The 115,343-nt window shown below is 58.9% G+C and carries 99 protein-coding genes, 13 pseudogenes and 1 riboswitch (1 of these 113 running past the window's edge); of the genes and pseudogenes, 54 read left to right on the plus strand and 58 right to left on the minus strand.

The features are described 5' to 3' along the window. Positions 1–421, minus strand: partial view of an SDR family NAD(P)-dependent oxidoreductase gene (locus ACE10Z_RS33570; RefSeq protein WP_375784621.1) — the 5' portion only. It extends 449 nt beyond the left edge of the window; only the first 421 of its 870 coding nucleotides appear in the window; it begins with the start codon at positions 419–421; its stop codon lies beyond the left edge, outside the window. 105 nt (positions 422–526) lie between these two features. On the opposite strand from ACE10Z_RS33570, the gene ACE10Z_RS33575 reads away from it, so the two are divergent. Beyond that, positions 527–1,390 carry a LysR family transcriptional regulator gene (locus tag ACE10Z_RS33575; protein ID WP_375784622.1) on the plus strand — a complete coding sequence of 288 codons (864 nt, stop codon included), beginning with the start codon at positions 527–529 and terminating at the stop codon, positions 1,388–1,390. 576 nt (positions 1,391–1,966) lie between these two features. Next, a complete protein-coding gene (locus ACE10Z_RS33580; protein ID WP_375784623.1) occupies positions 1,967–2,407 on the plus strand; it encodes a tyrosine-type recombinase/integrase in 441 nt (146 codons plus the stop codon). 587 nt (positions 2,408–2,994) lie between these two features. On the opposite strand, the gene ACE10Z_RS33585 is transcribed toward ACE10Z_RS33580, so the two are convergent. After that, on the minus strand, positions 2,995–3,492 hold the full coding sequence (locus tag ACE10Z_RS33585) for a hypothetical protein (RefSeq protein WP_375784624.1): 498 nt from the start codon (positions 3,490–3,492) through the stop codon (positions 2,995–2,997). Between the two features lie 440 nt (positions 3,493–3,932). On the opposite strand from ACE10Z_RS33585, the gene ACE10Z_RS33590 reads away from it, so the two are divergent. Both ACE10Z_RS33590 and ACE10Z_RS33595 read left to right on the plus strand, forming a co-directional pair. Continuing rightward, positions 3,933–4,664, plus strand: a complete 732-nt coding sequence (locus ACE10Z_RS33590; RefSeq protein ID WP_375784625.1) for a reverse transcriptase domain-containing protein — start codon at positions 3,933–3,935, stop codon at positions 4,662–4,664. Beyond that, positions 4,664–4,936 carry a hypothetical protein gene (locus ACE10Z_RS33595; protein WP_375784626.1) on the plus strand — a complete coding sequence of 91 codons (273 nt, stop codon included), beginning with the start codon at positions 4,664–4,666 and terminating at the stop codon, positions 4,934–4,936. The genes ACE10Z_RS33590 and ACE10Z_RS33595 overlap by 1 nt, the downstream gene beginning before the upstream one ends. Here ACE10Z_RS33595 and ACE10Z_RS33600 read toward each other — a convergent pair. The 4 genes from ACE10Z_RS33600 to ACE10Z_RS33615 are packed head-to-tail and all read right to left on the minus strand — an operon-like array spanning position 4,920 to position 6,512. Continuing rightward, positions 4,920–5,261 carry a hypothetical protein gene (locus tag ACE10Z_RS33600; protein WP_375784627.1) on the minus strand — a complete coding sequence of 114 codons (342 nt, stop codon included), beginning with the start codon at positions 5,259–5,261 and terminating at the stop codon, positions 4,920–4,922. The two genes, ACE10Z_RS33595 and ACE10Z_RS33600, sit on opposite strands and share 17 nt — an antisense overlap. Before the next feature lie 10 nt (positions 5,262–5,271). Then, complete coding sequence (locus tag ACE10Z_RS33605) at positions 5,272–5,640, minus strand: hypothetical protein (RefSeq protein ID WP_375784628.1); 369 nt, start codon at positions 5,638–5,640, stop codon at positions 5,272–5,274. Further along, on the minus strand, positions 5,637–5,987 hold the full coding sequence (locus tag ACE10Z_RS33610; protein ID WP_375784629.1) for a hypothetical protein: 351 nt from the start codon (positions 5,985–5,987) through the stop codon (positions 5,637–5,639). The genes ACE10Z_RS33605 and ACE10Z_RS33610 overlap by 4 nt, the downstream gene beginning before the upstream one ends. 12 nt (positions 5,988–5,999) lie before the next feature. Further along, complete coding sequence (locus tag ACE10Z_RS33615; RefSeq protein ID WP_375784630.1) at positions 6,000–6,512, minus strand: hypothetical protein; 513 nt, start codon at positions 6,510–6,512, stop codon at positions 6,000–6,002. 945 nt (positions 6,513–7,457) lie between these two features. On the opposite strand from ACE10Z_RS33615, the gene ACE10Z_RS33620 reads away from it, so the two are divergent. The 8 genes and pseudogenes from ACE10Z_RS33620 to ACE10Z_RS33655 all read left to right on the plus strand — a co-directional run bounded on the left by ACE10Z_RS33620 (position 7,458) and on the right by ACE10Z_RS33655 (position 13,720). After that, positions 7,458–9,221: a DNA methyltransferase gene (locus ACE10Z_RS33620; protein WP_375784631.1), complete on the plus strand. Its 1,764-nt coding sequence runs from the start codon at positions 7,458–7,460 to the stop codon at positions 9,219–9,221. A 400-nt stretch (positions 9,222–9,621) separates the two neighbouring features. Then, positions 9,622–9,930 (plus strand): 4'-phosphopantetheinyl transferase, encoded by a 309-nt coding sequence (locus ACE10Z_RS33625; protein ID WP_375784632.1) that lies wholly within the window; start codon positions 9,622–9,624, stop codon positions 9,928–9,930. 154 nt (positions 9,931–10,084) lie between these two features. Beyond that, positions 10,085–10,825, plus strand: coding sequence for a DUF885 family protein (locus ACE10Z_RS33630; protein WP_375784633.1), 741 nt, complete (start codon positions 10,085–10,087; stop codon positions 10,823–10,825). Then, positions 10,723–11,416, plus strand: a pseudogene (locus tag ACE10Z_RS33635) (DUF885 family protein). The gene ACE10Z_RS33630 and the pseudogene ACE10Z_RS33635 overlap by 103 nt, the downstream one beginning before the upstream one ends. Before the next feature lie 213 nt (positions 11,417–11,629). After that, the gene (locus ACE10Z_RS33640) at positions 11,630–11,827 is read left to right on the plus strand and encodes a hypothetical protein (protein ID WP_375784634.1); all 198 of its coding nucleotides are present in this window, start codon (positions 11,630–11,632) and stop codon (positions 11,825–11,827) included. Between the two features lie 33 nt (positions 11,828–11,860). Then, positions 11,861–12,148, plus strand: coding sequence for a hypothetical protein (locus tag ACE10Z_RS33645; RefSeq protein ID WP_375784635.1), 288 nt, complete (start codon positions 11,861–11,863; stop codon positions 12,146–12,148). 707 nt (positions 12,149–12,855) lie between these two features. Next, entirely contained in the window at positions 12,856–13,119 is a 264-nt protein-coding gene (locus ACE10Z_RS33650) for a hypothetical protein (RefSeq protein WP_375784636.1), read from the plus strand. 436 nt (positions 13,120–13,555) lie between these two features. After that, positions 13,556–13,720: a hypothetical protein gene (locus tag ACE10Z_RS33655; protein ID WP_375784637.1), complete on the plus strand. Its 165-nt coding sequence runs from the start codon at positions 13,556–13,558 to the stop codon at positions 13,718–13,720. Positions 13,721–13,812: 92 nt separating this feature from the next. Here the strand turns inward: ACE10Z_RS33655 and ACE10Z_RS33660 are convergent, their stop codons facing one another. Next, positions 13,813–14,037 carry a hypothetical protein gene (locus tag ACE10Z_RS33660; RefSeq protein ID WP_375784638.1) on the minus strand — a complete coding sequence of 75 codons (225 nt, stop codon included), beginning with the start codon at positions 14,035–14,037 and terminating at the stop codon, positions 13,813–13,815. Positions 14,038–14,814: 777 nt separating this feature from the next. On the opposite strand from ACE10Z_RS33660, the gene ACE10Z_RS33665 reads away from it, so the two are divergent. Continuing rightward, complete coding sequence (locus tag ACE10Z_RS33665; RefSeq protein ID WP_375784639.1) at positions 14,815–15,021, plus strand: hypothetical protein; 207 nt, start codon at positions 14,815–14,817, stop codon at positions 15,019–15,021. A gap of 460 nt (positions 15,022–15,481) precedes the next feature. Beyond that, positions 15,482–15,808 (plus strand): nuclear transport factor 2 family protein, encoded by a 327-nt coding sequence (locus tag ACE10Z_RS33670; protein ID WP_375784640.1) that lies wholly within the window; start codon positions 15,482–15,484, stop codon positions 15,806–15,808. 146 nt (positions 15,809–15,954) lie between these two features. Here the strand turns inward: ACE10Z_RS33670 and ACE10Z_RS33675 are convergent, their stop codons facing one another. Beyond that, entirely contained in the window at positions 15,955–16,203 is a 249-nt protein-coding gene (locus ACE10Z_RS33675; protein WP_375784641.1) for a response regulator transcription factor, read from the minus strand. Between the two features lie 468 nt (positions 16,204–16,671). On the opposite strand from ACE10Z_RS33675, the gene ACE10Z_RS33680 reads away from it, so the two are divergent. Then, on the plus strand, positions 16,672–17,106 hold the full coding sequence (locus tag ACE10Z_RS33680) for a universal stress protein (protein ID WP_375784642.1): 435 nt from the start codon (positions 16,672–16,674) through the stop codon (positions 17,104–17,106). A 62-nt stretch (positions 17,107–17,168) separates the two neighbouring features. On the opposite strand, the gene ACE10Z_RS33685 is transcribed toward ACE10Z_RS33680, so the two are convergent. The 4 genes from ACE10Z_RS33685 to ACE10Z_RS33700 all read right to left on the minus strand — a co-directional run bounded on the left by ACE10Z_RS33685 (position 17,169) and on the right by ACE10Z_RS33700 (position 20,469). Beyond that, positions 17,169–17,378: a hypothetical protein gene (locus ACE10Z_RS33685; protein WP_375784643.1), complete on the minus strand. Its 210-nt coding sequence runs from the start codon at positions 17,376–17,378 to the stop codon at positions 17,169–17,171. A gap of 224 nt (positions 17,379–17,602) precedes the next feature. Further along, complete coding sequence (locus ACE10Z_RS33690) at positions 17,603–17,989, minus strand: hypothetical protein (protein ID WP_375784644.1); 387 nt, start codon at positions 17,987–17,989, stop codon at positions 17,603–17,605. Positions 17,990–18,059: 70 nt separating this feature from the next. Then, a complete protein-coding gene (locus tag ACE10Z_RS33695) occupies positions 18,060–18,383 on the minus strand; it encodes a hypothetical protein (protein WP_375784645.1) in 324 nt (107 codons plus the stop codon). A gap of 124 nt (positions 18,384–18,507) precedes the next feature. Further along, positions 18,508–20,469: a putative bifunctional diguanylate cyclase/phosphodiesterase gene (locus ACE10Z_RS33700; RefSeq protein WP_375784646.1), complete on the minus strand. Its 1,962-nt coding sequence runs from the start codon at positions 20,467–20,469 to the stop codon at positions 18,508–18,510. 556 nt (positions 20,470–21,025) lie between these two features. Between ACE10Z_RS33700 and ACE10Z_RS33705 the strand changes: the two genes are divergently transcribed. The 10 genes and pseudogenes from ACE10Z_RS33705 to ACE10Z_RS33750 all read left to right on the plus strand — a co-directional run bounded on the left by ACE10Z_RS33705 (position 21,026) and on the right by ACE10Z_RS33750 (position 31,448). Continuing rightward, positions 21,026–21,175: a hypothetical protein gene (locus ACE10Z_RS33705; protein WP_375784647.1), complete on the plus strand. Its 150-nt coding sequence runs from the start codon at positions 21,026–21,028 to the stop codon at positions 21,173–21,175. Between the two features lie 165 nt (positions 21,176–21,340). After that, entirely contained in the window at positions 21,341–22,135 is a 795-nt protein-coding gene (locus ACE10Z_RS33710; protein WP_375784648.1) for a DUF6602 domain-containing protein, read from the plus strand. After that, a complete protein-coding gene (locus ACE10Z_RS33715; RefSeq protein ID WP_375784649.1) occupies positions 22,135–22,416 on the plus strand; it encodes a hypothetical protein in 282 nt (93 codons plus the stop codon). The genes ACE10Z_RS33710 and ACE10Z_RS33715 overlap by 1 nt, the downstream gene beginning before the upstream one ends. A gap of 263 nt (positions 22,417–22,679) precedes the next feature. Continuing rightward, positions 22,680–23,069, plus strand: a complete 390-nt coding sequence (locus ACE10Z_RS33720) for a hypothetical protein (protein WP_375784650.1) — start codon at positions 22,680–22,682, stop codon at positions 23,067–23,069. Positions 23,070–23,460: 391 nt separating this feature from the next. Next, the gene (locus ACE10Z_RS33725) at positions 23,461–24,210 is read left to right on the plus strand and encodes a spore coat U domain-containing protein (protein ID WP_375789980.1); all 750 of its coding nucleotides are present in this window, start codon (positions 23,461–23,463) and stop codon (positions 24,208–24,210) included. A gap of 93 nt (positions 24,211–24,303) precedes the next feature. Beyond that, positions 24,304–25,035 (plus strand): molecular chaperone, encoded by a 732-nt coding sequence (locus ACE10Z_RS33730; RefSeq protein WP_375784651.1) that lies wholly within the window; start codon positions 24,304–24,306, stop codon positions 25,033–25,035. Between the two features lie 40 nt (positions 25,036–25,075). Continuing rightward, the gene (locus tag ACE10Z_RS33735; protein ID WP_375784652.1) at positions 25,076–27,475 is read left to right on the plus strand and encodes a fimbria/pilus outer membrane usher protein; all 2,400 of its coding nucleotides are present in this window, start codon (positions 25,076–25,078) and stop codon (positions 27,473–27,475) included. 90 nt (positions 27,476–27,565) lie between these two features. Continuing rightward, entirely contained in the window at positions 27,566–28,558 is a 993-nt protein-coding gene (locus ACE10Z_RS33740) for a spore coat protein U domain-containing protein (RefSeq protein ID WP_375784653.1), read from the plus strand. Between the two features lie 607 nt (positions 28,559–29,165). Continuing rightward, positions 29,166–29,318: pseudogene (locus ACE10Z_RS33745) on the plus strand (transposase domain-containing protein); the annotation flags it as partial. Positions 29,319–29,744: 426 nt separating this feature from the next. After that, positions 29,745–31,448, plus strand: a complete 1,704-nt coding sequence (locus tag ACE10Z_RS33750; protein WP_375784654.1) for an outer membrane beta-barrel protein — start codon at positions 29,745–29,747, stop codon at positions 31,446–31,448. A 21-nt stretch (positions 31,449–31,469) separates the two neighbouring features. Here ACE10Z_RS33750 and ACE10Z_RS33755 read toward each other — a convergent pair whose 3' ends face one another. Beyond that, on the minus strand, positions 31,470–31,853 hold the full coding sequence (locus ACE10Z_RS33755; RefSeq protein WP_375784655.1) for a hypothetical protein: 384 nt from the start codon (positions 31,851–31,853) through the stop codon (positions 31,470–31,472). A gap of 511 nt (positions 31,854–32,364) precedes the next feature. Here ACE10Z_RS33755 and ACE10Z_RS33760 point away from each other — a divergent pair. From ACE10Z_RS33760 to ACE10Z_RS33770, 3 genes and pseudogenes are all read left to right on the plus strand, one after another. Then, positions 32,365–33,301, plus strand: a pseudogene (locus tag ACE10Z_RS33760) (IS481 family transposase); the annotation flags it as partial. 92 nt (positions 33,302–33,393) lie between these two features. Next, the gene (locus ACE10Z_RS33765; protein WP_375784656.1) at positions 33,394–34,041 is read left to right on the plus strand and encodes an FMN-binding negative transcriptional regulator; all 648 of its coding nucleotides are present in this window, start codon (positions 33,394–33,396) and stop codon (positions 34,039–34,041) included. A gap of 18 nt (positions 34,042–34,059) precedes the next feature. Further along, positions 34,060–34,686: a LysE family translocator gene (locus ACE10Z_RS33770; protein WP_375784657.1), complete on the plus strand. Its 627-nt coding sequence runs from the start codon at positions 34,060–34,062 to the stop codon at positions 34,684–34,686. Between the two features lie 459 nt (positions 34,687–35,145). Here ACE10Z_RS33770 and ACE10Z_RS33775 read toward each other — a convergent pair. Beyond that, a pseudogene (locus tag ACE10Z_RS33775) lies at positions 35,146–35,643 on the minus strand (MFS transporter); the annotation flags it as partial. A 97-nt stretch (positions 35,644–35,740) separates the two neighbouring features. Beyond that, on the minus strand, positions 35,741–36,730 hold the full coding sequence (locus ACE10Z_RS33780; protein ID WP_375784658.1) for an NAD(P)H-dependent flavin oxidoreductase: 990 nt from the start codon (positions 36,728–36,730) through the stop codon (positions 35,741–35,743). A gap of 112 nt (positions 36,731–36,842) precedes the next feature. Between ACE10Z_RS33780 and ACE10Z_RS33785 the strand changes: the two genes are divergently transcribed. Together ACE10Z_RS33785 and ACE10Z_RS33790 are read left to right on the plus strand one after the other, a co-directional pair. Then, complete coding sequence (locus ACE10Z_RS33785) at positions 36,843–37,556, plus strand: LysR family transcriptional regulator (protein WP_375784659.1); 714 nt, start codon at positions 36,843–36,845, stop codon at positions 37,554–37,556. Then, positions 37,499–37,804: a LysR substrate-binding domain-containing protein gene (locus ACE10Z_RS33790; RefSeq protein WP_375784660.1), complete on the plus strand. Its 306-nt coding sequence runs from the start codon at positions 37,499–37,501 to the stop codon at positions 37,802–37,804. The genes ACE10Z_RS33785 and ACE10Z_RS33790 overlap by 58 nt, the downstream gene beginning before the upstream one ends. Here the strand turns inward: ACE10Z_RS33790 and ACE10Z_RS33795 are convergent. Next, positions 37,758–38,634, minus strand: a pseudogene (locus ACE10Z_RS33795) (LysR family transcriptional regulator). The gene ACE10Z_RS33790 and the pseudogene ACE10Z_RS33795 sit on opposite strands and share 47 nt — an antisense overlap. A 105-nt stretch (positions 38,635–38,739) precedes the next feature. On the opposite strand from ACE10Z_RS33795, the pseudogene ACE10Z_RS33800 reads away from it, so the two are divergent. After that, positions 38,740–40,234 (plus strand): annotated as a pseudogene (locus ACE10Z_RS33800) (CoA-acylating methylmalonate-semialdehyde dehydrogenase); the annotation flags it as partial. A 212-nt stretch (positions 40,235–40,446) separates the two neighbouring features. Here ACE10Z_RS33800 and ACE10Z_RS33805 read toward each other — a convergent pair. The 5 genes from ACE10Z_RS33805 to ACE10Z_RS33825 all read right to left on the minus strand — a co-directional run bounded on the left by ACE10Z_RS33805 (position 40,447) and on the right by ACE10Z_RS33825 (position 47,243). Beyond that, positions 40,447–41,925: a M20 family metallopeptidase gene (locus tag ACE10Z_RS33805; RefSeq protein ID WP_375784661.1), complete on the minus strand. Its 1,479-nt coding sequence runs from the start codon at positions 41,923–41,925 to the stop codon at positions 40,447–40,449. Positions 41,926–41,956: 31 nt separating this feature from the next. After that, entirely contained in the window at positions 41,957–43,084 is a 1,128-nt protein-coding gene (locus ACE10Z_RS33810) for an ABC transporter ATP-binding protein (protein WP_375784662.1), read from the minus strand. Beyond that, positions 43,081–44,223 (minus strand): M24 family metallopeptidase, encoded by a 1,143-nt coding sequence (locus ACE10Z_RS33815; protein ID WP_375784663.1) that lies wholly within the window; start codon positions 44,221–44,223, stop codon positions 43,081–43,083. Before ACE10Z_RS33815 ends, ACE10Z_RS33810 begins: the two co-directional genes overlap by 4 nt. 105 nt (positions 44,224–44,328) lie before the next feature. After that, positions 44,329–46,125, minus strand: coding sequence for an ABC transporter permease subunit (locus ACE10Z_RS33820; RefSeq protein WP_375784664.1), 1,797 nt, complete (start codon positions 46,123–46,125; stop codon positions 44,329–44,331). Beyond that, positions 46,125–47,243: an ABC transporter substrate-binding protein gene (locus ACE10Z_RS33825; RefSeq protein ID WP_375784665.1), complete on the minus strand. Its 1,119-nt coding sequence runs from the start codon at positions 47,241–47,243 to the stop codon at positions 46,125–46,127. The genes ACE10Z_RS33820 and ACE10Z_RS33825 overlap by 1 nt, the downstream gene beginning before the upstream one ends. A gap of 133 nt (positions 47,244–47,376) precedes the next feature. Here ACE10Z_RS33825 and ACE10Z_RS33830 point away from each other — a divergent pair, with 133 nt between their 5' ends. Then, positions 47,377–47,859, plus strand: coding sequence for an Lrp/AsnC family transcriptional regulator (locus tag ACE10Z_RS33830; protein ID WP_375784666.1), 483 nt, complete (start codon positions 47,377–47,379; stop codon positions 47,857–47,859). A gap of 26 nt (positions 47,860–47,885) precedes the next feature. Here ACE10Z_RS33830 and ACE10Z_RS33835 read toward each other — a convergent pair whose 3' ends face one another. Next, positions 47,886–49,106 carry a diaminopropionate ammonia-lyase gene (locus ACE10Z_RS33835; RefSeq protein WP_375784667.1) on the minus strand — a complete coding sequence of 407 codons (1,221 nt, stop codon included), beginning with the start codon at positions 49,104–49,106 and terminating at the stop codon, positions 47,886–47,888. Between the two features lie 238 nt (positions 49,107–49,344). On the opposite strand from ACE10Z_RS33835, the gene ACE10Z_RS33840 reads away from it, so the two are divergent. From ACE10Z_RS33840 to ACE10Z_RS33855, 4 genes and pseudogenes are all read left to right on the plus strand, one after another. Then, on the plus strand, positions 49,345–50,562 hold the full coding sequence (locus ACE10Z_RS33840; RefSeq protein WP_375789981.1) for an aminotransferase class V-fold PLP-dependent enzyme: 1,218 nt from the start codon (positions 49,345–49,347) through the stop codon (positions 50,560–50,562). 184 nt (positions 50,563–50,746) lie between these two features. Then, a pseudogene (locus ACE10Z_RS33845) lies at positions 50,747–50,974 on the plus strand (IS481 family transposase); the annotation flags it as partial. Positions 50,975–51,516: 542 nt separating this feature from the next. Continuing rightward, entirely contained in the window at positions 51,517–53,136 is a 1,620-nt protein-coding gene (locus ACE10Z_RS33850; RefSeq protein WP_375784668.1) for an outer membrane beta-barrel protein, read from the plus strand. 161 nt (positions 53,137–53,297) lie between these two features. Then, positions 53,298–53,438, plus strand: a complete 141-nt coding sequence (locus ACE10Z_RS33855; RefSeq protein ID WP_375784669.1) for a hypothetical protein — start codon at positions 53,298–53,300, stop codon at positions 53,436–53,438. A gap of 238 nt (positions 53,439–53,676) precedes the next feature. Here ACE10Z_RS33855 and ACE10Z_RS33860 read toward each other — a convergent pair whose 3' ends face one another. The 5 genes from ACE10Z_RS33860 to ACE10Z_RS33880 form a co-directional block, all read right to left on the minus strand. After that, positions 53,677–54,054 (minus strand): TIGR02301 family protein, encoded by a 378-nt coding sequence (locus ACE10Z_RS33860; protein WP_375784670.1) that lies wholly within the window; start codon positions 54,052–54,054, stop codon positions 53,677–53,679. A 599-nt stretch (positions 54,055–54,653) separates the two neighbouring features. Further along, the gene (locus ACE10Z_RS33865; protein ID WP_375789982.1) at positions 54,654–54,968 is read right to left on the minus strand and encodes a molybdopterin cofactor-binding domain-containing protein; all 315 of its coding nucleotides are present in this window, start codon (positions 54,966–54,968) and stop codon (positions 54,654–54,656) included. A 586-nt stretch (positions 54,969–55,554) separates the two neighbouring features. Then, positions 55,555–56,949, minus strand: a complete 1,395-nt coding sequence (locus ACE10Z_RS33870) for an MFS transporter (protein WP_375784671.1) — start codon at positions 56,947–56,949, stop codon at positions 55,555–55,557. A 112-nt stretch (positions 56,950–57,061) separates the two neighbouring features. Then, complete coding sequence (locus ACE10Z_RS33875; RefSeq protein ID WP_375784672.1) at positions 57,062–58,264, minus strand: CaiB/BaiF CoA transferase family protein; 1,203 nt, start codon at positions 58,262–58,264, stop codon at positions 57,062–57,064. Then, entirely contained in the window at positions 58,254–59,222 is a 969-nt protein-coding gene (locus tag ACE10Z_RS33880; protein WP_375784673.1) for a hydroxymethylglutaryl-CoA lyase, read from the minus strand. Before ACE10Z_RS33880 ends, ACE10Z_RS33875 begins: the two co-directional genes overlap by 11 nt. 132 nt (positions 59,223–59,354) lie before the next feature. Between ACE10Z_RS33880 and ACE10Z_RS33885 the strand changes: the two genes are divergently transcribed. From ACE10Z_RS33885 to ACE10Z_RS33895, 3 genes are read left to right on the plus strand one after another with little or no spacing between them, the layout of a single operon-like run. Then, complete coding sequence (locus ACE10Z_RS33885) at positions 59,355–59,552, plus strand: LysR family transcriptional regulator (RefSeq protein ID WP_375784674.1); 198 nt, start codon at positions 59,355–59,357, stop codon at positions 59,550–59,552. Further along, complete coding sequence (locus ACE10Z_RS33890) at positions 59,524–59,892, plus strand: hypothetical protein (protein WP_375784675.1); 369 nt, start codon at positions 59,524–59,526, stop codon at positions 59,890–59,892. The genes ACE10Z_RS33885 and ACE10Z_RS33890 overlap by 29 nt, the downstream gene beginning before the upstream one ends. Next, positions 59,822–60,247: a LysR family substrate-binding domain-containing protein gene (locus ACE10Z_RS33895; protein ID WP_375784676.1), complete on the plus strand. Its 426-nt coding sequence runs from the start codon at positions 59,822–59,824 to the stop codon at positions 60,245–60,247. Before ACE10Z_RS33890 ends, ACE10Z_RS33895 begins: the two co-directional genes overlap by 71 nt. A gap of 684 nt (positions 60,248–60,931) precedes the next feature. On the opposite strand, the pseudogene ACE10Z_RS33900 reads toward ACE10Z_RS33895, so the two are convergent. Continuing rightward, positions 60,932–61,142 (minus strand): annotated as a pseudogene (locus ACE10Z_RS33900) (GMC oxidoreductase); the annotation flags it as partial. Positions 61,143–61,472: 330 nt separating this feature from the next. Between ACE10Z_RS33900 and ACE10Z_RS33905 the strand changes: the two are divergent. Further along, entirely contained in the window at positions 61,473–62,177 is a 705-nt protein-coding gene (locus ACE10Z_RS33905) for an HAD family hydrolase (protein ID WP_375784677.1), read from the plus strand. A gap of 257 nt (positions 62,178–62,434) precedes the next feature. Beyond that, positions 62,435–63,364 carry a TauD/TfdA dioxygenase family protein gene (locus tag ACE10Z_RS33910; RefSeq protein WP_375784678.1) on the plus strand — a complete coding sequence of 310 codons (930 nt, stop codon included), beginning with the start codon at positions 62,435–62,437 and terminating at the stop codon, positions 63,362–63,364. A gap of 265 nt (positions 63,365–63,629) precedes the next feature. Here the strand turns inward: ACE10Z_RS33910 and ACE10Z_RS33915 are convergent, their stop codons facing one another. From ACE10Z_RS33915 to cysD, 8 genes are all read right to left on the minus strand, one after another. Next, positions 63,630–64,967: a glutamine synthetase family protein gene (locus tag ACE10Z_RS33915; RefSeq protein WP_375784679.1), complete on the minus strand. Its 1,338-nt coding sequence runs from the start codon at positions 64,965–64,967 to the stop codon at positions 63,630–63,632. Then, positions 64,967–66,253, minus strand: coding sequence for an ATP-grasp domain-containing protein (locus ACE10Z_RS33920; protein WP_375784680.1), 1,287 nt, complete (start codon positions 66,251–66,253; stop codon positions 64,967–64,969). Before ACE10Z_RS33920 ends, ACE10Z_RS33915 begins: the two co-directional genes overlap by 1 nt. Next, entirely contained in the window at positions 66,250–67,119 is an 870-nt protein-coding gene (locus ACE10Z_RS33925; protein WP_375784681.1) for an EamA family transporter, read from the minus strand. Before ACE10Z_RS33925 ends, ACE10Z_RS33920 begins: the two co-directional genes overlap by 4 nt. Before the next feature lie 162 nt (positions 67,120–67,281). Further along, a complete protein-coding gene (locus ACE10Z_RS33930; RefSeq protein ID WP_375784682.1) occupies positions 67,282–68,067 on the minus strand; it encodes a gamma-glutamyl-gamma-aminobutyrate hydrolase family protein in 786 nt (261 codons plus the stop codon). A 29-nt stretch (positions 68,068–68,096) separates the two neighbouring features. After that, positions 68,097–69,155 (minus strand): dhydrorhizobitoxine desaturase, encoded by a 1,059-nt coding sequence (gene rtxC, locus ACE10Z_RS33935; protein WP_375784683.1) that lies wholly within the window; start codon positions 69,153–69,155, stop codon positions 68,097–68,099. 31 nt (positions 69,156–69,186) lie between these two features. Beyond that, the gene (locus tag ACE10Z_RS33940; protein WP_375784684.1) at positions 69,187–71,598 is read right to left on the minus strand and encodes a 2-aminoethylphosphonate--pyruvate transaminase; all 2,412 of its coding nucleotides are present in this window, start codon (positions 71,596–71,598) and stop codon (positions 69,187–69,189) included. Positions 71,599–73,472: 1,874 nt separating this feature from the next. Continuing rightward, positions 73,473–75,356: a sulfate adenylyltransferase subunit CysN gene (cysN, locus tag ACE10Z_RS33945; RefSeq protein ID WP_375784685.1), complete on the minus strand. Its 1,884-nt coding sequence runs from the start codon at positions 75,354–75,356 to the stop codon at positions 73,473–73,475. Continuing rightward, positions 75,356–76,255, minus strand: a complete 900-nt coding sequence (gene cysD / locus ACE10Z_RS33950) for a sulfate adenylyltransferase subunit CysD (protein ID WP_375789983.1) — start codon at positions 76,253–76,255, stop codon at positions 75,356–75,358. Before cysD ends, cysN begins: the two co-directional genes overlap by 1 nt. 1,086 nt (positions 76,256–77,341) lie before the next feature. On the opposite strand from cysD, the gene ACE10Z_RS33955 reads away from it, so the two are divergent. Beyond that, positions 77,342–77,896, plus strand: coding sequence for a MarR family winged helix-turn-helix transcriptional regulator (locus ACE10Z_RS33955; protein ID WP_375784686.1), 555 nt, complete (start codon positions 77,342–77,344; stop codon positions 77,894–77,896). 570 nt (positions 77,897–78,466) lie between these two features. On the opposite strand, the gene ACE10Z_RS33960 is transcribed toward ACE10Z_RS33955, so the two are convergent. From ACE10Z_RS33960 to ACE10Z_RS34015, 12 genes are all read right to left on the minus strand, one after another. Further along, entirely contained in the window at positions 78,467–78,652 is a 186-nt protein-coding gene (locus ACE10Z_RS33960) for a hypothetical protein (RefSeq protein ID WP_375784687.1), read from the minus strand. Positions 78,653–79,629: 977 nt separating this feature from the next. After that, the gene (gene ccoS, locus ACE10Z_RS33965) at positions 79,630–79,824 is read right to left on the minus strand and encodes a cbb3-type cytochrome oxidase assembly protein CcoS (protein WP_375784688.1); all 195 of its coding nucleotides are present in this window, start codon (positions 79,822–79,824) and stop codon (positions 79,630–79,632) included. Further along, positions 79,824–82,010 carry a heavy metal translocating P-type ATPase gene (locus tag ACE10Z_RS33970; RefSeq protein WP_375789984.1) on the minus strand — a complete coding sequence of 729 codons (2,187 nt, stop codon included), beginning with the start codon at positions 82,008–82,010 and terminating at the stop codon, positions 79,824–79,826. The genes ccoS and ACE10Z_RS33970 overlap by 1 nt, the downstream gene beginning before the upstream one ends. 12 nt (positions 82,011–82,022) lie before the next feature. Continuing rightward, positions 82,023–82,523, minus strand: a complete 501-nt coding sequence (locus ACE10Z_RS33975) for a FixH family protein (RefSeq protein WP_375784689.1) — start codon at positions 82,521–82,523, stop codon at positions 82,023–82,025. Positions 82,524–82,545: 22 nt separating this feature from the next. Further along, positions 82,546–84,003 (minus strand): cytochrome c oxidase accessory protein CcoG, encoded by a 1,458-nt coding sequence (ccoG, locus tag ACE10Z_RS33980; protein WP_375784690.1) that lies wholly within the window; start codon positions 84,001–84,003, stop codon positions 82,546–82,548. Between the two features lie 89 nt (positions 84,004–84,092). Continuing rightward, positions 84,093–84,965, minus strand: a complete 873-nt coding sequence (ccoP, locus tag ACE10Z_RS33985; protein ID WP_375784691.1) for a cytochrome-c oxidase, cbb3-type subunit III — start codon at positions 84,963–84,965, stop codon at positions 84,093–84,095. A gap of 6 nt (positions 84,966–84,971) precedes the next feature. Next, positions 84,972–85,136, minus strand: coding sequence for a cbb3-type cytochrome c oxidase subunit 3 (locus ACE10Z_RS33990; protein WP_375784692.1), 165 nt, complete (start codon positions 85,134–85,136; stop codon positions 84,972–84,974). Positions 85,137–85,147: 11 nt separating this feature from the next. Further along, positions 85,148–85,882: a cytochrome-c oxidase, cbb3-type subunit II gene (gene ccoO / locus ACE10Z_RS33995; protein ID WP_375784693.1), complete on the minus strand. Its 735-nt coding sequence runs from the start codon at positions 85,880–85,882 to the stop codon at positions 85,148–85,150. A gap of 8 nt (positions 85,883–85,890) precedes the next feature. Then, the gene (gene ccoN / locus ACE10Z_RS34000; RefSeq protein ID WP_375784694.1) at positions 85,891–87,543 is read right to left on the minus strand and encodes a cytochrome-c oxidase, cbb3-type subunit I; all 1,653 of its coding nucleotides are present in this window, start codon (positions 87,541–87,543) and stop codon (positions 85,891–85,893) included. 69 nt (positions 87,544–87,612) lie between these two features. Further along, positions 87,613–87,942 carry a hypothetical protein gene (locus tag ACE10Z_RS34005; protein WP_375784695.1) on the minus strand — a complete coding sequence of 110 codons (330 nt, stop codon included), beginning with the start codon at positions 87,940–87,942 and terminating at the stop codon, positions 87,613–87,615. A 446-nt stretch (positions 87,943–88,388) separates the two neighbouring features. Continuing rightward, positions 88,389–88,649, minus strand: coding sequence for a hypothetical protein (locus ACE10Z_RS34010; RefSeq protein ID WP_375784696.1), 261 nt, complete (start codon positions 88,647–88,649; stop codon positions 88,389–88,391). Between the two features lie 846 nt (positions 88,650–89,495). Then, positions 89,496–89,888, minus strand: coding sequence for a hypothetical protein (locus tag ACE10Z_RS34015; RefSeq protein WP_375784697.1), 393 nt, complete (start codon positions 89,886–89,888; stop codon positions 89,496–89,498). Positions 89,889–90,559: 671 nt separating this feature from the next. Between ACE10Z_RS34015 and ACE10Z_RS34020 the strand changes: the two genes are divergently transcribed. The 4 genes from ACE10Z_RS34020 (at position 90,560) to ACE10Z_RS34035 (ending at position 94,193) form a co-directional block, all read left to right on the plus strand. Beyond that, positions 90,560–91,990: a PAS domain S-box protein gene (locus ACE10Z_RS34020; protein ID WP_375784698.1), complete on the plus strand. Its 1,431-nt coding sequence runs from the start codon at positions 90,560–90,562 to the stop codon at positions 91,988–91,990. Next, positions 91,987–92,592 carry a response regulator FixJ gene (fixJ, locus tag ACE10Z_RS34025; protein WP_375784699.1) on the plus strand — a complete coding sequence of 202 codons (606 nt, stop codon included), beginning with the start codon at positions 91,987–91,989 and terminating at the stop codon, positions 92,590–92,592. Before ACE10Z_RS34020 ends, fixJ begins: the two co-directional genes overlap by 4 nt. Positions 92,593–92,644: 52 nt before the next feature. Beyond that, complete coding sequence (locus tag ACE10Z_RS34030) at positions 92,645–93,052, plus strand: hypothetical protein (RefSeq protein ID WP_375784700.1); 408 nt, start codon at positions 92,645–92,647, stop codon at positions 93,050–93,052. Positions 93,053–93,359: 307 nt separating this feature from the next. Further along, positions 93,360–94,193 carry a universal stress protein gene (locus tag ACE10Z_RS34035; protein ID WP_375784701.1) on the plus strand — a complete coding sequence of 278 codons (834 nt, stop codon included), beginning with the start codon at positions 93,360–93,362 and terminating at the stop codon, positions 94,191–94,193. On the opposite strand, the gene ACE10Z_RS34040 is transcribed toward ACE10Z_RS34035, so the two are convergent. Then, positions 94,165–94,563: a hypothetical protein gene (locus ACE10Z_RS34040; protein WP_375784702.1), complete on the minus strand. Its 399-nt coding sequence runs from the start codon at positions 94,561–94,563 to the stop codon at positions 94,165–94,167. The genes ACE10Z_RS34035 and ACE10Z_RS34040 overlap by 29 nt on opposite strands. Before the next feature lie 204 nt (positions 94,564–94,767). Between ACE10Z_RS34040 and ACE10Z_RS34045 the strand changes: the two genes are divergently transcribed. The 3 genes from ACE10Z_RS34045 to hemN all read left to right on the plus strand — a co-directional run bounded on the left by ACE10Z_RS34045 (position 94,768) and on the right by hemN (position 98,080). Next, positions 94,768–95,451: a helix-turn-helix domain-containing protein gene (locus ACE10Z_RS34045; RefSeq protein ID WP_375784703.1), complete on the plus strand. Its 684-nt coding sequence runs from the start codon at positions 94,768–94,770 to the stop codon at positions 95,449–95,451. Positions 95,452–95,612: 161 nt separating this feature from the next. Beyond that, the gene (locus ACE10Z_RS34050) at positions 95,613–96,212 is read left to right on the plus strand and encodes a hemerythrin domain-containing protein (RefSeq protein WP_375784704.1); all 600 of its coding nucleotides are present in this window, start codon (positions 95,613–95,615) and stop codon (positions 96,210–96,212) included. A 515-nt stretch (positions 96,213–96,727) separates the two neighbouring features. After that, on the plus strand, positions 96,728–98,080 hold the full coding sequence (gene hemN, locus ACE10Z_RS34055; protein ID WP_375784705.1) for an oxygen-independent coproporphyrinogen III oxidase: 1,353 nt from the start codon (positions 96,728–96,730) through the stop codon (positions 98,078–98,080). Positions 98,081–98,839: 759 nt separating this feature from the next. On the opposite strand, the gene metE is transcribed toward hemN, so the two are convergent. Next, positions 98,840–101,179: a 5-methyltetrahydropteroyltriglutamate--homocysteine S-methyltransferase gene (gene metE, locus ACE10Z_RS34060; protein WP_375784706.1), complete on the minus strand. Its 2,340-nt coding sequence runs from the start codon at positions 101,177–101,179 to the stop codon at positions 98,840–98,842. Positions 101,180–101,279: 100 nt separating this feature from the next. Further along, positions 101,280–101,483: riboswitch (cobalamin riboswitch) on the minus strand. 1,364 nt (positions 101,484–102,847) lie between these two features. Here metE and ACE10Z_RS34065 point away from each other — a divergent pair. The 3 genes from ACE10Z_RS34065 (at position 102,848) to ACE10Z_RS34075 (ending at position 105,903) form a co-directional block, all read left to right on the plus strand. Next, positions 102,848–103,696, plus strand: a complete 849-nt coding sequence (locus ACE10Z_RS34065) for a nodulate formation efficiency C protein (RefSeq protein ID WP_375784707.1) — start codon at positions 102,848–102,850, stop codon at positions 103,694–103,696. A gap of 661 nt (positions 103,697–104,357) precedes the next feature. Then, positions 104,358–105,155 carry a thermonuclease family protein gene (locus tag ACE10Z_RS34070; protein ID WP_375784708.1) on the plus strand — a complete coding sequence of 266 codons (798 nt, stop codon included), beginning with the start codon at positions 104,358–104,360 and terminating at the stop codon, positions 105,153–105,155. A gap of 7 nt (positions 105,156–105,162) precedes the next feature. Continuing rightward, positions 105,163–105,903, plus strand: coding sequence for a carbonic anhydrase (locus ACE10Z_RS34075; RefSeq protein ID WP_375784709.1), 741 nt, complete (start codon positions 105,163–105,165; stop codon positions 105,901–105,903). A gap of 501 nt (positions 105,904–106,404) precedes the next feature. Here ACE10Z_RS34075 and ACE10Z_RS34080 read toward each other — a convergent pair. From ACE10Z_RS34080 to ACE10Z_RS34110, 7 genes and pseudogenes are all read right to left on the minus strand, one after another. Then, positions 106,405–106,571, minus strand: a pseudogene (locus ACE10Z_RS34080) (IS5/IS1182 family transposase); the annotation flags it as partial. A gap of 27 nt (positions 106,572–106,598) precedes the next feature. Next, a complete protein-coding gene (locus tag ACE10Z_RS34085; protein WP_375784710.1) occupies positions 106,599–107,192 on the minus strand; it encodes a hypothetical protein in 594 nt (197 codons plus the stop codon). Positions 107,193–107,657: 465 nt separating this feature from the next. Then, entirely contained in the window at positions 107,658–108,422 is a 765-nt protein-coding gene (locus tag ACE10Z_RS34090; RefSeq protein ID WP_375784711.1) for an amidohydrolase family protein, read from the minus strand. Between the two features lie 360 nt (positions 108,423–108,782). Further along, positions 108,783–108,947 (minus strand): annotated as a pseudogene (locus ACE10Z_RS34095) (IS630 family transposase); the annotation flags it as partial. 4 nt (positions 108,948–108,951) lie between these two features. Further along, positions 108,952–109,038: pseudogene (locus ACE10Z_RS34100) on the minus strand (gamma-glutamyltransferase); the annotation flags it as partial. Between the two features lie 533 nt (positions 109,039–109,571). Next, complete coding sequence (locus ACE10Z_RS34105) at positions 109,572–109,772, minus strand: hypothetical protein (protein ID WP_375784712.1); 201 nt, start codon at positions 109,770–109,772, stop codon at positions 109,572–109,574. Between the two features lie 118 nt (positions 109,773–109,890). Continuing rightward, positions 109,891–110,172: pseudogene (locus tag ACE10Z_RS34110) on the minus strand (integration host factor subunit beta); the annotation flags it as partial. A 1,480-nt stretch (positions 110,173–111,652) separates the two neighbouring features. Between ACE10Z_RS34110 and ACE10Z_RS34115 the strand changes: the two are divergent. Both ACE10Z_RS34115 and ACE10Z_RS34120 read left to right on the plus strand, forming a co-directional pair. Beyond that, positions 111,653–112,768, plus strand: a complete 1,116-nt coding sequence (locus ACE10Z_RS34115; protein WP_375784713.1) for a branched-chain amino acid ABC transporter substrate-binding protein — start codon at positions 111,653–111,655, stop codon at positions 112,766–112,768. Between the two features lie 58 nt (positions 112,769–112,826). Next, positions 112,827–113,063, plus strand: coding sequence for a hypothetical protein (locus tag ACE10Z_RS34120; RefSeq protein WP_375784714.1), 237 nt, complete (start codon positions 112,827–112,829; stop codon positions 113,061–113,063). Positions 113,064–113,957: 894 nt separating this feature from the next. Here the strand turns inward: ACE10Z_RS34120 and ACE10Z_RS34125 are convergent. Next, positions 113,958–114,150, minus strand: a pseudogene (locus ACE10Z_RS34125) (8-amino-7-oxononanoate synthase); the annotation flags it as partial. Between the last annotated feature and the right edge of the window lie 1,193 nt (positions 114,151–115,343).

The raw sequence follows: 115,343 nt of genomic DNA on the forward strand, positions 1-115,343 counted from the left end.
CCTGAACGATGCGGCCACGCGCCTTCCTCAGCGCGGGCAGAAAAGCATTCATGACCGAGAGGGCACCAAATACGTTGACGTCGAATTCACGCCGGATAGCGTCCAGCGGAAGAACCTCGATCGGTCCCGGGGTCAGGATGCCGGCGTTGTTGATCAGGATATCGAGGCCGGAATCGCCGAGGGCGTCGGACACGCCGGCCGCCCAGGCTTTCACCGGCTCTTCCTTGGTCATGTCACAGACCGTCAGGCTGACACGTCCACCGGAAGCGTCCTTCAGGTCCTGGACTTCCATCGCCGACATGGCCGTTCCGAAAACGACATAGCCTTTGGCTGCGAGCCCCAGCGCGATATCGCGGCCGAGTCCTGCGCCGGCGCCGGTGACGACCGCTGAGCGGCCGGAATGTTGATTTCTCGATGACATAGCGATCTCCCTTGGCTTGAACTGACAACCAAGCTATCGTTGCTAAATTCGATCATATAGCCCTGTAGATTGGCTATCTGTGTCGCAAAAACTGGAACGCTGATCATGGATTTCGAAGATCTGCGGACTTTTGTCGATGTGGCTGATGCTGGCGGGGTGTCGGCGGCTGCCCGACGGCTTGGCGTCTCCAAGTCGATTGTCAGTCGACGGTTGTTCCGGCTGGAAGCCGAGCTCGGCGTTCAGCTGCTCGCGCGAACAACACGCGGTGCCGCGCTGACGGAGGCCGGGGTCACATTTCGCGAGCACGCCGCTCGCGTCCGCGCCGAAATCGACGCCGCCCTCGAAACGATCTTGCCTGCCGGCGAACTGCGCGGCCGCCTCCGTATTGCCGCACCGCTATCCTTGGGGCCCACGCATTTGGCGCCGATCTTTGCGGACATGGCGCTGCGCCACCCGCTGCTCCACGTCCAGGCGAGCTACAGCGATCGCTTCGTGGATATTATTGGGGAGGGTTTCGATTGTGCGATAAGGATCGGCTACCTCAACGACTCGAACTTGATCGCGCGTCGTGTCGGAGCGCTCACTGGGACGCTGGTGGCAAGTCCGGATTATATCAGGGCGCACAGAGCTCCCGAGACGCCGGACGATCTTCTCAGCCACCAGGCGCTCATGCAGGGAACGGAAGCCTGGCAGTTTATGGATGGCGACAAGATCATTTCCATTCATCCGCAGGGGCGGTTCAAGGCAGACAACGGTACTGCACTCGTCGTTGCCGCGGTGGCGGGGCTCGGCATCGCCTGGCTTCCGGATCATCTGACCAAAAGCTATCTGGATTCCGGCGCGCTTGTTGACGCTATGCCGCGCTACCCTGTTCCGACGGCCGGCATCTTCGTCGTTCGACCTCCCGGACAGCACCCCACAAGGAAGGTCCGCGTTCTCACCGAATTGCTGATTGAACGTTTCGGGTAGTTGGCGGCTGACCAACCAACAACAATGCCCCTCAGGAGTATCCTCGCCTGAAACGGAAAACCAAACAGGCGCAGTACTGGAACAGGTTGATATCTAGCTGGTTGGAGGGCCGATCATCTGAGATGATGGTGAAGCGACGTCGGGATCTGATGCAACGGTGCCAGAAGGATTTACCCTGCGCGGGCTCGTGGCTGAGCTCGCTGAGCGAGGCACTGTTTGCGTATCGCTCCCGCCGAAAGGCGAGGCGCGCGACCGGTGGCTGACACGTGAAGAAGCGGCGGCTCTGATTTGGCAGTGCTGGCGCTACCGCGGGAAGCAGACGATCCACGCTGGGGGCTCAAAGGGTGAACCGGTGCGGACCGACCGCCGACCATTGCGGCACATTGCCAGATTTATCCTGATCGGCCTCTACACCGGCACGCGGGTGGGTGCGATTGCGGCGACACCGCCATACCCCCAGGTTGGTCGCTCGTATGTCGATCTTGAACGTGGTATCTTCTATCGCAGGTCGATCGGGAAGCGAGCCACCAGAAGCGGCGGACGCCAGCTCCACTGCCGCCTCGGCTACTTGCTCACATGCGTCGTTGGAAGGACCGGAAGCTGATCAGCGCTTGTTTCGTCGAGGTCAACGGCAAGCCGGTCGGTTCCGTCAAAAAAGGCTTCAAATCTGCCGTGGATCTGGCCAAGCTGCCCGGGAAGGTCACGCCGCATACCCTCCGGCATACGGCTGCAACCTGGCTCATGCAGCGCGGCGTGCCGACTTGGGAAGCCGCAGGGTTCCTCGGCATGTCCCCGGAAGTGTTACAATATACCTATGGCCACCACCATCCTGACTATCTCCAGAGGGCGGCGGTCGCGATTGGCCAAAAGGGCCGGTACGTTTCGGCGGTTGAATCGGTGGTTGACTCGGGAACAACCACCAACGAGAAAAAGTCTAAGGAAATCTGGTCGGAGTGGCAGGATTCGAACCTGCGACCCCTGCGTCCCGAACGCAGTGAACATTTTCTAAGTTGTTGATTTTTCTTGTTATGGCAGCCTCTTCCGTCCCGTTTTGTTCACGGTCGTTTCACCCAATTCATTGCGATTTCGTTGCGGCGTTTCGCAAAGTGAACGGAGCTCGTCGACATTGAGACCTCGGAAGCCGGGCAAGTGCCTTGCTGGGTTCGGAGTGACCTCACCTACCGGTGGCAGAAGCAGGTCCACAGCGCCTTTCCAAACGCGCACCAAGCTCGGCCCGAACGTTGGTGTTTTCGCAACAAACTCGGCACTTCCGAACTCGCCGAGGCGGGACGGGCTAGACTCAGAATGGTGGAATCAAAATCAGCGAGGATTTCGAACAATATCAAGGTCTATCCTGAATTACAGACCAGTTCGGCTCTAATCCGATCAATAGGTTACAGGGTAATTCAGAACATCTTGGCACAGAAAGTGCGACCGCATCTGACGACAAGTGCTCCAATTACCGGCGCCATGATCCGCGGTTGAGGTTCCCAAGCTCCAGGAAGCTCGCCAGCGGGGTGAACTCCCGCGCGCCACACGCCCACCGAAAGTATCCCTCCGCTTGTCGAGCAACGTGGGCATGGCGGCTTCGACTTCCCCCTTCTTCACAGACACCTCCGAAGGTCTGGCGGCTTCTTATTCCAAGCGGGCGAGCGACTCACGTCCTTCATGTTCGGCATGTTCTCCGGCGGCTCAGGATATGAGAACTCCTCGCCTCGGAGCCACCGCCCTTCAAAACGAGCCCAGACCATCATAGCGTCGAGCTGCTGCCCGAACTCATAGACGCACCATAGGCCGCCCCGCTCGATCTTTTCGCCCGCCGAATCGAAAGGGATACCGTTGAGCTTGCACAGCTCATTGATGAGATGCCAGTGGGCGCAAATATACCCGTCCGCGAACGCCACATGATACGGCCTCGCCGGATTCCATCGGTAACTGCCCGGCCCTCGGGAATAGAACCCCCTCCGCTGCACCATGAACTCAGGAATACGCGAAATCGCTTTGCCGATCTTCCTAGCCTCCTCCGAGGTGAGCTTGAAGTGGGCCGAACGACCACTTTTGTAGATCGTCCCGGCAGTGGACTGTCGCGACCACGATCCCATTTGCGTCCTTCACCACGAACGAATCCTGGTGCGGCCGATCAATCGTCCACGGCGGCGGAAAGCGACGGTTCTCTGGCATATAGAAAAAAACCAGAACGTACGCTTTTGAGTCAATAGCCCTTGAAACGGGGAACCCGCATCTCCACGTAGCTCTTTCCGCTGGCGATGACCTGGCGACACCGGATATTCGGATCGCAATGGTTCGGATGTTCGCGTTCGGACAACTGATGCGTGACGTAACGTTGCGTATCAGGTGCTTCTCGGTTGACGACTCCAAGTTATTGGGTCGCGGGTAGCTGGCGGGGAACTATGGAGATGCCATATGCGCAGATTTTTTGCACGTATGGCGACCCTTACCCGCAAGATCGCGGAATGGTTGATACCGGTCCTGACCGTCGTCAATCTTCTGATTGAAATTGTGGGTAAGGTCGCCAACTGCCATGATCGCCAATTACGAGTTCAAATATCGCTCGCGCGGTAAATGGTTTTTCGTCCCGAATGACAAGTGCGAACGACGTGGCCGGCGGATGCTCGCCTACTTCAAGCGCCGCGTCGTATTTCCCGACTACATGTATCACTTCAAAAAGGGTGGCCATGTCGCTGCCCTGCATGCACACCTGAACAACACCCTCTTCTTCAAAATCGACATCCAAAATTTCTACTACTCGATCGCGCGGATGCGCGTGACCAGAGCACTGCGTCAGTGGGGCTACCCCGGCGCCAACACGTTCGCCATGTGGTCGTGCGTCCGCAATCCGCTTCCAGGACCGCCGCATGCACTCCCCATCGGCTTCGTTCAATCCCCATTGCTCGCAAGCCTCGCGCTCATTAAGTCCGAGGTCGCCGACGCAATCGACCGGGCGATAGCGAAAGGCGTGTGTATCTCGGTCTATCTCGATGACTTCATCGGCTCGCACAACGATCTTGCGGTGCTGACGGCTGCCTATGAGGACATCCGCGACACCTGCGTGGCGGCCGGGTTCATTCCCAACCCCGGCAAACTGGTCCCACCGCAGGCTGCCATAACAGCGTTTAACTGCGATCTCACCAACGGTACAGCGGAAGTAACTGCGGCGCGCGTCGCCAAGTATTTTGGTCGAACAGACCGGACGACCCTCTCAGACTCGGGATTTGATGAGTACCGGGATCTCGTGCGGTCGCAGAACGTCTAATGGGCATCGCGACCGGGCCGCAAATTGGTGGCGCCCCGATGATCTCCTTACGGTTCATCGATTGGAGCGACATACATGATTGTCCCGTCCTCTTGGATACCGTGCCGCTGGAATTGCCAAGCGGCGAAGAAATCGAGGCAGGTGTTCCAATAGAGCGAGCGCGGGTCCGCGGTCACAGCGTCAGGAAACATGTCACTGCGTCGCTGCACCAAGCTCAACTTGCAACATCTGGCAGAAACTTCAGGATGCTTGAAGTCAATCTGGTGCATTGAGTGGGCGAAGATATTTCGGACCTTGTTGATGATCCGTAGGTCGTCGCGGGACATCTTTTTCGAGAAACCGGGCGGCGTACGCGATGGTGAATTTCGAAGATGCCGTAGACAGAAAGCCGTTCTGCGCCCCGTCGAATATCCGCGCGTCCTCGTCCTTATCAATCCTAAAACGCTCCCGGATGACCATTTCGAGAGCGTAGTCCACGTAAGCCGCTGCAGTGATAGCCAACATATGGTCCGGTGCAGTCCTGAGGGCTTGCAGAACATCGATTTGCTGGTCCTCAGTCGGTCGATCCTTCAGCGGGTCAGAACGTTTTGCCGGCAAACGGAGGCCCCTAGAAGGGAATATCGTCGTCCATATCTATATTTCTGCCGTTTGTCCTCCTGGGCTGCGGGAGCTTCCGCTTCGGCGGTTCGATCTTTTTTTGGGGTGGCGGCAGCTTTGCGTTCTCGGCGTCATAGCGGGCTCCGAAAATAGCGGCGATGAGACGCGCCCATTTCCACGTCGGCTCCAACTCTTCGGTTTCGTCTGCAGTCGTCTTGGCGAGCCCCATTATGAAATCGTTGAACCGCTGCATTGAAGTTCGGTCGCGATCGACCTCAGCCAGAAACGCATTCAGCTTATTCAACAAGGCTTCTTTCTTGCCGATCTCTAAAGCAGACCCGTCCACGATCTCCTTGACCAGGTCAGGAACTGAGGTCAATGGCGCTGCAGCCCATGCCTCCAGCCAAATTTGATGAGACAGATTGTACCGCAAATAAAAGTAACGATCTGTGCAATGGCCGGCAGCCTCGTTGGCCACTTGAATGATTCGAACGTCTTGCCCGGCGCAGACAGCGATTCGAGCGCTCCAGTGAGCGCCATGAGATGCCACACGCCAAAGAAAATACTCGCAATGTAAAGCCCCCAACTGATCCGAAGCCATAGAGGTTCGTCTGTCTTGAGGTCTTTAACGAAAGTCACCGACAGGCCGATGAGCGCTGAGGAGATCGTGATCAGCTGAGTCGAAACCTCTTTGGCAAATTGGAAGGCGAGTTCCACGTATGCCATAACCGTCACGCCTTAACAGAATGGATAAAGTGGGCAGATGAAGTCGCGCACGTTCGAGACGACGGTGCGAGTGATCCTCCGGCCTTCCGCTGCTGCGACAATAAGAACGTCCGTGAGATTATCATAGTTTCGGATAATGATTCCGCGTCTGACCTCAATTGGGAGTACGCGGAAGTCCCTCTCCTTGCCTATCTGACCGGGGCGCTGTTTCTCGAAGGCGGCAAGTGCCGCTTGGTTAGCGAATCTTTCAATCTCGGGATCCGCGTCGCGGTCAATTTTTACGCCGACGGACTCAGTTCGACGGTGAATACGTCGCAACAAGAAGTTTTCAAATGGTTTCTGATCTTGCAGGTCATCCTGAGATGGCGGTGGATCGGCAGGTGCGAGTTGGGTCAGGATCCGATAGGCCGGCGGTGCACTAATATTCGTTGAAGCTGGCACCGCGATGGCGGGCTTTGCGCTCGATGTGGTCAACACCGCGGAAACTGCTGCGCCCGCGCAAACAGAACGCCGAGTAATGCTCATCACGCAGCCCCCCCATGCTTTACATTTCATAGCAGATTTCAAGAGACGACCTCAAGGTGAAATTGAGGCGTATTGCAACGCAGCGAGACAGAGACGTTATGCATCGCGGCCATCGAGAGGCTTTGGGCATCAAGCCCGAGACACAGCGACGCTAGTTACTTGACGCGCGGTTGATCCGTCCACTCACGGACATTACCCGAAAAGCAAAACCCGCTGTCAAATGTTACGCCGCGCGACGAAGGATCTTCGGACCATCACTGTCGGATCGGATTCCGACCTCGATCTCTAATTTTTCGATGCCATCCAAAACACTCAGTAACACCGGGTCGCGCTTATTATATAAAGTTCGAATGCCCTCCCTAGGTGCCCGCGCCAATATCGATTGTAGGCGGCCGCGCATCGAGTACCCCCATCGAGGGCCCATTCGAGAGGACGCGATCACTTGCGATCGGCAACACCGCCTGCGCGCAATGAACTCCTGCGCGGCGTGCTCTCCCAACTCGACGCGTGTCATGCGGTCATCCTGGCCTTCATGGCCTGCGGCTCTTTGGGCATATGAAAAACAGCACGCGACCCGACGCGATCCGCAGCTCGGGCATTTGAGCCCTTGACGCGAGATCGGATAGTGGAAGGCCGCGCCGCGTCCAGATGAGCATCTTGAGATCGAGGTCGGGTAGATGCAGAAGCGGATCGAACGCCGAACGCACACGCGCGGTAATGCGCAAGCCGAGCCGCCAAGCATCACCGATCGTTTCCATGGCGGTACTGGCCGAAATAGGCCACTCGCCAGATCAAAACCGGCCACTCGCACCGAGGCGAGGTTAGGCCATGAGTGATCGTTGTTCACTCCGGGGTAACTATGCCGACAGCAATCCGGCCGCCGTAAGGGAACCGTTTGAGGTTGTATCGGAACATCCGCTCCCGTGTGAGGACGGGGGTTCTGACGTGACTAAATCAGGTCTAAGAAATCGGCTTTATTTTGGAGACAACCTAGACTGGTTGCAGCGGATCGAATCCAACACCGTTGATCTGGTGTATCTGGACCCGCCATTCAATTCTAATGCCACCTACAACATATTATTCCGCTCCCCGGTTGCAGAGGACGCGTCGTCCCAAATAGCAGCGTTCGATGATACGTGGACTTGGGAAAATGGCGCTGAGCGGGCCCTAGATCACGTTCGGACGCTGAGCCTCGATACGTTCGTACTTTTAGATGCCCTTCGCCGCACCTTTTTGAAGGAAGGCGACGTAATGGCTTATCTCGCCATGATGGCCCCGAGGCTGCTTGAAATGCGCCGGGTCATGAAGCCCACTGCCACGCTCTATCTGCACTGCGACCCCAGCAACAGCCACTACCTAAAAATGCTTCTGGATTGCGTGTTTGAGGGACAAGGCTATGTCAATGAGATCAGTTGGAAGCGGACGACGGCCAAATCAGATTATGCGCAGGGAGCGACACATTATCCCCGAGTGCGCGACGTGCTGTTGGTTTATCGGAAGGATACGACCGCAGCGGCGACCTTCACTCAGCAATTTGCTGCATATGACGAGGCCTATATTGCTAAGAAATATGGCCTGAAAGACCCTGACGGCAGAGCGTACCAGCTCGATAACATCACCGGCCCGGGCGGCGCAGCAAAGGGCAATCCCTCATACGAGGTAATGGGGGTGACGCGGTACTGGCGCTACTCGTACAAGAAAATGAACGATCTGATATCGAAAGGGCTCATTGTTCAGCCCAGACCCGGCGCAGTTCCTCGGTTCAAACGGTACCTGGACACGATGCCGGGCGTGACAGTGAGCGATGATTGGGGCGATATCAGCGCCATAAACTCGCAAGCTAAAGAGCGCCTTCATTACCCGACGCAAAAGCCGCTGCAACTTCTCGAAAGAATAATAGCGACATCAAGTAAAGAGGGTGATCTGATCCTCGATCCATTTTGCGGATGCGGCACAGCAATTCATGCAGCCGAGAAGATGGGCCGCAGGTGGATCGGGATTGATGTTACGTATCTCGCTATTCAAGTCATACAGGACCGTTTCCAGACTTGGCTTCCGCACGCGGTATATGAAGTTGACGGAATACCTCGGGATGAACTCTCAGGTAGAAAATTGGCCGCCCTCGATCCATATCAATTTCAGCTTTGGGCTGTAGGCAGGGTTGGTGGACAGCCGCGTGGAAAGGGCGCTGATCGCGGTATCGATGGAGAAATCATCTTTATGCGTGGTGCCAAGGACTACGGCAGAGCAATTGTCTCGGTTAAAGCTGGGAAGAATGTCAATCCAGATATGGTCAGGGCACTGAAGGGCACAGTTGAGCGCGAAGGCGCGCATATGGGCGTCTTTGTTTGTCTCGATCAGCCGTCGAAGGACATACGGACCGAGGCCGCGACCGGTCGCAATATAGAGCTGCCGGGCGGCATCCGCCCTCGCATTCAAATCGTGACGCTGGACGACCTTCTTGCCGGCCCAAATTTGGGAATCATAACTAATCTGAACACAGTACAACTCGCAGTTGCCGCGAAAGCGAAAGATCGCAAAAAGCCTAAGCGCGCGCCGACACCTGCGGAGGTTAGGGAGTCGCCCCCTTTCAAGTATCCAATTCGGGGAGGGAAATCGAAAGTCCAAGAATCCCTCCCGATGGACGAACCTCTTTTAGTGGCCCCGCAACCGCGATCTAAACGCAAGCGCCGCCGCAAATCGGCTTAGTTTTTGCCGCCATGAATTACTACGAACTTCCGGCGCCGATCCCGAGGCGTTTCAGTGGGTCGCGCCGGGCCACAGAAAGCACGGCGTCCACAAGCTGCGCAATGGTCCAAGCCTTGCCGCGACGCCAGCACCTTCGCTGGCGTCGTGCGAAGAGCCTCGTGGACCCGGCAGAGATTAAGAGATTATAGTGCGCAACGTACAGTGCGACCGCTGCAATGTGGTTGTCCAGCTTCATTGCGAAGCCGGTGGTGAGCCGGGTGAAGCGGCGCGACGACATGCGCGGCGATGGATCTCTGGCGTTCCACGTAGCTCGTCGAGACGTACTGTTCCGGATCGCCCGTTACTACCTAGTACTACCTGAGGCGTGGGGAATTTTTTGGTTCACGGACTGGCGAGAGATGTGCTCGACTATGTGGCCACACCCGACGAGATTTCCGCCCTTGTCAGTGCGACGCAATGGGAACCTGCGTCGATCGTCAGCGTGGTCTTTTCGGCCAAGGAAGCCATCTTTAAGTGTCTCTTCCCGGAGGTGGGACGCTACTTTGACTTTCATGACGCGACGATCGACTCGCTCGATACGGATCAAGGCCGGTTCTCGGCGCGGTTGCTCGTTTCGGTGACGCCCCGGCTGGTCGCCGGTACCAGGCTGGACGGACGTTTCGAGTGCAGCGGAGACTGGGTCCACACAGCGATGATGCTTGAGCCGTAGTTCGGCGTCATCTGCAACGCGGCTTCCGAAACCTCACCGACGCAATTCGGGGACCCGACGCGTCGACGGAGACATTGCATGACAGGCACGTTCGCGGGACAGCAACCCCGAGGATGCGGAGGCCTACATCTCTCGCCTTGAGGGCGTCCGCAGGTTGGTCGCACAAGTCATCGATGGTGTCGAGTTGCGTTATCGCAAGGGAATCTTCGCTCCCAGGTTTGCTTACGACAAGGTCATCCGGGATTGTCGCAATCTTCTCAGCGGCGTGCCTTTTCATGCGTCAGGAAAGGACTCGACGTGGCTTGCGGACTTCCGCGCGAAGGTCGAGGCGCTCCCCATATCCTACACCAGGAAGCCCAAGCTTATCGAAGCAGCCGTCCAAGCGATGATCAGGTTCGTCCAGCCGGCCTACGTTGACCTGATTGCGGCGGCTGCCCGGCTCGAATCGTTGGCGAGCACGGACGATGGCGCCTGGAAGCTCCCCGACGGCGTTGAGTTCTACGCCCAGGAGCTCAGGCACGTAACCACGACGGAGCTTTCGGCGACACAAATCCACGAGTACGGGTTGGAGGAGGTCGCCAGGATCCACGGAGAGATGGAAGCGATAAAGACATCGCTTGGTGCTTTGGCGGCGACCTCGCCGCCTTTTTCGAGGACATTAAGACAAACCGCGAGTTTGAATATCCCGACAGCGAGGAGGGAAGGAGCACGTACCTCCGCGAAGCCACTCGCGTCGTGGATCAGATGTAGGGCAAGCTCGGTAGTTATTTTGGGAGGATTCCCAGGGCTCCTCTGGTTGTCAGGCGCGTCGAGGTCTTTCGTGAGGAATCTACCGGTCTGGCCTTCTATCAGGCGCCGACGATGGATGGCAGCCGGCCCGGCGTCTACTATGTGAACCTGTCCAGCATGGAGATCCTGAAGACTTTCCAGCTCGAAACTCTTGCCTATCACGAGGGCGTGCCGGGTCATCACATGCAGTTGGCGATCGCGAGCGAACTGATCGGAGTTCCCACGTTCCAGAAGTTCGGCTCGTACGCCGCCTATGCCGAAGGATGGGCGCTATATGCAGAGTCGCTTGCCAAGGACATGGGTGCGTATGGCGATCCGATGTCCGATTTCGGTCGGCTGGCAGCGGAGCTATGGCGCGCCGCGGCTTGTGGTGGATACCGGCATCCACGCTTGTCGCTGGACGCGCCAAAAGGCGATCGACTACCTGTACAAAGTCACTCCCCATCCCTTGTCCCAGACCATCGGTGAAGTGGAACGCTACATCGCCATCCCGGGCCAGGCTGCGGCGTACAAGGTTGGCATGCAGCAAATGCTCGCGCTGAGGAGCAAGGCAAGCTCTGCGCTAGGCAGAGCGTTTGACCTGCGTGAGTTCCACGACGTCGTTCTCGGAAGCGGTGCACTTCCCTTCAGAATCCTCAACGAACTCGTCGATCGCTGGATCGCTGGCAAACGCCCTGCCGCCGCTCGCCGTAGCTAATATGCGACATGTACTGGAGAGCAGCCGGCATACAGTGGTGCATTTCGCACCCATGACACTGCTGACCATTTCGAACCGGCACCAAGCACGGCTATCGCTTTTGCATCCCAGGTCAGAGCCAAATTCGGCGCCCCGATGGAAGCACGGGTAGCCGACAGGATCGAAAGGCATATCTATGCGTTAACTCATCGAGCCCAAATGGGAGGTCAACCAATGATTAACGACCGAAACCGCCGGGCGCCGACAGCTGCAGAACGCGAAGCCCATAAGATATTTAAAGCGGTCAGGACGAAGGAAACTATGACCGAATACGCGAAAGCGCAAAAGGCACTCCACGACAATCGAGAGCGCCTAAAGGCGGAACGGCTGGCGCGGGAGGCTGAAGCCGCCAATCGTACAAAAGCAGGTTAAGGCGTCCATCTGGATGACCGCGGAGGACCACGCTTGGACCTCTGCCTGGTGGAGGGTGAAATGGCCCTGCACTTTCGCCGCGTGGATACTGCTGAGGATCTGGAAATTTGGATCGCAAGCAGCGACGACTATTCATTCGTTATCAGCAGCGAGAGCCGAAGTGGACCTGGCCTACATGGAGAGCCCGGTTTTGTTGCGTCATATCGCCCAGACTTTCTGAATATGCCCGCGGCTCAAGTGTCCGGATCACCCTTCAGCACGTTCGCTGAAGCCGAGCAGGCCTGCAATGCGTTCCTGGGTCGCCTCATTATCGAGGGATGACTACCGGAGCCTCCCGATCACTGAAAGGATCGGCGTCGATCGGAATTTCAGCGCCAATAGGTTTGCGGGGCCAGAAAGCGAAGTGTGGCAGGATCACTGGCTTGTAGCCGGCCACCGTCGGCGCATAGTCCCCAGATGATCGAGCAGCGACCAGCTTTCATGGCTTGCAAGAATCCCGGCACCGGCTGGAGGATCGATATTCTATGGCCCGATGGCGAAACAGAAGTCATCAAGGGTTTTGTTACGGAGCACGACGCGACCAAGTGGATTTCTGAGCACTCGACGACGTGGCAAGAAAATCCGGACCAACCGCACTAGACGATTGACCCGCCATTGGTGATCGCCACCCATAGGCGACCGATTCCTAGCGACTTCTCTCCGCATGCGATCGGCGCCATCATCTGGCCATGAACCAGCGTCGATCCACGAAATGGTCCGGCCGCTACCCGCCGGGCAGGTCCGGCTGATTGGCTCGCGGACGGCCACGCTACCTGCAATATCCAATGCCACGGCGGTTGCGATCGGTTGGTCGATTTCAGGCCGGCCGGACGCCCTACCCCAAGATCAACCATGGTCGCGCATCGGCTGGCGCTTGGCGTGCACGGTTTGTGGCGCCGCAGGCGCTGTGAACATAGTTCCGAATTGGCATGACAGGGTCGGTCACGCGGTGCCATTCAGCGTGGGATGGAAGTCGTGATTCCCCGCCGATGAAATTCACCGCAGATCGTCCCTACGCCAGTCCCGAGAAAGCCGCGCGCAGGCTCATGGAGCACGCCCGGGCGTTCGAGCCGGTCCAGAACTGCCGTATCTACATCGAGAAACTGAACGGTCCTTTTCTATATCAGGACAAGGGCACGCCGGCCGAATATGGCGCCGGCCTCAAGTACGCCATCGATCAGGACTGGCTAGAGATCCACGAGAGCGGGACCTATGTGAAAATCCTGCAGGCTGGCAACGACCTGTTCGCGTAGCCGTAGGCTCGGCCGGTGTTCTCGGTAGGACTACTGAGAAGCTTATTCACTGTTCTAGGCATATAAATTTCCATAGGTCGCAATTTCGTCCTTCCCGCTTGGCGACGGTTCAATCGATGGAACCCGACGCTGCTTCCTCAGTTGATAACCATCAGAACTGCCAAGCGGTGATGAGAACGCAACGGCGCGCTTTCCGCCTAACACCATAGGGAGCAGCGCCATGCAGAGGCGTCGCCGTGTCAAGCAAACGCAGTCACTAGAAGAACGCCTAGCTGACGAGGCGCAACGCCTCCGCCTGCAGGCTGACGTGCTCGCACCTGGACCGGACCGGGAGGCCCTTTTGAAGAAGGCCAGACAGGCTGAGACCGGCGCGCATGTGAGTGAGTGGCTGCGATCCTCCGAGCTTCAGCCGCCGAGGTAACGCCCTGTGGAGGACATGAAGGCCAGCGCAAAGAAACTACGCGCCGAAGCCGACTATGCCGACCAGATTGCCAGAAGCGCTACAGACCAGAAGAAGCAGGAACTGTACGAACGCCTGGCTGCCCACTTCAGGAATCTGGCTGTCGAAATTGATAAGGCGATGGCAGATCGCTCGGAGTAAGGCCGCCTCAATTGTCGTCCGTTATCCTGCCCTTGCCGTCGCAGGTCTTACATTTGACCGGATAGATTTTGTGGCCCGCCTGAGCAGGCTGCTCAACCGGCGGGAAGCCCGTTCCATTGCAGGCCGGGCAGATATGCTCTTTGATTTTCGGCTGCATTTGAAGCCTCTCCGGCTACCCCCTCTCGGTGGCAGCCCGGGAATTGCGGCTGAGTAAGCGATACGATCATCATGGCGGCGATCAGAAACGCTGGCCCGCAGCTGACCAAAGCAGCCAGCCAAAGCTCTGCATCGGGAAAGATCTCGTAATCATCCTGCATGGACGGCTCTCCATCCGTCTGCGCGAAAGATGCGGCCCCAGCGAGGGGTCACGCTGGAGCCAAGTTTTCACTTTGGTCATCATCCGGCAACCGCCTAGGACGGCACCGGATATGCAACAGTGCCACCGAACGCCCTTCGTTCCTGCAAGAAATTGATCGCCCCACAAGCGTCCCTAATATCCGCAGAAAGTGCCTGCTCAAAAATAAACGGCCCCAGCGCCCCGGGGAGAGCACTGAGGCCGACAGTCGTCCCAGCTCCTCAACACGACCGTTATCGGTCGCTTGTACGCTGGTAAAAGCGATAGGCTGTCGTATTTGCGCGGTCGTGGTCGTGGTCGTGATGGCGTTACCCGACGCTGGCGTGGCCGTCGTCTGCGCGCTGCCTGCCGTCCACGCTTACAGTGCTCGGCGAGCGCCATAAACCTTAGTTTCGGTCCCGTGATGCCTTTAGATGCCCCACGTTTTACCTGCGTTCAATTGAGCCAGCCGTCTCAACGCTGCTAGTCTCACTGCTAATCGGAAGACCCCGATTGCAGCTGGCAAGGCTGTTCCGGCACATTGAGCGGAGTATCCTGCCGGAAGACGGCCCCTCTGGCCGCTAGGCACATGAGGGGCAAGCTCTGCGCACGGCGTCCCTCTGCGCCTCAAGATTTGGCATCACTCTTCACGTGCGTGCACGAAATGCGACGGCGAACGAGGCAAGCGCCATTCCTCACGCAACCCTCAAGGTGAACTTTTGAGCTTGTGCTGTTCCAACGCCGGCAGAAAGGGACGCCCTTGGCAACACAGAAAACTAGTGCTGAACTTGAGGATATGATCCATCAGAAGCTGTTGATTGGCGGCGTGTATGTGTCGGTTCGCCAAGACCCGATCCTCGGCTGGAGCGCCACGGTGATTACCGCGCCCAAGCATGCCAAAGCCATTCAGGAACGCGCCGAGACCGTCGCGGCCGAATTTCGCAAAAAGTTCACACTGACAACTTGACGAACATACGAGGGCTGCGCGGACTCATTGAGCACGCAGCCGTCCCTTGATCGACGCAAGCTGGACGAAAGCGCGACAGTTGCAGCGGGCTTGCCGGTGCGTCACCGCATGGTCGATCAAGCTCAATCTTAGTTGTGCCCTAACTCAGCCAGCATTCGATCTTGCGCGTCGCCAAGAACCCTGCTGCTTCAAGCGAAAGCTTTCACCGGGTCCTGCCGGGCCCGGAACGTGGCGCGGGGACCGTGCGACGCCTCGATGCCATCGTATTTGCGATTTTTCGCACGCACCTAAATTTTATGCAACTCGGTACACAAAGGTGCACCAGCGCCGAAGGACGAGAGGGAGCCTGAGACGGATTGAGAGGTTCACTTCGGGGGCGCGGGCAGTATTTTTCCCAGTATCGGCGCTCCCCAGAAACGTTCTAACCGTCACCTACGACACGGCATGTAGGTGAGGAAATATGTCCTTTGACCCGATGGCCGCTGCGGTTGATTGGCTTGATGCCTACCGCGCTGGCGATGTTGAAGCCATCCTAGACATGTGCGCCGACGATGCCGTGGTTCATTGTGAGTGCGGCAACTCGATAACCCTAACCGGCCGAGAAGCGCTTCGCGCCTATTGGGTTGATCGTCTCACGCATCATCCTGCATTTGAATTGGATGACCTTCGGCTCTCCCAAACCGAGCCGGTCATCTCGTATTTTACAAGCGACGGCGTGGTCAAAGCGGTTCTGACGTTCAACGCTGCCGGACAAATTAGGGCGCTTAGCTGCGGTCCTGCCAACTGAGGCGGCCTCTTGTTGAGCGGCCCCAGCAACCTTGGGGGCCGTGGGAGGCTGGCTGCTGGGGCCATCTACGGGCCCGGTGGGCCAGTTGGCTGTTATTGCGATGGGGATGTTAAACTTGCAGCGCAGCGTGGACTTGGGTGTCCCAGTTAGGAAGCTGGCTGACTGGAGTTAGGACACGTCATCCGAGGCCACCATATTCCCGGCTTACGCGCCGCCTCTACGATGTCAGCTTTGGATCGGATTTTTAGTTTTCTGAGCAAGCGAAGGCGCTGGGTCGCAACTTGCGCTTCGGTCCCGCCGATCTGCCGAGCGATCTCAGCATCCGACCGCCCCAGAGCCATGCGCCTGAGGAGCTGTTCTTCGCGCGGGCTCAATGGCAAGCCTGACGGCTTCATAGCGCGCTGCTCATGTCTTGGATCGTGACGCCGTCCTGCTATCGTCTTCGGATTTGCACGAGCATGGTCACGACCACTGCCGCCACAACAAAAACAACGACGATGGCGAGTGCTTCAAATGACCCCATAGCGGCGATTCTCCGTCAGGTCAGCCATCTTCCCTAACGTTAACTCATCAGAAGGACGGTCCCGTGCGGCAAATCGCATCGGAGGCCACTCTTGCGCTGGTCAGCCCGGAATTTCGCCTTTTGACCAAGAGGCGACATGGCATCGCATCAACGAAAGAGGCCGCCAACTGAGGCGGCCTCTGATTGTGCGGCCCCAGCAACCTTAGGGGGCCATGTGTGGACATCTGGGTCGCGCCACAATGGGCCGATAGATTTGATCTATCTCAAGGCCGTATCCGAAACGCGGGTCCAGCTTTACATTCGGAAGGCAGCGATACGTCCAGACAATCGGGAGTGAAGCATGTACCGGCATATTCTCATTCCGACAGATGGGTCGGAGCTTGCGGAGCATGGGGTGGCGCAGGGGTTGGCGCTGGCGAAATCCCTTGGAGCCAAAGTATCTGTAATCTTCATTGTGGAACCGCTTTCAGAAATGAGAAGAGGGTCTCCGTTCCTTGAAACACTCGCGAAATATGCTGAGCTGCGCAAGGAACAGGCCACGAGTGCGTTGGATCGCGCGGCAAATGCGGCCAAGGAGGCTGGTGTTTCCTGCAAGACAATTCAAGTGGAGAACGGGCAACCCCATCAAGCCATTATCGCAGCAGCCGAGGACAGAGGCTGCGATCTCATTGTTATGTCATCGCATGGGCGCAGCGGACTTTCCGCGCTTCTCATCGGCAGTGTGACAAACAAGGTGCTGACGCACGCGAAAACACCCGTATTGGTTTGTCAATGAATGTGCAGACCGCTCGATGGGTCAAATAAACGCGCCGGAGATAATGCCCGGTAATGGGATGTTCACGGCCCGCTGCTTGATCGCCCACAGCGGTAGGCTTCGTCCTCGTAGGGATCGTCAGCGGTCGGCGGTGGCACCAGCTTCGCACCCTCGCCGCGGAAGTGATCGAGGCCACGGCCCAGCTTGCGCCCGGCCAGCGTGTGCTGATCGTTGGCCCAGTCGGGGATCATCGGCTTGAACTCCGATGGCGGCGGCGAAGTGGCAGCCAGCACGCGACTTCGGCGACCGGCACTCGATCCGCATGCAGTTGCCAACCATCAGCCGGGCTTCGCCGATGGACTTGCTGTAGCGGTCTCTCGACTGCGCCAGTGCCGTCGCGACGAACGGGACCACGTGCGGCGCGGCCAGCGTGTCGAGGTCTTCATGGCAAATGACTTCGCCAGGTTCGCAAGTTTTGTCGATCTATCCCCGACCCAGTATTTGATCCTGATCGCGATCAAGAATTCCAGGATGGAGGAGCCGATGGGATCAACCAACTGGCGATCGGCTCCACCTGAGCGGCGCCTTCGTCACCAACGAGGTCAACAAGCTGGTTTCCGACGGCCTGCTCGAGAAGACCACGCATCCAAGCGACGGACGACGGGTGCAGCTCGCCCTCACCGATCAAGGTCTCGACCGACTGATCCGTCTCGCTTGCCTGCAGCGTCCGGTGAACGATGCGTTCTTCGGTGTTTTGACGCGCGAGGAGTTCAAACTTCTGTCTGAACTGCTGTCCCGCCTTGCCGCTCACGGAGAGGACGCCGTGAAGCTTGCCGAACCTGTTCAGGCGACACTCGAGTTTCAGCAGCGTCAGGATGCTTCCCCCGGCCAAAGCGGCAGGCATCGGGGCACCAACGAAAGGCGCGTCGGAGTTCCCGATAGGGCCACGATCGCGAAATGACGGGTTCGGACGGTCAATCTTTGAGGTCAGCGGTCGACCAGATCGTTGCAACCTCCATCGATCCAAGGTTGGCGACGATCGAGGGGTCTTCGAGGAAGACCGTCAACGATTCTTTGGGCCATCCCATTGGGTGATCGCCTGCCTGGCCGAGCGCCTGTGCGGGACGGTGGCCGGCAACAACCTTGTAGCGGCTCCGGCGACGGCGAATCTGCGGTGCTCCTTTGCCGTGGACACCTCGCCAACGACGCGAGCGACTTTGCTGCCTGCTGATTCGCGCGTTGAGCGCGCCTTCCGAGATCGACGGCATCGAGGTGGTGATCGGCGCCTCGATCGGCATCGCCCTCTCGCCGGGGGACCGGTCGGCTCGCAAGTCGTCGGGAATACTCCAGCAGGCCAGGCGTCTGTTCCACCTCGGGATGCGGATGTTCACCACCATCGGCATTGCGAAGTGACCGCGTCAGTCAGGCGGCAGGCGTCGACCGTTGCTTTTCTTGATCGAGCAGAGCGTAGATGTGGTCGGCCGCGACCGGTCGACCGATGAGGTATCCCTGCACTTCATCACATTTAGTTTGACGCAAATAGTCGAGCTGCTCGGTGGTTTCGACGCCTTCGGCGACCACACCGATCCGCAAGTCCTGCGTCAGTGTGATGATTGATTTTACGATCGCCGCGCTATCCGGTCGCCTCAACATGTCCCGTATGAAAGACTGATCGATCTTGATGCGGGTGTAAGGGAGTTTCAGCAAATAAGTCAGCGACGAATATCCCGTTCCGAAATCGTCAAGTGCCACCGTCACCCCCAATTGCAGGAGTGAGTTCAGGATCGTTGACGCCGGCGCGTACTTCGAGATCAGCATAGACTCAGTTATTTCGATTTCGAGACGATGAGGAGCAACTCTGGCTTCGGAGAGGGCCTGCACGATTGTCTGCAGGATGCTGGTGTTATGGAATTGAGCTGCCGAGAAGTTCACGGCGACCCTGAGGTCCGACGGCCAGTTTGAAAGCGTCGCGCAGGCACGTCGGACCACCCACTCGCCGATTCCGTGGATCAGTCCGGTTTCTTCGGCGATTGGGATGAACTCGGTCGGGGAAATTACTCCACGGACTGGATGCCGCCAACGCAGCAAGGCCTCGAAGCCAGTGACGCGGTTCTCGCGAATATCAAAGAACGGTTGGTAGAGGAGGAACAGCTCGTCTCTGTCGATCGCGAGTTCCAAATCCCGCTGCAGCGCCCTGCGCTCATGCGCCGATTTGCCATCGCTGATCTCAAAGAAGCAGACCGTTCCCGGCCCCGCTTGCTTGGCACGATAGAGCGCAATGTCGGCATTCCTCAGGAGCTCATGAGGCACGTCGCCATCACGCGGGGCCACTGCGATTCCGACGCTGATCGTCCCCGCGATCTCGCATTTTTCGATCGCGAATGGTTCGGCGAAGGCGCCGACGAACCGCTCGGCGACTTCCAAAGCGTCCTCCACCTTGGTCAGATTGGTCATAACAAGCGCAAATTCGTCGCCACCGATGCGCGCAACAGTATCAATTTGCCGTGCGCATCGCTGTAGTCTCGCCGCGGCTTGCACGAGAAATTCATCACCCGCGGGGTGGCCGAATTTGTCGTTCACTTCCTTGAAGCGATCAAGGTCGAGAAGAAGAACCGCGAACTCCTCGCCCGTGCAGGTGAGGCGGTTGAGAGCGCCTTCGAGGCTCTCATTGAAGGCGAAACGGTTCGGCAGTTGCGTCAGGGGATCCCGTCGGCCCCTCCTTTCGGCCTCCAATTGAGCAATCGTGCGTCTGGAAAATTCGAAAGAATGGGCGAAAACTCCGCGCAGGAGCACGAAGCCATAGGCCGCGACCAGGAGAGCAACGAGCAGATAGACGAAATCGTCGTTTCTGCCGAGGCAAATCGCCGTACCCACAAAGATCGGAGCCGTGAACGCAACTGCCGCCACCGGAATAGCGGCGAAGGCGAACGCGCCACCCGCAAGCATCCCTGAGCAGAGACATGTTATGACGAGCTGCCCGCCATTGGAGGCGTTCGCGAAGAAAGCCACCGGCACAATTGCCCAGGCGGTTCCGAGGGCCAGCGCATTGCGTACCAGCCGGTGCATGGCCTGGCGTGACACGAACTGGGGCTTGGTCATGAGCCGTGATGAACGCGCTTTCAAGCCTATCGATAGCGCGCCGCAGACGACGGTCACAGCCCAGATGAGGGCAAAGCTTCTGTCGGGCGAATGCCAAAGCGCAATTGCGAGCACGGTCGCATTGCAGACGTTGGCTAGCATGATGCCCAGCGAATAGCTCAGCACGAGGGAGAGCTGCTCCGCACGAATGTATCCTGCGACCGCTTCATCGGTGGCCGGCCCGCCGAATGCCGCCAGATCCCCGGCCAGCAGCTTCGAGAGATAGGAGTTCAGATATGCTTTCATTCTGAGACCCTGCAGGACTGGTTATAGCGTTGGCGCCGGCTGGAAAGTCGCGGCAAATCTTTGACAAAAGATAAACTCTCGATTGTACCAGCCGCTGGCGACACCTCACGGCGCGACGATTTCTCGTTGAGGCTTGGACCGGTTAAAAGTTGAAGACCCAACTCCGTTCGTTTCGTACAAACCTATTGCTTTGGTAGATCGCAAATTTGCGCTAACCTCCGGGGGACAGCCTGAGCACCAAGCGGAATGAAGCGGCGGGGCGTGAGAAACGATCGGGCTCGACGAAGGTTTGGGGCCGCGCGCATTCAGCGGTTGAGGCACTTGCTCCAGCGACTTTCTCTTTGCGTGACCCTTGCGGTTCGCTGTCCTGCCGCACGGCACCCAGCGAATAAAAAGGCGGTCTTTTGGTAGCGATGCCGACGATTTTCATCGCGTCATAATCGCACTGCGGCTCTCAGTTGCTCTCCGTCCCGATGATTGAGCCGGCTATCTCACGTCGACTCGCTCTCCTGAATATCCATTCTGCCAGCAGATTGGGAACGAAGCGCGCGCAACAGTGAGTGGCCTTCAAGTCCCATCCGCACGACACTTGGATGGCACGTGCGTTCCCATTTTCATCAGGTCGTCGATCTCTCAACCACGCAAGCAGAGTTACGGTAAGTTCGTTCAAGCGAGTAACGCGCAAGTCCAGTTTCAAGCGATTTGAGACTCGCCGGTTTAAACGGCGAGATATTCGCACGGCTCACAAAGTCCTAGTACCGCGCTAGACCACGGCCAGTAGCAGACGATTGCAAAACGGCGGAGGTTTTGCATTGTCAGCAATCGAATGTTCCGCACTTATTCGCTAGTCGAATTTCGGTAGAACCTCCCCATGGCAAAGCAATCGACAAAATCAAAGAGTGGATCAAATCCACATCTCTCATATATGTCGGCGCTTCAGGACATCGCCGATCAATCTCAGCGCGAGTTGGCTCGTCTTCTACCACACTACGGGGAGCGTGGTCGCATTGCTGAGGAGATCATAAAGAGTGTGCTTGCTCGCACATTGCCGAAGCGATTTTCTATAGGCACCGGCGTCGTCATCTCCGCACATGGTGAAGTTAGCCGACAAACCGACATCGTGGTCTATGATAATTTCTACAACTCGCCACTGCTTTCCGAGTTCGGCTCGTGCTTGTTTCCGGCAGAGATCGTCTTTGCAACGATTGAAGTTAAATCCGTGCTCACGAAGCGCGAGTTGCAGACTAGCATGGACGCGATCATGCAGACGCGAAAGGTGGGGTCCAAGAGGAAGTACATCATTCCAACGACTGTGATTGAGCCAGGCAAGCCACCTTCATTGAGAATGCTTCGCCATACCGACACGACCCCGCCAAGAAACTATATCGTTGCATTCACGCAGAAAGGTCTTGGCCCGACCTATCAGCATTTCTGCGAAAAGCTGCGGGCGCGCCTCGATGAGGATAACTCTCATGTTCACGGTGTCTGCGTGCTGAAGGAAAATTGGTTCGCAGGGCGACGGGCGTACAGAACCCCGGCTGAATTATTTGGCGCTGATACAAATGGCCTACTAACTTTGTACAGCCACATCCTCAAGGCTCAGCAGAACTACGCCGTTCACGCAATGGACTTGGACGCCTACTTACCAAGCGAGCCATCGGCGTAGTGACCTCTCGGCAGGCAGCCATTGCCCGCGGTGCTTGGGAAGCCCACCCCAGGGCGCAAGGCCACCTGACGGCAAGCGACCAATCGTCCGCAGACCAATTCAGATTTTATAGCGATCCGCGCCGTCGAGATTATCGCGGGCGGCATGGGGGAGACATCGGCGCGGATTATCTTGAATACGCCCACAAGAAAATCCGTGATTTCTGGCATCTGAACCTGGCGCGTAACCTAGTTATCAAGGGGAATGATTTCCCCTACAAATCAGCTAAAGCCTTGATCTAGCTGCAACGCTCCAAGTGTTCCTAGTGATTTGGGCCTGTGTGAAGTGGGGAGCACGCTCGTTTCCCTTGACCCGACTCAGAAAGACAAGCACACAAGCCCAGAGGGCAACTCCACTTTTTCATAAGGAGAGTTGCGCCTATGTCCGATCACCAACTGCGCTTCAAGGGTCCGTTCTTTGAGTTCGATGGCAAAGGATTGGGTATCCTTGCTGCAGTCGTGCTCGTAGCCATGCTGGTGTTTTCCCGCTTCTTGCACTGATTGTCATGCCGAAGAAGCTCAAGCCCATTCCGGCGGTCCCGTTCGATGTGCTCATAAGGGGCCACGACGCCATAAACGAGGACCGCGAGAAGTTAGGTCCGGGAGACCCGGCCATATCGCTGATACGGGCTTTGCACCCGGAGCAAAAGACAACAGTAATCCTCGCTATCGACTACCGGCTCCGCGCACTAGCTAAGCTTATCAGCGCGGGACAAGGTAAGCCTTGGACGTACGCCATCACCGAAGAATATGGCCACATGGTCAATGAGGCTCTGTTCAGAGCAGCCGCACGCGCGCCGCTGTTCGAGGCAAGGACGGTCGGGGACGTTGCTTTCAAGCCCGATGAGTTCATGAAGATCGCCCTTGAGGAAAGTGAAACAGACGGACATGCCTAGCGCGTTGCCCTGACCCGCAGCCGCCTGTGCGTTAAAGCTGGTCTCTCCTGCCCTTCTTAGGCCGGTAGCCGAACGGCTCTCAGCGGGCTTCTCTGGCGATCATGACCGGGGCCTACAGGGTGCGAACGCAGGTTGACCTGCCAAGCAGGTTGTAAAAGAGCTCACCGTTCGGCTAATGGTGAGGCAGAAAGGTGGGACATCCTGTCTCGCTTCCTGCCTGCCCTTCCCGAAATCAAGGCTTTATGAGCGATGGTGGATGCTCCTGCCGGGCCCACCAACGAGTTCAGAGGGCGGCAGACTAAGCCCCAAGCGCAGCCAGAGCCGGTGTGGCCCTGAATCCGCCGGCCGACTTTGCTGGCCATTATAGTTTTTGATGGGGCCATAGTTGTCGATGGTTCGATCAGGCCTCGCTAAGCTTTTGCTCATTCAAAGTTTACCCAATTTTGATTCTTTGGTTGGCGACGATGGCCTGCGTGTCCTGGCACAACTGGCGATGAATTCGTTGGAAGATACCGAAGAAGTTTGCCGGCCGACTAGGAAAGCGGCGAGCAGGGTTTTTGATCATTGTCGAAGGATTCGCATGCGCGACGATCGTGGACCTTTGCTGAAGCGACGAATGGGGCAGGCTTCGCGAATTGGAGCGGTCGCGCTCTTCGTTGCCGTGGCATCCGGTTATCAAACGTCCGCCCAGGCCGGCACATCGACCGCGAATTTGACCGTTCAGATCACCATCACGGCGGCTTGCACAATCAACGCTGCGACGCTCAATTTCGGGAGCGTGTCCGGGACAACGCTCGCGACCACCTTGCAGTCGGGCAGCACAACCGTCTCAGTCACCTGCACCAATGGCAGCCCGTACTCCATCGCCATGGACAACGGAGCAAATGTGTCCGGCAGCCAGCGGCGGATGACGAATGCCGGGAATTTTATCAACTACGATCTCTATACTGATGCAGCCCGTACAAACCCCTGGACCACGGCTACCAGCAGCACCACCTGCACAACCACGAACGGCTGCTTTCTCGGCACCGGTAACGGATCGGCGCAGACGATCAACATTTTCGGTACCGTTCCCGCTACCGGCATCGCACCGAACACTGGCACCTACACGGACACGGTGGTCATGACCATCACGTATTGAAGTAGAGACCGCGGCAACGGCTCGCTGTTCTGTTGCTTCGCGTATCGACCAAATGCCTTCCGGCACACATTCCGAGATCGACTGGGCATCGCGATGCATCAAAATTCAACTCTGCTGGCCGCATTTGTCGCAAGCCTGGCATGCATGGAGGTTGCCCATGCCACCGCGCTTCGCGTTGAACCCGTTCTCCTGGAACTGAATGCGCCGGCGGCGGCGGCTTCCCTGACGCTGCGCAATGACGAAGATGCAGATGTCGAAGTCCAGACCCGCGTGCTTCGCTGGTCGCAGTCCGACGGCAAGGAGAGGCTTGAACCGACAACCGACGTGGTGGCATCACCTCCGGCCGTCAGGATGGCGCCTCATTCAGACTACGTCGTGCGGGTTGTGCGGGTGTCGAAACAGCCGGTCAATGGTGAAGAAAGCTATCGTGTCATCGTCGACCAATTGCCGCGAACAGGCGGCAGCCAAGGTCGCAGCGTCAATCTTTTGGTACGACAGTCGATCCCGGCGTTTTTTCGCGGCCGCGAGATGGGCCGGCCGCAGGTTTCCTGGGCGCTCCGCACTGAAGCTGGCCAACTGACGGTCGTGACCCACAATGCCGGCGACGAGCGGCTACGTATCGCAAACCTGCGGCTCAAGGATTCCTCTGGAGCTACCTTGTCCTTTGGCAATGGTCTCCTCGGCTATGTCCTCGGACATTCCTCCATGAGTTGGGCCACGCCGAAATATCCACGCAGCTTTGGATCCGGCGGATCCATCGCCGTCACGGCGGACACCGACAAGGGTCAGACTCATGCGATTATTGAGTCTCCGACTCGGAGGTAGAAGAGGCTCCGCACTTGTGTCCATCTTAGCACTCCTTGGCATGGTCCTCTGTGCCGGGCGTTCGCGCGCGGGGGAAGCCCAGACAAATCTGCAACTCGATGTCGTGATCAACTCCATGCCCGCCCGAACGATCGGATCATTCGTGCGGTTCGATGACGGTCGTATCGGCGGAACGGTGGAGGAACTGGAAAGCCTCGGCCTGCAACCGGGCCCGTCGCATCGACCGGGCGAGATCATCGCACTGGATGATATCCCGACCCTAAAGTATCGATATGAGGAGAGAACACAGCGAATATTCATTGCCGTCGACGAAGCGGGACGCAAGCCGCAGCTCTTTGACGCAGGCGGCTCCAGCGGGAACCTGCCAAAGGCGCGGGCCGATCCCGGCGCGGTGCTGAATTATGACCTGTTGAGTTCAACCAGCAACGCAGCTACCCCGAGATTGATCGGGCTCGGTTATACATCGCTTTTGCTCGATGCCCGGGCGTTTTCGCCTTACGGCACCGCCGAACAGTCGGCGATCGTCCGCACTGGTCCACAGCAGCCTGCGCAGGCGACACGGCTGAATTCGTCTTTCCAGTATTCCGACCAGGACCGGATGATCGGCTACGTTGCTGGGGATACGATCAACGGCGGACTGGCCTGGTCGCGGCCGATCAGGATCGGCGGCCTTCAGGCTCAACGCGATTTTGCCCTGCGGCCCGATCTCATTACCGCGCCGCTGGCGACCCTCGGCGGTAGCGCCGCAGTGCCGTCAACCGTCGATGTCTATGTCAACAACATCAAGACATTTTCTCAGGACGTCGCGTCCGGCCCTTTCAGCGTGAACAACGTACCGCTGATTTCCGGCGCCGGCACGACGCAGCTCGTGGTGCGGGATTCGGCAGGTCACGAGATCCAGACATCGGCGCCGTTTTATGCGACCTCGAGCCTGCTTGCGCCCGGGCTGAGCAGTTGGTCGGTGGAGGGCGGATTGCCGCGGCTGTCCTACGGCTCTAGCAGTGACGTCTATGTCGGCTCGCCTGTCGGGTCTGCAACCCTGCGACGAGGTATTTACGACGGCTTGACGGCAGAGGCGCACGTCGAAGGCGGAGCCGGCGTCATCAACGGTGGCATCGGTGGTGTCTTCAGGACCGGGACGATTGGTGTCGCCGCCGTGGCCTTGGCTGGCAGCGGAAGCGGCACGAACCGCGGTCTGCAGAGCTACGCTTCCTATGAGACCCGGCTCTTGGGCGTGAGCATTTCGGCGAGTTCGCAACACACCTTCGGCACCTATGACGACCTTGCCTCGGCGACCGCAAGATTGCAAAACATCGCGGCGTTGAACGGCGGCCTGCAAAATCTGAACGGGCTATTCAATTACCTGCCCGGCAGTATCGCTTCATTGTCGAACTCGTTTGCCTATGTGACGGGCATCTATGGCAGCGCCCGTGCGCCGGTCGCACTCGATCGCATCACTTTCAGCGCTCCGATGCCATTCGACCCCCGGGCCAGCCTGAGTGCAAGCTTTGTCGGTCTGCGCGATGACTCAGGCCATCGTTCCAATATCGTGACGGCCTCTTACTCGCGTTCGTTGCCCTACAATGCGTCGATATTCTCCACCGTCTTCCACGATTTCCGTACCAAGAGGAATACCGGCATGTTTGCCGGTTTGAGTATCCCTTTTGGCGACTCAGCTTCGATCACGACCGGAGTTTCGAGCGGACGGAGCGGTACGACCGGTACCGTTGATGCCGTCAAGTCGCTCGGGCCGGAGCCTGGCAGCTATGGCTGGCGCGTCCACGATTCCGAGGGCTCATCGAGGTACCGGGAGGCAACGGCTTCCTACAGGTCGAGCTACGGCACCATCCAGGCCGGCGCAAGCCAGGCCGGATCCGGCAGCGTGGGATCACTGGAATTGCGCGGCTCGATCACCACCATGGGAGGCGGTGTTTTCCTTTCGAACTGGATCGACGACAGTTTCGCGGTGGTCGCGACTGGCGTGCCGGATGTCGAGGTCCTCAGCGAGAACCGGCGGGCGGGTGTCACCGATTCCAGGGGCATGCTGTTGATCCCGACGCTCCGGTCCTACCAGAAGAACAAGATTGCGATCGACCCGACGAACCTTCCGGTCGACGACGAAGCAGCAACGACGCATGACATCGTCGCTCCGGCCGATCGCGCCGGGATGCTCGTCAGATTTGACGTCCGCAAGGAGACGACGGCTGCGCTGGTTACCTTTGTCGGGCCTGACAATCGCGTTCTGCCGGCCGGGGCTGTCGGCCATATGACCGGCGGAGCCGAGTTTGTCGTAGGCTACGACGGGCAGGCCTATATCAGGGGGCTCTCGTCAATGAACGAAGCCGAAATCGAGTTTGCCGACGCGCGCTGCCGCGCCACGTTTGCGTTCAATCCGCGGCCGGGCGAACAGGTCCGGATCCCCGGCGTCGCGTGCCAATGATGCAGTCATTTCCCGTGTAAAACAGTGCCTTCGTACGTCAATTTCCTCAATCATCCGTTCTGACCAACCCGCATTTGTGAGATCGAAATCGTGGTCATCGGCTCAAAGCGAACTTTGCTCTTCGCCTTGCTCCTGCAATTTGCGGCATCGTTTTCGGCCCACGCCCAAAGCTGCTCCGTTACCTCGGCGTCTGGCAACTACGGAGCTGTCGACATCCTGGCCGGTGGCGCTGTCGATACGACCTCGACATTTACCGTAACATGCAGCGGCTGTGCCCTCGGCTGCACTGTCAATGCGTGTGTGCAATTCAACCAGGGGGCGCCCAACAGCAACAGTTCGGTTCGATCACTGGGAAGTGGAGCGAATACGGCAATACACGAGCTCTATACGGATTCCGGGCGCACGCAGGTCTGGGGATCCTGGGGATACGGGACCACCGCGTATGGGTCCGGTGGTGTCAGCATCAATCTCAGCCTTCCTCTTTTGGGCGGACCCACGCAACAAAGTCTGACCGTCTATGGGCGCTTCCTCGCCAATCAGCAGGCAACAATACCCGGGACCTACGTCTGGAGTACGACCTCTCCGGTCGTCGCCTACGCGGCCTATCTTCTTACAAGCCCGAATTGTTCGACGAACCCGGGAACGACAACAAATGCAGGCTCCTCGCCCTGGACGGCGACAATCGCCGGAAATTGCATTGTTTCGACCACGCCACTCAGCTTCGGTAACGCTTCGCTGTTGACGTCGAATATTGACGGCGTTGGAACGATTTCAGTGAAGTGCACCAACACGACCCCGTACTCAATCGGCCTCGACAACGGACTACATGCAAGCGGCAGCCAACGGCGCATGCAGGCAAGCTTGAGCTTCATCAATTACAATCTCTATACGGACGCGGCCCGGACCAGCGCCTGGACAAGTACGACATCCGCTACAACCTGCTCGTCCGGTGCCAATACCTGCGTGCTTGGCACAGGAACAGCGTTGAATCAGAACATTTCCGTCTATGGGCGCGTCCCACCGCAAACCTCACCCCCTCCAGGAACCTACGCCGATACCATCGTCGTCACCGTGACCTTCTAGCCCAATCTTCCCGGATGAGCGGTTTGAAAATCCGAAAGTCAAAATCGACACAATGCCGATCGCGGCAAATGTCGAACTCCTTCAATTTCGACAGCCGATGACCGCACCAGTTTCGCGCCAGAAACGAGCTCACCGAAACGCAACGAGTCGGATGAGCGCACAGTACCGCCATGTCCGATTTGCCCGCCCGCGTTCCTGGCGCAGGTAATCGCTGAACCCCTCGAATATCTGGTCCTCCGTGGTGGTCGGCGGCAGCGGCGCAGATGCAATCATGCCCGCCTCACCCAACACAGATAGCAACCGCTTCAGCGCCGCTCGGTCCCCGGGCTGAATACACTGCTTCCCCGTTTGTTAAGGTACCGTTCGGCCACGCTCATCGAGATCAGTCAGCTTCAAGCCGCATCTTTTGATCGAGCTGAGCAGACCGCCGCCCAAGTTCAGACATCGCCACGTGCCGTGGCTAGCGCGCTCGTCCTTGACGAGAAGCGCCGCGTAGAGCTCGACGAAAGCGGAGGCACAAGACAAGCTATGCCGAGTCGATTACACGCCGGTCACGGTGGATCTCGGGAAAACAAGCCCATTCGGCATAGTTCGGCACTCGGCATAAACCTGTAAACTCAACAGCGTCAGCGCCGAGCACTGGCTCTCCGACGTCCTTGCGAAGCTCGTCAATGGCTGGCCTGCGGCGCGACTGGACGAACTGCTTCCGTGGTCGTCGACCCACACGATGCATGCACACGATCCGAGGCTGGCGGCATGAGCCTCAACACGACCGCCGTCCGGATCAAGGTGACCCTCAAGGACGTGAAACCGGAAGTGATGCGATGCCTCGTCGTGCCGCTTATACGCCGATTGAGCAGGTCCGGTTTAGAAGGTTCGCCCATCGGGGCGTGCTCCGCCCATTCATCGCGCATTGAGAGACTGTCGAAGGTTTCTATTGTCAGCCTTGAGACCACTGTCAGGAAGTTGACACGACACACTCTTAGGAACTTCCTGCAAAATATACGAATTCAGTTCGGCATGCGGTTTGCTTCGTTCAGAACTCCATCACTAATCGCGGTGCGGTGATCTTCGGGACGGACCCGGCGCGGGTTGCCGCAGTGTCTGCGTCTGCCCCGGACGATTTGCCGTGCGGCGATAACTTAAGGAGCCACGTTGTGGACATCGAAAGGCAAGGCAATCTTTGATGCGATCTAGAATTATTTTTTGGAGTGCCACGACAATTGCGCTCTTCGCAAATGGTGCAGCCAAGGCGTACCTTGAGCGAGAAGAGAGACTGCCACTGGCTGTGTGGAACTGGTCAGGCGGCTATATTGGCGGACACGTCGGCGGTGGGTACGGCCAAACCTCTTTCAGCAATCCCTACGGTCCATCAATCTATGGCGGCATCGTCGATACGCCAGCGTTCCTTGCAGGTGGCCAGATCGGCTACAATTGGCAGAACAACAGCTGGGTGTTTGGTGTCGAACTCGACGCCAGCGGGGTTGTCTCCGAAGGCACAAACACCTGCCTCGCCGCCTCCGGCTTCGTTGTCAGCGCAAACTGCAAGGCAGGCCCCAACCTCTTTGCCACGGGGACCGCCCGCGTTGGTTACGCTTTTGGCGCGCTCGGCCACACGCTGGCCTATCTCAAGGGAGGCGTAGCCTGGCAAAACAATCGGGGCGACGTCATCAACAACAACGAATACGGCTCTTACGCCCAGGAGAAAACCCATTTCGACTATGGTCGAGTCGGTAGCATTATCGGGCTGGGCGTCGAGCAAGCACTTACGCCTGCATGGTCGATCAACGTCGAATATGACTATCTGCATTTTGGCGGGCCGAGTGTCGCGACCGCTTCGACAGTGCAGTATCCACCGTTTGCAATTGTGCCGGCGAACACAACCAACCTGTCCAGCAGCCATCACATCGGAAAGCTTGGCCTGAACTACCATTTTGACGCCGACCCGCAGGCCGCGCAATGGTCCGATACGTCGCTGTACGGGAAGGCCCATGCCGGCGTGTCGCCCATTCGCTACGCGGACGGTTGGTCGTTCGAAGGTGGATCGCGGCTCTGGCTCAGCCGGGGAAGATTCCAATGGGACCCCAGTGCTGTGCCCTATGGCGGGATTGAAGAGCCAAGCGCGCTGATATCACGACTCACATATCACGGACTGGACGGACTTTCGGGGGAGTTATTCGGCCGTCTTGACAGCCCTTGGGGGGTGTTTCTGAAGAGCACACTTGGAGTCGGGCGCTTCAACAGAGGAAACAAGAACGATGAAGATTGGGGAATTCGCGACAATTTCTCGTACTCCAACACCCTTTCAAACCCGTCAAACGGAAGGTTCACGTATTACACGGCCGACGTCGGTTACGATTTCCTGCGCGGTACCGACTACAAGGTCGGCGGATTTATAGGCTGGACCTATTACGGCCAGAACTTGGACTCGACCGGATGCATGCAGATGGCTAACCCCCTCAATCCATGTCTTGCGCCGGGTGACAACAGGGTCGAAGGCGGCGAGGATACTCAATGGAATGCGCCTCGGATCGGCCTGAGCGCCGAAGCCATGCTGACGGAGCGTTGGCGTGTGAACGCTGACATCGCTTACCTGCCTTGGACCGATTTCAAGGGACGTGACTATCACCTCTTGCGCAAATTGACCACGTTTACCGAACAACGCGGCAGCGGTGGCGGCGGCGTCCAACTTGAAGGCGTGTTGTCCTACTTCATCACCGACAACATCAGCGTCGGCGTCGGTGGCCGCTATTGGGCCATGTGGACCGAAGCGCAGAGCGAAGGCACCAGGTGCTCCAACCGCGGCTGCGCCGGTCAGCCGACCAGATTTGCGAAGTACAGCATGGATCGCTGGGGCACGTTCTTTCAGGCCTCTTATAAGCTCAATTGAAGGCCTCACCGCTCCACGCTGTTAGATGCCGTCCTGAAGCTTGCTCATGACCACCGACGTCGGTGCCAATTCGGCGCCGACGCCTTGGTATGTCGCGATTGTGCCTCTACAAGGGTTGATCCGGGACAACAGCATAGACAAGGCGAGTGCAACTCTTGCGCGCGCACCGGCGATGTCGAAGAGACGTTCCTGGAATTTCATTTGCCAAGGCCGCGCCGGCATAGCCCGGTTCTCGTCAGGCCCGATTCTAGCCGTCGGGCGCTTTTTGAGATCATGTATCTTAGCTTCGATCCGCTGGGCTTGTAGCGGCAGATCGCGGTGGCGTTCGATCCGCGCATTCGCTCCCTCGGCACCGAAGTCATTGCGAGGGCCGCCGCCGGGGAGCCCGCCGCCAATCGGGCGCATGCGGAATATCTGCTCTGGATACTGAGCCCATGGGAAGCAATCCCTATCTCGAAATGGCGGCGCTGAGGAGAACGGCCCGATCGTGGTGTAGCAGCCCCCTCTCCGTCGAACGCATAGCCGACTAGCGACGTGGGGAAACGTCTGAACGCGGCGATGTGTCGATCAGAGGCCGTAACCTCAGGCTCTTTGGCCCACTCCCAGGTAGGATTAGCCTTCGGGTCTCGCTCAAACGAAGTCTTCTGCGCCACGGGCTCGAACGCGCGGACAACCCGATGAGGACGCTGTTCGCACGTTTCAGGATCGTGCGGCTGGCGACCGACCGGTTGGACGCGTCGTCCTCGCGAATGCCCGAAGGGGTGCAGCACGCGTCTGCTGGTAAAGGGTGACTGATCTGCGAACGACGCCTTGAACGAGACTCACGTCGCTGGTGCGAACTTGGGGCTACCAGGTCTAGTTGTTTAGTCCCGGGCTTTGATGGTGCATTCTTGTCGCAAGGTTCGAAGGATGCGCTATGGAACAAGTTTTAGACGGCTGCGCCACCACGACGGAGGCAGTCCGTCGAGCAATACAAAATAGTCAGGAGAGAGCACTCGCCAAGCGCTACGGGATCAATCAGAAGACTGTCGCGAACTGGAAGCAGCGCGAGACCGTCGCCGATCTCTCGACAGGCCCCAAGGAAGCCAACTCGACGGTCTTTTCCATCGATGAGGAGGCGATCATCGTCGCTTTCCGGCGGCATACACTGCTGCCGCTCGACGATTGCCTCTATGCTTTGCAGCCGACCATCCCGCATCTGACGCAGTCGTCCCTGCATCGCTACCTCCAGCGCCACGGCATCAGCCGATTGCCGGAGGTTGAAGGTGGTAAGCCTTCGAAGAAAAAGTGCAAGGCTTATCCGATCGGCTATTTCTACATCGTCATCGCTGAACTCCAGACTGCCGAAGGCAAGCTCTACCTCTACCTCGCAATCAATCGCACCAGCAAAGTTCGCCTTCGTGCAACTAGTCAAGAAGGCGGGAAGGACCTCAGCCTCGGCCTTCCTCGAAGCTCTGATCGCGGCTGCCCTACAAGATCCACACAGTGCTCACCGACAATGGGATCCAGACCACCTTCCCGCCGCGCTTTGCGGACGGCCCAACGGCATATGTTCGATATGCGATGCCAAGAAAACGGAATCGAACACCGGCTGACCAAGATCAAGCACCCTGGACCAATGGCCAGGTCGAGCGCATGAACCGCACGATCAAGGAAGCGACCGTCCAACGGTACCATTACGATCGACACGATCAGCTCGAAGCTCACCTTGCCGACTTCATCGCCGCCAATAACCACGCTCGGCGCTTGAAGACCTGAACGGCCTCACGCCTAACGAACACATCTGCAAATGCTGGACTTCCCAACCTGAACGATTCAAACTCGATCCGCTCCAGCAAATGCCGGGACTAAACAGGACTTTGGGAAAGTCACCAGCTTGCTGTAACGCGATCGCCCAACTCGTTGCGCGTCACCTGAACGAACCTTCGAGAGAACGGAGAACACCATGTATGTGCCCCCCGCCTTCAGGGACGATGACCTCGACGACATCCGAGCGACGATACGCGCTGACCGGCTGGCCAATCTGGTCACCGCCACGGCAGACGGGCCAATTGCGACGCCCCTGCCGCTGTTCCTCGATGAGACCGAAGGCGAGCGCGGCGTGCTGTACGGGCACGTGGCAAAGGCCAATCCACAATGGAACACATCGCCGGTCGGCGAAGCCCTCGCTATCTTTATGGGTCCAGAAGCCTATGTGACGCCCTCCTGGTACGCCACCAAGCAAGAAACCGGGAAAGTGGTACCGACATGGAACTACATCGCCGTCCACGCCTATGGCCCGGTTGAATTCTTTCAGGATCCCGAACGCTTGCTTGAGGTTGTCACGGGCCTTACAAACATTAAGGAGAGGCCGCGCGCAAAGCCTTGGACTGTTGACGAAGCTCCTGCCGATTTCGTCGCCGCACAATTGCACGGGATTGTTGGGGTGCGCATTCCCGTCACCAGGTTCGAGGGCAAACGCAAGATGAGCCAGAACCGTCCTGAAGCGGACCGCACGCGCGTTGCTGCCGGCCTTACGGCAAGCGAGGACCCGCGGGATCGAGAAGTAGGACTGCTCATTCCGGTTCAGGGCGGAGAGAGATCCTCAAATTAGCACAATCAGAGATACTCGATGTTCAGCTTTCAGACCTCGCTTCTGTTCTTGGCAACGGCCCTCGTTGTCGCGATCACGCCGGGGCCAGGCATCTTCTACATCGTGGCACGCACGCTTGCTGGCGGGCGCTCGGAAGGATTGGCATCGAGCGTGGGCCTCGGTCTCGGCGGGCTCGTGCACGTTCTCGGCGGCGCTATCGGCATATCCGCGCTCGTCATGGCAAGCGCGGAGGCGTTCACTTTGTTGAAGATCGCGGGAGCCCTCTATCTCATCTGGCTCGGTATCAAGACGTGGCGCGCAGCCCGTGTCGTGGAACCAACAGCTGTCCAGACGACAGGGGCGCATCGTGCCTTTCGCGAAGGCATCGTGGTCGAGGCCCTTAACCCGAAGACGGCTGCATTCTTTCTCGCCTTCATCCCGCAATTTGTAGATCCAACTGCGCACGTCGGCGCGCAGTTCATCGTACTTGGGCTCGTCTCGGTCGCACTGAACACAAGTGTCGACCTGATCGTAACCTATTGGGCCGCGAAAGCAAGAGCCGGACTTGCAAAGCGACCGTCATTCATTGCCAAGACGCGACAGGCGTCGGGCGCCGTGATGGTTGGCCTGGGAGCTACGCTTCTACTTGCGCGCCGCGCGAATTGAACTCGGAGACCGGTTATCCGCGGGAGCGAGCCAACGCTCTCGCTCCGCGGCGTGCGTAAGATGCAGGTTCCGAATTCAGCGATTCACAGATCGGGCAGACCAGACTGCACGGGATGGGTTGGCTTGAGACCTCACACCGGCTTCTGTAGAGGAGAGCCGAGGATCGCTCGCTGATATACAGCCAGCAGGGCGGGTTCCTCAATCGATCAGTGATGATGGAGCTGCCTCCAAACACCGTTCATCCTCGTGAACCAGCGCGTCGCTCGGAACCGCAGGTCGATGGTGGTCGAGGGCGTCTTGCAGACGCCTTTCTCACGCCCCACGAAAAGGTGCCAGTCGCTCCCTGTTTAGTCCCGGCATTTGCTGGAGCGGATTGAGGGTGAATCGTTCGGGCTCTTTTGTCCAGGCTTTGCAGATGTATTCGTAGGGCGTGAGGCCCTTCAGGGTCTTCAGCCGCCGAACTGTCGCAGTGGTTTGGATGAAGCTTGTGTAGAGGCCTCGACGGTTCTTCGGAGCGTGCTCGGCTACATAGACCGCCGCGCCGCCGTACTCTCCGCCGATCGCCAACCCCTGGACCAACCGCAGCAGCACAAGCGCGACGGGTGCGGCAAATCCGATGGTCGCATATGTCGGCAGGAATCCGACCAACGTCGTCGAAATACCCATCAAGATCAGTATGAGCAGGAACGTGTGTTTGCGTCCCAGCCGGTCGCCGAGGCTGCCAAAGATGATGGCGCCGAAGGGACGAATGACGAATCCGGTGGCAACGGTTGCAACGCTGATTAAGACCGCTGCGGTGGGGTCATTGGCAGGATAGAAAAGTGTCGAAAAAAATACGGCAAGACTGCCATACAGATAGAAGACGCACCATTCGATGATGGTGCCAGCACTCGATGCCAGCACATCGGTCCATATTCCCGGAGCTTGGACATTCAATTTCGACTCGCTCATCAGCATCTCTCTTTCGCTCGAGGGCACGCGTTTTCTCAATCGCGTGCGCCATCGCGCACGCGGCCATTTTCACCCGGCAATATGCAGAAGGCGCGGATCCCGCTTAGGCGGCGATCGAACTCCGCGCAGCTGAGTAGCGCGAAAGACAGGCGCTTGCTTCCGCCGAAATGCGCTTCACGAGTTCTCCGGCGGTTGGGATGTCGTTAATGAGTCCGATGCCCTCTCCGACGGTGACATTGGCGATGTCGTAGTCGCCCGACGTCCAGGCTTGCTCCACCCGCTGCAACTCAGCCTCCTGAAGGGTGCGTAATTCGTCCTCCCGACCATGCCACTTTTCGATGAAGCCATTTTTCATCAAACGGCCGGTATATTCGGAAGGCCACGCCTTCTTGCGGACGACATCGTAGACACGGGTGCGGATTGTTTCATCCCCCGTGGCGGTGACGACTTTTTCCTTGGCATTACGATGGATGACGGATTCCTGTGTGGCCCAGAAACGCGTTCCCATCAGCACACCGTCAGCGCCAAGCATGAGCGCTGCAGCCAGACCGCGGCCGTCGGCGATGCCGCCAGCGGCAAGCAAGAGAACTCGGGGCGCTCGCTGCGCGATCAGATCGGCAGCTGCCGGAACGAACGGCATGGTGGAGCGCGCCGTCAGCCCATGGCCACCCGCCTCTGTGCCTTGCGCGACTATGACATCAGCGCCGACATCGATTGCCCGCTTTACATGCTCAAGGGTCTGGACTTGGCAGATAAGTGGAATGCCCGCCTGCTTCACTTTCGGCGCGAAGGGCGCAGGATCTGAGAACGACAGCATGATCGCCCTGTTTTGCCGCTGCAGGGCAAGATCAAGCAGGCCTGGATCGCTCGCCAACGCCCAAGTTATGAAGCCACAGCCTACGTCGGGGCGGCTGACCTTGGCCGACTGCTCTTCGAACCAGACCCGATTGGCGTAGCCTCCGCCGAGTAGACCCAGTGCGCCAGCCGCGGACACAGCCGACGCGAGTTCGCCGCCCGATGCTGGATCCATCGGCGCGAGCACGATTGGATGCTCAAGTCCAAAAAACTCCGTCAGTCTTGTCCTGATAGCCATATTTTCCTCCCCTCAGGCGATCCGCCTTTCGATACGGGAAGGCTAGATCGTCCATTGACAACAGAAAAGTGATTATTATTGATCTACGTCATCACAATGGGAGATGACCTCAATGGATAGCACCGACCTCAACTTCTTTGCCGCGGTGGCTATGGCTGGCGGAATCGGCCGCGCGGCCAACGATCTCCACACCGTGCAATCCAACGTCACACAGCGAATTCGTGCGCTGGAAGTCCAACTTGGTGTCCAGCTCTTTCATCGATCCAAGAAGGGGGTGACGCTCACCTCGATGGGAAGCAGGCTGCTTCCCTACGCCAAGCGGATCGGCGAGCTCCTGGCGGAGGCCCAGCGCGCGGTGAGGGACGAGTCCGCTCCAGGTGGCGAATTACGGATCGGTTCGATGGAAACGACCGCTGCCTTGCGCTTGCCGCCCTTGCTGACGCATTACGCAATCGCCTATCCGGATGTCGACGTTCAGATCGAAACAGGACCAACGGCAAATCTGGTCGATGCCGTACTGTCGCGGAAGCTCGATGGCGCTTTCGTCTCCGCGCCGGTGACGCATAGTGAATTGGCATGCAAGCCGATCGTGGAGGAGGAGCTGGTCCTGATCACGCCCCCGATGGTCACGTCCACAGAGCACTTTAGCAAATTTCTCGCGACTGGGAGCGGCCGCAAGGTGATCGTTTTCCGTGCGGGCTGCTCGTATCGACAACGCTTGTCCGAATATCTTGCGCACGCGGCTTCGTTGATCTGCGCTGGATGGAAATGGGAACGCTCGACGGGATCATCGGCTGTGTCGCAGCGTCGGTCGGCCTTTCATTAGTCCCACACGTGGTTGCCGAACCCGCGGAACGGCGCGGCTTGATTCGAATTCATCCGTTGCCGAATGGAACGGGCAGAGCCACCACACTGTTCGTCCATCGCAAAGATGCATTCGTTTCGTCCGCATTGCGAGCCTTGATCGAATGCGCGGGATCAATCTCCTCGGCTGAGGTGCCTGCAACCGCCGCGGTGGTGAATGCCGCTAGTCCGCATCGAAAGTTGACCTCGCCGCTTTCACAGCGGTCATGATGAATCGATGAACCTCCTGAACTCGACGGGTCTCATGCGTGTCGGGATGGGACGTCAACCAGTAGTTCCGAACAAAACGTACGTCAGGCAGTAGGCGCTTCAGCTCGGGATAGCGGCGGGCAGCGTAATCATGCAGGATTCCGACACCGTGCCCGCCCCGAACGGCCTCCATTTGAGCGATAACGCTTCCGCATTCGTAACGCCGGGACATGAGCCGGCCCAAGACCGACGCATAGTCCAGGGCCCGGCTGTAAACGAAATCCTCGACATGCGTGACGAATAGACGGCCGGCAAGATCGGCCTGATCGTCTATAGGTCCCTCGCGCGCGAGATAACTCGCTGCCGCGTAAACGCCGAGAGTGTAGTTGGTCAGCTTTGACAACACCAGTCGGCCCTGCTTCGGCCGATCCAGTGTAATCGCAATATCGGTCTCGCGCCGAGACAACGAGAAGGTTCGCGGCAGTGGCACGAAGGCCTGGGTGCCTCGCCGCAAGCGAGCCGAGCTGATCGGCCAAGAAGTAGTTGCCGAGCCCGTCGGGGGCTCCCACGCGTACAGTGCCAGTGATCGCCTCTTTTGAGCCTCCGATGCTCAAGCCGACCTTGAGAAACTCGCTTTCCGCGCGTTCCGCCGCGACAAGCAGCGCCTCACCCGCCGCCGTAAGCGTGCAGCCGGAGGTATGCCGTTCGAGCAGCTTGGCGTTCAGGCCGCGCTCCAACGCCGTGAGCTGGCGAGCCACCGTGGCATGATTCAAGCGCAGATGTTTTGAGGCCTTCAGAATCTGCCCCGCGCGCGCGACCGCAAGGAATATCCGAACCCGCTCCCAATCCATCGACTACACTTTCAGCACAACGGAGCCGCGAAATTTGTCGTTGATACGCATTTTTATGGGTTCATATCGGGTGCGATCAAGCTTCATTTGGAGGAGGTAAGTCCCATGACCGCGACCATTCCAAATTTCATCGACGGCGAGCTGGTGCCGAGCCGAAGCGCCCGCACATCGCTCGTCTACAATCCAGCGACCGGCGAGCAATCGGGAACGCTCGTGATTGGGAACGACACAGGAGGTCCAATCGGCGGTCGCGGCAGCGAGGAAGGCCTTCCCCGGCTGGGCAAACACCACTCCTCTCCGCCGCGCTCGCATCCTCAACCGCTTCCTGCGAATTCTCGAAGATCGGATCGACGAGCTCGCCGAGGTGATCACGGCCGAGCACGGGAAAGTGCTCTCGGATGCCAAGGGCGAAATCCAGCGCGGCATGGAAGTCGTCGAGTTCGCCACCGCTGCACCGCAACTTCTCAAGGGAGAGATCACAGAGAACGTCGGCACCCGCGTTGACAGCCACTCGCTGCGTCAGCCGCTCGGCGTCGTGGCCGGAATCACGCCGTTCAACTTCCCCGCGATGGTGCCCATGTGGATGTTTCCGGTTGCCCTCGCCTCCGGCAACACGTTCATCCTGAAACCGTCCGAGCGGGACCCGTCCGCATCGCTCGTCCTCGCGCGATGGCTCAAAGAAGCCGGATTGCCCGACGGCGTCCTCAACGTCGTGCATGGTGACAAGGAGGCCGTCGATGCCATCCTGACCGATCCCGACATCGTGGCTGTCAGCTTCGTCGGCTCGACCCCGATTGCCCGCTACATCTATGAGACCGCCACGCGCCACGGAAAGCGATGCCAGGCGCTCGGTGGCGCCAAGAACCAGATGATCGTCATGCCTGACGCCGACATGGATCAGGCGGTCGACGCGTTGATGGGCGCGGCGTACGGCTCCGCCGGCGAGCGCTGCATGGCGATTTCGGTGGCGGTCCCGATCGGCGAGACGACGGCGGACTGGCTGATCGAGAAGCTGGCGCCAAAGGTTCGGGCTCTCAATATCGGCCCGGGCACGGATCCCGAGGCCGAGATGGGCCCGCTGGTGACGAAGCAGCATCTCGACAAGGTCCGAAGCTACATCGACACTGGAGTCGAAGAAGGCGCAAAGTTGATCGTCGACGGGCGGGACTTCCGGCGTCAGGGCTACGAAAAAGGATATTTCCTCGGCGGTACGCTGTTCGATCGCGTAACGACCGACATGAAGATCTACCGTGAGGAGATTTTCGGTCCGGTGCTCGCGGTCGCGCGCGCCAAATCGTATGATGACGCCGCCGACATGATCAACAAGCATGAGTTCGGCAACGGTACCGCCATCTTCACCCGGGATGGCGATGCGGCCCGGGAGTTCGCCCATCAGATTCAGGTCGGCATGATCGGCATCAACGTGCCGATTCCCGTCCCAATGGCGTTCCACTCCTTCGGTGGCTGGAAGGCGTCCCTTTTCGGCGATCACCACATGCGCGGACCCGAGGGCGTTCGGTTCTACACCAAGCTGAAGACGATCACGACGCGCTGGCCAACCGGCATTCGCGCCGGCGCCGAGTTCGTGATGCCGACGATGAGCCGATGCGCGTCAGCAGAGGGTCGTGGACGCTGCACGACCCTCTGCATCGGACGATTGAGAACCGGATGCGCACGGTTCTCGGTTCAGCGCGGCTGCTCTTTCACCGCCTCCAAGGGTTCGCCGACGGCGCTTCATAGGTCGTTCGAAAGTGGATCAGTTAGCAACTAGGCGTTCAAATTCGCTGGCTGCCGGCTCCAACGTCTCGACGCTTAGCCTGTCTCGACCTGTCCACCAGCTCTTGTCCCTCCATCTCGACGAAAACCGCCGGATCGCGCTGTGACCTGTCGACCGTGATCGAGAAAACGTCGAATCGGTTGGATATCCGGCTCACCGAGATCCCAATATAGTCCCGCCATAATCTCCAGAGCCTCACGTGCGAGCCCGATCGGCAAGTGCTCGTTGGCTGCATGTTGCTGGCATCCAGGATAGGCGTGAGGCACCCACAACGTGGGCAGATTTAGCACTTTGGCAAAGATGTCGTTCGGAAGCGAGCCTGCGAAATTGGGCAAGATTGCCGGCGATTTCTGTGTCGTCCGGGCGATCGAGGCTTGGGCCCATTTAGCCCAAGGATCCTCAGGATCGAGGCGTGTGGCAGGAAAAACACCGTCGTCGGGACTTGGCGTCACCTGGACCATGTCGAGGCCGGACGTCACGAGGTGCCGCCGAAGCGCCGGCAAAATGTCTTCCTGATCGACGCCGATCACAAAGCGCAGCTGACAGCGCGCCCAGGCACTCGCGGGAATGGCGTTGACCGGCGCCTGCGGAGTTCCGCAGCGCATGGCGAGGACATCGAAAGAGCACCAGCCGTACACCTGCTCTGCCGGGGTCAGTCCCGGTTCGCCCCAAGCCGGATCAATCTCGGGTCCGCCAGGCCCCCCATCAACGATACAATCAGCAAGCCCTCTGCGGATGGAGCCAGGCAGCTCAGTAGGGACCCATTCTGGAATCAGGATGCGGCCAGTCGGAGAGACGATCGTCGCCAGAGCGTGCGCGAGTTGGATTGCAGGATCAGAGAGCAAACCGCCCCAATTGCCGGAATGGTGTGGGCTCTCGCGCGCGTCGATAGAGATGTCGAAGGTGAGACATCCGCGCGACCCCAGGAATACCGTGGGTCGATGCTCGGACAACCGCGGCCCGTCGGACGCCACGAAAAGATCGGCACACAGGAGCTTCTTGTGCGTCGTGCATAGTTCGCGGAGGCCGGGCGAATCGACCTCCTCGCCCATCTCGATCAGGTATTTCAGGTTGAACCCCAGCCGACCTCTCGTCTCGAGGACAGCGCGAAGGCTGGCAATGTTGATGGCATGCTGTCCCTTGTTGTCTGCGACACCACGTCCATACCAGCGATCATTGAGCTTTGCGAGGCGCCACGGCCACATTCCTGCGGCCCACGATTCGTCCATTCCCCGAACCACATCGCCGTGCCCATATCCCAGCACCGTCAGCAATGCTCCATCTTCTATGCGCTCTGCATACAGGAAATGTGCGCCTACAACCGTCAAAAGCTGGCACTCGCAGCCCAGCGTTTCAAGCATGTGGCGAAGTTCGTCGAGATACTCGGCAATCTGAACTGTCCGCCCCGGATTCTGACTCTCAGAAGGAATGGCGATGAGCCGCGAGAGGACGGTCTCGAACTCTCCACAATCAAGATGGGTTCTCGCGCGCGCGATTGCGTCATCCCGGCTCATTTCGGGCAGTTCCTTGCACGCCAAAGGGAGTTCAACGGGCGTCCGGAAACACGCGGGTATGCGCAGCCTCGATCTCAATGCGGACCCGCTGACCGGATTGGAACAGCGGCTGTCCTGGCTTGACCGGAATCCGCGCGGTCAGCCTCAGCCGGCCCACTTGCACCAAAACGCTCTGGTTGGTGCCCGTGTACGCGGACTCCAGCACCGTCGCCGTGGCCTCGTCATCGATCTCCAAACGGATAAATTCGGGGCGAACTGCGAGTAGCCCTCGATCCTGCTGAGAGAGCACTTGCTCCTTGCGCACATCAACCCACAGTCCGAGATCCGGTGTTCCTACTGCTACACTCTCACCAGACCGGCGTAGTTCGGCGGGCACGAAGTTTGTCTCGCCGATGAAATCAGCGACAAAGGCCGTAGCCGGCTCCTCGTAGAGTTCCCGAGGCGATCCGAACTGCTGCAGGCGGCCATGCTCAAGAACGGCCACGCGATCGGCCATGGACAGTGCTTCTTCCTGATCGTGGGTGACGAAGATGATGGTGCTGCCTACCTCTTTATGGATCAGCTTGATCTCCATCTGAAGCTGCTGTCGAAGCTTGCGATCCAGCGCCCCGAGCGGCTCATCCATCAACAGGAGGGGCGGCCGGAACACCAATGCACGGGCCAGTGCGACACGTTGCTGCTGCCCTCCCGAAAGCTGGCTTGGAAGCCGCGCGCCGTAACCGTCGAGCGCGACCAGCTTCAATGCCTTCGTGACCTCACGTTCGACGTCGCGGCCGCTCATGCCGCGTCTCCGAAGAGGATACGCAATATTCTCCGCGATGCTCATGTGCGGGAACAGTGCATAGCTCTGGAACACCATTCCAAAACCGCGGCGATGTCCGGGAACATCGTTGATCCGGATGCCATCCAGCCTGATATCGCCCGAAGAAGGAGTTTCGAAGCCCGCGATCATCATTAGGAGCGTGGACTTGCCAGATCCACTGGATCCAAGCAGCGCCACGAACTCGCCAGGCCGTACTGACAACGACACGCCGTCGACTGCTTTCACCGAACCAAACATCTTGGTGATCGCGTCGACCGACACCGCACCCCGCTCATCCTTGTTGGACAGAGGAATGTTAGCCGAATGATTGGCGGTCATCGCAGCTGAGATTGTCATCTTGCGTCCGTTTCGAATATCTGGCGTGGCGTCTTGGTCAGTCGTTCGCCTCCGGTCTTGGTCACGACAACGGAATCGCTCATCGCCAGACCTGCGGCCGAAGTGTACATATGGAAGACCATGCCCTCCTCAACGATCCAGTCCGAGCGCGGAGTGAAGCAGCGGTACAAATCACTGGTATGCTGAGAGACGAGTGGCGCCACTCCGAGCGTGTAGCCGGTGATATTGTCGTAGGTGTCACGCAAACCCGCCGCCACAACACCTTCCCGCACGATGCGATCGACGTCGGCAGCGAGCGCCCCAGGCCGAAGCGCAGCAATTTGCTGGTCCTGTAATGAGATCAGGGTCTCCGCAGCCGCCCTCTGCTCATCGGTCGCCCGCCCCACGATGACAGAGCGCATGATGCGGACGGTATAAAAGCGGAGGCGAGGCAGGAGCTCGATGTGAACGATGTCACCGTCGGCCAGAGGCCGCTCTTCGAGAAATCCGTGTAGAGAGTCCCAGCCGGATCCGACATTCAGCGGACCGACGAAGCCATCGTCAAACCCGAGCTTGTAATAGGCGCTTGCAGCGGCCGCCGCGACCACACGCTGGCTCTTTCCAGACCCGACCTCCCTCACTGTCGCTTGGAAGGCGCTGTCCAGAAGGGTACCCGCACGTCTCATGTGGGCAATCTCCTCGGCTGACTTGCAGCCTCTGAGGCTCCATGCGGAGCGTTCGAGATCGCAGACATCTGAGCCAGGCAGAAGCGCGCGGAGGCGATTGTGCCGTTGAACGGTGAACGAATTCGACTGGAATTCGATACCAATATGCTTGTGTGCGATCTTCCGGGCGCGCAACGCATCCACCAAGGCGACCAACGGATCGTCCCAGTCACCAAAGCCGACAATATCTTCCATCCAGCTGCGCTGCTGCGCCGGCGGCATATCGAGCTTGCGAACCAGAAGGAACGGTTCGCCCGAGGCCGGCACGACGCACGTACGCCAGAGGTTTTCGGAGACGGTATAGCCCGACAACCAAGCCATCATCTCCGGTTCATCGAGGATGACGCAATCGAGGCGACGAGCCGCCATCAGCTCCTGAACCAACAGCAACCGACGCCTGTACTCGCTGACGGAAAAAGTGAGATCGCGAATCATGTTTCAGCTTTCTGCTCTTACGCTATTTGCGGACAACACCGACAAGGTCACGCGTCGGGTCTGTTGAAGGCTATGTGGCGCGTCCCAACCTCGTCATGTTCAAGGTCAGATTCCAGCTCGCGTCCGGCGGCCTTCAATGGCCGCTCCGACGAAGAAACGGAGGAGACAGAGCAGAACCAGCACGGCCAGGAACAAGACAGCGATCACCGCGATCTGCGGACTGATCTCAAGGCGAATATTATCCCACATCCGCATAGGCAGCGGCGTAGCGGATGGACCACTCAGAAAAAGGCCAAACACCACATCATCGAAACCCACAATGAAGGCGAATATTGCCGCGCTCGCGAGCGTCGGAAACAGCAGAGGCAAAGTCACGGTCCGCAGGGTCGTGATCGGGCTTGCACCAAGACTCGAGGCCGCTCGCTCAAGAGTACGATCGAAGCGCTTCAAGCCGGCTATCGTCACAACGATTGCATATGGCGTTCCGATGATCGTGTAGCTGAGGGCGAATGCTAAGGGAGAGCCAATCAGCGGAGATCCCGCAAGGGCGAAGAATAGCGAGACAGCCATGACGACGTGCGGAACAATCAGTGGCGAGATCAGAAGAAGGTAGATCGGAAGTCGCCCCAAAAAGCGATGACGAACCAGTGCGAACGCGGCTGGGACGCCAACCGCGACACTCAAGAGCGCCGCCAAACCTGCCCAGCGTAAACTGAAGCTCAGCGCATCCAGCCACTGAGTGTTGCTGAACAGGCGAGAAAACCACCGGAGCGAATAGGCGGGCGGCGGAAACGTGAGATAGGGAGCGTCGCTGAACGCCAGCGGAATGACCGCCGCAAAGGGGAGGACAAGCAGGAGAAGCGCGAATCCTGCCGACGCGTACAGCAACGGCTTACGAACGTTAGACAGGAGTTCGTGCAGGCGTAAAATGGGACCGTGCGACAGCGAGGACAAGCGCTCCGCGAATGGTCGTCTCACGGTGAACTGCGAGTCGAGCGCGCTCGCTGCACGGATATCATCCGATCCCGGGCGGTCGTCGAGTTCTTCCGCAATGCGGCGTCGGAATACAAGAAAAATCACAACGACCGCGAGCAGAAGCAGTGAAGCCTGAGCGGCCGCTTCGCTGAAATTGCCGAGGATCAGAACCCTCAGGCTAATTCCCTGCGCAATGAGATAGTCGTCCGGGCCTCCCAGAAGCTCCGGCGTGATATAGAAACCCAGGCAGGAGAGGAAGACGAGAGTACATCCGCTGACAAGCCCGGGCATCGATGCCGGAAGTGTAACGCGGAGGAATGCATCCGAGGGCGGACTTCCCAAGCTCTGCGCGGCCCTGGTCAGATTCGGGTTGGCTCGTGTCAGCGCCGCATACAGGGGAAATACCATCAGCGGAAGCTGGACCTGGACCATCCCGATGTAGACGCCGGTCGAATTAAAGACCATCTGAAGCGGCTCGGAAATCGCTCCGAGTGCAAGAAGCACCTTGTTTATCGGTCCGTTTGGACTGAGCAGCACGATCCAGGCATACGTGCGAATGAGGACGCTGGTAAGGTACGGAAGCGTGACGATGAAGAGCAAGAGCGTCGCCACTCTGTCCGAACATCGAGAGATCGTGTAAGCCAGCGGATAGGCGATCACCAGACATATGATGGTAACCGTCAAGGCAAGCGTGAGCGTTTTCAGAACGATCCAGAAGAACGAGGATGAGCTCGCGATTTCGCTATAACTCTTGAGCGACCAGGCACCGTCGGATTGCACGCTCTTGAGCGCGAGCTGAGACAGCGGCATCAGATAACCGAACGCGAACAGCACCACGATCGGAAGGAGCAACAGGATGGGAGTGAGCTTGTCCCGTCCGATGGACCAGCTCCGGTTAGATGCTATGGTCACGCTGGAGTTTGACATCACCCCCGCGCCCCCGCAAGCCATCGTTCCCACTGAGCCACGGCGATTTCGTTGTTCGCGCGCTCACCGGCGGCTCGGGCGGTCCAGAATTCATAGTCCTGCACGAACTGCTGTTTGCGTGCATCCGGCGAAGTGGGCAGAAGCTTGGCGCGATCGGGCGGGATGAAGTCGTAGGCGCGCGAGTTTGGCGGCGCATACAGTATGTGCTGCACGAATTTCGCCTGGTTTTCGGCGCGGGCGGAGAAGGCAAGGAATTTGAATGCGTTGTCCGCGTTTTTGGTACCCTTCAAGACGACCCAGCAATCGTATTGCAAGATACCCTGATTCCAGGTGTAGCCGATTTTCGCGCCCTGTTCGTTGGCCGCGGAAACCCGACCATTCCAGGCGCTGCCAGCTGTGATGAGCTTGTCGATGATAAGCTGAGGCGCTTCCGCCCCGTTGTTCCACCACTTCACAATATTCGGCTTAATGCGACCGAGGCTCTTGAACGCCCGATCCCAATCGATTGGATAGAGCTTCGAGGGCTCAACACCGTCCGCCATCAGGGCTGCCTCAAAGGTTCCGCCATCGGAGGCCCACGTACCGGCCATCAACGAACGTCGCCCCGCAAATTTCTGGGCATCCCATACATCAGCCCACGAGTTCGGCGCATTGGATGTAAACTTCGACGAATCATACGCAATGAAGAGCGAATAGACGATCGCAGGCACCGTGAACTTGCCGACCTTGACAGGACTAAACGCCTCCAGGTCGGACTTCTCGAAGTAGCCGTAGTCGATGGGGACCAGCAAATTATCTCGCTCGAAGGTCGGCGCCTTACCACCCGGCAGGATCATGACGTCATACCGAGGTGCCCCCGCGAGAACGCTCGCGCGCGCAGCTCCCGTATCGGTGCGAGGTTGCGCGATCACCTTGATGCCGGTCTCGCGCTCGAAGGGCTCGAAGTAAGCTATCCGCTTTGCCTCGCCCCAGGATCCACCACCGTCGTAGACCACGACTTCACCGGTCCCCTTCGGAATTTGAGCGATCGCGGGAGCCGGAAACAGGGAGCGCGTCGCCACAAGGCCTCCGACTAGCGCGGTGCCCTTAAGAAGTCTGCGTCTGACGATATCGACCATGGCCGTTCTCCCCTTCCTCGTTGGCAATGCTTGCTCCGGCACTCCTCACGCATATAATGTGACGTGCCGGTGGCGGAATTCGCCGTTTTTTGCTCTTGCGTGCCGGATAATTGCAATCTTCAGGGAAATCCGGATGGCCATCACGCGTGCGGATCTCGATCGCCTCGATCTCAAGTTGCTGATGTTGCTCCAGGAGAACAATCAGCAGACCTCGGAAGAGCTTGGGGAGCGTGTAGGCCTGTCACCGACGTCCTGCCTGCGTCGACTGCGGCGGCTACGCGAGAGCGGCGCGATCATGTCTGATGTTTCGATCGTAGCTCCGTCGGTCACGGGAAAGCGGGTGACTTCGATTGTGCTCGTCGCTCTCGAACAGGAACACCTCCCTCTTCTCGACACCTTCAAGAACCGAATGAGCGCGTATCCCGAAGTCACGCAATGTTATTACGTGACCGGGGCAGCTGATTTCATTCTGGTCGTCAATACGGATTCGATGGAAGAGTATGGAGCTTTCACCGAAAGGGCATTTTTCCCTGACAAGAATATTAAGTCGTTCACGACCTTCGTGGCGATGCAGACAGTCAAGTTCACGACGCGCATCAATCTCGACGTTTCCTGAGCGACGCGCTCGCTCCTTGCGGCTGCTTAACGGCTTCCACTCCAGACTGATAGGTCCGTGGGGCCTTCGGTCGCGAACAGCAGGACTTTCGCAGACTGATCCAGGCCGAGCTGATCTCGGCGATCATCCGCCGCCTTGACGAGACCGGCCAATCCCGCCGCTCCCGACTCGCCGACCCGAAGAGGTGCGTCCCCCGATATTCCCGCGTTGAGCAGACGGACCGCATCGCTGGCTTGTTCGTCTGTGACTGTCAGGAAGCCTGTGGCCAAGGCATCGATAATCGGCCAGACGAGCAGCGACGGGCTTTGACACTCGAGCATAGCCATGTTCGTAGCAGGCCCCGGCGGAAGGCGTATCGGCCTTTCCGCGCGGGCGCTCTCGTAGAGGCATGCCGATAGTTCGGGCTCCACGATCCAGAGATGGGTATCGGGTCCGAACAAACCTCGTGCCCAGCCATGGCCGAACACGCTTGCGGCAAGGCCTCCTACACCGGCCTGCACCAGAACATGCGTAAACGGCTTTGACTGTTCCGTCGTTGCTGAAACAATTTCGTCGATCAGGATTGCATACCCCTGGACGACAAGCGTACAAGCAGTGTCGTCCTCCCCGGGGCCAACTGTATCCGGAACAGCAATCCAACCGTCCTGCGAGGCAGCATCGGCCGCAGCCTCGACGGAGTCGTGATAGTCTCCGGCCACACGCACGATCGCAGCGCCGAGCCGCGAGATATGAGCGGCTCGCTCGTCGCTCACGCCCCCATGGAGATACACGACAGCCCGCGCTCCAATGAGCCTCGCTCCGGCCGACACCGAACGGCCATGATTGCCGTCCGAAGCGCAAGAGAATGTGAGCTCCGTAAGCATAGATCGCACGCGAGGCTCGAACAACTCAGCAGGCAGAATCGTGCGTCCCATCCGTCTCTCAACGTGTTTCATAGCGAGCTTCAGCACTGCGTAGGCTCCGCCGAGCCCCTTGAAGCTGCCTATGCCCAGTCGCTGGGTCTCGTCCTTGATCCAGATTTCGCCAAGGCCCAGCCTTTCGGCGGTACGCGGCAGACAAATCAGGTTGGTCGGAGCATACCGCGGGCAGGCTTGAAGGAGGCGGAGAGGCTCATCTCCTGCGTTTCGGTCGCACCACCAAGGAGCCTGTATCGGGCCGGATGACCGATTGCGCAGCAGAACGGGCCAATGATTGGCGAGCGTCTCCGGCGAGGTCTCTGCGGGCTTCAAAGGGAGTACCAAGGTCATCCTCCTGGCAAGCAAATACGATCATCTCGGATTCCACTTTGCCAACCCGCGAAGCCGTTTAGTGCAAACTTGGACGCAATCGCCGACAGAATTCTGCATTGTTGGCTCCAAAACGACCAGTTTGGGCGTTACCGCCAAGTCATTTTCTGGAGATGTTCCGATCGAGGGCCGATAGCAGGTGTCTGGCTATCAGTCATCCTACCGCATGCAAGGAAGGCGACCACTGGTGCAGGACAATCTGGAGCAAACGACAAGCTCGACCGCGGATCTTTCGGATGCCGAGGTCGAACAATTACGAGAGGACACCCCAGGTGTCGCACATCGAGTCCATTTCAATAATGCTGGCGCTGCATTGATGCCTAATCCTGTTATCCGAGGCATGGTCGAATACATCCAGCGCGAAGCAGAAATTGGCGGCTACGAGGCGAGCGCCGAAAGCACGGCGCGCCTGGAAGGCGTGTACGACAGTATCGCCCGCCTTGTCGGCTCAAAGCGGGAAGAAATCGCGCTGGCCGAGAACGCCACTCTGGCATGGCAGCGCGCCTTCTATTCGCTGCGCTTTGGTCCGGGAGACCGAATTCTCACCACCTCCGCCGAGTTTGCGGCAAACTATGTCGCGTTCTTGCAGGTCGCGCGCCGCACCGGCGCACGGGTCGAGGTCATACCCGACGACGCGAATCAGGTTCTCGACCCGCAGGCGCTCGAGCGCATGATCGATTCGCGGGTACGACTCATCGCCATCACATGGATACCAACGAACGGCGGCTTGGTGAATCCGGCTGAAGCTGTTGGTCAAATCGCGCGCGCTCATGGCGTTCCCTACCTGCTGGATGCATGCCAGGCGGTTGGACAGATGCCGGTGGATGTTCGTGCACTTGGTTGCGACATGCTTACGGCAACAGGCCGGAAGTTCTTGCGTGGTCCGCGCGGGACGGGCTTCTTGTACATCCGAGACGATTTCCTGAAAGACGTCGAACCTGCCATGATTGACCTGTTCGGAGCGCCCTGGGTTGGACCGCAGCGCTACGAACTTAGAACCGACGCACGGCGATTCGAGACGTGGGAAGCAAACTATGCAGCGCGCCTTGGACTCGGGATAGCTGTCGACTACGCGCTTTCAATCGGCATCGAGAGAATCGAACGACGTTGCCGTAAGCTTGCGAATGAATTGCGAGCCTCACTCGGCGCAATCCCTGGAGTTTCGATTCACGATCTCGGAAAACGTCCCGCTTCAATCGTGTCGTTCACGCTTCGCGCGATGAGCGCACGCGAGGTCATGCGGCACCTCGCAACACAGAAGATCAACGTATCAGTCTCGCCACCAACAAGTACGCCGTTGGACGCAACGCGCAGAAGCCTCTCCGACGTCGTGCGCGCATCGCCGCACTACTACAATACGCTGGAGGAGGTTCGCGGTCTCGCGTCAGCAGTGAAGAAAATAGCCGCGTACTCATAGACTGCAAGCGGCACTGATTGGTCTGACGGTCGCCAGGATGACCTGGCCGCCAGACGCTTCGATCGTCAAGGTTCGGTTGCCTTAGACACAGATTCAGCACGCTCCAGGATGCCTCGGCGTACGCGCTTGTTTAGTCCCCAGGCTTTGATGGTGCATTCTTGTCGCACGATTTGAAGGATGCGCTATGGGACAAGTTTTACACGGCTGCGCCACCACGACGGAGGCAGTCCGTCGAGCAATACAAAATAGTCAAGAGAGCCTGAGAGCACTCGCCAAGCGCTACAGTATCAATCAAAAGACTGTCGCGAAGCGGAAGCAGCGCGACACCGTCGCCGATCGTTCGACAGGCCCCAAGGAAGCCAACTCGACCATTTCGCCGTCAAGAGAGGACTGCCACACCGCGGTTCCTCTTATTGCACGTAGAGGGAGCCATTGTCTTGCGCGGAGGCGGCTTTCTTCGCAAGCGCCAAAATCTTGAGCTTGGCTCCTGCTGCCCGGCATCAACATCAACACAAGTCCACCTGATTGTGCGCCGATTGAGCAGGTCCGGTTTAGAAGGTTCGCCCATCGGGGCGTGCTCCGCCCATTCATCGTGCATTGAGAGACTGTCGAAGGTTTCTATTGTCAGCCTTGAGACCACTGTCAGGAAGTTGACACGACACACTCTTAGGAACTTCCTGCAAAATATACGAATTCAGTTCGGCACGCGGTTTGCTTCGTTCAGAACTCCATCACTAATCGCGGTGCGGTGATCTTCGGGACGGACCCGGCGCGGGTTGCCGCAGTGTCTGCGTCTGCCCCGGACGATTTGCCGTGCGGCGATAACTTAAGGAGCCACGTTGTGGACCGGGAAAGGCAAGGCAATCTTTGATGCGATCTAGAGTTCTTTTTTGGAGTGCCACGACAATTGCACTCGTCGCAAACGGTGCAGCCAAGGCGTACCTTGAGCCAGAAGTGAGACTGCCACTGGCGGTGTGGAGCTGGTCGGGCGGCTATATTGGCGGGCACGTCGGCGGTGGGCACGGCCAAACCTCCTTCAGCAATCCCCACGGTCCATCAATCTATGGCGGCATGGTCGATACGCCGGCGTTCCTTGCAGGTGGCCAGATCGGCTACAATTGGCAGAACAACAGCTGGGTGTTTGGTCTCGAACTCGACGCCAGCGGTGTTGTCTCCGAGGGCACAAACACTTGCCTCGCCGCCTCCGGCTTCGTTGTCAGCGCAAACTGCAAGGCAGGTCCCAACCTCTTTGCCACCGGGACTGCCCGCGTTGGTTACGCTTTTGGCGCACTCGGCCACACACTGGCCTATTTCAAGGGAGGCGTAGCCTGGCAAAACAATCAAGGCGACGTCATCAACAACAACGAATATAACGGCGCTTACGCCCAGGAGAAAACTCATTTCGACTATGGTCGAGTCGGTAGCGTCGTCGGGTTGGGCGTCGAGCAAGCACTTACGCCTGCATGGTCGATCAACGTCGAGTATGATTATCTTCATTTTGGCGGGCCGAGTGTCGCGACCCCTTCGACAGTGCAGTATCCACCGTTTGCAATTGTGCCGGCGAACACAACCAACCTGTCCAGCAGCCATCACATCGGAAAGCTTGGCCTGAACTACCATTTTGACGCCGACCCGCAGGCCGCGCAATGGTCCGATACGTCGCTGTACGGGAAGGCCCATGCCGGCGTGTCGCCCATTCGCTACGCGGACGGTTGGTCGTTCGAAGGTGGATCGCGGCTCTGGCTCAGCCGGGGAAGATTCCAATGGGAACACAGTGCTGTGCCCTATGGCGGGATTGAAGAGCCAAGCGTGCTGATATCACGACTCACATATCACGGACTGGACGGACTTTCGGGGGAGTTGTTCGGCCGTCTTGACAGCCCCTGGGGGGTGTTTCTGAAGAGCACACTTGGCGTCGGGCGCTTCAACAAAGGACATATGAATGATGAAGATTGGGGAATTGACAAACAATTCTCGTACCTCAATACCCTTTCAAGCCAGCCAAACGGAAGGTTCTCTTATTACACGGCCGACGTCGGTTACGATCTCCTGCGCGGTACCGACTACAAGGTCGGCGGATTTATAGGCTGGACCTACTATGGCCAGAGCTCGGACTCGACCGGATGCATGCAGATGGCTAACCCCCTGTCTCCATGTCTTGCGCCGGGTGACAACAGGGTCATAGGCAGCGAGGATACTCAATGGAATGCGCCTCGGATCGGCCTGAGCGCCGAAACCATGCTGACCGAGCGTTGGCGCGTGAGCGCTGATATCGCTTACCTGCCTTGGACCGATTTCAAGGGACGTGACTATCACCTCTTGCGCAAATTCACCACGTTTACCGAACAACGCGGCAGCGGTGGCGGCGGCGTCCAACTTGAAGGTGTGTTGTCCTACTTCATCACCGACAGCATCAGCGTCGGCGTCGGTGGCCGCTATTGGGCCATGTGGACCGAAGCGCAGAGCGAAGGCACCAGGTGCTACAACCGCGGCTGCGCCGGTCAGCCGTCATTTGCGAAGTACAGCATGGATCGCTGGGGCACGTTCTTTCAGGCCTCTTATAAGCTCAATTGAAGGCCTCACCGCTCCACGCTGTTAGATGCCGTCCTGAAGCTTGCTGATGAACACCAACGTCGGTGCCAATTCGGCGCCGACGCCTTGGTGTGTCGCGATTAAGCCTCTACAAGGGTTGATCCGGTTGCGGGACAACAGCATAGACAAGGCAAGCGCAACTCTTGCGCGCGCACCAGAGCCTGATGGACGTTGCGGGCGAGGCCCCGAGACTCGCTGCCGTGCTCAACCATTCCGCCGTCAACATCGCCAATGCGCTGGGGCCGGGGCTTGACGGAATGGCGGTTGCTGCCGGCTACGGCTGAACTCGGCGGGATGCCGACCCGCGAGATTGCGCGGCGGGGGATGCTCGAGCAGATACCTGGACGATGGTGCCGGCGCCAGACTTGAACGGGCTACCTTCGCGTTGCGCTGCGCCACGCCTAAGTGGGCCGCTCAACCTCAATTCGGTCCCTACCAAGACCGCAATTCATCACCTGTAATGTATTGGTTACGACGGCAATCTGCCGGCAGCTCCCGGCGAGGTCAAAGAAGATCGCGCGGTCAGTTGGCGTAGCGAGCCGTCAGGTCGCGCGAGATCTTCAAGCCTTCCTCGATGTTGCGGCTGATCGCTATGATGGCTGCGGGCGTGCAGGTCCGGTAAGTCTGCTCGAAGCCTTGGTAGCCGCGGTTAAAGCCTGCGACCATGCGGGCGCGGCGGGCGCCAGACGGGGTTTCGGCATCGACCAGCGCCTGCATCTCATTGCGCCATTTGGCGCCCTCGTTGGAGCCGCAGATGCCGCGCAGATAGTGCAGCGCGCCGAGGATCTCGGCCAGCCGTTGCAGGTCGCCGTCGAACGGGGCAGCCGCGTCCTGCGCCCGGGCGGGCGTCGCAAGGCCTGCCGACATCAGAATCACAACGGCGAGAAAGGCTTTGATCATCGGAGGTCCGGAAACGGCATGGTATGCCCCTTCAATGCACCCGAGGCAAGGCGGACGAGTCGCCAAGACCGGCCTCAAACCAGCCGCCGGGCCGCAGCAATCACCTTGTGCAGGCCGTCGGTCACGTTGAATCGCCGATCTCCTTCAGGGCCAGCCATTTGAAATGGTCGTGCTCCAGCGGGCCACGCAGAGGATATCGATCCGTAACCCGGTCTGTTCGTCGATCTTTCGCTGCAGGCGGTGTGCAGCGTCTCAGCGAACTTGACCCGGACCGCTTGGCAGCGAATAGAAACCCTTTCCGGACGCGCGGGCGCAAGGGACCAGCACCTAGCCGTCGCGAAAATCGCGCCCCAGATTGCCCGCGGTCAGAGACGGACAAAAGCCGACGACAGGGCCTGGCGGCGCTTTGATCCCCCGCTAAAGGCCGCCCAGCGCGCGATCTACACACGCGTCTGGGCGGTTCGGACTTGCTCGGTAACGTTCGAAGCGCTACTGGCTCGCGGTCGCTTCACCAATTAGCCCGCGCAGCTTCGCCGGCGTCAATGGCAAGAAGTCCGCCCTGACTCCGAAAGGCTTCAGCGCATCCTCGATTGCGCTGGCTATGGCGGGCGGAGCGCCCATTCTGCCACCTCGCCACCGCCCTTGATCCCATATTCAGTAAAAGGAGACGGCGTTACGACGTGGCCAACCCGGACATTCGGTGGCAATTCATTGATACTGAGCAGGATATAGTCGGCGAAGTTTGCGTTCAGTAGCTGGCCATCGTCGGCATACTTGTACTCTTCAGAGATTGCTGAACCGATGCCCTGCGCTGTACCGCCCCGAACACGGCCTGCGAGTGTCATCGGGTTTACAATCGTGCCGCAATCATGAACAGCGACATAATCGAGAAACTTGACCTTGCCGGTCTCAATCTCAACCGTGGATCGTCGGGTGTTTCGCTGAGGACCGCGTCCGACTCGCCGTCCAGCAGCATCTGAAGGATCGTTCGTCCTGCGACAGTTCGCGTGCCACCCTCATGATATTCGGCGACGTGGGGTCCTCGAACGTGCCCCACTCGACGCGATCAAGCTCGACACCGTAATCGTCGGCCAGCTTGCCGCGCACCTAAATGCCGGTCGTCGTCATCAGCGACCGCACCGCCATGCGCTTGCCGGCCAGATCCCCCGGCCCGAGCCGGCCGCGCTCGGCATTGTACAACGCGCGCGCGCAGGGGAAACCTACCGGTCATTGTTGCCGGCAGGAGCACCAGCGGCTCGTCGCAATTCCGGAGGGATGAGATAGCTGCCGATCGCGAGCTCGGAGACGTCGAGCGCGGCTCCCTGACCGTCGGTTTGAACCCATCGATGACCGAAGCGTAGCGGACGAATCGAGCGTCATTCGATCCGAGGCAAGCGCTCCGCTCTTCACGGCGCCGGTTCCGGGTTAGTCGCCCAGAAGCATCCGCAGCCTGTTCGGTGCATTCGTCATCTTCGCATCAGTCCGATCATGTTGCTCCAGCTAGGCGGAAACCGCCTCGAGCTTCAGTCCGTTGGTGCGCGGTCCGAACACGCCGATCGTCACAACGACGATCGCCATGGCCCCCGCGATCAGGGTGAATACGCCGGTCACACCGTAATCGCGGAGGCAGAACGCGATCAGGAAACCCGAAAACATCGCACCGACGCGGCTAACCGAATAGACGGCACCAATGGCGCGGCTGCGCATACGCGTGGGGAAGAGCTCCGCTTGATAGGCGCGATAGGAAAATGTGAGACAGTTGCTGGCCAAGGCCAGGGCAGCGCCCAGGGCCACGATGAGAGCGGCGTCCTCTTGCCTGGAGAAGATGATTCCAATGACCGCGATCGCTGAGGCAGATCCCACTACGATCCACTTTCGTTCGATTCGCTCGGCGAAGGACATCGACAGCATCGGACCGATGGGGTTGGCAATCGCGATGACGAAGGAGTAGAGTAGACTCTGCGTGACGTTAATGCCCTTGGCAATGAGGAGCGTCGGAACCCAACTTGCAAACCCGTAGTAACCGATCGACTGAAAGAAGTTGAACACCAGCATCATGATGGTTCGCCCCCGATATCGGGATTGCAACAGCTCGGCAAAACTCGCGTTCTGCTCTTGGGCCACGGGAGGGTAAGGCTGCGGCTCGGCTAAAGGCGCGCCGGTCTGCGCCACGATCTCGTACTCAAGCCGGGAAATGATCGCATCCGCCTCGCCGATGCGGCCCCTCTGCGCCAGCCATCGCGGACTTTCCGGCAGGCCGAGCCGGATGAACCAGACGGCCGTCGCGCCCAGGCACCCGATCCAGATCACCCAGCGCCATCCGTCAAAGCCAAGGGGAGCCGTCGGCACGAAATACCAAGCGACCAGCGCAACCGTCGGGACCGCGGAGAACTGTATCGCCTGGAGGAAGGCAAACGACTTTCCGCGCGAATTCGCCGGCACGAGCTCGGTGGTATAGGAGTCGATCGTCACGATCTCCGCGCCTGCACCAATGCCGGCTAGAAACCGAAAGAAGATGATCCACTCCGCGCTGTGTTGACAGGCCAACAAGGCGGCTGCGGCCGTATACCAGAGCAGCGCGCCAGTGAAGACGACCCGCCGCCCGAAGCGATCGGCCAATTGGCCGAACACGAGCGTTCCGACGAACAGGCCGGCAAACATGGCAGCCACAAAAGCCCCCAGTCCGGCGAAGCTGAAGAAATTCACGGTCGAGGTCGTGAAAGTTCCGCTTCTGACGAGCCCCGGTCCGATGTAGGCGGTGAAGAAGACGTCGTAGATCTCGAACCAGGCGCCAAGGGCGACCATCAAAACGAGCTTCCAGATCGGCCAGCTCATCGGAAGACGGTCAAGGCGCGCATTGATCATGGCCGCAGCCGATGCGTTATCGGTGTCCACCGCTCCCGCTCCGCTGCCATCCGGGAGTGCGACGGTCGTTCGTGTCGCCGGCCCATGCATGGCTTGATTTCCCCTCTGCTTCGATTTGATTTTCTTGTTCGGCACGCACGACCTACGGCGTGGCGGCGATGACCCGTTCGCGTGCCAGCCTCTCGACCTCGCGCCGGTCGAAGCCAGCGCCGTCCAAAATCTCGTCTGTATGCTCGCCCAGACGCGGCGGTTGGCGGGTCAGCCCCGGCCGCTCGCGTTTCGCGCCGAATTCGACGGGCATGGCGGGAAGCCGCGTCATCTCGATTGCGCCTTCGGCGGTGCGGATCGCTACGTCAATCAAGCCACCATGACTGGCGAGATGCGGATCGTTGAACAGGTCCGTCGGCTTGCCAACCGCCGCCCATGAGACGGCCGCGCGTTCGCAACGTTCGGCAATCACCGCCTTCGAAAACGGGACAAGCGCTTCCTGCACGGCAGGGATGAGCCAGCTTCGATGGCTCGCCCGCATGACATTGGTGGCGAGATCCGGATTGCCGCCGAGGGCGGCGAGCCCAAATTCCTCGGTGAACCGGATCCATTGCTTGTCGCTGGTGACGCCAATGAATACCTGATCGTCGCTCGTGTTGAAGACGTCGTAGATCGCCCAGGCATGCCGGCGCTCCGGCATGGGCCTTGGCGGGTATCCACTCGCGACCGCGCCCGCCATGTGTGTGACCATGAAGAACGCCGCGCTCTCGAATAATGCGCTGCTGATCCGCTGGCCTCGCCCGGTCGCGTCGCGCTCGCGAAGCGCTGCGAGTGCGGCCGTGACGCCGAAGATTGCGCCTGTGATATCGTTGACAGAAGCGCCCGCGCGCAATGGCCGCCCCGCGGGGCCTGTCATATAGGCAAGACCCGCCTGAAACTGCACGACTTCATCGAGCGCGGGCCTGTGCTCGTAGGGACCTGCGAGGAAGCCTTTGAGCGCCAGATAGATCAAACGTGGATTTATCGCTTCCAGATCAGCATAGCCGCACCCCAGCCGCTCCATCGTGCCTGGCGCGTAGTTCTCGAGGACGATATCGACGTCCTTCACCAGCCGATGGATAGTCGCGCGTCCCTCGGGATGCTTCAGGTTAATCGCGATACTGCGCTTGTTGCGATTGAAGCCGGCGAAGAAACCTGCTCCGAAGCCGGGCAAATGGCGCGTGTGGTCGCCGTCGGGCGCGGGCTCGACCTTGATCACGTCTGCCCCGAGATCGGCCAGTATCAAGCCGGCGCAGGGCCCCATGATCGTGTGGCTGAACTCGAGGACCTTCAGTCCCGTCAGTGGTTTAGCGGACACCTGACGCCTTCCTCCGAAATGAATTGAGGCCTCCGGCGTGGAGAAGCTCGCTCGGCAGCTGGTGGCCGACGACCTCTTCCGCCATCCGACCGACTTCGATCAGCGCATCGAGGTCGACGCCCGTACTGATCCCCATCTCCTCGCACAGCAGCACGAGCTCTTCCGTGCAGACGTTGCCGGCAGCGCCCTTATGTGCCGCGAATGGACAACCGCCCAGTCCGCCGACAGTCGAGTCGAATTTCGTCACTCCCATGCGCAGCCCCGCCATTGCGTTGGCGATCGCGAGCCCGCGGGTGTCGTGCAGATGCAACGTGATCCGCTGATGCGGCCACTTGCTTCGCACCTCACCGAGCAGCCTTTCGACGCGCAATGGCGTCGCCCAGCCCATCGTGTCCGACAGGGAAATGTTGTCGATTGCCACACCGCATTCGTCCGCAATGTCGAAGCCGTCCCGAAGGGTGGAGATGACCTGCGCCGGCGCGATATCGCCCTGGAAATTGCAGCCGAACGCCGCCATGACCCCGATCCGCCGAACCAAAACGTTTTTCGACAGATGGAGGCGCGTCTGCTTGCGCATCGCTTCCAGGTTTTCCGCGTGGCTGCGATGCAGGTTCTTGCGGGTGAACGCATCGGACGCCGACAGCGCAATGGAACCGCAAAGCGTCAGCTTGTCCGAATGCGCGAGGGCACGGTCGAGTCCCTTATCGTTGAACCAGAGCCCGACATAGTGGACACCGGCCGCCGGCCGAAAGGCAGCGACAACGTCATCCGCATCTGCCCATCCGGGCACGAGCCGAGGATTGACGAAGGAACAAACCTGGATGTGGCGAAGCCCGGTTTGCGCCAAAGCCTCGATGAGCCGAATCTTGTCCGCGGAGGCAATCGGTCCCGGTTCGATCTGAAAGCCTTCGCGTGGCCCCTCCTCCTGGATCTCCACTTCGTTTGGCAGGTCTGCCATCCATCCTCCCCCGGTGAAGCCGCGGCCGCGACTGCCTGTCAATTTCTGTGCCAGGCTTAGGATGGCGGCCGCGCTGTCATTTCGTCCAATACCGATTTGACGGCACCTGCCATATGATTTCTAAATATCAGGATGGATATCCGACAGCTTCGCTATTTCATCGCAGTCGCCAAGAAGCTGAATTTCACCAAGGCTGCACGCCGTCTCAACCTCAGCCAGCCTCCCCTCAGCCTCCAGATCAAGGTCCCCTCGAGCATGAGGTGGGCGCGCCGCTGTTTCTGCGTCAACGCCGGGGGGCGAATTGACCCAACCCGGACAGATCCTGCTTGAACAGCCGCGCCAGGCGCTTGCGCAGCTCGATCACGCGATGGGAACGGCGCAGTGGGCTGCGCGCGGAGAAGCGGGCCTGCTGCGCATCGGCTACACGGGGTCGGCCCCGATCCATGCGTCGTTCTCCAAGATCTGCCGCTTTTCGCAAGCCTATCCGGAGATAGGTCTCGAGCTGCTTCACGCCTCCACCAGCCAACAGGCTGAGATGCTGACCGTCGGCTCGATCTCGGAGTCCTGCGACCGTCTCCGGTATTTCCGCCCCCAACAACATGATCATTCGTCGGATCTGGCCCGACCCGCTGGAGCTCTTTGCGCCGAACGATCATCCCTTGCTGTGTAAGCGCGGGGCCATTGCCGTACGGGCGCTGGAGCCGCTACGTTTATTCTTTGCGAATGCCAGCCGCCGCGGCCTGAATGGTCACGTCGTACACTTTTGTAGCAGCGCAGGATTCACGCCCAACGTAGTCCAGGAAGCAGTAGACGGCGGCGCCATTCTGGGCCTCGTGGCTGCAGGTTTTGGGGTTGCCGTGCTGCCGAAATGCTACGGTCAAATCGTCGTACGCGATGTCGTGCAGCGCACGCTGAGCTCGGCGAAAGCAAAAAGCCATATTTGTCTTGCCTACAACCAGGATCGCACGTCCGATCAACTGATGCGATTTGTGGCAGTCGGATCAGGTTCGGCCACCGCGGACTAACGGCATCCAAATATCAGATAGACTCTATCTGGAGGTTAGGCTTGTTTCGCTGACGGCCCTACCTTTCCCTGATCCAGACCCCAACGCGGCGGGGGTCGCCAGCGCAGCGCATCAATCTACGGAAGCGGCAGTAAAGGCAGACATTCAATTCCTTGCAGTCCCGCGACACTTGGCTCTTTGCTCGTGTTAGCTCCGCCCTTACGCGTCGTGCAATTCTCAAAGCGTGGGTCCAACGCAATTACCTCTCATCAGGGACACTTCAGCGACATTGTCACGGTCGCGGGGCGGAGTCGGACGATATTTGTGTGGGGTGTCGGCGCTGAAGACGAGGAAGCACCACACAGTATGCACCTCAAGTCCGCTTCCGGGGCGAATTCGACAAGCAGTGCGATTATCCTCTCGCCAAGATTGGCCGCATGCTCGCGACTCGAAATGCGGGGCTGGCTGACGTCGCCACGCTCAGAATCTATCTGACCGACGTCCGCAACGTTGGCGACCTCCACAAATGCACCGATCGGCGATTCGCCGGCCAGTCCGGGCAGTTGGGCCACCAAGGGAAGATGTTTCTGTTCGCAACAGGTCCGGAGGTGATCCGGATCATTCGGCCGGCCATAACGCACGATCTCGCGCATTTCCGTGTCTTCTCTTCGTCCGCATGCTGGGACGCGTTTCACCACAATCGACCTACACGTCCGTTGCCGGCGTGAGTTTGCGGCCCCGGATCATGTCCGAAGCTTTTTCGGCGATCATGATGGTCGGCACATTGGTATTGCCGCCCGGCAATTCCGGCATGACCGAAGCGTCACGACCCGCAGTCCGTCGACGCCGTGAACCCTCAGTTCGGAACGACGACGGCCAGCCGATCGGTATCCATTCTGCAGGTGCCGACTGGATGCGAGCGATGCCCATCATCAATATATTGGCGCAATTCATTGGTGCCCCAATCCGGCGCCTGCATCGACTCCTGTCCACATTCTGACAGCGGCACAATGTCGTGTCAGGTCCAGTACATCGCTCAAAGGCACACCAAGATGCTTCCCAACGCTTGGCCGGCCTTATTGTATGCAAGCGGCGGTTGGCATGCTCATTGCTTCGATAAACATCAATCGAATAATAGAGGCACAAAGCAGCAATGCTTACCTGTCCAGCATAACGCCTCCGACAGCAGATCAGAAATCGCGTGGTCGACGCATTTTATCGCGCATCGCTTACCTAGGGTTCACCGATGAAATCCGCGATTGTCTTCGACTGGAATGGTACGCTGCTCGATGACGCTAGCGCGGTGTTGGAAGCGATCAATGCAGTTCTGAGCCGCTTCAGTCGCGCCGCTATCGATATGCATAGGTTTCGCGAAGAGTTCGAGCTTCCAATCTCCGCAATATTCCACAAACTCGACGTATCAGAAGACGAAGTCGACGCCGTGCTTGGCAAGGACAACGCCATCTTTCACGACACATACGAACCCCTGGCGAGTAGGACTGCTTTGCGCAAGGGCGCAAAACATCTCTTGCTTGCCGCACGTCGACAATCCATTCCAATCGTCATTCTTAGCAATCATATTGTTGAACCAATTCGCGTACAAACACGAAGACTCGGTATCGAGACTTACGTCACTACGATTTTGGCATTTGAGAGCCGCAAAAGCCAGTTTAGAAGCATGAGCAAGGAGGACAGGTTGCGTCAATATATGCAGGTCAATGATCTATCCCCCGCAAGAACCGTCATCGTCGGCGACATGGAAGTCGAGACCGAGATTGCACGCAATCTCGGACTTATCAGCGTGTCGATGACGGGCGGATTTGTTTCCGAAGCGCGCTTGCGGGCGGCGCAGCCAGATTACATCGTTCATGACCACCATCAGCTGGTGCCAATTTTGCAGAACCACGACCTTCTTTCGAAGGAATTGGGTGATCGCGAAGAGCGGCACTGAAGATCTCCCGCTTGCCCGTCATTGCAGTCCCTACCTCGATGATGTTGAAGGAGGACGTCGGCGCCGACTGCTTTGAGCATCCATGGAATCCTGAGATCAGTCCCGTGACGGCTCGCACCGAACTTTCCGATCCTTGACTGCTCATGTCGTAGATGGGCGTTGCAAGACGCGACCCCTTCGCCTGGCACGATGCTTGCTGAGGACTATTCACCGGCTGGGACGAGCAAGCAATCACGAGATTTGGAAAATAAGCCACGATGAGTGCAACGGCGTTGATCGATGATGCTATTCCGCGCAGCAACGTTGTGAAACGCGCAGCGCGCATCGGTGCAGAAATCAGAGATCTCAGGCTCACGGGCGATTTGCCGACCCAGACCATCGCTGCGATCATCAGCTTGTTACTCGAGCACAAGGTGATCTTCTTCCGTAACCAGGGCCATCTTGATGACGCCGAGCAGGAGCGCTTTGCAGCTCGCTTCGGAAAGCTCGTGCCCCATCCAATGCTCGGTGCCAGCAAAGGAACGGCGTCGCTCCTCGAGCTTGACTCCAGTCGCGGCGGCGGTCGCGCCGACATATGGCATGCGGATGGGACCTTCGCCGACGCCTACCCAAAGATTCTGGTTCTGCGAGCCGTTGTAATCCCACCGTTCGGTGGCGATACGCTGTGGTCGAATACGGCGGCAGCCTATCTGGATCTGCCGCCACCGCTACAACGGCTTGCCGACGAGCTTTGGGCCGTGCACAGCAACGTTTTCGATTACGCCGGAATGGCCCGCGTCCGTGAGGTGGACAAGAAACACTTTGAAGCGGTTTTCACCAGAACAATTTTCGAAACTGAGCATCCCGTCGTGCGCATCCACCCCGAGACAGACGAGCGGACGCTCGTGCTCGGCGCGTTGGTGCAGCGCTTTGTTGGCGTCCCCAAATACGACGGCCACAAGCTGTTCGACCTGTTCCAGTCTCACATCACCGCGCCCGAAAACACCGTGCGGTGGAACTGGATGGAGGGCGATATAGCGATATGGGACAACCGTGCGACACAGCATTATGCGGTCAACGACTACGGCGACGAGCATCGCGTCGTGCGTCGTGCCACCATCGATGGTGATGTGCCCGTCAGCGTCGACGGCCGCCGCAGTGTAACCCGCGTCAAGGTCGCCAAACAGCCGCTGATCGACGCTGGCTAGCTAGCTCTCGAAATCGAAGAATCGAGAAAAGTCTGGCGAGCAGAGCTGTTCTCGGGAGAGCGGTACACATTTCCCGACAGGATATCAGCACTCCCGAAAACCCCGGACGATAACCGCCCCAGTGACCCGCATACGGGCTGTGCCGATAATGAGTCTCGCATCGAACCCGCGGTAGCACCCGCCATCTGTTCGTTCAATTGATTACGACAGGATGATCGGTGCCATGCACCGTCGTCCGACTTGGTCCAGTGATCGATAACTCACGCTAGATAATCTCAAAGTAGCGCTGACGTTCAAAGTCGGTGACGTGATGCCGAACAGCTTCCCATTCCCAGCGGCGGGAGCAAGAGAAGGCTTCGACAAACCTCTCTCCAAACACATCGTTGGCCTTTGGAGATTGTGCAAACCGGTACGTCGCCTCTGACAAACTTTGAGGCAGCCCACCGAAGGGAAGGCCGCTTTCCTCGCTTGCATCGCCGACGATCGGAGCCGTTAAGCCGGCATTCTCTTCAAATCCCAGAATGCCCGAGCCAACGGCACATGACAGGCCAAGATATGGGTTCACATCTGCGCCGGCTAGCCTGTACTCGAGGCGATGCGCAGATGGCTCGCCCGGAATAACCCGCACGGCACAGGAGCGGTTGTCAACTCCCCAGCTTGGAGAGGTTGGAGCCCAACAGCCAGGAACCAATCTCTTATAGCTATTGAAATTCGGCGCAGCGAGCACACAGAAGTCATTCATATACTTCAGTTGTCCGCCAACAAATTGACGCATCATTGTTGAGATGTTGCGAACAGTGTCGCTGTCGTAAAACACATTCCGACCATCCGAGGACATCGAAATGTGAATATGTCCCGACTGGCCGGGCCATTTCTCGGAAACCTTGGCCATGAATGTGGCCATCATGCCTCGCGTCTGCGCCCACGCCTTTATCATCGACTTGAATATGATTGCGCGATCTGCTGCCTCCAGCGCATCACAATGAAGAAGTGACGCTTCGATGACGCCAGGTCCCGTTTCAAAGTGCAGGCCGCTAAGAGGTATCCTGGCCTTCTCACAAAGTACCGCGATCTCACCAAACAGCTCCTGGTGCGCGACCGAGCGCGCAATCGAGTAACCGAATGGACCGCGGGTTAAGGGAACCCATGTCGCAAAGGGCTTCTCTTCGATTGTGTCGGCGCTCTCCTTGAACAGCATAAATTCAAATTCGAACCCTGCAGTGCAGCTGAAGCCATGTTCAGCAGCCCTTCGCAGGACCTTACGCAGAACACCACGCGGGCAGAGGCTTTCGTGCGCTCCCGTAAATTCGGCGAGGTAGAGGCACAGATCCCCGCCATAAGACACAGCACGTCCGGTGCCTGACAGAATGCGCAGATCGGCGTCTCCGAACGCCGACAGAGGCTTTTGCGTGAAACTGGCTGGCGGCACTCGGTCCGAACAATCCCAGGCGAGCACCGCTTCAGAGAACTGGACAACTCTGTCCGCATTCGAGACATCTTCACTTAATACGTGCTTGCCTCGCAGGACGCCATCAAAGTCGCTCACGCCGATCATCGCCGCGCGGGCTGGATTTACGCCGGTCGGCCGGGAATCAGTTGTCATTAGTTGCGATCCTGCGTCACCAAATCGAACACTTGATCCATCCGCATCGCGCGCAATTTGCGATAGTCATCCTCAAGCTGGGTCAAGTCGTCATGCACGAGATAAACGATCCCCGGTGTCGACGCCAAGTCGATCGTCGGAACCAGCTTTTGACCTATCGGAACGAATGCAATGGCATCCGCGAAGCTCGGAAGCTTACGGATTGCCTCGAGTCCCGGATAACCGGCAACAACACCGCCCGTGTCGGAAATCAGCGAGACGCATAGTGCATGAGCCTGCCGCTTGTAAGCTCCGCGTCTCCTCATATACTCAGCAAAGCCTTTTGGATCTGCGTAGCGCCACGCCGTGAGCGTCATATGGTTGTGACCCAACGCCATTGTTCGTGCTTTAGCCGACATGCTACCTTGAAGCCTCGCTCCGAAGTCCACCAGAACCGGCCCCCGCTGATCGACGATGATCTCGGCATGAGCCGGACCGTCGACGATCTGAAGCGCCTGCAACGCACGCACCAAGTAGTCGGATAACTCGTGAACAATTGGCTCCCTGCCCCCCAACAAGCGCTCAAGCGAGCAGACCGATGACGCACCCTCAATAGGAACGGTGTCATAGGTCCAGACCTCCGTAACGAAGGCTTCACCGTCAATCGAGACGGCATTTACAGTGTATTGCTGGCCGCTTATTTTTTCCTGTCCAAGCGCAAACCGGTTCAACGCTCCGACACGATTCGTCTTCCCGACAATGATGCCTACAGCTCTCTGAATGTCGGCGTCAGTCGAGCAAAAGAACACATCCTCGGTACCCGTACTGTTCAGGGGCTTGACTACGATTTCGTCGAATCCCGCTTGATGCTTCCAGTTTGCGACCTCTCCAGCATTATCCGACACGACTTGGCTAATTGATCGCACGCCTGCAGAGGCCAGCGCGTCAGACAAACGCGCTTTGTCACGCCGAGCGGCTGACAGAGCGGTCCCATTTGAAGCTAACCCCAGCTGCTCCGACAAGGAGTCGGCGAGCTCAACGCCGGTCTCGCACCCTGCTATGACGAACTCCAGCTTCCTGCCACGGAGAGCCTGAAGATGAAATTCAGCGACCTCTTCATCAGTCATGCGCTCGCGCGGGCGAATGATTTCGTCATACAGATCTGCATTGAAATGCGATTGAAAGATGGGTGGAATCTGCGCGGCAGACATCACGTGCACCGTTCCAATTCCATAGCGCTTAAACTCGTCCGGCAAATATCGGCCGGTGGAGTATGCATCCACGATTACACAATTCCGTCCGTTCATGCGGATCTCCGATACTGCAGGTAGATATTGCTCACGGCGAGTGCCGTAATGAGAACATTTCCAACGAACGTATGTGACGAAGGCACGATGCGAGAATCGAAGAACTGGAACAGGAACGTGATGATCGGAGCCATGGACAGGACCATATTGACCGTGACGGGCTCTATGCGGCGAATGCCCTCCTGTATCAGGAGCAGTGGGACGATGATTGTCGATAGCCCGATCGCTGCGATCGCAAACCAATGCCGAGAGATCTCAGGCACGATAGAGAAATGGTCGACCAGCCCGAGCAGCAACAGGATCACTCCGTAAAAGCGATGCGCAAGCACCTGTCGGCCGGAAAATCCACGGTCGAACAGCAACTTGATGAGTATATTTGTAAGGGCCAGCGATAGGCCGGCCACGATTGCCAAGAAAAGACCAAAGGATGATCGAGCCCCCCACTCCACGCCCGCGTTGCCGCTTGCCGAGATCCACACCATGTAACTTCCCGTCGCTGCGATCAGAACGCTCACGACAATATCTGATCCTGGAGGGACGCCCTGCCGTCTGATCAGGGCGTTCAACCACACTGTTGCGGCCGGTCCTAACGCCACCATGAATGCGACAACGATCGCAGGTTCGGCGTATTTCAGTCCGATAAACAGCCCGATCCAGCTTATCGCGGTCACGAGATTGAGCGACACAAAGATCAGGAGCGATGACTTCGTTACTGTTGCGTCATTTCCCTCGTGACCAGCCAGGAGATTGAATGTCAGACACACCGCAGCAAAGGACAGCAGGAGAGCGAAGAATACATCCGCTTGCTGAAAATACGATGCCGCATAGACCTCACCGGCCGCACTCACGACGACATAAAGCGCCACAAAGAGAACTCCCAGAGCGAAGCGATTTGTCGATCGCCCGCTCTTGCTGTGCCTTTGGCGCGGTGCCGGGCGCTCCCAAAACCGTGCTCGTGCATCAGTTCCGAGGGACTCTGCTTTCGACCTGGGCGGGCCGCGTTTGGATTGAAATGTCAAAATCCGCCTCTAGTTTGTCTTTGATTGGCAGTATGCAACACACGCCTCTCCGAATGCCGTGAACAGCTGCTTGCTGAAAGGATCGGTTGAGACGTGCCATTCGGGGTGCCATTGCACACCGATTTGCAGCGTCGGCGCGCCAATGACCGAAGCTGCTTCGACCAGGCCGTCAGGCGACCACGCCTCCCGCCTCAGTGCGGCGGCAAGCGCGTCTATGCCCTGATTGTGCAGGGAGTTCACTTGCGTTTCGATTGTGCCGGCGATCGGAAAGAGCGCGCCATCGGGACATATCCTCACGCTGTGCGCGGCATCGTACTGGCGATCTCTCGGACGATCCGGTTTCTCGGCATGCATCTGGCCACTTCCCAGGCTCCACTCCGCAAGCGATCGGCGAAGTGTGCCGCCGAAATACACGTTGAGCTCCTGAAGCCCACGGCAGATGCCCAAGATCGGCATTCCGAGCGCGATGGCCCTACCAATGACCACCGCAGAGAGCCTGTCCCGTGGGCGGTCACGGATCCCACCCACAACGTCTTGCTGGTCTGCCCCTGTGCAGGACGCAGGCGCTCCCAAGACGGCAGGATCGATATTCGATTCATCTCCTGTCAACACCAGGCCGTCCAGCCCGCGCATGATCGCCAGGCCAGCCTCAGCCCTCGGATCTTCAGCGTCGATCGTCGGCAATATGACGCACGCAACCCCCGCGTGATGAAGGAGGGCCTCTACGTACTTGCGCCGCAACCCGTCGCGATGCACACCGTCGACCAAAAGACGGTTCGACGTGACGCCGACCACGGCTCGCGCCTTGTCTGTCCGTTGCAATGTCACGCCACTTGCCCTCTCGTATGGGCATCGGCCAAAGACTGCTCATACAAGCGTCGATTTCGCTCCTTCAACTGAGCGATAACGCTCGGTTGACCTTGAGGTCCCTTGACGAAGAGCCCTCCCCAGCTTGCGGCAACTTCTGCGTAATTCGGATCCTGCATCCGGATTTTCTGAGCTTTGCACAACAGCCAGAATGGGATACCTGGCGACAGGTGATGCTCAAGATGGTACTCATCCAGATTTTGTCCAAGGATGGCCCGCTCGAGCAAATTGCCCTTCCGATTCCTGGTTAGATAGACGTTCTTCGTCTCGGTCTCGCACATAGGTGAGTGCTCGGCGAGCTCGACAAACCAACCAAGAACCTGAAACGTTGTGAGATAGGGCACGATCCAAAACAGGATGACGATGTGGAGCAGCCCAAGAGCATATGATCCGGCCAGTATGCCGAACCAGAAACAATAGAAGCCATACTTGTCGACAAGTATGCCTGACCGGCTCTGATCCTCGGCATCCGCTATCGAAAAGCGATTGGTCCAGAGATACTTCAGGTACGCCACCGTCGCGCCGCCAAATATCGGCTTCCAGATAATGTTGAAGGCGTACCGCTCAGGAGGCAGGACGTCGTAAACGCCGTTGGCCAGGAAGAACTTCAGGTCCGGATCCTTGTCCGGGTCGCCGAGATACGGATGATGCAAATAGACGTGTGAGATCCGGTAGGCCCAGTGACGCTGGAACAGGGGATAGGCAGCGAACAGAATGCCGAGGATGTAGTTCCAGGTCGTGTTCTTCGCGAGCGTGCGGTGAGCCGCATCATGAGCAATCGTGGTCAATCCACGCTGATAGGCCCCGATCAGAAGAACGGCGATCGGGTAGAGCCAGCATGAGACGTAGACCGTCGCGAGCGTACAAGCTGCAATCACAGCGTAATCTTTGGCAATATAGGCGGCTCCCGTGATATTGTCGGGCCTCAGCTCGGAGAGTTGCTTATTGATCTCGCGGCTGAATTGAACGGCCTCATAACGTGACGACCTCAGTTTCCAAGCTTCTGCCTGATTCATGAGAACCTCCTCCTGATAGCCTTGCAAGTTGTCAGATTGCGGAAAGCGCCTTGTCCAGATCGCGGACGATGTCGTCGACATCTTCGATGCCGACACAAAGTCGGATCGAGCCGCCAAATATGCCCGCGGCTTCGCGCTTTTCCCGTGGGACGGTGGTGTGGGTCGTAGAAACAGGATGCGTCACGAGTGTGCGGGCATCCCCTACATTCGAAACGTGATACATCAAGTCAACGCTCTGGATGAACTTCCGCCCGGCTTGTTCGTCCTCCACCTCGAACATGACCATCGCCCCATGTCCGTATGCGGCGTTGAGTGTCTGATCGACGGTTTCCCGATCGGCTCCTTCAAAGAGGCCGGGGTAGAAGACACGGCGCACTTTTGGATGCTCATTAAGAACGTCGGCCACGATCCTGGCGTTTGCGCAGTGCTGCTTCATGCGCAGAGGCAGCGTTTCAAGTCCTTGGATCAGTTGAAAGCTTGCAAAAGGAGCGATGGCCGCGCCGGTATCGCGCAACCAGGTCATGCGAGCCTTTAGGAGAAACTCACTTTTTCCAAGATCGTCGAGGTCGCGCAGCGCGTTGCGCCAGATAATCCCACCATGCGCATCGTCAGGACTGTTGAACAAGGGAAAGCGAGAGGTCCCCCGGTAGCTAAATTCACCGTTGTCAACGATCAGCCCGCCGAGCGTCGTGCCATGGCCGCATATATATTTCGTTGCGGAGTACGTCGTAATCGCAGCGCCGAGATCTGACGGCCGGCACAACAGTGGCGTCGTCGTATTGTCCACGACCAAGGGAACGCCGTACTTACGGCCGATCTCCGCCAGCTGTTTGACCGGAAGGGGAATCAGACAAGGATTTGAAATCACCTCTCCGAACAGACATATCGTGCGATCATCGATAGCACGCTCGAACGTCTCGGGCCTTCGAGGATCTGCCGTCCTAACGCTGATCCCAAGACGCTTTAATGTGTTGTGAAGCAGGTTCCAGGTATTGCCATATAGATACGGAGAGGCGACGACATTGTCCCCCACTTCGCCACTCGATAAGTTGACGATGGCAAGGAACGTCGCCGCTTGACCTGATGCAACAGCGAGCGAGTCACTTCCCCTATCGACGGCCGCGTACCTCCTTTCCAGCGCACGGGTCGTCGGATTGATGATCCTCGTATAGGTGAACCCATCAGCCTTAACGTTGTAGACGTCAGCAATGTGGTTTAGATCGCCGTCGAGTTCATAAGCCGTATTCTGGTAAATCGGCACTGCAACGGCTTTCGTCACCGGGTCGCGTCGGTAGCCCGCGTGCAGAACAGCCGTTTCGACGGAAAATGGGAGCTGCGAGTTATTTGCGACTGCAGGTGACATCTCTACGCGAGGCCCGCAAGTCTTCTGGGTTGACATCGGCCCCACTGACGAAGCCTGACCGGACCGGAAATATGAACGAAAAGCGCACCCCAACTGCTCGATCCAACTGGATCGGATTTCCCCAATGCAACCGACCCGAAAACTCCGTGTCGCAAGGTGCAGCTTCGAGTAGATGTAAAGGTTGTGGGCCGCCAAGTGACGATATAGCCCATCGAACCCTGTCTGATCCGCGATTCCGGATGGCGCACTGAACGCGACACAGACTGGCGAATGCAAGTCCGCGGGCAGCAGTGGAGACACCACTCCTTCGAGCTCCTTGATGAGATCGTCCCTGACTTTCTCATACCTGCGGCGCCTGGCATGAATGCCTTCGCCGTTCAGAATCTCCAACGCCTTTGTAGCTGCCTGAACGATGTGGGTGGGCGGCGTCGACCGCCACTCGCCTGTACGCTCGAACGAGAGCCATTGATCTCTCACGTCGAGTACAAATGACCTTGGTTCTTGAACCGCATTCTCGAGCAGCTCGCGCGACGCGATGACGAAAGCGACGCCCGGCGGCCCTTCCACGCACTTGTTGCTCGACGTGACCAGGACGTCCGCTCCACGCCGGCTCAAGTCGATATCAATGGCGCCAAAAGAACTCATCCCGTCGACGATAGTCTTGACACCACGTCGTCTCGCCTCCTCTACGATCGGATCCAGCGGATTGACGATTCCAGTCGTGGTCTCGCAATGCACGAAGCATAGATGGGTAACGTCAGGATTTCGGCTCAGATGCTCGGCAACTCCCTGAGGGTCCAAGGGCTCGTTGGCTCGCTTGACAAGCTTCAGTGCCTCGATGCCCCACAGCCGCAGAATTGTAAGAATGCGCTCGCCATAGATGCCGTTGATGCAAACGAGCGGCTTGTCGGCCTGGGACACAAATGAAGACAGAGCGGCTTCCATTGCAAAGGAGCCGCCTCCCTGAATAGGGACCACCGAGTAGTCCTTGGCATTTCCCAGCAGATTGAGCATCAGCCGCCTCATGTGGGCGGTCACCTCCTTGAATTCGCAATCGCGCGATGCAAGGTCAAGCTGCATCTGGCTCCTAACCGCTGCCGACAACGACAATGGACCAGGCGTCAGCAGAGAGCGCTGTCTTGTCACACACTTCCCCTTAAGTTGTATTCCTCAACGGATCTGGAGCATGATGGCGCGGCCGAGGAGGACCCTAGGGCGAGCGCCGACGTCCTCGGTTCAGCGGCTTTGGGAGAAGCGCCACAGTCCCGGGCGTGTTCGCGTGTCGGCGCACAGAAAACTCCGGCCGACGACAACATCCGTATCTAGCCACAGATGCAGAGTGATGTTCGCGGGGCCGCTCACCGATATCATTTGTTTCTCCTGGGAATTCGCGTTGCGACCGCGTCCTTGTGCGTAGTTGGTGCGACGCTCCACTCTCACCCAGCCGTCATGCGTGCGCAGATTTGAGCGGCAGTCGCCATCTTGCGTCGCCAACCGGCAGGTAAGCCGATCGGCTTACGTGCGAGTTGTGCCATTCAGGCGAATGTTGAAGTTCAGACAAAGCTGCACGTCGCGCCATTGCGTGTGGATACAGCTGCGCGCATGGCGCACTTTATGAGTGTTGTTGGTAACAGGACTCATCCTGCGTGAGCTTGAGACTTGAGACTTGAGACTTGAGACATTCGGACACCGTCACTCGCTGGAGAATTTAACGTCGCCTATTTCAAGATCGTACAACTTGACGTTAGGTGCGTTTCAACCCTCTCTGCGAGTTTCTCGCGTGAATTTTTCCTGACGCGCACCTCCACCAGGGGCGATAGGCCGAAATCGGCGCTGAGCGTAGTGATCGGCGGCAAGCTGGCTGAGAGTTTTCGTCGCTCAACGTTAGGATCTTGGACATTCGTCCTGCGAGCCGCACGCCGGCACGTGAGGTTGGCCTGCCCCTCTCGCTTCACGCGCGATCCTTGCCAAAACTGCAGACCGGGATACCGAGTTTCTTCGCCTCGTCGGCACGATTTTCCTGGATGCCGGGGCCCCGGAAGTGCATGCCCCCGGTCGGCAGACCATCAGCATGGCTGCAGCGCAGCAAGATGGTTTACGCAATGCGCCGCAGCGATTGGCATTTTCAGAGCTGCGGGTCAGAGCGAGCGCTCGGTCTCGATACCCTCGCCCGCCGCACTAGCGGCTCGAAGGCGCCGGAATCCTACGCGCCAGTGATGCGTCCCTCTATATCCACCTCTCGGGCGATCAATGCCGGCCGGATCTGTCTGGGCGTGTTATCGTTTGGGCGGTCGTCACAACGGGGATGGACGCGGAGTGCCTTCTCGCAAGACAGCAATGCCGCGATTGCGCAAACAATGCGCGGCGAGTGTCCCACAAGATCTGCCGCGACATCGCAAAGCGCCGCTGCGCCGGCTTCGATGAGGCCGGCCCTATCTGTCGCTGGTCGGCATTGCGCACCGCTACCCGGGTGCGACCAGGCGCCCGGAGGAGCGAGGATACCCTCATTGTGCCCGAGAGATCGAAGAGAGATCGAAGCCGGATGGCGGAGACGCCGAGCGGCTCGGTTTCACGAAAGCTCGGAAAGTGGCGCTAGCCACACGCGCAGCAAAAGCGCTAGCGAAAACTCAAACAACTGGAAGTCGGACTTCCTCGCTGGCCTTTGTCATAGCGTCGTAGACTCTGACCTGGAGCATGGGACGCCGCTTCTTGAGCTCCTCGGCTCCTGCCCAAGCTCCATCTCTGGTCGTGAATTCGGTTTTGAATTGACCGTCGACTTCGAGCACATAACCAGAGGCTGGCAATCGTCGAGTGGGTGCGACCATCTTATCCCCTTAGAGCGATGATTCGGATCGATGCCCCTGCTTAACCCGAGTCGCCTGGGCCGGGCCAGCAGGCTGGCGAGGGTTTCCTGCAAATCGATGCCGCGCCGCGAGGCGACAGGTTCGAGGCTACTAACCGTCAAGGATTGCGCGCGCCATCAAGACATCGACCACAGCTTCCGCCAATTGCTCAGGCGTCTTCTCCATGGTCCTGAGATGAATTTCGGGTCTTATCGGTGCTTCGTAGGACGCATCGATGCCGGTGAAGTTCGCGATCTGACCGGACTTCACCTTTGAATAGAGACCTTTGGGATCGCGCCGCGCGCATTCTTCGATCGGCGTGTCGACAAAGACTTCAATGAACTCCTCCTTGCTAACGAGGCTGCGCACCATGTCTCGTTCGGCCTTATAGGGCGAGATGAATGAGCAGATCACGATCAAGCCGCCGTCCGCTATCAACTTGGCAACTTCCCCGACACGCCGAATGTTTTCCGCGCGGTCGGCCTCGGAGAAGCCGAGGTCGGCATTTAACCCGTGCCGGAGGTTATCTCCATCCAGCAGCATGGCATGCCGCGACATTGCAAACAGCTTTTGATCGACGATGTTGGCAATCGTCGACTTTCCCGCGCCGGACAGGCCGGTGAACCAGATGATGCAAGGCTTCTGGTTCTTGATGGCGGCCCGCTCCTTCCTTCCCACCGCAACGGGTTGCCAAGCGATGTTGGCAGCCCGCCGCAGTGGACATGCGATCATGCCGGCCGCAACCGTACGATTGGTATGACGGTCGATGACGATAAATGATCCGGTCTTGCGATTGACCTCGTAAGGATCGAACGCCGCGGGCAGCGCGGTTGAGACATTGCAGAAGCCGATCTCGTTGAGGTTAAGCGTCCTGGCCGTCAGGTGCTCACGTGTGTTGACGTCGATCCGATGTTTGATTGCAGTAATGCTGCCGGCTGTGGTCTGCGACCCAATGCGCAGGATGTAATTGCGTGCGACAACGAGCGGATCCTTATCCATCCAGATCAGATGAGCGGCGAACCTGTCGGCGAGCTCCGGCCGCTCGGTCGGACGTGCCAGGAGATCGCCACGGCCGATATCGATCTCGTCTTCAAGAGTAATCGTGATGGCATCACCGGCCTCAGCGCAGGGTAGATCGCCGGCCTGAGTCAAGATCCGCCTGATGCGCGCGGTCCGTCCAGACGCTGCGACAACGATGTCGTCTCCCACCGAGATGCTCCCCGAAGCTACGGACCCGGCATAACCGCGGAAATCCAGGTTCGGCCGGTTCACCCACTGGACCGGAAAACGGAAAGCCTGGCTCGCGCTGTCGGACCGGATATCAATGCTCTCCAGGTGGCCGAGCAGGCAGGGACCATCATACCAGTGAGTGTTGCCGGAACAATTGACGACATTGTCGCCATAGCGGGCAGAGATCGGGATCGGAACGATCGAGGTGAAGCCGAGACCGGCAGCAAAGGCCACATAGTCAGCGAAAATTCGATCAAAGATCTCTTTGTTATACTTGACGAGGTCGATCTTGTTCACTGCCAGGACGAGGTGGCGAATACCAAGTAGCGAACAGATGAACGAGTGGCGCTTGGTTTGGACCAGCACGCCCTTGCGGGCGTCGATCAAAATGATGGCGAGCTGGGCGTTCGAAGCGCCGGTTGCCATGTTGCGGGTGTACTGCTCGTGGCCGGGCGTATCGGCCACCATGAACGAGCGTCGTTCGGTCGCAAAGAAGCGGTAGGCCACATCGATCGTGATGCCTTGCTCCCGTTCGGCTTCAAGCCCGTCGACGAGCAGCGCGAAATCGATCTCACCGCCGGTGGTACCGTACTTGGCACTGTCGCGTTCAAGCGCCGTAAGCTGATCCTTGTAAATCATCTTGCTGTCGTGCAGCAGCCGGCCGATCAGCGTCGATTTCCCGTCGTCCACCGAGCCGCATGTGATGAATCGCAGTTGATCTTTTGGCTTGGCCTGGGCAGGTTCCGTTGTCGGCTTGGAAAGCATCAAAAGTAGCCTTCCCGCTTCTTCTTCTCCATGGAAGCGGATTCATCGCCATCAATCAAACGCCCCTGGCGCTCAGATACCGTCGCAGTCTGCATTTCTGCGACGATGTCTTCTATCGTCGTCGCACTGGACTCAATAGCCCCGCTCAAAGGATAACATCCCAACGTGCGGAAACGGATCATCCGCATGTCCGGCGTCTCGCCGGAGTTAAGCGGCAATCGCTTGTCGTCGATCATGATCGTCGCGCCATTTCGACGCACTATCGGTCTTTGCTGTGCGAAGTAGAGCGGGACGACCGGGATCTTCTCGAGCATGATGTATTCCCACACGTCGAGCTCAGTCCAGTTCGACATTGCAAACACGCGCATGGTTTCACCCTGGCGGATCCGTGTGTTGAACAGGTTCCAGAGCTCAGGCCGCTGGTTACGGGGGTCCCATGTGTGCCCGGCTGAACGGAACGAGAGTATCCGTTCTTTTGCGCGGCTCTTTTCCTCATCACGTCGGGCTCCGCCAAAGGCGGCATCAAATTCGTAGAGGTCGAGCGCCTGCTTCAGGGCGTCTGTCTTCATCACCTGGGTATGAAGAGCAGAGCCTGAGTCGATCGGGTTGATCCCCCGCTCGATGCCCTCCTTGTTTACATGGACGATCAGGTCGAGGCCGAGCCGCTTGGCCGTCGCATCCCGGAAGCTGATCATCTCGCGGAACTTCCAGGTCGTGTCGACGTGAAGCAGGGGGAAGGGCAACTTTGCGGGGTAGAAGGCCTTGATCGCAATGTGCAGCATCACGCTCGAGTCCTTTCCGATCGAGTAAAGCATGACCGGCCTTTTGAACTCGGCGACCACGTCACGCATGATTTCAATCGATTCAGCTTCGAGACGGTGCAGATGTATTGGCAGCATATGTTCTTTTCGATGCAGGATCTCTGTTCTTCGCCGTTCTACGGCTCCGGCCCAGATGAGAAATCCCCGCGGCGGAAACGCGCTCGCCAGAGCGCATGGCTCGTCCATTAGGTCAAGTGCCCGTTAGGCAGCAGACATGCACACCCGACAGCCGATCGCATTCTACGGCTGGTACGACCAGCCTGCGCCACGTTATCGGTGCGCAGACCGGCTCGTTGCGCTCTGAAGAATGTTGGCTAAATCAGCCAGCGTGTTTTGATCGCAAGCATCCAGATCACCCTAAAACAAATTGAGGACCTGCTCAAGCCGCCAGACCTCGCCTCACAACATCGCGACCACCGCGTCGCGATTCCGAAATGGCATCAAGCCCGCAGCTCGATCAGCTTCTGAACGGCGCCTGTTGCAACGGAGCTTCCATTGAATTCGCAGGCCGCAAATTCTCCTCAAGGTTGGTAGCCAATAGCTTTTGGGCCTGCCGTAGCACCATGGAGATGTCAGACGCGGAGCAGAAGTCCTCTCAAACCTCCGGCTAGCGTGGACTGGCTCACCGTGCAGGAGATGAGCCGGACAATGCTGCTGCCTTGCTACTGCGCAAATCGCACCAAGCTTCGAAATATCTGACGATAGAGTTCGGCTACCTCCCGTCCGCTAATTGCGCACGGCGCATGGGACGTTGTTCTGTCGAGCCGGCACGATGCCGTTTGCTGCGGCACTGAAAACGACAAATGCGACATGCACCTGCCTGATGCTCGGCATACACGAGAGACATTCGGCAAAAGAGCGGATCGGTCGACGAGCGGGCCAAGGAGCAGACCAAAGTCGCGGACATCTCACCTTGGTCAGGGCGTATCGATCTGACCTGCGCGCGGGTTGGATCCCGACGCGAGCTGCTGCCTGTGAATGCCGCCGCTGGTCCGTCAAGACAATGAGCGCCGTACGCCCAGAGCAGCTCCGGCGCCAGTATTATCGGCAAGCTCCACTTCCGTCCGAACTGGACCAAGTATTTGATTTGCCTACTCTTGCGGCGTTGTTCCTGCTTCCAATTCGCGCTAAGGGAAGCCGGTAAAGGATGGAACCCGACCTACGATGCCGCCGGATTTACCTGGTGCAGCAAGCGCGCTTGGCAGTATCTCACCTGACGGACAGGAGATGGTCCGGCCGTTCATGTGGGAGATCAGATCGATCAGCGCCTATCTCGAAGAGCTTGCCAAATTCCGAGCCGATGTGCTTGGCATCACTGGGCCACAGTGGATGATCCTGATGGCAGTGGCCTATTTGGACAGGAAAAACGGTGTCGCTGTCAACGAGGTGTCAAAGTTGATGCACGTCGATGCTTCCTTCGTCACGACCCAGTCAAAGCTGCTAGAGAAAAATGGGTTTCTACGCCGCAAGTCTTCCGCAAGCGATGCGCGGGTCGTGCAGATGTCGCTGACGGCAAAAACCCGCAAACATCTCTCAACTTTGGCGCCACGACAGGAAGCACTCGATGAGCTCGCTTTTGATGAATTCGGGGTTAACGGGTCAAGCGAGTTCATTACCAAGCTCGCAGCAGTGAGGCATCGTCTGGAGAAGGCCCGCCATGAGAGCCGCTCTGGCGTTCTGAGGACCAAACGCACGACCGTCAGAAATGACGCTGGCTAGCCATGTCGAGACTTCCAGCCTTCGACTTTTTCTTGAAGCAGCGCGGGCGAAGGTGGTTGTGGTCCGTTCACAACGCCGAAGGCACGCAGCTGATGACGGGTTCAGGGCGTAGCCGCTCCGCCGCCAGGTATCAAGCCAACAGAGCGCTTTTTCTATTGCTGCTGAGCGCGCCGTATCATTGCGGAGCTCGAGCCAACCAACAGGCTCGGCAGCGCCCGCAGACCCCCTAAGCCTACCATGATCTTCGGGCGATGTGACTCACTGACGAGATTCGACGCCCCACATTATATCGCGCCGACCATGCTGCGTTCTCGGTATTTGCATGAGGAGAATGGTGGCGATGAAATCGATCGGAAATCAGCTTGGGCGCTCGTAGTTGATTGCCTGACCGGGTTATCGGGATCGGAAATCACTGCGCTCCAACAGCAGCCTACGCAGGGCCACGCAGGATTCGGATCCGCAGACCATTTACCGCAATTCCCAAGACGAATTTGCGATACAATACCACAGGGCATAAAGGGCGGCCCGCGAGCCGCCCTACAGTACCAGTTACCAGCACTGCTTAGTAAGCTACCGCTGATGTCCGAGCCCGATACCGAGATGCAAGGCCTTCTGGCGCAGCGCACCGACAGTACGCTTGGTCATTTTTGCTATTTTTATGACCGGGGTCCGAGCCTTCGAATGGACCTTGAGATCTTTGATATCTGCCTTGGTCCACTCGCGCCGCTTACCGCGTTTCTTGGTTGCTTTTTTCACAATGATGCTCCTTTTGAGAGGAGCGGCTTGTAACATAGTTTTTTCGCAGCGACGACCGCAAAAAACAGGCAATCATAGGAACTCGCGCAACCTGCAAGCTCAGCCATGTGTTTGGAAGGCAAGAGCTTGGGTACTCATGGCGGATGCCGGATCGTAAATTACGTGCGGGTGCGGGTCGAGTGGCTTCGCCATGAATAAGCGAACGGAGCCCCTAATCGAGACATGCTTATTCGAAGCTAATCATTAGGTGATAACATATCTGTGAAAGAGATGAGCAAGCGAACTGCGATTAGCCGGAACAAACTCCAAATCGGGCATGCTCGAGATTCGAGTTAAGCTTGGAGGGATCAGCCATCGAATCTCTGTGAGACGTCGTGGCGATCTCTCACTATGTCGCTCTGACCACGCTTGGCGCGCCGCGTCGTCTAGACTATTGGAGCCTCCTTTGGGCTGGGCGAGAAAACCAGATCGGATCTCGTCTTTGTGCCCGTCGCCCGGTCTCAATGTATCGGAGCGGAAGCGTGTGGTCGTACGACAGTTTTCACGTCTTTCGACGGAGGACTGACTGAGAACGGCAAAACATTGTGGTTTTCAGGGTTCGGCTGATCTTAGAGATAGATGGATAGATAGAGAGAGAGGCTTCGGCCGGCGTCAACGCATCAGACTTGATGGCGCGCTCTTGGTCCAAATCGCCTCCTATGTGATCTATGCATGTTTCGCCCAGACTGCAGACGCTGAAGCTCGATAGTCCTCGATCGGAGCTGTTGCGCCGCGATGAATTTCTCACTGAGCCATATCAGTCCCATCATACGATTCTTAGCCGTACCGATCCGAAGCGACCTGCGGTATGCATCGAGCCCCCCTCACCGATCGTCCGGCTGAACCTTGATTTTGCGTTTCGCGTTGCCCGCAGTTGCGGCGGTGGACCGACTGGCCACCCAAGCTAGCACTCGCCTGCACAGCGTTGACCACCGCGTCTACAATCGCGCCGGTCCATTTGCACTAGTTGGACCAGGCGCCGACGGCCCGTTCGACTCGTCATCGGCGATGGCGCGCCAGGCCGCGCCATCGAGATCGTCATACTGGCCACTCTTGAGCGACCACAGGAAGCCGAGCAGGCCGACCAAGCCGAGCGCAAGGGCGAGCGGAACCAGATAGACCAGGACTTCCATCAGATTGTCTCCCTCCTTCGCGCCCGCAACGCATTGAGCATGACCAGCACGGACGAAGCTGACATTGCCGCGGCGGCAATCAGCGGCGTCGCCAGGCCGGCGATCGCGACGGGCACGGCCAGGACGTTGTAGACGACAGCGAGCCAGAGATTCTGCCGCATCAGAAGCAGCGCCCTGCGCGAGCCCCTGACGGCCGTCATCACAGGCCCGAGACGCTCACCGAGGAAGACCGCATCAGCGACCGCCTGGCTCATATGGGTCGCAGTGACAGGCGACATCGAGGCATGGGCCGCTGCGAGCGCGGGCGCGTCATTCAAACCGTCACCGACCATCAACACCTTGTAGCTCTGGCTCGTCAGACTTTCGACCCGGGCGACCTTGTCCACCGGCGAGACGTTAGCGCGCCACTTACGAATGCCGAGCGTCTCGGCCGCCCGGCGGACTGCTGGCTCGCGATCGCCGGAAACGATCTCCACCATGATGCCAAGGCGTGCGAGGCCTGCGACCACCTCGGCTGCATCTGGCCGCATCCGTTGCCGGACAGCAAAGACATGCTTGGCGTCACCGTGGCTGAACGCTACGACGGAGGCCTCAGGATCGCGGCACAGGATCTCGTCGGTGAGCATGTCAGCACCGCAGAACGAGGGGCGGCCAAGCCGGATCGGCGCCCCCTTATAGTAACCTTGGACGCCTCGCCCCGGCTCCTCTTCGATATCGGCCAGCGGCTCGCTTGCGCCGGCAGCTCGCGCCACGGCGGCGGCGATCGGATGGCGGCTCGACAGCGCCAGCCGGCCTGCCAATTTGACGACATCGTCGGGAATGCTGGCGAGATTGGCGACATCGAGCTCAGGCAGCGTCAGCGTGCCGGTCTTGTCGAAGATCACCCGGTCCACCTCGGCAATGCGCTCGATCGCATCCCCGGCATTGAGCAGCACGCCGGAACGAAACAGTGCACCGGAGGCCACGGTCTGCACCGCAGGTATCGCCAGACCCAGCGCGCAAGGGCAGGTGATGATCAGGACCGCGATCGCCGTGACGACCGAATCATGGAGCGTGGCGCCAGAGGCAAGCCAGCCCAGCATCGTCAGGAAGGCAGTTGCGTGAACGATCGGTGCATAGAGCCGCGACGCGCGCTCGGCGAGGCGCAGATAGCGCGAGCGAGCTTGCAGGGCATGATCAAGCAGCCTGGAAATCTCGGCAAGCAGTGTGTCGCCTGAAGCCCCCGACGCGCGGACGCGTAGGGTGCCGGATTGTACCAATGTGCCGGCGAACACCGCGCTGCCAGGCGTCGCGATCGCCGGCAAGGTCTCGCCGGTAATGAGGCTTTGATCGACCTCGGAACGTCCCTCGATCACGTTGCCGTCGACGGTACAGCATTCGCCGGGCCGCAGCAGCACGATATCCCCCGGTTTGATCGCTGCTGCCGGAACGGTTCTGATCTCGGTCGGGCTTATGAACTTCACGGCCGTCTCCGCCTTGAGCGCGGCAAGGTTGCTGGCGAAGGCGCGGGTGCGCCGCCTCATGTTCTGGTCGAGATAGCGGCCCGCGAGCAGGAAGGCGATCAACATGATCGCCGCATCGAAATAGGTGTGCTCGGCATGACCGATAGTCTCGATCAGCGAAGTCGCCAACGCCAGCAAGATGCCGATGCTGATCGGCACGTCCATATTGGCTCTGCGCGCCCGCAGCGCGGCAAAAGCCGAAGAGAAGAACGGTTGCGCGGAGTAAGCCGTGGCCGGCAGTATGATCAGCGCGGAGAGCCAGTGAAAGAAGTCGCGCTGCTCCGGCAGCATGTCCGAGACATTGCCGGACCATACCGGGATCGACAGCATCATCACATTCATCGCGGCAAACGCGGCAACGCCCAGCCGCCGCAGCAAGCTCCGCGCCCGCTCCGCCTCCAGCGTCTCCGCATTATTCCGCTGGAAGGGATATGCCCGATAGCCTAATTCGGCGAGCCGCTTGACAAATAGGGCCGGATCGAGCGGTCCTGCCTTCCATTCGAGCGCCAGCCGGTGATCGGTGAGGTTCACGCGTGCCGAGGTCACGTCCGGAATGCTCGACAGATTGCGCTCGATCTTGCTCATGCAACTCGCGCAATTGATGCCCTCCACTGCGAGGTCGAGTTGAAAGAGGCCCGCGCCTGTCCTCTTCAGATAGTGAGAAAAATCGATGTCCGCCTGCATGTGCATGTACTCTCAGTTCAGGACGATGCGGTTTTTCGACAGAAACATGCGGCGGCCATCGGCGTCGCCCTCGATCACGAGATCCCACTGCCCGACAGCGACGCCCTCGGCGCTGCCGCGGTAGGTTCCAGCATGAGCCTCCGAGACATCAATCGTCCGATCGGCTCGACGGTCAACCGGTCGCTCGAGCCGGGCCACGAAACCCATTCCGGCAAGAGGCGCGCCTGCGCGGTCGCGCGCCTCGATCGCAAGCACAGCTCGGCCATCGGACTGCCGGTGGATATGTACCCGCACCTGCCAGTTTCGCTCGTTCTGCTGCCGTGCTGCGATGATCTCACGCTGATAGGCGAGGCTCGCGCTATAGGCGCTGTCGACCTCTGTCCCCGGCAGCGTCGTGATGGCAAAGCGCATCATTACCAGATTGGCGCCGATCACGACCGAAAAGAAGACGAGAATGACGATCAGGACGCAGCGTCCGGTGATGGGCCGCGCGCCTGGCGCTGATGCGGTCATGATGAGATCCCGTCTGTGGTCGTTAGGGGAGGACGAAATGATCTGTTGCGGAAGCGACCTCGCCGAGGCCAATATCGGTGACCCGAAACCTCACCAGCATCGACCGTTCCGACTTGTCGTTGTCCGGCGCCGTCACCAGCACACGCAGCTCTGTCGTGGCATCGCGAGCCAAGACGATCATTGGTCGATCCACCGTCACCGAATCGACGCCGACGACGTGGACGGACGCCTCAGGCGGCCCATCGATGTCGATCGCGACCACGCGATCGAAGCCGCGCTTGTTGAGCAAGCGCACGGTGTAACCGTTGCGAATCGAGCCATCGCTGAGCTTGACAGCCACGGGATTGCGATCGTGCAGGACGCTGAGATCGAGCAGCGTTCTCGACAACAGCGCATAAAGCATCACCGCGCAGACGACCGCGATCAAGGAAGCATAGACGATCGTGCGCGGGCGTACCGGCTTGAAGAGCTCCGACTTGCCGTCTATCCGCCGCCGGATATTGATGTCGTTGTCGTAACCGATCAGGCGGGTTTTGCGCCCGACCTTCTTCATGACGGCATCGCAGGCGTCGATGCACAGCCCGCACTGGATGCAACCGAGCTGGGCGCCATTGCGGATATCAATCCCGGTCGGGCAGACAGCCGCGCATTGACTGCAATCGATGCAGTCTCCGACCCTTTCGCCGCGCGCGCGCAGATCGAGTGATTTCTTCAATGAGCAGCGCTGCTCGCCGCGATCGTATTTATAAGTGACATTGAGCGCCCACTCGTCGGTGAGCGCGGCCTGGATGCGCGGCCACGGGCACATATAAACGCAAACCTGCTCGCGCATGTAGCCGGCCAGCAGATAGGTCGAAGCCGTCAGGATCCCAATCCAGATATAGGCGATTGCGGGCGCCTGGAAGGTCGCCAGATCGCGCACCAATGTCTGCGCGTCGGCGAAATAGAGCACCCAAGCGCCACCGGTCCACCAAGCGATCATCAACCAGACCGCGTGCTTCAGCACGCGCTTTGCCGCGCGTCCCATTGTCATTGGGCGTGCAGCGGCCCTCAGCCGCTCGCGACGGTCGCCCTCAACCCAACGCTCTACCGCATAGAACAGGTCGGTCCACGCCGTCTGCGGACACAGATATCCGCACCAAATTCGCCCGCCCAGCGCGTTCATCAGGAACAGTGCGATGGCTGCAAGCACGAGCAACCCGGTGAAATAATAAAGCTCTTGCGGCCACAGTTCGATGAAGAAGAAGTAGAACCGCCGGTTCGGCAAATCGAGCAACACCGCCTGGTCGGGCGCGCCCAAGCCACGATGCCAACGCACGAACGGCAGCAGATAGTAGATGCCCAGACACACCACCATCAGCCGCCATTTGATCGTCCGGAAAGTGCCGCGGACACTCTGCGGATAGACCCTCTTATGCGCTACATAGAGGGGTCTGTCCTCCTCGATGAGCTGATCATCCTGCGAAACGGTCTTGTTCATGGCGGACTTCATGGCCGACCTTGCATCTGGCGCAGATGAATGACGATGACCCACGTCGACGGCGCCTTGGGCTTGGCGACACTTCTCGCCTATTGTCCGCCACCGAGCGAGTGCACGAAGACGGCGAGTGCCTTGACTGTGATGGGATCGAGGCGCCCGCTCCAAGCTGGCATGACGCCGGCGCGGCCATAGCTGATGGTCTCGACCAGCGTCGCCTCGTCCGAGCCGTACAGCCAAATTCCGTCAGTCAGGTTCGGCGCGCCGAGTGCCTGATTGCCTTTGGCATTCTCGCCGTGGCAGACCGCACAATTCTCGGCAAAGATCCTTGTGCCGGCCGCAGCATCGAAATTGGCTGCCGTTGCCAAGCTGGACAGCGACCGCACGTAATTCGCTACCGTGACGATCTCACCGATCTTGAGGATGCCGTCGCGGCCGAAGGCCAGCATTTGTCCTTCGTGCGCCTCGGCATGCCCGGAACGTGCGCCGAACTGGATGGTCTGCAGGATCTGGTCAAGCGACCCGCCCCACAACCAGTCATCGTCGTTGAGATTCGGATAGCCCTTGGCACCCGCTGCACCGCTCCCATGGCATGGCGCGCAATTGTCCGCGAACACCGTCTTGCCACGAGCGCGGGCCAGTGCCAGCAGGGTCGGATCGTTCTCGATCTCGGTCAGAGACGCCTTGCCAAGCACAGCCATCTTCTCGCCGCGCAGCTTCTCGAGACCGGCAAGGTCGCTGACGACGCTGGCGCGGGTCGAATAATGCAACGCGCCGGTTGTGTAGTTTGAGAGAAGCGGCCAGGCGGGATAAACGACCCAGTAGCCTATCGCCCAAAGAATCGTGGCGTAGAAGGCCAGAATCCACCAGCGCGGCAGCGGCGTGTTCAGCTCCCTTATACCATCCCATTCGTGCCCGGTCGTGGAACGGCCGGAGATGCGATCGATGTCGTTGTGCTCGGTCATGATCTGTCAGTCCCGGCGCAACGGCAAGCGCGCCGCAGAGTCAAAACGCCTCTTGTTGCGGGGCCACAGCGCATAAACGACGATGGCGATGAAGATGCCGACGAACAACGGCGTCCAGAGGGTCACGACGAAGCTTGACGCCAGGTTCTCGATCGAAATGACGGCTTTCATCACAGACTCCTTCAGCGCAGATTGGCTTTTTCGTCGTACAGCTTGAAATCGATCAGCGTGCCGAGCATCTGCAGATAGGCGACAAGCGCATCGAGTTCGGTCGGATTGCCAGCCCTGCCGTCGAATTTGCGGACAGCCGCCTTCGGATAGCGCTTCTGGAACGACGCGACGTTCGCACTGTCAGGATCGACCTGCGCCTTCAAGTCGGCGACGGCGTTCTTGATCTGGTCCTCGGTATAGGGGACGCCAACCGCCCGATTGGTGCGCAGATGTGCGACCATGTCAGTCAGGTCAACCTCCGTGTGCGCCAGCGACGGATAGCCCGGCATCACCGATTGCGGCACGATGGCGCGCGGATTGATCAGATGCGTGACGTGCCATTCATCGGAATATTTTGCGCCAACACGAGCAAGGTCCGGGCCGGTACGCTTCGACCCCCATTGAAACGGGTGATCATACATGCTTTCAGCGGCCAGCGAGTAGTGTCCGTAGCGCTCAACCTCATCGCGCAACGGCCGGATCATCTGCGAGTGACAGAGATAGCACCCCTCGCGTACGTAGATGTTGCGGCCGGCAAGCTCGAGCGGCGTATACGGCCGCACGCCGTCCACCGCCTCGATCGTGCTCTTGAGGTAGAACAACGGCGTGATCTCGACCAGGCCGCCGACCGCTATCACGACAAGGATGCCAGCGATCAAGATGATCGAGTTCTTCTCAAAGATCTTGTGTCGGTTCCAGAGAGACATGCGATAACCTATTCCGCGACTTGGAGCGCTCCAGCGTCCTGGATTTGATCGGTTTGCTTTGCATTCACCGTCATCCAGAGATTGGCGGCCATGATCAGCGCGCCGATCAGGAACATTGCGCCCCCCGCGGCACGGATGATGTAGAAGGGATGCATGGCCTCGACCGACTCGATGAACGAGTACTCGAGGAAACCAAGGGAAGTGTAGGCGCGCCACATCAACCCCTGCAGGATGCCAGACACCCACATCGCGGAGATGTAGAGCACGATCCCGATCGTGGCGATCCAGAAGTGCCAGTTGACGAGCTTGAGGCTGTACAGCTGGCGATCCCAAAGCCAGGGAATCAGACAATAGAGCGCGCCGAATGATACGAAGCCGACCCAGCCCAGCGCGCCGGAATGCACGTGGCCGACCGTCCAGTCGGTGTAATGACTGAGCGAATTGACGACCTTGATTGCCATTGTGGGGCCCTCAAATGTCGCCATGCCGTAAAAGGCAACCGAGACCACCAGCATACGGAGCACCGGGTCTGTGCGCAGCTTGTCCCACGCACCCGAGAGCGTCATCAGGCCGTTGATCATGCCGCCCCATGAGGGCATCCACAGCATGATCGAGAACGTCATGCCCAGCGTCTGGGTCCAGTCCGGCAGCGCCGTGTAGTGTAAATGGTGCGGTCCAGCCCAGATGTAGAGGAAGATCAACGCCCAGAAGTGGATAATCGAGAGGCGGTAGGAATAGACGGGGCGTTCGGCTCTCTTCGGAATGAAGTAGTACATGATGGCCAGGAAGCCGGCGGTCAGGAAAAAGCCGACCGCATTGTGGCCGTACCACCACTGAAACATGGCATCCTGCACGCCGCCCCAGGCGATGTAGGATTTCGAGCCGAATACCGAGACCGGCAATGCGGGATTGTTGCCAACGTGGAGCACCGCAATGGTGACGATAAAGGCCAGATAGAACCAGTTGGCGACGAAGATATGCGGCTCCTTCCTTTTCATCAGCGTCGTCAGAAACACAATGAGATACGTGATCCAGACGATGGTGAGCCAGAGATCGGCGTACCACTCTGGCTCGGCGTATTCCTTGGACTGGGTGGCGCCGAAAAGATAACCGGTGCCCGCGATCAGAATGAAAAAGTTGTAGCCAACCACCACAAACCACGGCGCAAGATCGCCAGCGAGGCGGGTCCGGCAGGTCTTCTGCACCACGTAGAACGAGGTCGCGATAAGCACGTTTCCGCCGAACGCAAAGATCACAGCCGACGTGTGCAGCGGGCGGAGCCGGCCGAAGCTCGTCCAGGGCAGATCAAAATTCAGTGCGGGCCAAGCGAGCTGTGACGCGATGAGAAGACCGATGGAAAAGCCCGCGATGCCCCAGAACATCGCCAACACCGATGCGAATTTGATCGGACCGAGATTGTAGTTCGGCCGGCCATTGATCTCCGCCGGCGGTAATAGCGCCGGCCGTTCATAGTAGCGATTGAGGATGACGGCTGCGGCGGCTAGACTGGCGGCGGACGCCAGCAATGCGTGGAATGTAAACGCAGAATCGTGCCCCATCGCCCCGGCGAAAAAGCAAACGTAGGCAGAAACAGCGAATACCGACATCAGGCCTGCTTCACCCATCGTCGTGGATTTCGAGGCAGTGGATGGGCTTGTCATGTCTTGGCCTTATTTGAAAGCGGGATGGCTCGGGACTCACATTTCCGGTGAGGGAACGGTTGAGCGCGATCAGTCGCGAAAGCGCTGCGGGAGCCCATCGATCTCGCGACCGAGCGCGAGCAAGGTTTGCTCGTTGGGGCAGTCTTTCAGGGGACTTGCAAGCTTCTGTCTTTCGACGGCGGCGGCGCAGCGGGTCTTGGCCCGACACAGGCCGCACACCCGCTGCAGATCGCGCAATACGTCACCATGGCGGGCGGCAAGCGCATTCTCGGAAAAACCCGCAAGTGCGAGGCGCTTGCTCAAGAGTTCAGGAGAGCCTGGACTTTGCGCCATCGTTCGAAAAGCGGACGTGGACAGATTGAGCTCACGCGCGATCGCATCGACGTCTTGCGGGCTCAAGCAAGCCAGTTCGGATGTCCGAGACAGGCTCGCTCGCAACCGGCCAAGCAGATTCCTAAGCCGCCAAGGAAACCACCAAGGACCCCCGATATGTGCAGATGGGCTAACCATGTGTCATATTCCTCGAGGCAGCCTTAGCTGCCGGAGGCAGATTTGTTTTTGACTGCATCAAACAAGACCAGTTTGTGAGATCAAATCGTTTGATCCGGATCCGTCTTCCGGACCGACGCTCGGCGGAGCGCCGCGGCGAGGCAGCTGAACGACCGGCAAAAGTCCGGCAAGGTCTGCTTGGTGCCGCGAACAACAGGGCGCCTGCTGAATTGGTGACGGCATCGCAAAGCTTCTCTCTCGAATCAACGCTCGCAATAATGTTTTTGCGATCGCATTTGAACTCGCAGATTGAGTGCGTCATGAAATGCGCGGACCTCTGGCTAGCCGAGCTTAGGCTAGCCACCCCATGCCGGCGGCAGTGCAGGCGGGGTTCGAAGCTCCATCGCATCGGCGAAGATGGTCCAATCGCGGACACCCCTTTGCTTGCAGAAGTCGGTCTCCGCCTGCTGTGCAGCAGCACTCAGCGAGGCGGCATCAACCTTGAACGCTGCCTGGCAGGCACGATGGTGGTGGCCGGTATCGTCGCAAACGGTCTTAATGAAGCGAACGTTAAATGAAGGCATGAACACCCTCTTCCTGTGGGTTGGCTTAGCCATGCCTATTCTGCCATTTGCGCCAGAAAAGTATTTGATTTGCCTCAAGCCGCATCGCAAAGAGATTGTCTGTCGTCGAGACCACGTCGAGGCTTGGGCAGCGCGACGAAAGCGTTCCTATTCTTCTACAGAATCCGCAATCGCTAGCTTGACGTGGCTCCGTAACAGCGACTTTGCTCTGTTCATGCGTTCGACCGATTAGTTTGAGACGCTGATCCGGGAATTTCTCGTCGATACGGTCGAGAGCGGCGTGGACCGTCACATCCGAGATACCGATTGTTGACCTCCATCGACCCCATATTCAATCGCCGGCAATATGGCGCCTCAAGGTGTCGCTCTTCTGGCGAGCGCCGGACGGCGGGGGCACTATCGGCGGCGAGACCTGCGCGCCCGCGATCGTGAGGAATGAGGCGAGCCGCCCCCATCCCACTTCTGACAGTCCACCCTGCCGCCGCAACCGCAAAGCCGATGATCAGGCTAGTCGCAGCCAAAGCTTCGATAATCCCAAGGTTCAGGACCTCAGCGCCGAGGCCTATGGCCGCGATCAGCGCCGAAGGCCACCGACAATGCGAGGCGAGCAATCAATTTATCATCTCCTTCGTGGCTCTTGCAGCATATTGACACATGTTGTCATGGCCCGACGCGCGTGCGGTGCCTTCAACATTGACACAATCGCGCGTCCGGCATTTTGATTTCCATCAACCCGACTGCTCGCGGGCCTGTCGCGGACCAAGGCGCGCGCTGGCGAATCACCCGAGTTCGAACATGTTGCCCGCAAGTCCCCTGTCCCGCTCGCAGGGGCCCCTGGCTGTCCGAAGCTCTAGACACGCATCTGCTTCTTGACCTGCATCAATATGTCAGCGGCGGGCTACCGATAGAAACGGCCTTCCAGTCAAGGTCAGACACATGGCAGACAGAAAGACTTGGCGCCCCATCATCTTTTCCTGTCCAAGTACCGGCGACCGGGTTCAAGGACTGCTGCCGGATGACGCAGCCGAGCTGAGCGTCAACGACCTGCACCCGATAACCTGCGCCGCTTGCGATGGTGTCCACTTCATCGACCTGCGGACCGGCGCGATGCTCGGGGCCGAGCGTAGTTAGGCCGACTTGCGGGATCGTCCCGTTCTCGCTTGAAGACGCTTCTGGGCCCGCAAGGGCGTGGTCGCCCCCATCAACACTCAACGCCTCACGATGACGCCGTGGGACGAGGAGATTTTCCCAACGACGAAGGATGTTCGACATGACAGGCCACGGCGAAACCTACCCCGCCGCAGGCACCGTTGCGGGAACCGCAGTCCAGTCTAAATGCTTGAGGAAGCCGATCAAGATTAACCGGCCCTGCTTGAGCAGGTCCGGATCGATCCGACCAAAGCCCGGGAGTTGCTTTGCAGTGTCAGCCCTCATATTTCGGTTGGCGATCGGATCATCTCGCAGCACGATGGCTGCGACGGCGCCACGGCCGAGGGGACCGCGGCGGCGACTGACGCGATCGAGACCACGCGCCCCTTGGGCGATATTGCGCTGCCCCTGCTCGCGCGACGGACAAGTGATGTGGTCCGTATTGTTCGGAAGGATGCTTGAATATGTCAGTCCGCGGCGATGAACTCCGTCCAGGATCTATTGGCAACGTGACTTGGGAACGGGTCGAAACGGCGCCCTTTGATTGGGACCTGGAGATTGCCGTAATCGAAGGTAATGCCATTCACCGGCTCGTCTTCCCTTGCCGCCGAATCTTCGGAGGCTGGGTCAAGGCCAAGACCGGAGAACACGTTGCCGTGCAGCCCACGCACTGGCGCATCTGGCCCAAATAGCGGCGGCCATACATCGACGTAAATTGAGACGCGTCTGCTTCCCGTAGCCCCCCGCGGCCCAACGATGTAAAGTCGATCGAATGAGAGGGTCTGCCCGGAAATATGTCCGATCGCAACTGGTACCGCTATGGCACTGCCGCGGCAGCCGCCGCGCTGGCCCTCGTACTGCGAGCAGCGCTAGATCCGTATCTCGAGGGCCGCGCGTTCACGATCATCTACCTTCCAGCCGTCGTTTTTGCCGCTTTTGCCGGCGGCCGCGGACCGGCGAGTTTTACTACCCTGCTCTGCCTGATCATCAGCGCGGCCTTTCTTGGGAAAGGCCTCATCACCGATTCCGCAAACATGATCGATATCGCCGGATTCGCGGTCCTTGGTCCCATGCTTGGCTTCATGGGCGATCGGCTGCGGCGGGAATCGGAACAAGCGCGGTATCGGCAAGCCCATTTGCAGTCGATCCTGGACACCGTTCCGGAAGCGATGATCGTGATTGACGAGAAGGGCATCGTTCGCTCGTTCAGCGCCGCGGCAGTGCGTTTGTTCGGCTGGTCGCCGGACGAAGTCGTCGGAAAGAATGTATCCAAGTTGATGCCGCGGCCCTATCGCACCGAGCACGACCGCTACATGGATCGTTATCGGACCACTGACGAGCGGCGCATTATCGGCATCGGCCGCATCGTGATCGGCGAGCGGAGCGACGGCTCGACCTTTCCGATGGAACTTGCCGTAGGTGAGGCCAAAGTGCGCGACGAACGCTTCTTCACTGGCTTCATCCGAGACCTCACCGAACGGCGGGCGCAGGAACGGCGGCTGCAAGAGCTGCAATCTGAACTCGTGCACGTGTCGCGGCTGACCGCCATGGGTGAGATGGCATCGTCTATCGCCCATGAAATCAACCAGCCGCTCTCCGCCATTACAAACTACATGCGGGGCGCAAAGGTTGCGTTGGCGTCAGACAAGCCGGACGTCAAGCGCATTGGTGTTGCACTGGAACACGCCGCCCAACAGGCTCTGCGCGCGGGCGATATCGTCAAACGCCTGCGGGAATTCGTTGCCAAAGGCGAGACGCAGCATTCTGTGGAGAACCCGATCACGCTTCTTGAGGAGGCTGTTGCGCTGGCACTTCTCGGCGCCAAGGAACAAGGCGTGCGCGTTGCGATCCGCAGCGACCCCGATCTGCCGTCAATGATCGTCGACAAGATCCAGATCCAGCAAGTCGCGCTGAACCTGATACGCAACGCAATCGAGGCGATGGCGTCCTGCCCGCACCGCGAATTGACCGTCGGAGTTACCAAGGTCGATGGCCTCGCCAGGTTTACCGTTGCCGATACGGGCCCCGGCATCAGCCCCGATATCGCCGACCGCCTGTTCCAGCCCTTTGTCACGACGAAAGAGCATGGCATGGGTGTGGGACTGTCAATCTGCCGGACGATCATCGAATCCCATGGCGGCCACATCGTCGCGGAAGCGAAGCCCGGCGGCGGCACGATTTTTCAGTTCACCCTGCCATTTGCGGAGAATGGTGAAGAGGCATGACTGGGCGGCGCATTCTTGTGATCGACGATGACGCCGCGATGCGGGACTCGCTCGCGTTTTTGCTTGATGTCAACGGTTTCTGCGTAGCGACGTATGAGACGGCGATTGAGTTCCTCGATGAGGTCGCAAGCGGTCCGGCCGACTGCATTGTATCAGACATCCGCATGCCGGGCATGAGCGGCCTCGAACTGCTCCGCAAGCTGAAGGCCGACCGCGTCGGCTGCCCCGTCGTCCTGATAACTGGCCATGGCGACGTATCGCTCGCAGTTGAAGCGATGAAAGCGGGTGCGGTCGATTTCATCGAGAAGCCGTTCCAGGACGAGGGTCTATTGCGTGCCATCAATAGTGCCTTGGAAGCGCAGCCAGCGAAGGTAGCCGATGACGCAGCGAAACGGCAGGCGGAAGCCCGTCTCGCGGACCTCTCGTCGCGCGAGCGTGACGTTCTGCAGGGACTGTTAGCCGGCAAGATCAATAAGGTGATCGCCCATGATCTTGGCATCAGCCCCCGGACAGTCGATGTTTACCGCGCGAACCTCATGGCCAAGACCAATGTCCGCAGCATGTCCGAGTTGATGCGGATCGCGATCACCGCGGGGCTCTAGCAGCATCGGCAAGCGGCACGATATGGCTTATTCAAGGTGCGTGGATGAGGCGATGAACGGTGGTTCCGGGAGCAACGCTCCGCGCCGGGCTGGCGGTGTTGTTGGTGGCGGTCGCTTAGACGAATTCGTCGATGGTGCGGCAGATCCGCGCATAGCTGTCGCGCTGACGTCCATTTGCCCCGATCTGCGCGACGACGTCGGCGAGCGCATCGATACCGATGGCAGCAAGAGGGGCCCTCAAGAGCACCTACTCGACGCGATGGGCGCGTTTGAGCGCAGGATTGTTCTCATCAATTCCGGCAAGCGCCGATCTCGGACACAAGGACCGATATACCTAATGGTTGAGGACATCATGATCCGAAACGATGCCGACGCGACCGCGGCGAACGAGCCGTTCATCATCTTGGCTGCCGGCTTGTCGTTCCTCGCGTTCAGTAAACACCTGTTTACCACAAGATGAATGTCGACCGGCGATGGCGAGGAATGGACGGCATCCAGGATGTCTTCTCGGCCCCGATCGCCGCACTGGTATCTGCGATGGAATGGTTGTGCCGAATCCTGCAGCACTACGACTGGCATTACCGATGCAACACACGTCATGCTGGTTCCTCGCCGCTTGACTTGGCATCGCACCGTCACGCAAACTCCTCCGTGGCCGGTTTGATCGCACTCAAACAAAATCAACGACGGCATTTGAAGGAGATCAATTGCCCAGCCCAGATTTGTGCTCCGGTGGGCAGCAGGCCTTTCATGCCCGGAGAACGGCAATGTTCGGGACCATATTGGTCCATCTTCCCACGGAGCTTCCGGTGCGGGCTACGGTGAACGGTGCGATTTCCTTCGCACTGAGCACGGGCGCGCATCTTGACGTGGTGGCGATCGGCTACGAGAGGACCATTCTTCCGCTCGTTGGGCTCAGCGGGACGGCAGTCACCTCGGTCTTCGAAGTCGAGCAGGCGCGTGCGTTCGAGCGAGCCGAAGCGGTACTTCATGTCTTTGATCTGCAAGCAAAGAACGCAGGCATTTCCTACACGAGCCGCCCGCTGAGTGCGGTTCCTGCCGAGGCGCGCCGAATCATCTGCGCGAGCGCGCGGGTCCACGACATGACCATCGTCACACAGCCTCAGAGCGGCTATGACAGCTACGATAACGCTATTCCCAGGAAGATCCTTTTCCAAGCTGGCAGGCCCGTCCTGTACCTGCCATACACCTTCCACGGGGCTTTTTCGACCAGACGAATCGGGATTTGTTGGGACGGCAGCCGCCGTGCGGCCCGTGCATTGCACGACGCGATGCCACTGCTGCGCAAAGCCGACGCGCTCACCATCATCGCGATCACCGCTCCGGACAGGGTGCGGGGAGAAAGTTCCACCGATCATTTGGGACAGTACCTTGCAAGGTCAGGGCTTGCTGCAAAGGTCGTGTCGCTCCCAGCATCCTGGTCCGCGCAGCGCGCCCTCCTTTCGCTTGCAGCGGAGGAAAGCCTCGACCTGCTAGTGATGAGCGGATACGGCCACTGTCGGTTGCAGGAAAGGTTGCTCCGCCGCATCTCGGGGGACATGCTTCGTGCAATCACCATCCCGGTTCTGATGTCGCATTGAGAGCAAGAATTGTACGGACGACATGCCGCCAGATCCTGGATGCGGTCTGAACGCCGTCGCGATCGGCGCAATGGCGACGCCAGCCGATCAGCAACAGAACCGCCGCCTCGCGGACAGTCTCTTTACCGACCAACCGACGATGCCCGAGTTCAGCTTCAGGCCAGGCCAGGTCGCGATTTCCTCCGGCTTCTGAAATCCTGGAGAGCAAGCCCGGCTGTTGAGCCAGGTCAACATGTCGCGCAAGCCGAGTTCTATGATCCACTCTCCCAATCAGGATCCCACAGGCGCCGATCAGATCATGACCAAGCACGTCGTCCGTGCTCCGCGCAAATCGATCCGGGATGCTGCCAATGTCTGCTGCCACCAGCATGCAGCCTCCGATCCGAAGCGGCTTAGCCTGCTTCAAGCGTGTTTGAGCAACCAAGGGGCCGTGCCGCACTCATTCAAGACGCCCTCCTCACAGGACTTACGTGTAAATACTTAGGGGTTTTTACTTAGGGGAAACATCCAAGTTTCCCGGTTCGTTACGAGCGACCAATCTGCGACCATCGACGTTCGCAAGATTGAGTTCGCCATGTGCGCCCAGGCCACCAGTTTTCACGAGATCAGCCGTCATCCGACTAACGTGGTGCGTGGGAAAGCTTGTAGCCACGGACCGTTTGGTATGGTTGCCACACCGATGCGCTTCACTCTCAACAGCGAGATCTACGGCGAGAACGAGGCAGCCGAATACCTATATCAGGTGGTGTCGGGTGCGGTACGGACCTACAAGATTCTGCACGATGGACGTCGTCAGATCGGCGCATTCTACCTGCCTGGTGACATCTTCGGCTTCGAGGCCGGAGAAGGCCATATCTCTTCGGCCGAGGCGATCTGTGAGACGCACCTGCTAATGGTGCAGCGCACCGCCCTCATTGTTCGCGCCAGTCACGAGAGGGAACTCACGCGACAGCTGTGGGAGGCGATGGCGCTCGAGCTCCATCGCCTTCAGGAACATCTGATGCTCTTGATCAGCAGCGCTGAAGAACGGGTCGTGACTTTCTTGCTCGATATGTCTCGTCGCGCTACGAACAACGGTGCCATCGAACTCCCGATGTCACGGCGGGATGTTGCCGATTACCTTGGTTTGACGATCGAAACGGTGTCGCGCACCTTTAAACAGCTTGAGCAGAATGGCGTGATCGCCCTGCAGACCTCACGCCGAGTCGAGTTGCGTCACGACAGATTGCCCAGCTGTTTTTTGCAGAACCTGGGCTAAGTTGGTTTGCGCAAGTGCAAGCACCGCCGTGAAATACGCTACTTCTGTGCGCCGAATAGCGAGGACAGATTGCTGCGAGTGAACGACACCGAAATTCGGCGATCTAGCACGAATGGAAGAATCACATCTAAAATTCGATTGTTCCTCCATGGAGCACGGCAATGATCATCGATTCTTTGCTTCGAGAGCATCGCAACATTGATCTGCTTCTGGTCGCCCTCCAACGTGAATTGGAGATCTTTGAGCAGGGGATCCGTCCTGACTACGAGGTCATTCGCGCGATCATCAGCTACTTCGAGGTTTACCCGGAGGTGTACCATCATCCCCAGGAAGACTTGATCTTTTCCAAGCTCAAGACTCGCGACCCGGATGCGGCTGCACTCGTTGGCGATCTCGCGCATGAACACCAGGAAGTCGTTGACCGTTTGCACCGATTCGCTCACGCTATTGATGGCGTCCTCGCGGATCGTGAAATCCTTCGGCAAGACGTCGGCAACATCGTACGCGACTTTATAATATGCGAGCGCCACCATATAATGTGGGAAGAACGAGATTTCTTCCCCGCCGCCCTTAAGGCTCTATCGGCTCAGGATTGGACCGAAATCGCTTCCGCCGTCACCGATCATGGGGATCCGCTATTCAGCGAGACAGCGGAAGCGATATCCGATGTGCTGAGAGCGCACATTCTAGAATTGGAGCAAGAAGCTGAAGCCGAACGGAGCTCGGTCGCATGTTTGTCCGCAATGGCGGCAACCCGCTAAATGGCACCGAGACGGATGGCCCGTATTGATCCCAGGCGTGTCATGAGAAGAATCCGCTTATGCTCATCGTGTTGAAATGAAGGTGGCGATGCTCGCCCGGCGCACGCTGCCTGCACGGCCAGGACGGCTTCTGCGCTCGATGATCGCCTCCTTCGGCCACCGGTCGCATACGGTATGGCCGGACCCGGAGCTCGGGGGCCGGCAGGTTCTATAATGTGACCGTCCGCACACAGTTGGCAGTATGGCTCGGCCTACGCCGCATTGATATCGCGCGAAACCGGTGCCTCGCACGTCCGCTGACCGATAAGGACGGACAATTGCGGCCGCGCGGAGCCCGGCGCGTGACCGCTTCATCGCGGTCCAAAGTGCGATGTATACGCCGCGGGCATGCTCTACCAGTTTCGATTACAGAGTCACCATGGCCATCAGCAACGCGGATATTTTGAGCCAGCGCAAAGCTTATATGCCGCGTGTCCGGTAATCGGTCGAGCGAGGAAGAAAGGCAAGGCATCCGAATGCGACCGGACTTGGCACAATCCTACGGGCAGCACCGGCTGCCGCGCTATACCAGCTATCCGACCGCCCCGCATTTCTCAGCGTCAGTTTGCGAATCCGACTACCAAACGTGGCTCAGGTCGTTGGGCGCCCGGCAATCCGCTTCAATCTACGTGCACGTGCCATTTTGTCGAAACATGTGCTGGTGTTGTGGTTGCCACACATCTGTCACGACACGCCACGAGCCGATCGCGATCTATGTAGCGGGACTGCGCACTGAAGCCTACCTTGTCGCAGAAACCGTCGGTCAACGACAGCCGATCTCTCACATTCACTTCGGGGGCGGCACCCCGACGATCATGACACCCGAAACGTTTGCTGATCTGGTCGGTTCGTTGCGCTATTGCTTCGCTGTCCTGCCTGATGCCGAGATCGCCGTAGAGATCGACCCACGCATGTTGAGCGAGCCGATGGCCGAGGCGCTAGGCTATTGCGGGGTTAACCGGGCGAGCCTTGGTGTCCAGAGCTTCGATCCAGTTGTTCAGCGGACCATCAATCGTGTGCAGAGCTTCGCGGAGACCGCGACTTCGGTCGATCGGTTGCGCCGCGCCGGCGTCGGCCGGATCAGTTTCGACTTGCTCTATGGCCTGCCCCAGCAGACGGTCTCTTCGTGCCTGGACACCGTCGCCAAATGCCTCGAGCTGCATCCGGACCGGTTTTCGGCCTATGGTTACGCGCACATTCCTTCCTTCAAGAAGCATCAACGCAAGATCGATGAATCCACTCTGCCCGACAGTGTCGAGCGGCACCTCCAATCCGAAACGATCGCGGAAGCTTTGGTTGATGCTGGATACGTACGCGTCGGCATCGATCACTTCGCCCTGCCGGACGACAATCTCGCCCAGGCAAGGCAGGAAGGCAGGTTGAGGCGCAATTTCCAGGGCTATACTGACGATTGCGCGGAAGCCCTCATTGGTCTGGGCGCCAGCGCCATCGGCCGCATGGGACAGGGGTTTGTCGCGAACGCTGTCTCGACAAAGGACTACCTCGCACGCATCACCGAGGATCGGCTCGCCACCGCGAAGGGCTATTTACTGACGGGCGACGATCGCTTCCGCGCCGAGATCATCGAGCGAATCATGTGCGACATGGCAGTCGATCTCTCCGAGATCTCCCGTCGTCACGGCAGGGATCCGAGGTTGGCCGTCGCCGATCATGCTCGGTTCGACAGCCTTATCGCAGATGGCGTCGTGGTCATTGACGATGGTCGGCTTTCCGTAGCCGATGGCGCAGAGTTCCTGGTCCGGAGCGTCGCAGCGGCGTTCGACGCTCACCTTCCTCGGTCCCGAGCCACGCACAGTCGGGCGGTCTAAACCGACCAAGCCGAACCTAACCGGTTTCGGAATCCGAAATCGGCATCACCGAACCGGCCTATGCTTCGGGTTGACACCAATCGCACGACTGATGAGCATGTTGATCGGCATCCCGCTCCGGGTTTGCCTGCAAGCGTCGTTGTCACACCCTCTCCATCTGCCGCACAAAGATCTCAAACAGAGGTTGGAACGGGGACTTGACTATCTTTTGGAACCAATGAACCGCCTGAAGCAGAGCCTCTCAATGGCAAGGCGCTCATTGCATTGGTCACGACTATACGATCCTTGCAGTCGGCATTTTTCGTATAGTCTCGCTGAGCATATCATTTTGCGCGCAGGACCGCGCACCGCGTGCGCTTAGTGCCCGTCCATGCCGCGACCGCCCGGCAGCCGCCCCAGCCTTGCTTGACCGGCAAAGCGTTGCGAAAGTGCCGATCAGCGACAAACTTTGGTGTAGATTTCTAATCCTCGGCGATATCGGCCGCATACCACGGCATAATTGAGCTGCGTTGAGCTTGTGCTTTAACTGGGCTCAGATTTTCGGCGAATGTCCTCGCCGTGATCGAGCCATCGGCTGCCCTCCCTCTGCCGGTGGAAGTTCGGCGCGATGCGTAGCAGCATCGCTCCTCCCAGACTAGACTTCCGCCCGGCCGCTAGTGGCGGCCGGGCTTTTTTGTGCTCATCAAGATTCCTCGGGATTATCGAGAGCTCAAATGGCCCGCAAGCGGATCCACTTTCTCGACGAAAGACCAGGCTGGATCAGCGGCCTACTGGATCGGATGCAGCGCGCAATTCGCGGGCAGCAGCGACCATATTGACCAGCGCCGGGCGAACCTCCTCCCATTTGCGCGTCTTCAGGCCACAGTCAGGATTGATCCAGAGTTGCGAATCCTGCAGCCGCTTGCGAGCCAACGCCATGAGCTCCTTCATCTCGCCCGTCTCGGGAACGCGTGGAGAATGGATGTCGTACACGCCTGGCCCGATTTGATTTGGATATTTGTAGCTCCTGAACGCGTCAAGCAGTTCCATTTTCGAGCGCGAAGTCTCGATCGAGATGACATCCGCGTCCATTGCAGCAATCGCATCGATGATATCGTTGAACTCCGAGTAGCACATATGGGTATGGATCTGGGTTTGATCGGCGACGCCCGATGAGCAGATGCGGAAGCAATCGCCGGCCCATTCGAGATAAGCCGGCCATTCCGATCGACGCGATGGTAATCCTTCGCGCAGGGCAGCTTCGTCGATCTGGATCATGGTCGCACCAGCATTCTCGAGATCGCCGACTTCGTCTCGGATCGCGAGCGCAATTTGACGGCAGACCTCGCTTCGGGGAATATCGTCGCGAACAAACGACCAGTTCAAGATCGTTACCGGTCCGGTCAACATCGCCTTCATCGGTTTCTTGGTTAGAGATTGCGCGTAACGCCACCAGTCTACGGTAATCGGCTGCGGCCGTGAGACATCGCCAAACAGGATCGGCGGCCGGACACAGCGCGAGCCATAGGATTGCACCCAACCGTTCTTGGTGAATGCGAAGCCGGCGAGTTGTTCGCCGAAGTACTGCACCATGTCATTGCGCTCGAACTCGCCATGCACGAGCACGTCCAGACCGATGTCCTCCTGCCAACGCACGGCGCGCGCCGTCTCTTCCTTGAGAAACTTGTCGTATTGCTCGTCGCTCATCGAGCCTCGCGCATGCGCCGCACGGGCATTACGGACAGCAGCGGTTTGCGGAAACGACCCGATCGTCGTGGTAGGAAACGCCGGTAGTCCGAAGCGCTTGCGTTGGATTTCGGCACGACTGGCAAATGGGCTGGCGCGCCCGCGCTTGGTCTGGTTGATCGCTCCGAGCCGGACGGCGACATTGGCATCACGGATCTTCGGCGAAGTGCGGCGGATGGACGCGGCACGCTCGGACTCCGCAAGAGCTTTCGCAACATTCTGGTCGCCTGCGAGTGCCCGCGCCAAGGTCGCAAGCTCGCGCATCTTCTGAACCGAGAAAGCAAGCCAGCTCTTAACGTCGGAAGCAAGCTCTGTCTCGAGTTCGACATCGACCGGCACATGAAGCAGCGAGCAGGATGGAGCGATCTGGACGCGGTTCTTGCCGAGCTTCGCAATTGCGGGATCCAGCCGCTGGCGGAGCGCCGACAAGTTCGACCGCCACACGTTGCGGCCGTCTATGACGCCGAGCGACATGACGAGATCATTCCGGCTGCCAGCAATGATCTTGTCCAATAACCGTGGCGCGCGAACCAGATCGACGTGCAGCCCGGCAATAGGCAGGCGCAAGGCGGTGTCCAGATTGTCGCGGAGGTCGCCGAAATAGCTCGCTACCATGATCTTGATGGCCGGCCCCTCCTTTGCGAGCCGGTCATAGGCATGGAGCAAGGATTTTCGCGAGCTCTCATCCAGATCGAGGACGAGGCAGGGCTCGTCGAACTGAACCCAGTTTGCCCCGCGTTTAGCCAATTCCTGCAAAACCTTGATATAGACCGGTATCAGGTCATCCAGCAGTGACAGAGGCTGGAAGGCAGGATCCGCACTCTTGCCGAGCTTTAAGAACGTGACCGGCCCGATCAGGACAGGGCGGGTCTGAAAGCCAAGTGCCTTGGCGTCCTCATACTCTTCGATAGGCTTACGACAGGACAGCCTGAAAGTCTGTCCACGGTTCAATTCCGGGACCATGTAGTGGTAGTTGGTGTCGAACCACTTGGTCATCTCCTGCGCGGGTGCGCCATAGGATCCGTGACCGCAACTCGCATCCTGCCCGTTGCATTGTGAACCGCGTGCCATGGCGAAGTAAGTCTTGAGCGAAACGGATTCGGCTTTCGGCGCGTAAATTTCCGGGATGGCTCCAACCATGACACTGGTGTCGAGCACCTGATCATACAGCGAGAAATCGTTCGACGGAATGACAGTGACACCGAGGGATGTCTGTCGAGCCCAGTTCGCAGCACGCAGGCCGGCTGCGTCCTCGAGCAACTGCTGTTCGCTGATTCTTCCGGCCCAGTAGCTTTCGAGCGCGAGTTTTAGCTCGCGCCTTGGACCGATGCGCGGCGTTCCGAGCGTAGCAACCGGAAGCGAGAGAAGAGACATAGCGTTAACCCCATATTGGGGGCAAAGGCCATGGCGGACGCAGGCAGGCAAGTCGCGCGAGCGACGGCTGCTTGGCGCACCACCGGGGCACCCCGCCCGTGGACGAATATATTGCCGGGGCAGGTCTCCTGGCTCGCGGGTCATCGCCGCTGTCCGGCCTTCCCGAAGCCGCGCAGGCTTCAGTGACTCTGTTGGACAGCGGCTCTCCGCTCACAGTTGCGGGGGCAGCGCCGGCATTGGCACCGGCTTCCCTCTTAGCTCTGGATCAAGTGGGACCTGGAGAACCTCGACGGCTTGGATTATCGGCAAGAGAACTATTCCGTCAACCTCTCAAATTAATGCCGTGGCCTCTCTTATGCGAAAGATGGTCCACCTTCACCATTGATCTCGATTTAGACGCCGTCTGCAATCACGAATATCCCAATGACCATATCGGATGGTGCGTCGACGTGAAGCCGCGCGTCAGATCCGAGCAAGAGACAAATGCGGCCCGCGCGATGAGGGCCATTACAGACGGTCTTCATGTGAGTCAGCTACGGTTCATCAAGAACGCTGCCCTGCGTCCGGCTTCTCCACCAACAATCAAGGATCGCTGTTAGCAAGACATATGCGGAACTCCAACAGCATACTCAGCGGGCATATTGTCTTACGATGCCAGCCAATTCCGGTAGGCGTCACGCGGGTCTTTTTGGGCGATACTGCCTGAGCAAGCATATCGAACCTCCTCAACGAGAACAGAGAGGCCCGCAATGAAAATGGCTGTTTGGAGTACCCTCGGCGTCTTTGCGGTTTGCGTCTTTACGGTTGGCCTGTTCGGATGGATGGTAAGGCCGTTCATGAGTCAACCCGTTAGACAGATACTTTCAAAACTATTGAGCAGCTCAAGCCGACGCTAGCCCGGCTCGGACGCCCCCACCCGCTTTACGAATATCGACACGGCGTGGAAGCGCACTCCTCCAATCATGAATAGCGACGACTCGTCGATGACCGACGGGCCGATAACGTGCCCTCGCGCGTGCGCAGCGCGAACGCCACCTCTCGTCCGCCTGCTCGAGGGGTGGACTTCCTTGGCGTCTATTCCAGATGCCCGGCGCTGAAAAGCGACTTCGCGCGTTGTGGGTCGTAGACGGCCAAGCGCCAAGCCGCCGCAGCGGACGCCTTGGCTGCAAGTGCCCAAAGGCATGGCGGGGATCGAACGCCGACGTTGCCGCAACGACACCGACCCAAACGGTTCAATGGCCGCAAACCCCAACTGTCGCCCGGAACCTCACGGGTTCGCCTGCGCGGCCGAAGATTCGGTGCGTGACAGGGATGAATCATGGAAGTCGCGGCGGATAGGCTGAATGGAAACATCAATACGTGCGCAAGTCGGAAAGCCAACAAGGACGACACAAATATGGTGCGAACTGCCACCTATTTACCTGGCACGAAGAATGCAGACCGTCGACCTGTCCAGGCTTCTCCACCTGGGCAGGTCCAGCATCGCAACTTGAGGCTTTGGCTGGCCATCGAGGTTGGCGGCGCGTGGCATGGAGGGGACAGCGCCTGCTCACGTGGGACACCGGCGGGCGCCCGCGTCACGTCGCCGCCAACTTCTTGCGATCGCGCATAGCGCGTTGCTCCGCTTTGGAATTGACGTGTGGATGAAAACCAGATGGGCCGGCGGTTATGAAGAAAATAGCTGGAAGACGCGTGCTTTTGTTCTGTCTCGGTCGATCACTGATCTGCCTGGCCGGGCTGGTTGCGACGAGCAACAATGTTCGCGGCAACGACAACGCCCTTGTCGAACGAGTCAAGTCAATGTGGCGAGCACAGGACGGTGACACGATAGAACACATTATCTCCAAGGTCTCGAAGGTGGCGAAGTTCGTTCCTCAAACGTGGGGAGTCGCTGAAGGAATTGACCGAACTGAATACGTTTATCTTTCATGGACCAGGCACCGGAACAATAAATCAGACGAACAGTACGTTATTGCCTGGAAGATCGCAGTCGATGGGACGATCAGACTTGCATCGACGTATGCAAAGGCGATTGAATTGGGCTGGCGCGCGTTGGCGCTCTCGTTGATCGCCATTGAAATCACAGATGGCGAAAAGGACGCAAATCTTCCGTTTCTGCATGATCCGGCCAACTACAACTTCGTGACGACTGCGCAAGGCAAGCTCGGCAATCTTCTGCGCCACGGGCGCTGCAATATCATTGAACCCGTTGGGGTGGATTACGTGCCAAAGCCCAATGACAAGCCGGCTGAGAAAGGTGACCTGTGGCGCGTTTTTCTTTTGGTGAACTGCAACATCCCAGGGCCCCGTTATTTTACCCATAACGGGGTCATCACCTTCGAGAAGAGCGAGGGACAAGATTGGGCGCCGCAATCCTTCTTTGCCAAGCGTATCGCAGGCTTTCCTCCTGGCGCTTGGTTCGATCGTATAGAACCAAATGAATGGGAAGCATTGAAGAAGGCGCGGAAGGCCTCGGCAGATGGTCGCACAGAGCAAGGTCGCGCTGCCGCTCCTTGACGTTGGGCGCGCCGGAGCAGCGGCAAAACGCATGCGCTCTGAAAGTTGACGTGTCGGTTACGTCTCCGCAATGGACCGCGAGCCTGCCTTGCAGCTTTCAGCCCGTCGCGGGAAACCTCAAGCAGCACTGCTCTCGGCTCGGTCCGCGAGGGAACGACCCGTGACCAGGCGGCCGCGTGCCAACCTATGAGAGCCGGTTTTGACCCTCGCCATACGCATGCAGTGAGAGGAAGCCAATCATCTGCGACGTGACCAGCTTGCCGTACCATTGTTCACGGAACCTGGCCTAGAGAGATGCTTGGGACCCAAGTCCCGATCAGGCGTGCGCGCAGCGCATTGCGCGACTGTTGGCCCCCATAGGAGCGTGAGCATAAGCGACGCCGAAGGCGGGACGGGGCAATGATAACGACGCCGGCATACTCCGTGACGGCGAGCCCCTTTTTCCGAGGTTTGGCTTCCTCCCCCATGCTTAGCTTCGCCGAACTCGCGGGTCGAGCGCGATCTATTGGGCACCCACTGAGAGAGACCGTCGAGGCCGGAAGCATGCCGCAGCACGCAAACCGGAAGAAATCGCTTGAACCTCACCTTGCGTCAGGACGTAGGGTGGAATCCACGACGAAGCTTTCGGAAAGCAAACGCGGGATGATGCAGCACAGGCCAAATGACGGACATCGTGAAATCAAGCAGTCGAATGTGGTCTGAGCGGATGGACCAAGGGCGAAGGGTTGCCGGGATGAAATACCGCATGATGATGGCCTCATTGCTCGCTATCATCGCATCCCCGGTTTGCGCGGCGAAACTCAGCGGTCCTCCGCGCATCGTCGACGGCAATACGATCGAGATCGAGCAAACCAAAATTAGGCTCTCGGGCATCGACGCGCCAGAGACCGATCAGATTTGCCTCGACGCCCATGGCCAGAAATGGGCTTGCGGCGTAGCTGCTCGCGATGCGCTTATCAAGCATTCGAACGGACGAACGTGGGATTGTCACACCACAGGGGTAGACGAGTACGGCAGGTCATTCGGGCGCTGCTTCATCGCAGGCGAGGACGTGAACGCGTGGATGGTAAGCTCGGGCTGGGCACTATCATCGGTTCGAGATACCCATACCTACGTTGTCTATGAGGTTGTGGCGAGCAATGCCTATGCGGGCCTATGGTCGGGGGCGTTCATCACGCCTTGGGACTGGCGTCACCGCAACAAGGGGACGATCATTATTGGCGCGAGCTCGGTACCGATCGATGCTCAGGAACTCCTGCTCGGATCCGCTTTGCTATCAGACCCGCCCTCACCCGACTGCCTGATAAAGGGCACCGTGGGCCGCAAGGGCGAGCGCATTTATCATTTGCCCGAGCAACTCGGTTACGGACAAATCGATATGACGAAGAAGCTGGATGATCGCTGGCTTTGCAGCGAAGCAGAGGCCGAAGCCACGGGGTGGCGTAAATCCGCGCGATGAGTGACACATGCATCCAGACCGTTCCCCGAACATGTCTTATCCGATGACGATCGTGCCCTCGCGCCGCTCGCTGTTGCTATTCGCTGTTTCGGCGGTTGGCATGCGGCTTGGCGACCTTGTTGACGCGAAGGAAGCAAAAGGGCCGCCCAAGCCGGACAACCTGCTTTCGCCTGATGCTGCGCTGAAGCGGCTATTGGAAGGTAATGACCGCTATGTCCAGGGCGCATCGCGAGGCGGCGATTTCAGAGGCGAGCGCCAGGTCTTGGTCGACGGGCAAAATCCATATGCGGCGGTTCTGAGCTGCGCCGATTCTCGCATAGCGCCCGAACTTGCCTTCGACAGCGGACTTGGTGATCTGTTTGTCTGCCGCCTCGCCGGCAATTTTGCCAACGATGACACGATCGCCAGTATGGAATATGCGGTCGCCGTTCTGAACACGCCGTTGATCATGGTACTCGGTCACGATCATTGCGGCGCGATAGACGCCGCGATCAAGTCGCTCAACGACGACAAGCCGCCGCCGGGGCGTATTCCATCCCTCGTCGCGGCGCTTGCGCCTGCGGTAAAGGAATCTCGCCAGCAACCAGGTGATACGTTCGCCAATGCGACCCGGCAAAACGTCGTCGATAACGTGAATAAACTCAAATCGGCGGGTCCGATCCTGAACGCGGCAGTTGGACAGAACAGACTGAAGGTGGTCGGGGGTCTGTATCGGCTCGACACCGGCAGGGTCGATCTGCTGAGCTGACGCTGGCACCTTCGCGCGGGCGCCCAGCCGCATGCAGGCCCACCAGGGCTTCTTGAGCCCCGCGAAATTCGCTCGTCCGTCGGCTGTAGATCCAATCCACAATTGTCGTACAGCTTCGGGATAAGCTTTGATATGCGCGGGCTCGTAGTCCTCCTCCTATTCTTCGTACTTATGTTGGCAACGCGCGGCCATCACCAAGATAAATTCGCGCCGCGACCGACAGCGTCTATGCCTCCCCGCTAATGCCTGAGCCAACAGCGTTGACTGAACTGCAGAGCGCGCTGCGAGGCATGTCGGGGTCTGCACTCGGTCTCCAGGACACGCGATATTCTCGCCGGCTCATCCGCTATGACATCGACACAGACCGTCCCGTTTATGATCACCCGGCTCAGCCAGGGCTGAAGATCAGATAGAGCAGGATTGCGACCACAACAGCTGTCCAGCCGGCTGATGTGAGGAAAACTGTTACTCGCGTCGGCATCGGAGGGCAATTCCCGCTCGTTTGGTCGTCTGGCCGCCGCGCGAACGCCCGACGGCCTGATTTTGAGCCCCTCTCTTGCGCCGCTGGCGTGCCGGCGCGGTACGAAGGTCGAATCGACGATCAGGTACTCAAAGTTCGGATCGTCCGTCAACGCTTCGAACATGCGCAACCAGATACCTAGCCTTGTTGCGACGGTTTAGCCATGCCCAGAGTCTCATCCTTGCCGCGTAAGCCTGACGAACCCTCCTTCAGCTAGTTCGGCTTTGTACAGCTTGCCGTCGAGCGCGATAGTTGTTGGGTGGTCAGGGACAGGCATGTGATCCGTGTCGCGCAGCTTCTCGATCAGGGCCAGCGACGCCCACTGCTCCCGCGGCGGGACACCGTGAACGCGGGTCTCCCGGAAGAATGCTCCGAAATCTGGCGCCCCCTGCGGCCCCTCGCCAATTCTCTGGTCCTCCAAAGGATGGTGGATGAGACGAGTGCCGCTGGTCGGGTCTTGCGTGGCCGTGTAGCGGTGCCCCCGGATCTCGTAGGTCATCGTCGGCTGGTCCGCGTCCGGCAGGAGACCGTGGTGGGACAGTCTCTCGATCATTCGTTGCGGGACGGGCTGAGAACCATGGGAAAAGCTCTGGGGAGCCGCCCATGAGACATCATATGTTTCCTCAGGTGGAGCCGATGATGATGGCCCCGCTTCGTTTGCCCTTGCTTCATCCATGACCTGACGAAGGAAATCATCATCCGCTTGATTCCAGGCGTACTCACCGGGAGACCTTGACGACCCGGCACCGTCAGTTCGGTTGAAATCCATGCAACTCTCCTATCTTGCCTTGGGAACATGGTCTCTTGCAGATCCGCCCGATGCGGTAGCCCAGGTCCGTGACCCAGAGACCAGATTTCACGCTAGTAAGGCTGACTGTCCAGAAGCTGACGAGTTTCAGGAAAATAGCTGTGCCAGCTCGCATGCCGTGGCCTGCCGGCTCTACGCGCTGATGGAGATCTCCATCATATTCGGATACAGGAGCGGCGGCGGCTGTCCGCGTTCGCGAGCTTCTCCCTCAACCTTGCTTTTCTGGCCTCGAGCCGCATCTCTGATCATTCAGCAGAGATGGAAGCTTCGCGTCGATAAAGGATGAGCTTCCGCGTATCGAACGTAGACCTGGAAAGCTGTCGGCGACCATCAAAGCCGGCGGGACGATCGAAGCCGTCGCCGAGGACATGAAACGTCAGTCGTGAATGGCGGATGACAGCGCGCGGAATAACGCCGATACAGGTCTTAGTTGCGGAAACCGTAGAGGGCAGCAGGGGTCGCGCTAAGGATCCGTCCTCTTGCGTCGTCGTCTGGGACGATTTCCTCAAGCCAGTCCAAGGTCTGTGCATAGGTTGGCGCATAGGCGTGCGCTGCCGTCACGTGCGGCCACTGCGACCCCCAGAGCAGCTGTTCCGGCCCGAGCCTCTTCAGCAGCCGCCCCGCCGCTGCCTTGGCCCAACCATCCGCGACACGTCCGATCCCCGACAGTTTCACCCACACCTCGGCGCCTTCAGCGAGGGCCAGAAGTCGCTCCAATCGAGGGTCCCAGATCGGATCGCGAGTGCCGTCCGCGAGTCCGAAGTCTCGGAACACCAGGCGATGGCCGTCGGCCAGCAGCGACTCCGCGAGGCCCTCTCGTCCTTCGACCCCGCCGGACACCTCCAGGTGGAAGCCCAATTGAAGCGCAGCCTCGAAGGACTCAGCCAGCGGATCACGATCATCAAGGGTTACCGCCAAACCCACGACGCCCGATCGGGCCCACCCCTCCATGACCGAAGGCGCCAACGATTGCACAAGGGGCGGAACCAGTCGTACCGGCATTTGGGCCCGGCTCGCCTGGGTAAAGAGCTCCATAGGGTCGCCGTGCAGGAAACTGGGTTGGACCAGCACCAGCCCGGTGATCGCGCAGCCGCGCGCCGCGCTTTCCAACCGTCCCAAGGTGCCGTCGATGACGGTTGTTGCCCGCCGGACCTCTTGGCGGAAGGCGTGAACCTCGCAGTCGATCCTCATGGCTCACTCTCCCAAAGCGCAGCCGGGAGAGCGCCGGCTGGGCTGCAGTGCATTCGAAATCACAACTCATTGACGGCTGTCCGGCGGCCGCGGACACTCGCGAGCTTCTGCTTGGCACGCGGCGGACGACGTCCCGCTGCGCGTCCAGCTCGAAGCGCTCACCCTCCATGAACGCGCCGGTAGAGCCGCGCTCGAGGTGGATTACCCGCGCGCCGTTGTAGTACTAGCTCGCTGTAGGTGTTCATTTGGTCATTGGCTCAGGATTTCAAGCCTTCGCTCGTTTCCCTTAGCGCGTACGAGGAACAGGGACAATGGAGCCGAATGAAGCAGATCAAACCTTCGTACGTTTCGGACGAAGGTACGCGCGATACGGCGTCGGATTTGGAAACCATGTCGATGGACCTTTTTCTTGGTCCGGACGATGGGCTCGGCTTTGTCGTTGTACGGCGTTGACGTCGTCATCGATGTGTTTCTGAAGCTTCTTGTGAAGGAGGTGGCACTAAGCGACTGCCCGGCGACAACTGAGTTCGTTCAGCAGCACGCCGGTCTTGGTCGCCGTCACCTTGGCACCGAACCGGTCGTTCAGGGTGTAGGTGACCGACACCGCGTTACCGTCGCCTTTCGATCGGCGCGCGAAGTGGGCGATGACGGCAGTATCTGCTGATGTTCCGGCGAAGTGCTCGCCGCCAGTCACGTACAGGCCCGCCGTCAGGAGAGCGGAGCAGACGACTTTACGTGCGACTCATGAGCATCTTCCTAGCGCGTTCCAACTGTCCGGTTACATGCCGACGGCAAGCATATCCTATGCCAGGCACCTCATAAGGTCGGCTTAGGTATCGTCGCGCTGCAGATCCTGAGTTCGGCACGAGAGAAGACCGGCAACTTCGATCCCGTCCGTCTTGTCCGCTATCCAACTAGCAACGGCGCTCCGGCACCCGGGACGCTCTCTATGAAAGTTTCCAGGTTGGCATGTTGGCCGAAGGCGCCGGGAAGCGGAGATGCGCAGTGATACTGCGGATTGGCCGCGACTGCACCTGTCAACTGGACGAAAGGTGCGTTTCGCGCGACGCGAAATCGCGAGCAAAGACGCCGCGGCCCTTCTGTTAAACACACCGATGCAAGCGCCGATCGGGTGCGTGACCACGGAAGCTACCACCTGCAGGACGATTGCAGCTCGTGGCGTTTCCGACGCAAAAACGCGCGCTCGATGACCAGCTCGGTGTGCCGCGGCCGCTCAAATGGCAAAGGAAAGTCGTTGACAACACCTGCCGGCCTCGCGCTCATGACGATGATCCGATCGGCCGGCAGCAGCGCTTCCTCAGTGTCATGAGTGACGAACACGGTTGTCATCGTCCGGATATCGCGCAGCACCTCTTGCATCGAGGTACGCCTCTGAGCATTCTTCAGTCGACGCTGGCTGCGGCAAACCGTCGTCAGCTGACCTCGGTGAGGATATCGCCTTCTTTGTCGGATCGCGCTTCAGGCGCTCGCGTATTTCCTTGCCGGCCTTGAAGAACGGAAGACGCTTTTGGTCAACCTGCATATGTTTCCCGGTCCGCGGATTGTGGCCGATGCGGGCCCGCCGAAGCTTGACCGAAAATACTCCGAAGCCACGCAACTCGACCCGGTCGCCGCGAGCGAGCGCGTCGACGATTTCGTCCAGGATTGCGCCTACGATTTTTTCGACGTCGCGCGGATAGAGATGCGCGTTGCGGTCGGCGATGCGCTGAACGAGCTCGGACCTGATCATCGACGACGATGTCCACCATATTTCTTGCGAGAGGCCATATCCTCGAAAGCATCGACAACTGTCAAGCATGGCAGGTTTATGGCAGCACGGATCAAGAGCGGTATCGCGCGATCAAAAGACCGGGCTTTGCCGGCGGAACCCGAGTTCATTTCAGTTCGCCCGACATACTCCGGCGCTCTGTCTTTGCTGCATTCGGCGAAATAAAGTGCGTAAGAGAGGCGACGTGGGGAGCGCGGCCAAGGCGGGAGCTTGCGACGTCCAACGCCAACGTTCCGACCTTCCGCGCCGCGACACCAAAGGAAGAGGCCCCAACGGCATATCCAAATCGAAATGATTGTGGATTTGACAGCATAGCAGCCCATACGTTCAGCGCCTTGTTTTGGCTTCTCCCTGACGCCAGCTGGGGCCCAATGGCGATACCGCTTCTCCTCTCGCTCGCGGGCGAAACGCATCATCAAACGTCGAAGCGGCGCGACACTTCGGCTAGCGCAGTCCGGTTGAGATCGTGACCATGACATCCGCCCAGCTGGTGGACTCGGGTTCGACAGGTCTCCATCTGTCGCTGCTTGTTGGTATGATCGACGGGATTGACTTAGTTGATCAGCGTGTGTTCCAGCGGTCCGACATGCCATTGGCACTGCGAACAACTCGATATGCCGTGTCTCTCCGCGAACACTTCCGCCTCTTAATGTTGGCGCTAGCTGAAGCGCGCGGGGTGGCGTAGTAAGCAAGTCACCGCCGATGATCTGAGGCTGATTGCAAATGGGCCACGCAAGCGTGGATCCTGCATGCTTGCAACTGCAAGCCTCCCCCACACGTCGCAGACGGGCTGATCCTCTTCGGATGGTCCAACATCGCCTCCAATGTCACTCGCACTCATCGTGTTCGATCGGCCGCAGATGCCAACCAATCGATCGATGGCAGCTGCGTCGGAATTGACGGCTGGTCCTTTGGGCCAACTGTTGTTTGCATTTGGTATCCAGGCGCGGGCGTCGCTGCGGCGAGCTCTGTACGCTACGGACTGAGCTATTTCTTTCATAAACGCCTGATTCAGCTAGTCTCTATCCAAGATAACGCTGTGCGTTGACCTGGCGGCCCGGGATAAGATTGGTCATGTGCCACGAACATGAGACGGGACGAACGCGTTGTACGTTACCGTTACTCGTTCATACAGCTCTCGCTTTGCGCATGACGCCTTGGCTCGTCGCTCTGCTGGAAGGACATCGGCAAATATCCATGCACCGTTTTCGGGTATGAGCTGCCTGCCGATAGCTCTGCGAACCGTTCTGTGTTTAGGCGGCGCGGACCATTTCTCACCAAGTGCAGCGGCTCCTGCTCGCTTATGGAAGTGCATTCGAAGGGGATTTGATGCGCGACCATGACTTTATCTCCGGCTGCTTTCTGGCACTGACCGCTGCCGGGCTCGTTTTGCTCTGCTCGAGCTTGCTCGCCGCTGCGTTCACCCTGTGAGGATCATCCCATGAAATCGTTCAAGCTGATCGGCTTTGCACTTGGAGCATCGATGCTGTCCGGCACGGCATTGGCGGAGGATATCACCATCGCCGTCGCCGGACCGATAACTGGAGGTGAGTCCGCCTTCGGGCGGCAGATGAAGAACGGCGCCGAGATGGCGGTTGAGCAAATCAACGCTTCCGGTGGCGTGCTTGGCAAGAAGCTCGCCCTCGACGTCGAGGACGATGCCTGTGATCCCAAGCAGGCGCGATCGGTAGCGGAAAAGGTGGCCGCCGCCAAGATCCCATTCGTGGCTGGGCACTTTTGCTCGTCGTCATCGATCCCGGCATCGGAAGCCTATGCCGACGGCGGCGTGCTGCAGATCACTCCGGCTTCCACAAACCCACTATTCACCGAGCGCAAACTATGGAACGTGGCACGCGTCTGCGGCCGCGACGACCAGCAGGGCCAGGTGGCTGCCCGGTACATCACGAAGTACTTCAACGGCAAGAAGATCGCCATTCTCAATGACAAGACCACTTATGGTAAGGGGCTTGCCGACGAGACGAAGAAGGCCCTCAATAAGGCTGGCGTCATCGAGAAGATGAACGAGTCCTATAACAAGGGCGACAAGGATTTCAATGCGATTGTCTCACGCTTGAAGCGCGACAATATCGACCTCGTCTATGTCGGCGGCTACCACCAGGAAGCGGGGCTTATCCTGCGCCAGATGCGCGATCAGGGCCTGAAGACCGTACTGATGTCGGGTGACGCGTTGGCTGACAAGGAATATGCCTCGATCACCGGCGCGGCTGGAGCAGGTACGCTCTTCACCTTCGGGCCCGACCCACGCAGGAAACCGACGGCGGCTGCGATCGTCGATAAATTCAGGGCCAGGAATATCGATCCCGAAGGCTACACGCTATACACCTACGCTGCGGTGCAGGTCTGGATGCAAGCCGCAACCAAAGTCGGCACCACCGATCCAAAGAAGGTGATGGACACGATCAAAGCGGGCTCTTGGGACACGGTGATCGGCAAACTGGATTACGATGCCAAGGGTGACATCAAGCAGATCGACTATGTCGTTTATAAGTGGGACGCCACGGGCGGCTATAGCGAGACTAACCCGAGCGCCTTCTGACGCATCTTAGTCCGCCCCGTCAAAAGGGGCGTGTTCCCGGGGAGGTAGGCAGCGATCAATGCCGATCGATCGGTTGCTCCAAGGCAGCAAGCTACGGCCTGAAGAAATTGAACGTCTGAGGTCGGCCTATACACGGACCCTGCGCTCGCTTTACCTGATCGATCGTGACGACCCTATCGCGGAAATCGTCGCAAGGAAGATTATCGAGATCGGCGCAAGCGGGGGTGGCGATCCAACGGAGATATCAAGGCTCGCCATTGAGGAGCTTGGCATCCGCAGACCGCCATCGGTCTAAAGCGAGCATCGCGTACATGCGCGGATGGTCGGATCTCTCCTCCCGATCCATGCACAACACTTGGCCCCAACGCGGGCAGTCGGAGATTGTTAGACTGGCCTGATGCAGATGTTTGAACAGTCGGCTGAATGAATCGGCCTGTTCGAGGGACCGCAGTCCCACATGCGACCGCTAGTGGCTGAGTTTTCGGCCTTCGCGGCGCGCGACACGCATCGCTTTTGCCTATCGACCCAGGAAGAGTTCGCCCGGAAATGCCGCGGCCCCGCCCCTATAGAAGGGCGGGGCCGCTCCCCTCCCCCCCCGGGGCGCCGCGCTGCGGATCACAACGGCAATGGTCTAACGCCCGTCTTCTGTCGATTCATCTTTCGGTACGCGGCTGAGCCGCCTCACCTGCATTGCGGCTTTCGGCTCTCGGCATTTTCCGCGACATTGCGCAAGACGAGCGCCGAAAGCTGCGCAACCAGCCGTTTGAGACGCACTATTTCTTGCCTGCACTGCGCCAATTCGCGCTGTTCATCTGTCATTACCGGTACTTCATAGTGGTTCCCAGCCGCATGATTCATGCTGAGCCTCTATCCGAACCAGGTGAGCGCGAACGACGGCTCGAGCTCCTCCCTGTTCAGGATAGTAATGGCAAATCGGCATTTTTTCACCAGCAAACACTGTACGTAACGAGCAAATTATGTCGTCGCCTCCGCCTGGTGTGTCGTTCTGGCTACAGATCGGAGCGTCTCGCACCAAACCTTGCTTGTGTCACGGACGCGAGTTCGCGCTTTGGCTCTTCAAGCCCCCCACGGATAGTCACACGGAATCTCCTTGATGGCCTTCGTGGTCGGCACGTGCCATGCCAACTTCGCCTCGCGAACAAACACCTGTCCCGCTCCCGCGCGGCGATGCCATCAACGGAGCGGGTGTGGCGGCGAAGACGAATGGACGGCACCGATTGACCAAGAAATCGTGCAACACACGCGTGGTCGTGAGAGCGCGCCGGCAGCGCGCCCCGCGCCTTTTCGCAGATGTGCACCACCAAGAGGTTTTCGCGCCCTTCAAATGATGCGGCGTGCCCGCGTCCCTGTTCGCCGCAAATGCTTCTGCGGCAGAGCCTCCAACCAAAAAATATGGCGCGCAATGTTCCGCAAGCAGTCACGCGCTACGAGTCCATCCATGGACGGAACGCGACATGCGCCCCACGCCCGCCGATGACTTAGCTGCGTGTCGGGGGCGGGAGTTTGAAATTTCGTGCGGGGGCAACTCAAAGGCCTTGAATCGTACGTGGCGTCACGTTGTACGATCTCATCGTAGGTCACGCGGATCCCCGACAAGTCGACGGGGGCCACAGCTTGCTGCCAGTGGTGAGACAATGATGCCAATGCGGTCGATGTCTGTACAGCAGAGGGCGATGCCGGTGCCCCGATCATCGCCTACGAGATCGCGCGAACGGACTCCGAGTGTTTGCCTCCGAACAAGGTGGTTCTTCCCGGCCCCTCACTGGCGGATGTCCACATGGGATGCCGCCTTGCTGTGCTTTGCGGTCGACACGTTGACGCCCGTGTCGGGCCGCAGCGTGAAAAATCGTCTTGGTAACAAAGGAGGCGACGCCAGGTTTGTCCGACATCGATCGTTTCGTAATTAGAATTTGCGGTGAATATTTCGCCGCAAATAACCGTCGGCAGGCCTCCCTCTGTCGACGGCAGTTGGCGGGATGCTTAACGGCCTCGCTCCCCCAAGACTGACTTCCGCCCGGCCCTCGAAATGAGGCCGGGCGTTTTTTTATCGACAATGAAGGGCAGCTTGGTGTTCTAGCCCGCGTCTGATGATTGTGAAGAGTTAGCAAGACAAACCCTGTACTGGCGGCTCGTCACCACGGGATCGCCTTGCCTTCTCGCGACCAACGATTGTACAGGCACGAGTGTTGTTTGCACCGACCAACCCGTTGCCAGCGAGATCGGGACCTCAAAAACGCCCCCCGCATGCCCCCCGACGCAACCGGATTCGAGGAGTATCGGCGAGCGCCCGTTCGATCGTTCAAAAACACAGGCGGGTGGATTGGACAACGGACTGAAACTCACAAATCTTTTCGAGAGTCCTACCGCCTCCGGAAAGCGGCTTGGTCATATTCATGCGATTGCCGCCATGAAGGGCTTGAATCGCACGTAACGTCACATTGTACGATCTCACGGTAGCTCGCGATGATCCTTGGCAAACAGCGAGGCCATACCGGGTAATCCGGGGCTCTCGCATAGACCTGCCGCGCGCTCAGCGCTGGATATGGCAATTGTC

This window comes from Bradyrhizobium sp. Pha-3 (assembly GCF_042258615.1).
Lineage (GTDB): Bacteria > Pseudomonadota > Alphaproteobacteria > Rhizobiales > Xanthobacteraceae > Bradyrhizobium.

Coding starts and splice junctions, on each gene's coding strand:
- ACE10Z_RS33575 (WP_375784622.1), top strand. CDS start 527: ATGGATTTCGAAGATCTGCGGACTTTTGTCGATGTGGCTGATGCTGGC.
- ACE10Z_RS33580 (WP_375784623.1), top strand. CDS start 1,967: ATGCGTCGTTGGAAGGACCGGAAGCTGATCAGCGCTTGTTTCGTCGAG.
- ACE10Z_RS33585 (WP_375784624.1), bottom strand. CDS start 3,492: ATGGGATCGTGGTCGCGACAGTCCACTGCCGGGACGATCTACAAAAGT.
- ACE10Z_RS33590 (WP_375784625.1), top strand. CDS start 3,933: ATGATCGCCAATTACGAGTTCAAATATCGCTCGCGCGGTAAATGGTTT.
- ACE10Z_RS33595 (WP_375784626.1), top strand. CDS start 4,664: ATGGGCATCGCGACCGGGCCGCAAATTGGTGGCGCCCCGATGATCTCC.
- ACE10Z_RS33610 (WP_375784629.1), bottom strand. CDS start 5,987: ATGGCATACGTGGAACTCGCCTTCCAATTTGCCAAAGAGGTTTCGACT.
- ACE10Z_RS33615 (WP_375784630.1), bottom strand. CDS start 6,512: ATGAGCATTACTCGGCGTTCTGTTTGCGCGGGCGCAGCAGTTTCCGCG.
- ACE10Z_RS33640 (WP_375784634.1), top strand. CDS start 11,630: ATGATTAACGACCGAAACCGCCGGGCGCCGACAGCTGCAGAACGCGAA.
- ACE10Z_RS33650 (WP_375784636.1), top strand. CDS start 12,856: ATGAAATTCACCGCAGATCGTCCCTACGCCAGTCCCGAGAAAGCCGCG.
- ACE10Z_RS33655 (WP_375784637.1), top strand. CDS start 13,556: ATGAAGGCCAGCGCAAAGAAACTACGCGCCGAAGCCGACTATGCCGAC.
- ACE10Z_RS33660 (WP_375784638.1), bottom strand. CDS start 14,037: ATGCAGGATGATTACGAGATCTTTCCCGATGCAGAGCTTTGGCTGGCT.
- ACE10Z_RS33670 (WP_375784640.1), top strand. CDS start 15,482: ATGTCCTTTGACCCGATGGCCGCTGCGGTTGATTGGCTTGATGCCTAC.
- ACE10Z_RS33675 (WP_375784641.1), bottom strand. CDS start 16,203: ATGAAGCCGTCAGGCTTGCCATTGAGCCCGCGCGAAGAACAGCTCCTC.
- ACE10Z_RS33680 (WP_375784642.1), top strand. CDS start 16,672: ATGTACCGGCATATTCTCATTCCGACAGATGGGTCGGAGCTTGCGGAG.
- ACE10Z_RS33690 (WP_375784644.1), bottom strand. CDS start 17,989: ATGCCTGCCGCTTTGGCCGGGGGAAGCATCCTGACGCTGCTGAAACTC.
- ACE10Z_RS33695 (WP_375784645.1), bottom strand. CDS start 18,383: ATGCCGATCGAGGCGCCGATCACCACCTCGATGCCGTCGATCTCGGAA.
- ACE10Z_RS33700 (WP_375784646.1), bottom strand. CDS start 20,469: ATGAAAGCATATCTGAACTCCTATCTCTCGAAGCTGCTGGCCGGGGAT.
- ACE10Z_RS33710 (WP_375784648.1), top strand. CDS start 21,341: ATGGCAAAGCAATCGACAAAATCAAAGAGTGGATCAAATCCACATCTC.
- ACE10Z_RS33720 (WP_375784650.1), top strand. CDS start 22,680: ATGCCGAAGAAGCTCAAGCCCATTCCGGCGGTCCCGTTCGATGTGCTC.
- ACE10Z_RS33725 (WP_375789980.1), top strand. CDS start 23,461: ATGGTTCGATCAGGCCTCGCTAAGCTTTTGCTCATTCAAAGTTTACCC.
- ACE10Z_RS33730 (WP_375784651.1), top strand. CDS start 24,304: ATGCATCAAAATTCAACTCTGCTGGCCGCATTTGTCGCAAGCCTGGCA.
- ACE10Z_RS33735 (WP_375784652.1), top strand. CDS start 25,076: ATGGTCCTCTGTGCCGGGCGTTCGCGCGCGGGGGAAGCCCAGACAAAT.
- ACE10Z_RS33750 (WP_375784654.1), top strand. CDS start 29,745: ATGCGATCTAGAATTATTTTTTGGAGTGCCACGACAATTGCGCTCTTC.
- ACE10Z_RS33755 (WP_375784655.1), bottom strand. CDS start 31,853: ATGCGCCCGATTGGCGGCGGGCTCCCCGGCGGCGGCCCTCGCAATGAC.
- ACE10Z_RS33765 (WP_375784656.1), top strand. CDS start 33,394: ATGTATGTGCCCCCCGCCTTCAGGGACGATGACCTCGACGACATCCGA.
- ACE10Z_RS33770 (WP_375784657.1), top strand. CDS start 34,060: ATGTTCAGCTTTCAGACCTCGCTTCTGTTCTTGGCAACGGCCCTCGTT.
- ACE10Z_RS33780 (WP_375784658.1), bottom strand. CDS start 36,730: ATGGCTATCAGGACAAGACTGACGGAGTTTTTTGGACTTGAGCATCCA.
- ACE10Z_RS33785 (WP_375784659.1), top strand. CDS start 36,843: ATGGATAGCACCGACCTCAACTTCTTTGCCGCGGTGGCTATGGCTGGC.
- ACE10Z_RS33790 (WP_375784660.1), top strand. CDS start 37,499: ATGGGAACGCTCGACGGGATCATCGGCTGTGTCGCAGCGTCGGTCGGC.
- ACE10Z_RS33805 (WP_375784661.1), bottom strand. CDS start 41,925: ATGAGCCGGGATGACGCAATCGCGCGCGCGAGAACCCATCTTGATTGT.
- ACE10Z_RS33810 (WP_375784662.1), bottom strand. CDS start 43,084: ATGACAATCTCAGCTGCGATGACCGCCAATCATTCGGCTAACATTCCT.
- ACE10Z_RS33815 (WP_375784663.1), bottom strand. CDS start 44,223: ATGATTCGCGATCTCACTTTTTCCGTCAGCGAGTACAGGCGTCGGTTG.
- ACE10Z_RS33820 (WP_375784664.1), bottom strand. CDS start 46,125: ATGTCAAACTCCAGCGTGACCATAGCATCTAACCGGAGCTGGTCCATC.
- ACE10Z_RS33825 (WP_375784665.1), bottom strand. CDS start 47,243: ATGGTCGATATCGTCAGACGCAGACTTCTTAAGGGCACCGCGCTAGTC.
- ACE10Z_RS33830 (WP_375784666.1), top strand. CDS start 47,377: ATGGCCATCACGCGTGCGGATCTCGATCGCCTCGATCTCAAGTTGCTG.
- ACE10Z_RS33835 (WP_375784667.1), bottom strand. CDS start 49,106: ATGACCTTGGTACTCCCTTTGAAGCCCGCAGAGACCTCGCCGGAGACG.
- ACE10Z_RS33860 (WP_375784670.1), bottom strand. CDS start 54,054: ATGATCAAAGCCTTTCTCGCCGTTGTGATTCTGATGTCGGCAGGCCTT.
- ACE10Z_RS33880 (WP_375784673.1), bottom strand. CDS start 59,222: ATGGCAGACCTGCCAAACGAAGTGGAGATCCAGGAGGAGGGGCCACGC.
- ACE10Z_RS33885 (WP_375784674.1), top strand. CDS start 59,355: ATGGATATCCGACAGCTTCGCTATTTCATCGCAGTCGCCAAGAAGCTG.
- ACE10Z_RS33895 (WP_375784676.1), top strand. CDS start 59,822: ATGATCATTCGTCGGATCTGGCCCGACCCGCTGGAGCTCTTTGCGCCG.
- ACE10Z_RS33905 (WP_375784677.1), top strand. CDS start 61,473: ATGAAATCCGCGATTGTCTTCGACTGGAATGGTACGCTGCTCGATGAC.
- ACE10Z_RS33910 (WP_375784678.1), top strand. CDS start 62,435: ATGAGTGCAACGGCGTTGATCGATGATGCTATTCCGCGCAGCAACGTT.
- ACE10Z_RS33915 (WP_375784679.1), bottom strand. CDS start 64,967: ATGACAACTGATTCCCGGCCGACCGGCGTAAATCCAGCCCGCGCGGCG.
- ACE10Z_RS33920 (WP_375784680.1), bottom strand. CDS start 66,253: ATGAACGGACGGAATTGTGTAATCGTGGATGCATACTCCACCGGCCGA.
- rtxC (WP_375784683.1), bottom strand. CDS start 69,155: ATGAATCAGGCAGAAGCTTGGAAACTGAGGTCGTCACGTTATGAGGCC.
- ACE10Z_RS33940 (WP_375784684.1), bottom strand. CDS start 71,598: ATGCAGCTTGACCTTGCATCGCGCGATTGCGAATTCAAGGAGGTGACC.
- cysN (WP_375784685.1), bottom strand. CDS start 75,356: ATGCTTTCCAAGCCGACAACGGAACCTGCCCAGGCCAAGCCAAAAGAT.
- cysD (WP_375789983.1), bottom strand. CDS start 76,255: ATGCTGCCAATACATCTGCACCGTCTCGAAGCTGAATCGATTGAAATC.
- ACE10Z_RS33955 (WP_375784686.1), top strand. CDS start 77,342: ATGCCGCCGGATTTACCTGGTGCAGCAAGCGCGCTTGGCAGTATCTCA.
- ccoS (WP_375784688.1), bottom strand. CDS start 79,824: ATGGAAGTCCTGGTCTATCTGGTTCCGCTCGCCCTTGCGCTCGGCTTG.
- ACE10Z_RS33970 (WP_375789984.1), bottom strand. CDS start 82,010: ATGCAGGCGGACATCGATTTTTCTCACTATCTGAAGAGGACAGGCGCG.
- ACE10Z_RS33975 (WP_375784689.1), bottom strand. CDS start 82,523: ATGACCGCATCAGCGCCAGGCGCGCGGCCCATCACCGGACGCTGCGTC.
- ccoG (WP_375784690.1), bottom strand. CDS start 84,003: ATGAACAAGACCGTTTCGCAGGATGATCAGCTCATCGAGGAGGACAGA.
- ccoP (WP_375784691.1), bottom strand. CDS start 84,965: ATGACCGAGCACAACGACATCGATCGCATCTCCGGCCGTTCCACGACC.
- ACE10Z_RS33990 (WP_375784692.1), bottom strand. CDS start 85,136: ATGAAAGCCGTCATTTCGATCGAGAACCTGGCGTCAAGCTTCGTCGTG.
- ccoO (WP_375784693.1), bottom strand. CDS start 85,882: ATGTCTCTCTGGAACCGACACAAGATCTTTGAGAAGAACTCGATCATC.
- ccoN (WP_375784694.1), bottom strand. CDS start 87,543: ATGACAAGCCCATCCACTGCCTCGAAATCCACGACGATGGGTGAAGCA.
- ACE10Z_RS34010 (WP_375784696.1), bottom strand. CDS start 88,649: ATGGCTAAGCCAACCCACAGGAAGAGGGTGTTCATGCCTTCATTTAAC.
- ACE10Z_RS34015 (WP_375784697.1), bottom strand. CDS start 89,888: ATGTCGAACATCCTTCGTCGTTGGGAAAATCTCCTCGTCCCACGGCGT.
- ACE10Z_RS34020 (WP_375784698.1), top strand. CDS start 90,560: ATGTCCGATCGCAACTGGTACCGCTATGGCACTGCCGCGGCAGCCGCC.
- fixJ (WP_375784699.1), top strand. CDS start 91,987: ATGACTGGGCGGCGCATTCTTGTGATCGACGATGACGCCGCGATGCGG.
- ACE10Z_RS34030 (WP_375784700.1), top strand. CDS start 92,645: ATGAACGGTGGTTCCGGGAGCAACGCTCCGCGCCGGGCTGGCGGTGTT.
- ACE10Z_RS34035 (WP_375784701.1), top strand. CDS start 93,360: ATGTTCGGGACCATATTGGTCCATCTTCCCACGGAGCTTCCGGTGCGG.
- ACE10Z_RS34040 (WP_375784702.1), bottom strand. CDS start 94,563: ATGCTGGTGGCAGCAGACATTGGCAGCATCCCGGATCGATTTGCGCGG.
- ACE10Z_RS34045 (WP_375784703.1), top strand. CDS start 94,768: ATGTGCGCCCAGGCCACCAGTTTTCACGAGATCAGCCGTCATCCGACT.
- ACE10Z_RS34050 (WP_375784704.1), top strand. CDS start 95,613: ATGATCATCGATTCTTTGCTTCGAGAGCATCGCAACATTGATCTGCTT.
- hemN (WP_375784705.1), top strand. CDS start 96,728: ATGCGACCGGACTTGGCACAATCCTACGGGCAGCACCGGCTGCCGCGC.
- metE (WP_375784706.1), bottom strand. CDS start 101,179: ATGTCTCTTCTCTCGCTTCCGGTTGCTACGCTCGGAACGCCGCGCATC.
- ACE10Z_RS34065 (WP_375784707.1), top strand. CDS start 102,848: ATGAAGAAAATAGCTGGAAGACGCGTGCTTTTGTTCTGTCTCGGTCGA.
- ACE10Z_RS34070 (WP_375784708.1), top strand. CDS start 104,358: ATGACGGACATCGTGAAATCAAGCAGTCGAATGTGGTCTGAGCGGATG.
- ACE10Z_RS34075 (WP_375784709.1), top strand. CDS start 105,163: ATGCATCCAGACCGTTCCCCGAACATGTCTTATCCGATGACGATCGTG.
- ACE10Z_RS34085 (WP_375784710.1), bottom strand. CDS start 107,192: ATGGATTTCAACCGAACTGACGGTGCCGGGTCGTCAAGGTCTCCCGGT.
- ACE10Z_RS34090 (WP_375784711.1), bottom strand. CDS start 108,422: ATGAGGATCGACTGCGAGGTTCACGCCTTCCGCCAAGAGGTCCGGCGG.
- ACE10Z_RS34105 (WP_375784712.1), bottom strand. CDS start 109,772: ATGACAACCGTGTTCGTCACTCATGACACTGAGGAAGCGCTGCTGCCG.
- ACE10Z_RS34115 (WP_375784713.1), top strand. CDS start 111,653: ATGAAATCGTTCAAGCTGATCGGCTTTGCACTTGGAGCATCGATGCTG.
- ACE10Z_RS34120 (WP_375784714.1), top strand. CDS start 112,827: ATGCCGATCGATCGGTTGCTCCAAGGCAGCAAGCTACGGCCTGAAGAA.